At 59.7% G+C, this 114,379-nt stretch carries 105 protein-coding genes (2 of these 105 only partly in view); 63 read left to right on the top strand and 42 right to left on the bottom strand.

From position 1 onward, the window contains the following. The 4 genes from AC1RKH_RS13430 to AC1RKH_RS13415 all read right to left on the bottom strand — a co-directional run. Positions 1–259 carry the beginning of an NAD(P)/FAD-dependent oxidoreductase gene (locus tag AC1RKH_RS13430; RefSeq protein WP_493062395.1) on the bottom strand. Its footprint begins 869 nt before the window's first position, so only the first 259 of its 1,128 coding nucleotides appear in the window; the start codon lies at positions 257–259; the stop codon falls past the left edge of the window. A gap of 152 nt (positions 260–411) precedes the next feature. Next, positions 412–1,359, bottom strand: a complete 948-nt coding sequence (locus AC1RKH_RS13425; RefSeq protein WP_493062394.1) for an ornithine cyclodeaminase family protein — start codon at positions 1,357–1,359, stop codon at positions 412–414. Between the two features lie 129 nt (positions 1,360–1,488). Beyond that, positions 1,489–2,976: an ATP-dependent RNA helicase RhlB gene (rhlB, locus tag AC1RKH_RS13420; RefSeq protein ID WP_493062393.1), complete on the bottom strand. Its 1,488-nt coding sequence runs from the start codon at positions 2,974–2,976 to the stop codon at positions 1,489–1,491. A gap of 96 nt (positions 2,977–3,072) precedes the next feature. Then, the gene (locus AC1RKH_RS13415; protein WP_123428738.1) at positions 3,073–3,729 is read right to left on the bottom strand and encodes an alpha/beta hydrolase; all 657 of its coding nucleotides are present in this window, start codon (positions 3,727–3,729) and stop codon (positions 3,073–3,075) included. Between the two features lie 468 nt (positions 3,730–4,197). On the opposite strand from AC1RKH_RS13415, the gene AC1RKH_RS13410 reads away from it, so the two are divergent. The 4 genes from AC1RKH_RS13410 to AC1RKH_RS13395 all read left to right on the top strand — a co-directional run bounded on the left by AC1RKH_RS13410 (position 4,198) and on the right by AC1RKH_RS13395 (position 8,360). Continuing rightward, complete coding sequence (locus AC1RKH_RS13410; protein ID WP_123428736.1) at positions 4,198–5,229, top strand: amino acid ABC transporter substrate-binding protein; 1,032 nt, start codon at positions 4,198–4,200, stop codon at positions 5,227–5,229. Between the two features lie 65 nt (positions 5,230–5,294). Then, a complete protein-coding gene (locus AC1RKH_RS13405) occupies positions 5,295–6,476 on the top strand; it encodes an amino acid ABC transporter permease (protein WP_493062392.1) in 1,182 nt (393 codons plus the stop codon). Between the two features lie 10 nt (positions 6,477–6,486). Further along, positions 6,487–7,584, top strand: coding sequence for an amino acid ABC transporter permease (locus AC1RKH_RS13400; protein WP_493062391.1), 1,098 nt, complete (start codon positions 6,487–6,489; stop codon positions 7,582–7,584). An 11-nt stretch (positions 7,585–7,595) separates the two neighbouring features. Then, positions 7,596–8,360, top strand: coding sequence for an amino acid ABC transporter ATP-binding protein (locus AC1RKH_RS13395; RefSeq protein ID WP_010444394.1), 765 nt, complete (start codon positions 7,596–7,598; stop codon positions 8,358–8,360). A 64-nt stretch (positions 8,361–8,424) separates the two neighbouring features. On the opposite strand, the gene AC1RKH_RS13390 is transcribed toward AC1RKH_RS13395, so the two are convergent. Together AC1RKH_RS13390 and AC1RKH_RS13385 are read right to left on the bottom strand one after the other, a co-directional pair. After that, the gene (locus AC1RKH_RS13390; protein WP_493062390.1) at positions 8,425–8,907 is read right to left on the bottom strand and encodes a type II toxin-antitoxin system MqsA family antitoxin; all 483 of its coding nucleotides are present in this window, start codon (positions 8,905–8,907) and stop codon (positions 8,425–8,427) included. After that, positions 8,904–9,215 carry a type II toxin-antitoxin system MqsR family toxin gene (locus tag AC1RKH_RS13385; protein WP_493062389.1) on the bottom strand — a complete coding sequence of 104 codons (312 nt, stop codon included), beginning with the start codon at positions 9,213–9,215 and terminating at the stop codon, positions 8,904–8,906. The genes AC1RKH_RS13390 and AC1RKH_RS13385 overlap by 4 nt, the downstream gene beginning before the upstream one ends. Before the next feature lie 166 nt (positions 9,216–9,381). Between AC1RKH_RS13385 and AC1RKH_RS13380 the strand changes: the two genes are divergently transcribed. The 5 genes from AC1RKH_RS13380 (at position 9,382) to AC1RKH_RS13360 (ending at position 13,314) form a co-directional block, all read left to right on the top strand. Then, positions 9,382–10,041 carry a FadR/GntR family transcriptional regulator gene (locus AC1RKH_RS13380; RefSeq protein ID WP_493062388.1) on the top strand — a complete coding sequence of 220 codons (660 nt, stop codon included), beginning with the start codon at positions 9,382–9,384 and terminating at the stop codon, positions 10,039–10,041. Further along, positions 10,031–11,347: a CynX/NimT family MFS transporter gene (locus tag AC1RKH_RS13375; protein WP_493062387.1), complete on the top strand. Its 1,317-nt coding sequence runs from the start codon at positions 10,031–10,033 to the stop codon at positions 11,345–11,347. Before AC1RKH_RS13380 ends, AC1RKH_RS13375 begins: the two co-directional genes overlap by 11 nt. Positions 11,348–11,460: 113 nt before the next feature. Further along, positions 11,461–11,931, top strand: coding sequence for a nuclear transport factor 2 family protein (locus tag AC1RKH_RS13370; protein ID WP_123428713.1), 471 nt, complete (start codon positions 11,461–11,463; stop codon positions 11,929–11,931). A gap of 39 nt (positions 11,932–11,970) precedes the next feature. Continuing rightward, positions 11,971–12,291, top strand: a complete 321-nt coding sequence (locus tag AC1RKH_RS13365) for a GIY-YIG nuclease family protein (RefSeq protein WP_493062386.1) — start codon at positions 11,971–11,973, stop codon at positions 12,289–12,291. Positions 12,292–12,378: 87 nt separating this feature from the next. Continuing rightward, positions 12,379–13,314 (top strand): glutathione S-transferase family protein, encoded by a 936-nt coding sequence (locus AC1RKH_RS13360; protein WP_493062385.1) that lies wholly within the window; start codon positions 12,379–12,381, stop codon positions 13,312–13,314. A 101-nt stretch (positions 13,315–13,415) separates the two neighbouring features. Here the strand turns inward: AC1RKH_RS13360 and AC1RKH_RS13355 are convergent, their stop codons facing one another. Then, positions 13,416–13,766 carry a glutaredoxin family protein gene (locus tag AC1RKH_RS13355; RefSeq protein ID WP_123428707.1) on the bottom strand — a complete coding sequence of 117 codons (351 nt, stop codon included), beginning with the start codon at positions 13,764–13,766 and terminating at the stop codon, positions 13,416–13,418. After that, the gene (yejK, locus tag AC1RKH_RS13350; protein WP_071551720.1) at positions 13,766–14,770 is read right to left on the bottom strand and encodes a nucleoid-associated protein YejK; all 1,005 of its coding nucleotides are present in this window, start codon (positions 14,768–14,770) and stop codon (positions 13,766–13,768) included. The genes AC1RKH_RS13355 and yejK overlap by 1 nt, the downstream gene beginning before the upstream one ends. A 395-nt stretch (positions 14,771–15,165) precedes the next feature. On the opposite strand from yejK, the gene AC1RKH_RS13345 reads away from it, so the two are divergent. Further along, positions 15,166–15,447 (top strand): HU family DNA-binding protein, encoded by a 282-nt coding sequence (locus AC1RKH_RS13345; RefSeq protein ID WP_007905514.1) that lies wholly within the window; start codon positions 15,166–15,168, stop codon positions 15,445–15,447. Positions 15,448–15,636: 189 nt separating this feature from the next. Here the strand turns inward: AC1RKH_RS13345 and rlmF are convergent, their stop codons facing one another. From rlmF to AC1RKH_RS13320, 5 genes are all read right to left on the bottom strand, one after another. Further along, on the bottom strand, positions 15,637–16,659 hold the full coding sequence (rlmF, locus tag AC1RKH_RS13340) for a 23S rRNA (adenine(1618)-N(6))-methyltransferase RlmF (RefSeq protein ID WP_493062384.1): 1,023 nt from the start codon (positions 16,657–16,659) through the stop codon (positions 15,637–15,639). Between the two features lie 277 nt (positions 16,660–16,936). Continuing rightward, positions 16,937–19,783 (bottom strand): valine--tRNA ligase, encoded by a 2,847-nt coding sequence (locus AC1RKH_RS13335; protein ID WP_493062383.1) that lies wholly within the window; start codon positions 19,781–19,783, stop codon positions 16,937–16,939. Positions 19,784–19,996: 213 nt separating this feature from the next. Next, positions 19,997–20,404 (bottom strand): DNA polymerase III subunit chi, encoded by a 408-nt coding sequence (locus tag AC1RKH_RS13330; protein ID WP_493062382.1) that lies wholly within the window; start codon positions 20,402–20,404, stop codon positions 19,997–19,999. Between the two features lie 7 nt (positions 20,405–20,411). Further along, the gene (locus tag AC1RKH_RS13325; protein WP_123428697.1) at positions 20,412–20,840 is read right to left on the bottom strand and encodes a DNA polymerase III subunit chi; all 429 of its coding nucleotides are present in this window, start codon (positions 20,838–20,840) and stop codon (positions 20,412–20,414) included. 60 nt (positions 20,841–20,900) lie between these two features. Next, positions 20,901–22,391, bottom strand: a complete 1,491-nt coding sequence (locus tag AC1RKH_RS13320; RefSeq protein WP_123428695.1) for a leucyl aminopeptidase — start codon at positions 22,389–22,391, stop codon at positions 20,901–20,903. Positions 22,392–22,711: 320 nt separating this feature from the next. On the opposite strand from AC1RKH_RS13320, the gene lptF reads away from it, so the two are divergent. The 8 genes from lptF to pdxJ all read left to right on the top strand — a co-directional run bounded on the left by lptF (position 22,712) and on the right by pdxJ (position 31,145). Beyond that, the gene (lptF, locus tag AC1RKH_RS13315) at positions 22,712–23,833 is read left to right on the top strand and encodes an LPS export ABC transporter permease LptF (protein ID WP_493062381.1); all 1,122 of its coding nucleotides are present in this window, start codon (positions 22,712–22,714) and stop codon (positions 23,831–23,833) included. Next, entirely contained in the window at positions 23,826–24,887 is a 1,062-nt protein-coding gene (gene lptG / locus AC1RKH_RS13310) for an LPS export ABC transporter permease LptG (RefSeq protein ID WP_493062380.1), read from the top strand. Before lptF ends, lptG begins: the two co-directional genes overlap by 8 nt. Before the next feature lie 171 nt (positions 24,888–25,058). Next, complete coding sequence (gene lepA, locus AC1RKH_RS13305; RefSeq protein WP_123428690.1) at positions 25,059–26,858, top strand: translation elongation factor 4; 1,800 nt, start codon at positions 25,059–25,061, stop codon at positions 26,856–26,858. A 5-nt stretch (positions 26,859–26,863) separates the two neighbouring features. Beyond that, the gene (gene lepB / locus AC1RKH_RS13300; protein ID WP_493062379.1) at positions 26,864–27,718 is read left to right on the top strand and encodes a signal peptidase I; all 855 of its coding nucleotides are present in this window, start codon (positions 26,864–26,866) and stop codon (positions 27,716–27,718) included. Between the two features lie 180 nt (positions 27,719–27,898). Beyond that, positions 27,899–28,588, top strand: a complete 690-nt coding sequence (gene rnc, locus AC1RKH_RS13295) for a ribonuclease III (protein WP_019691997.1) — start codon at positions 27,899–27,901, stop codon at positions 28,586–28,588. Continuing rightward, complete coding sequence (gene era, locus AC1RKH_RS13290) at positions 28,581–29,483, top strand: GTPase Era (protein ID WP_123428686.1); 903 nt, start codon at positions 28,581–28,583, stop codon at positions 29,481–29,483. Before rnc ends, era begins: the two co-directional genes overlap by 8 nt. A gap of 174 nt (positions 29,484–29,657) precedes the next feature. Next, positions 29,658–30,347, top strand: a complete 690-nt coding sequence (recO, locus tag AC1RKH_RS13285; RefSeq protein WP_493062378.1) for a DNA repair protein RecO — start codon at positions 29,658–29,660, stop codon at positions 30,345–30,347. A gap of 51 nt (positions 30,348–30,398) precedes the next feature. After that, positions 30,399–31,145: a pyridoxine 5'-phosphate synthase gene (gene pdxJ, locus AC1RKH_RS13280; protein WP_493062377.1), complete on the top strand. Its 747-nt coding sequence runs from the start codon at positions 30,399–30,401 to the stop codon at positions 31,143–31,145. 124 nt (positions 31,146–31,269) lie between these two features. On the opposite strand, the gene mltF is transcribed toward pdxJ, so the two are convergent. After that, on the bottom strand, positions 31,270–32,730 hold the full coding sequence (gene mltF / locus AC1RKH_RS13275; protein WP_493062376.1) for a membrane-bound lytic murein transglycosylase MltF: 1,461 nt from the start codon (positions 32,728–32,730) through the stop codon (positions 31,270–31,272). Between the two features lie 287 nt (positions 32,731–33,017). Here mltF and purL point away from each other — a divergent pair, with 287 nt between their 5' ends. The 3 genes from purL (at position 33,018) to AC1RKH_RS13260 (ending at position 38,747) form a co-directional block, all read left to right on the top strand. Next, the gene (gene purL, locus AC1RKH_RS13270) at positions 33,018–36,914 is read left to right on the top strand and encodes a phosphoribosylformylglycinamidine synthase (RefSeq protein WP_493062375.1); all 3,897 of its coding nucleotides are present in this window, start codon (positions 33,018–33,020) and stop codon (positions 36,912–36,914) included. Between the two features lie 5 nt (positions 36,915–36,919). Then, positions 36,920–37,231 carry an NGG1p interacting factor NIF3 gene (locus tag AC1RKH_RS13265; protein ID WP_493062374.1) on the top strand — a complete coding sequence of 104 codons (312 nt, stop codon included), beginning with the start codon at positions 36,920–36,922 and terminating at the stop codon, positions 37,229–37,231. Positions 37,232–38,357: 1,126 nt separating this feature from the next. Next, positions 38,358–38,747: a DUF6124 family protein gene (locus AC1RKH_RS13260; protein ID WP_493062373.1), complete on the top strand. Its 390-nt coding sequence runs from the start codon at positions 38,358–38,360 to the stop codon at positions 38,745–38,747. 214 nt (positions 38,748–38,961) lie between these two features. Here the strand turns inward: AC1RKH_RS13260 and nagE are convergent, their stop codons facing one another. The 7 genes from nagE to AC1RKH_RS13225 all read right to left on the bottom strand — a co-directional run bounded on the left by nagE (position 38,962) and on the right by AC1RKH_RS13225 (position 47,523). Then, a complete protein-coding gene (gene nagE / locus AC1RKH_RS13255; protein ID WP_493062372.1) occupies positions 38,962–40,677 on the bottom strand; it encodes an N-acetylglucosamine-specific PTS transporter subunit IIBC in 1,716 nt (571 codons plus the stop codon). Between the two features lie 42 nt (positions 40,678–40,719). Further along, the gene (gene ptsP / locus AC1RKH_RS13250) at positions 40,720–43,236 is read right to left on the bottom strand and encodes a phosphoenolpyruvate--protein phosphotransferase (protein ID WP_493062371.1); all 2,517 of its coding nucleotides are present in this window, start codon (positions 43,234–43,236) and stop codon (positions 40,720–40,722) included. Positions 43,237–43,259: 23 nt separating this feature from the next. Further along, on the bottom strand, positions 43,260–44,270 hold the full coding sequence (locus AC1RKH_RS13245) for an SIS domain-containing protein (protein WP_493062557.1): 1,011 nt from the start codon (positions 44,268–44,270) through the stop codon (positions 43,260–43,262). Beyond that, positions 44,263–45,369, bottom strand: a complete 1,107-nt coding sequence (gene nagA, locus AC1RKH_RS13240; protein ID WP_493062556.1) for an N-acetylglucosamine-6-phosphate deacetylase — start codon at positions 45,367–45,369, stop codon at positions 44,263–44,265. The genes AC1RKH_RS13245 and nagA overlap by 8 nt, the downstream gene beginning before the upstream one ends. Positions 45,370–45,418: 49 nt before the next feature. Beyond that, complete coding sequence (locus AC1RKH_RS13235) at positions 45,419–46,150, bottom strand: GntR family transcriptional regulator (protein ID WP_123428667.1); 732 nt, start codon at positions 46,148–46,150, stop codon at positions 45,419–45,421. Between the two features lie 280 nt (positions 46,151–46,430). Beyond that, entirely contained in the window at positions 46,431–46,934 is a 504-nt protein-coding gene (locus AC1RKH_RS13230) for a L,D-transpeptidase family protein (protein ID WP_123428665.1), read from the bottom strand. A gap of 37 nt (positions 46,935–46,971) precedes the next feature. Beyond that, the gene (locus tag AC1RKH_RS13225; protein WP_123428663.1) at positions 46,972–47,523 is read right to left on the bottom strand and encodes an NUDIX hydrolase; all 552 of its coding nucleotides are present in this window, start codon (positions 47,521–47,523) and stop codon (positions 46,972–46,974) included. 147 nt (positions 47,524–47,670) lie between these two features. On the opposite strand from AC1RKH_RS13225, the gene AC1RKH_RS13220 reads away from it, so the two are divergent. The 5 genes from AC1RKH_RS13220 (at position 47,671) to purT (ending at position 51,032) form a co-directional block, all read left to right on the top strand. Beyond that, positions 47,671–48,270 carry a CoA pyrophosphatase gene (locus AC1RKH_RS13220; RefSeq protein WP_123428661.1) on the top strand — a complete coding sequence of 200 codons (600 nt, stop codon included), beginning with the start codon at positions 47,671–47,673 and terminating at the stop codon, positions 48,268–48,270. A 68-nt stretch (positions 48,271–48,338) separates the two neighbouring features. Then, entirely contained in the window at positions 48,339–48,863 is a 525-nt protein-coding gene (locus tag AC1RKH_RS13215; protein ID WP_493062370.1) for a gamma carbonic anhydrase family protein, read from the top strand. Continuing rightward, positions 48,860–49,075 (top strand): DUF1289 domain-containing protein, encoded by a 216-nt coding sequence (locus tag AC1RKH_RS13210; protein WP_493062369.1) that lies wholly within the window; start codon positions 48,860–48,862, stop codon positions 49,073–49,075. Before AC1RKH_RS13215 ends, AC1RKH_RS13210 begins: the two co-directional genes overlap by 4 nt. A 208-nt stretch (positions 49,076–49,283) precedes the next feature. Further along, a complete protein-coding gene (locus AC1RKH_RS13205) occupies positions 49,284–49,751 on the top strand; it encodes a VUT family protein (RefSeq protein ID WP_493062368.1) in 468 nt (155 codons plus the stop codon). A gap of 99 nt (positions 49,752–49,850) precedes the next feature. Then, on the top strand, positions 49,851–51,032 hold the full coding sequence (gene purT, locus AC1RKH_RS13200; RefSeq protein ID WP_493062367.1) for a formate-dependent phosphoribosylglycinamide formyltransferase: 1,182 nt from the start codon (positions 49,851–49,853) through the stop codon (positions 51,030–51,032). 113 nt (positions 51,033–51,145) lie between these two features. Here purT and AC1RKH_RS13195 read toward each other — a convergent pair whose 3' ends face one another. The 3 genes from AC1RKH_RS13195 to AC1RKH_RS13185 form a co-directional block, all read right to left on the bottom strand. Next, positions 51,146–52,462: an MFS transporter gene (locus tag AC1RKH_RS13195; protein ID WP_493062366.1), complete on the bottom strand. Its 1,317-nt coding sequence runs from the start codon at positions 52,460–52,462 to the stop codon at positions 51,146–51,148. Positions 52,463–52,533: 71 nt separating this feature from the next. After that, on the bottom strand, positions 52,534–53,805 hold the full coding sequence (locus AC1RKH_RS13190; RefSeq protein WP_493062365.1) for a transporter associated domain-containing protein: 1,272 nt from the start codon (positions 53,803–53,805) through the stop codon (positions 52,534–52,536). Positions 53,806–53,817: 12 nt separating this feature from the next. Continuing rightward, the gene (locus AC1RKH_RS13185; protein ID WP_493062364.1) at positions 53,818–54,630 is read right to left on the bottom strand and encodes a cytochrome C assembly family protein; all 813 of its coding nucleotides are present in this window, start codon (positions 54,628–54,630) and stop codon (positions 53,818–53,820) included. Between the two features lie 208 nt (positions 54,631–54,838). Here AC1RKH_RS13185 and ffh point away from each other — a divergent pair, with 208 nt between their 5' ends. The 11 genes from ffh (at position 54,839) to AC1RKH_RS13130 (ending at position 65,316) form a co-directional block, all read left to right on the top strand. Continuing rightward, a complete protein-coding gene (ffh, locus tag AC1RKH_RS13180) occupies positions 54,839–56,215 on the top strand; it encodes a signal recognition particle protein (RefSeq protein ID WP_493062363.1) in 1,377 nt (458 codons plus the stop codon). Positions 56,216–56,464: 249 nt separating this feature from the next. Next, positions 56,465–56,716 (top strand): 30S ribosomal protein S16, encoded by a 252-nt coding sequence (gene rpsP, locus AC1RKH_RS13175; protein ID WP_003209587.1) that lies wholly within the window; start codon positions 56,465–56,467, stop codon positions 56,714–56,716. A 5-nt stretch (positions 56,717–56,721) separates the two neighbouring features. After that, on the top strand, positions 56,722–57,258 hold the full coding sequence (gene rimM, locus AC1RKH_RS13170) for a ribosome maturation factor RimM (protein ID WP_493062362.1): 537 nt from the start codon (positions 56,722–56,724) through the stop codon (positions 57,256–57,258). Continuing rightward, the gene (trmD, locus tag AC1RKH_RS13165) at positions 57,240–58,013 is read left to right on the top strand and encodes a tRNA (guanosine(37)-N1)-methyltransferase TrmD (RefSeq protein ID WP_154503229.1); all 774 of its coding nucleotides are present in this window, start codon (positions 57,240–57,242) and stop codon (positions 58,011–58,013) included. Before rimM ends, trmD begins: the two co-directional genes overlap by 19 nt. 45 nt (positions 58,014–58,058) lie before the next feature. After that, positions 58,059–58,409 carry a 50S ribosomal protein L19 gene (gene rplS / locus AC1RKH_RS13160; protein WP_003175895.1) on the top strand — a complete coding sequence of 117 codons (351 nt, stop codon included), beginning with the start codon at positions 58,059–58,061 and terminating at the stop codon, positions 58,407–58,409. A gap of 135 nt (positions 58,410–58,544) precedes the next feature. Next, positions 58,545–59,441 (top strand): site-specific tyrosine recombinase XerD, encoded by an 897-nt coding sequence (gene xerD / locus AC1RKH_RS13155; RefSeq protein WP_123428643.1) that lies wholly within the window; start codon positions 58,545–58,547, stop codon positions 59,439–59,441. Positions 59,442–59,702: 261 nt separating this feature from the next. Beyond that, positions 59,703–60,434: a DsbC family protein gene (locus AC1RKH_RS13150; RefSeq protein WP_123428641.1), complete on the top strand. Its 732-nt coding sequence runs from the start codon at positions 59,703–59,705 to the stop codon at positions 60,432–60,434. 136 nt (positions 60,435–60,570) lie between these two features. After that, on the top strand, positions 60,571–61,875 hold the full coding sequence (locus AC1RKH_RS13145; RefSeq protein WP_010462982.1) for a homoserine dehydrogenase: 1,305 nt from the start codon (positions 60,571–60,573) through the stop codon (positions 61,873–61,875). A gap of 97 nt (positions 61,876–61,972) precedes the next feature. After that, positions 61,973–63,382, top strand: coding sequence for a threonine synthase (gene thrC, locus AC1RKH_RS13140; protein WP_493062361.1), 1,410 nt, complete (start codon positions 61,973–61,975; stop codon positions 63,380–63,382). 119 nt (positions 63,383–63,501) lie between these two features. After that, positions 63,502–64,863 carry a transporter substrate-binding domain-containing protein gene (locus AC1RKH_RS13135; protein ID WP_493062360.1) on the top strand — a complete coding sequence of 454 codons (1,362 nt, stop codon included), beginning with the start codon at positions 63,502–63,504 and terminating at the stop codon, positions 64,861–64,863. A 165-nt stretch (positions 64,864–65,028) separates the two neighbouring features. Further along, the gene (locus AC1RKH_RS13130) at positions 65,029–65,316 is read left to right on the top strand and encodes a DUF3509 domain-containing protein (RefSeq protein WP_493062359.1); all 288 of its coding nucleotides are present in this window, start codon (positions 65,029–65,031) and stop codon (positions 65,314–65,316) included. A 168-nt stretch (positions 65,317–65,484) separates the two neighbouring features. Here the strand turns inward: AC1RKH_RS13130 and AC1RKH_RS13125 are convergent, their stop codons facing one another. Further along, a complete protein-coding gene (locus AC1RKH_RS13125) occupies positions 65,485–66,438 on the bottom strand; it encodes a TIGR02285 family protein (protein ID WP_493062358.1) in 954 nt (317 codons plus the stop codon). After that, a complete protein-coding gene (locus AC1RKH_RS13120) occupies positions 66,392–67,591 on the bottom strand; it encodes a CaiB/BaiF CoA transferase family protein (protein ID WP_493062357.1) in 1,200 nt (399 codons plus the stop codon). The genes AC1RKH_RS13125 and AC1RKH_RS13120 overlap by 47 nt, the downstream gene beginning before the upstream one ends. Before the next feature lie 149 nt (positions 67,592–67,740). Between AC1RKH_RS13120 and AC1RKH_RS13115 the strand changes: the two genes are divergently transcribed. The 3 genes from AC1RKH_RS13115 to AC1RKH_RS13105 all read left to right on the top strand — a co-directional run bounded on the left by AC1RKH_RS13115 (position 67,741) and on the right by AC1RKH_RS13105 (position 71,481). After that, a complete protein-coding gene (locus AC1RKH_RS13115; RefSeq protein ID WP_493062356.1) occupies positions 67,741–68,283 on the top strand; it encodes a YaeQ family protein in 543 nt (180 codons plus the stop codon). Between the two features lie 66 nt (positions 68,284–68,349). Beyond that, positions 68,350–70,059 carry a single-stranded-DNA-specific exonuclease RecJ gene (gene recJ, locus AC1RKH_RS13110; protein ID WP_493062355.1) on the top strand — a complete coding sequence of 570 codons (1,710 nt, stop codon included), beginning with the start codon at positions 68,350–68,352 and terminating at the stop codon, positions 70,057–70,059. A gap of 315 nt (positions 70,060–70,374) precedes the next feature. After that, positions 70,375–71,481, top strand: coding sequence for an NADH:flavin oxidoreductase/NADH oxidase (locus AC1RKH_RS13105; RefSeq protein ID WP_493062354.1), 1,107 nt, complete (start codon positions 70,375–70,377; stop codon positions 71,479–71,481). A gap of 147 nt (positions 71,482–71,628) precedes the next feature. Here AC1RKH_RS13105 and AC1RKH_RS13100 read toward each other — a convergent pair whose 3' ends face one another. Beyond that, the gene (locus AC1RKH_RS13100) at positions 71,629–72,186 is read right to left on the bottom strand and encodes a hypothetical protein (RefSeq protein WP_493062353.1); all 558 of its coding nucleotides are present in this window, start codon (positions 72,184–72,186) and stop codon (positions 71,629–71,631) included. A gap of 120 nt (positions 72,187–72,306) precedes the next feature. Between AC1RKH_RS13100 and AC1RKH_RS13095 the strand changes: the two genes are divergently transcribed. Then, on the top strand, positions 72,307–72,738 hold the full coding sequence (locus tag AC1RKH_RS13095; RefSeq protein ID WP_493062352.1) for an anti-virulence regulator CigR family protein: 432 nt from the start codon (positions 72,307–72,309) through the stop codon (positions 72,736–72,738). A 221-nt stretch (positions 72,739–72,959) separates the two neighbouring features. On the opposite strand, the gene AC1RKH_RS13090 is transcribed toward AC1RKH_RS13095, so the two are convergent. After that, entirely contained in the window at positions 72,960–74,594 is a 1,635-nt protein-coding gene (locus tag AC1RKH_RS13090) for a glucan biosynthesis protein D (protein ID WP_493062351.1), read from the bottom strand. A gap of 428 nt (positions 74,595–75,022) precedes the next feature. On the opposite strand from AC1RKH_RS13090, the gene AC1RKH_RS13085 reads away from it, so the two are divergent. After that, complete coding sequence (locus tag AC1RKH_RS13085; protein ID WP_493062350.1) at positions 75,023–75,208, top strand: hypothetical protein; 186 nt, start codon at positions 75,023–75,025, stop codon at positions 75,206–75,208. Between the two features lie 79 nt (positions 75,209–75,287). Here AC1RKH_RS13085 and AC1RKH_RS13080 read toward each other — a convergent pair whose 3' ends face one another. The 11 genes from AC1RKH_RS13080 to AC1RKH_RS13030 all read right to left on the bottom strand — a co-directional run bounded on the left by AC1RKH_RS13080 (position 75,288) and on the right by AC1RKH_RS13030 (position 87,502). Then, positions 75,288–75,578, bottom strand: coding sequence for a type II toxin-antitoxin system RelE/ParE family toxin (locus AC1RKH_RS13080; protein ID WP_493062349.1), 291 nt, complete (start codon positions 75,576–75,578; stop codon positions 75,288–75,290). After that, positions 75,547–75,804 (bottom strand): CopG family ribbon-helix-helix protein, encoded by a 258-nt coding sequence (locus tag AC1RKH_RS13075; RefSeq protein WP_493062348.1) that lies wholly within the window; start codon positions 75,802–75,804, stop codon positions 75,547–75,549. The genes AC1RKH_RS13080 and AC1RKH_RS13075 overlap by 32 nt, the downstream gene beginning before the upstream one ends. A gap of 177 nt (positions 75,805–75,981) precedes the next feature. Beyond that, positions 75,982–77,463, bottom strand: coding sequence for an APC family permease (locus AC1RKH_RS13070; protein WP_493062347.1), 1,482 nt, complete (start codon positions 77,461–77,463; stop codon positions 75,982–75,984). 220 nt (positions 77,464–77,683) lie between these two features. Beyond that, positions 77,684–79,108 carry a gamma-aminobutyraldehyde dehydrogenase gene (locus AC1RKH_RS13065; protein ID WP_493062346.1) on the bottom strand — a complete coding sequence of 475 codons (1,425 nt, stop codon included), beginning with the start codon at positions 79,106–79,108 and terminating at the stop codon, positions 77,684–77,686. Positions 79,109–79,286: 178 nt separating this feature from the next. Then, on the bottom strand, positions 79,287–80,111 hold the full coding sequence (locus tag AC1RKH_RS13060) for an ABC transporter permease (protein WP_123428609.1): 825 nt from the start codon (positions 80,109–80,111) through the stop codon (positions 79,287–79,289). Next, positions 80,101–81,048: an ABC transporter permease gene (locus AC1RKH_RS13055; RefSeq protein WP_493062345.1), complete on the bottom strand. Its 948-nt coding sequence runs from the start codon at positions 81,046–81,048 to the stop codon at positions 80,101–80,103. Before AC1RKH_RS13055 ends, AC1RKH_RS13060 begins: the two co-directional genes overlap by 11 nt. Position 81,049: 1 nt before the next feature. Beyond that, positions 81,050–82,087, bottom strand: coding sequence for an ABC transporter ATP-binding protein (locus AC1RKH_RS13050; RefSeq protein ID WP_493062344.1), 1,038 nt, complete (start codon positions 82,085–82,087; stop codon positions 81,050–81,052). Positions 82,088–82,192: 105 nt separating this feature from the next. Further along, a complete protein-coding gene (ydcS, locus tag AC1RKH_RS13045; RefSeq protein WP_493062343.1) occupies positions 82,193–83,344 on the bottom strand; it encodes a putative ABC transporter substrate-binding protein YdcS in 1,152 nt (383 codons plus the stop codon). Positions 83,345–83,430: 86 nt separating this feature from the next. Beyond that, entirely contained in the window at positions 83,431–84,921 is a 1,491-nt protein-coding gene (locus AC1RKH_RS13040) for a gamma-aminobutyraldehyde dehydrogenase (RefSeq protein ID WP_493062342.1), read from the bottom strand. Positions 84,922–85,022: 101 nt separating this feature from the next. After that, entirely contained in the window at positions 85,023–85,937 is a 915-nt protein-coding gene (locus AC1RKH_RS13035) for a LysR family transcriptional regulator (protein WP_262114844.1), read from the bottom strand. A gap of 284 nt (positions 85,938–86,221) precedes the next feature. After that, positions 86,222–87,502, bottom strand: coding sequence for a glycoside hydrolase family 68 protein (locus AC1RKH_RS13030; protein ID WP_123428597.1), 1,281 nt, complete (start codon positions 87,500–87,502; stop codon positions 86,222–86,224). A gap of 972 nt (positions 87,503–88,474) precedes the next feature. On the opposite strand from AC1RKH_RS13030, the gene AC1RKH_RS13025 reads away from it, so the two are divergent. The 13 genes from AC1RKH_RS13025 to AC1RKH_RS12965 all read left to right on the top strand — a co-directional run bounded on the left by AC1RKH_RS13025 (position 88,475) and on the right by AC1RKH_RS12965 (position 103,548). Next, on the top strand, positions 88,475–90,106 hold the full coding sequence (locus tag AC1RKH_RS13025; RefSeq protein ID WP_493062341.1) for a methyl-accepting chemotaxis protein: 1,632 nt from the start codon (positions 88,475–88,477) through the stop codon (positions 90,104–90,106). Next, positions 90,106–90,642, top strand: a complete 537-nt coding sequence (locus AC1RKH_RS13020) for a chemotaxis protein CheW (RefSeq protein ID WP_493062340.1) — start codon at positions 90,106–90,108, stop codon at positions 90,640–90,642. The genes AC1RKH_RS13025 and AC1RKH_RS13020 overlap by 1 nt, the downstream gene beginning before the upstream one ends. Next, positions 90,639–91,913 (top strand): CheR family methyltransferase, encoded by a 1,275-nt coding sequence (locus AC1RKH_RS13015; protein WP_493062339.1) that lies wholly within the window; start codon positions 90,639–90,641, stop codon positions 91,911–91,913. The genes AC1RKH_RS13020 and AC1RKH_RS13015 overlap by 4 nt, the downstream gene beginning before the upstream one ends. Then, a complete protein-coding gene (locus AC1RKH_RS13010) occupies positions 91,910–92,593 on the top strand; it encodes a chemotaxis protein CheW (RefSeq protein ID WP_493062338.1) in 684 nt (227 codons plus the stop codon). The genes AC1RKH_RS13015 and AC1RKH_RS13010 overlap by 4 nt, the downstream gene beginning before the upstream one ends. Further along, complete coding sequence (locus AC1RKH_RS13005; protein ID WP_493062337.1) at positions 92,590–94,908, top strand: hybrid sensor histidine kinase/response regulator; 2,319 nt, start codon at positions 92,590–92,592, stop codon at positions 94,906–94,908. Before AC1RKH_RS13010 ends, AC1RKH_RS13005 begins: the two co-directional genes overlap by 4 nt. After that, entirely contained in the window at positions 94,905–95,915 is a 1,011-nt protein-coding gene (locus AC1RKH_RS13000) for a chemotaxis response regulator protein-glutamate methylesterase (protein WP_123428583.1), read from the top strand. Before AC1RKH_RS13005 ends, AC1RKH_RS13000 begins: the two co-directional genes overlap by 4 nt. Before the next feature lie 42 nt (positions 95,916–95,957). Continuing rightward, positions 95,958–96,959 carry a response regulator gene (locus AC1RKH_RS12995; RefSeq protein ID WP_123428581.1) on the top strand — a complete coding sequence of 334 codons (1,002 nt, stop codon included), beginning with the start codon at positions 95,958–95,960 and terminating at the stop codon, positions 96,957–96,959. Positions 96,960–97,264: 305 nt separating this feature from the next. Beyond that, positions 97,265–98,360 (top strand): peptide chain release factor 2 gene (prfB, locus tag AC1RKH_RS12990; protein WP_123428579.1). Its coding sequence is split into 2 segments (ribosomal slippage): positions 97,265–97,336 and positions 97,338–98,360, totalling 1,095 coding nucleotides; the frame shifts between segments, so codons are not numbered across the junction. A gap of 71 nt (positions 98,361–98,431) precedes the next feature. Then, on the top strand, positions 98,432–99,934 hold the full coding sequence (lysS, locus tag AC1RKH_RS12985; RefSeq protein WP_493062336.1) for a lysine--tRNA ligase: 1,503 nt from the start codon (positions 98,432–98,434) through the stop codon (positions 99,932–99,934). Positions 99,935–100,036: 102 nt separating this feature from the next. Further along, on the top strand, positions 100,037–100,753 hold the full coding sequence (locus tag AC1RKH_RS12980) for a TetR/AcrR family transcriptional regulator (RefSeq protein WP_493062335.1): 717 nt from the start codon (positions 100,037–100,039) through the stop codon (positions 100,751–100,753). Between the two features lie 133 nt (positions 100,754–100,886). After that, a complete protein-coding gene (locus AC1RKH_RS12975; protein WP_493062334.1) occupies positions 100,887–102,164 on the top strand; it encodes a flavohemoglobin expression-modulating QEGLA motif protein in 1,278 nt (425 codons plus the stop codon). A 146-nt stretch (positions 102,165–102,310) separates the two neighbouring features. Next, positions 102,311–103,225: an alpha/beta hydrolase gene (locus AC1RKH_RS12970; protein WP_493062333.1), complete on the top strand. Its 915-nt coding sequence runs from the start codon at positions 102,311–102,313 to the stop codon at positions 103,223–103,225. Next, entirely contained in the window at positions 103,222–103,548 is a 327-nt protein-coding gene (locus AC1RKH_RS12965; protein ID WP_123428569.1) for a PA3694 family proteiin, read from the top strand. Before AC1RKH_RS12970 ends, AC1RKH_RS12965 begins: the two co-directional genes overlap by 4 nt. A gap of 121 nt (positions 103,549–103,669) precedes the next feature. Here the strand turns inward: AC1RKH_RS12965 and AC1RKH_RS12960 are convergent, their stop codons facing one another. Both AC1RKH_RS12960 and AC1RKH_RS12955 read right to left on the bottom strand, forming a co-directional pair. Further along, on the bottom strand, positions 103,670–105,121 hold the full coding sequence (locus tag AC1RKH_RS12960) for a transposase (RefSeq protein ID WP_493062332.1): 1,452 nt from the start codon (positions 105,119–105,121) through the stop codon (positions 103,670–103,672). Positions 105,122–105,289: 168 nt separating this feature from the next. Beyond that, on the bottom strand, positions 105,290–105,634 hold the full coding sequence (locus tag AC1RKH_RS12955; protein WP_123428567.1) for a pilin assembly protein: 345 nt from the start codon (positions 105,632–105,634) through the stop codon (positions 105,290–105,292). 200 nt (positions 105,635–105,834) lie between these two features. On the opposite strand from AC1RKH_RS12955, the gene ppc reads away from it, so the two are divergent. The 7 genes from ppc (at position 105,835) to AC1RKH_RS12920 (ending at position 113,140) form a co-directional block, all read left to right on the top strand. After that, entirely contained in the window at positions 105,835–108,465 is a 2,631-nt protein-coding gene (gene ppc, locus AC1RKH_RS12950) for a phosphoenolpyruvate carboxylase (RefSeq protein WP_493062331.1), read from the top strand. 289 nt (positions 108,466–108,754) lie between these two features. Continuing rightward, on the top strand, positions 108,755–109,402 hold the full coding sequence (gene adk, locus AC1RKH_RS12945) for an adenylate kinase (RefSeq protein WP_493062330.1): 648 nt from the start codon (positions 108,755–108,757) through the stop codon (positions 109,400–109,402). Between the two features lie 93 nt (positions 109,403–109,495). Next, positions 109,496–110,170 (top strand): tRNA (adenosine(37)-N6)-threonylcarbamoyltransferase complex dimerization subunit type 1 TsaB, encoded by a 675-nt coding sequence (tsaB, locus tag AC1RKH_RS12940; RefSeq protein WP_493062329.1) that lies wholly within the window; start codon positions 109,496–109,498, stop codon positions 110,168–110,170. 232 nt (positions 110,171–110,402) lie between these two features. Next, positions 110,403–110,711: a hypothetical protein gene (locus AC1RKH_RS12935; RefSeq protein WP_123428559.1), complete on the top strand. Its 309-nt coding sequence runs from the start codon at positions 110,403–110,405 to the stop codon at positions 110,709–110,711. Then, a complete protein-coding gene (locus AC1RKH_RS12930) occupies positions 110,711–111,571 on the top strand; it encodes a DUF72 domain-containing protein (protein WP_493062328.1) in 861 nt (286 codons plus the stop codon). Before AC1RKH_RS12935 ends, AC1RKH_RS12930 begins: the two co-directional genes overlap by 1 nt. Positions 111,572–111,603: 32 nt before the next feature. After that, positions 111,604–112,425: an isocitrate lyase/PEP mutase family protein gene (locus AC1RKH_RS12925; RefSeq protein ID WP_493062327.1), complete on the top strand. Its 822-nt coding sequence runs from the start codon at positions 111,604–111,606 to the stop codon at positions 112,423–112,425. Positions 112,426–112,441: 16 nt separating this feature from the next. Further along, entirely contained in the window at positions 112,442–113,140 is a 699-nt protein-coding gene (locus tag AC1RKH_RS12920; protein ID WP_493062326.1) for an extensin-like domain-containing protein, read from the top strand. 9 nt (positions 113,141–113,149) lie between these two features. Here the strand turns inward: AC1RKH_RS12920 and AC1RKH_RS12915 are convergent, their stop codons facing one another. Next, positions 113,150–113,770: an energy transducer TonB gene (locus tag AC1RKH_RS12915; protein WP_493062325.1), complete on the bottom strand. Its 621-nt coding sequence runs from the start codon at positions 113,768–113,770 to the stop codon at positions 113,150–113,152. Between the two features lie 93 nt (positions 113,771–113,863). On the opposite strand from AC1RKH_RS12915, the gene AC1RKH_RS12910 reads away from it, so the two are divergent. Next, positions 113,864–114,379, top strand: partial view of a class I SAM-dependent methyltransferase gene (locus AC1RKH_RS12910; RefSeq protein ID WP_054595890.1) — the 5' portion only. The gene runs 267 nt beyond the window's last position; the window shows 516 of its 783 coding nt (coding positions 1–516); its start codon is at positions 113,864–113,866; its stop codon lies beyond the right edge, outside the window.

The following is a 114,379-nucleotide window of genomic DNA, read 5'->3' as shown; positions in this document are numbered from 1 at the left end:
CGCCGCGCGGGGTCAGCAGCGGGTGTTCGCAGAATCCGGCCGGCGGTGCATCGAAGAAGTCCCGGCTGGCCTGGGTCAGTGCGCGCACTTGCGGCGTACCGTAAGCGGCGGTGTACAACGCGGCCGAACGCCCGGTGGAATGGTAGGCCGGGTGGGATTCGCGTTCGAGCACGATCACCCGACCGTGTTGCGACAGCCAAAAACCGGTGGAAGCACCGGCTATGCCACCGCCGATGATGATGAAGTCTGCCTGGGTCATGAACGTCTCCTGATGGGCGTAAATGCCAATGGTATAGATGCCCCTGTAGGAGCTGCCGAGTGGAACGAGGCTGCGATCTTTTTAGAGGCAAGGTCAAAAGATCGTCCGAATGCGGCCCAAACCTTCGGCAGCTCCTACAGGGGGGCGTGGTGTCACTTCAGCAGTTGGTAGACGGCATTGGCCAGGGCAATGTCTTCCAGGCCCAGACCGATGGAACGGAAGAACACATGGCGATCATAAGCCGGAGGTGGCGCCTGTTCGCTCAGCAGTTCGGCCAGGTCGCCGGCAATCGAGTTTTTGTCCCAGCCGTGTTGTTCACTGGCGATCAGCATTTCGCCGGCAGAACCTGGCGTGGTCAGGCGATAGTCGCAATAGACCTGCATTTCACTCAGCGTTGCAGGCGGCACCTCGTGGGCACGCACTGCGTTGGTGCTGATGGAAGTGATCAGCGTCGGTTTGCTCAATGTCCGCGGGTCGATCACAGGTCCTGCAGACGAGGTGCACAGCATGATCACATCGGCGTCCAGGGTTGCTTCTTCGCGGCTGTCTCGCACCTTCAGGCGCGAGTCGATGGCCGAGAGTTGCGCGAGCATTTGCGGATCCCGGCTCGCCAGATTCGGCGAATAAAGGCTGATGCTTTGCCAGTCCCGTACATTCTTCGCGTAATGCAGATGAGCCTGGGCGACCGGGCCGCTACCGATGATTGCCAGGCGCGTGGCGTTCGGCAGGGCAAGGGCATCAATCGCGACGGCAGTGGTCGCGGCGGTGCGCGCGGTGGTCAGTTCACCAGCATCGCAGAGCAGCAACGGTTGGCCGGTTTGCATCGACATCAGCAGCGTCCAGGCGGTCACCAGCGGACCTTCCTTGCGCACGATGTAGGGCGAGGTTTTCACCCCGTACACACCATCTTCGGCCAACACCCCGAGGTAGTTGATGAAGTCGCCAGCGCCTTGTGGAAACTCCACCAGTTGCTGCGCTGGCTGCACGGCCTGGCCAGCAGCCAGATCGCGGAACAGCTTGCGCAGGATCTTCGGCACGTCGACTTGATCAAGCAGTTCGCGGGCCTGGGGTTTGGCGATCACATAAGGTGTGCTGGACATGCAGATGCTCCGTGGATTCGCAAGTAAACTAATTTGTCCATTGTGGACTTATTGTTCTGTTTGGCAATATCCAGGCGTAAAAAAAGCGCAGTCCGTTGCCGGCTGCGCTTCTTTTGTTACGACACGACCTTACGGGCGTTTGCGCTCTACCGGGCGCAGCAGATGGGTCGGCGGGGTTTCGCAACTGATCTTGCGACCCAGCAACGCCTCGATGGACGGTAGCTGGTAGGAGTCGTCTTCACCGGCGAAGCTGATGGACACGCCATCGGCGCCGGCACGACCGGTACGACCAATGCGGTGGACGTAGTCGTCCGGGACTTCCGGCAGAGTGAAGTTGATCACGTGGCTGATGCCGTCGATGTGAATCCCGCGACCGGCGACATCGGTGGCCACGAGGACGCGGATCTTGCCTTCGCGGAAACCTTCCAGGGTCTTGATGCGCTTGTGCTGCGGAACGTCACCCGACAGTTGGGCCGCGTTGACGCCATCACGCACCAGGCGTTCTTCGATGCGCCGCACTTCGTCCTTGCGGTTGGCGAAGACCATCACCCGTTCCCAACCGTTGTCGGTCACCAGGTTGTAGAGCAGCTTGTATTTATCGGCACCGGCAACGGCGTAGATGTGCTGTTCGACGTTTTCGCTGGCCACGTTCGCGACTTCGATCTCTACGATCGACGGGTCGGTGGTCCATTGCTTGGCCAGGTTCATCACGTCTTCAGTGAAGGTCGCGGAGAACAGCAGGGTCTGACGTTCGTTTTTCGGTGGGGTTTGGCGAATGATCTGACGCACTTGTGGGATGAAACCCATGTCGAGCATCCGGTCAGCTTCGTCGAGCACCATCACTTCGACCATGTCCAGGTGCACGTCGCCGCGCTGGTTGAAGTCCAGCAGACGGCCCGGGGTAGCCACGAGGATGTCGCAATGGCGAGCTTCGAGGTGTTTGAGTTGCTTGTCGAAGTCCATGCCGCCAACAAAGGTCATGACGTTGAGGCCGGTGTACTTGGTCAGGTCTGCTGCGTCCTTGGCGATCTGCACCACCAGTTCGCGGGTCGGTGCAATGATCAGCGCCCGTGGCTCGCCCATGTAGCGCTCTTTCGGCGGTGGGGTTTGCAGCAGTTGAGTGATGATCGAGATCAGGAACGCGGCGGTTTTGCCGGTGCCGGTCTGGGCGCGACCGATGGCGTCTTTGCCGGCAAGGGTGAAACCCAATACCTGCGCCTGGATCGGCGTGCAGTACGGGAAACCCAGGTCCTGGATGGCGTGCATCAGCTCCGGGGCTAGCTTGAAATCATGAAAACGGGTTTTGCCTTCCTGAGGTTCGACGGCGAAATCTTCGAGTTTCCAGGCGACGACAGGAGGTTTCGGCGCGCGTTCGCGGCGCGGTTGCGCAGGTTTTGGCGTCTCGCTGCGCGGTTGCTGTGTAACAGGTTCGGCAACAGGCTCGGTGGCCGGAGTGTTCGCGGGCGTATGTTTCGGTGCCGCGACAGCTGCGGTCCGGCCAGACTGATGACCGTCGGTGCGGTTGCCGGGTGTGTGGGAAGGTGCGCTGGAGCTGGGCGCGAGCTGCTCAGCCTCGCTTTTACCGAACATTTTCTTGAGTGCTTTGAGCACGGTCATCTCATCAATTGGTTAAGGAATGTACGCCGGCCAGTGTAATGCAAGAAACGGGCGCGGCGTAGTGTGTTGGTCATACAGCTACAGGAAGTTTCTGTATTAGCGCAAGCGGTCCGCGAGCCAGACGCTGATATCGCGAATTTCTTCAGGTAACACTTCGTGACCCATTGGGTATTCCTGCCATGTCACGGTGACACCACGGGTCTTCAAATGCTCGTACGCGCTGCGTCCCATGGCGTTCTGTACAACATCGTCGTATTGACCATGCAGGCACAGCACTGGAATCCGCTGTTGGCTGGCTGAAAGTTCCAGTTCATCGCTGAACGTCGGTGCATAAGTGGAAAGGGCCAGTACGCCACCCAGCGGTCCCTGCCATTTCAGGAAAGCGCTGTGCAGCACCACTGCGCCGCCCTGGGAAAAACCCGCAAGGAAAATCCGCGAGGCGTCTATTCCGCTGGCGCGCTGCTCTTCGATCAGCGTTATGACGGTTTGGGCCGACACCTCCAGTTCTTCGTGATTGATGCTGCGGGCGGGGCTCATGGCCTTGATGTCGTACCAGCTCGGCATCTCGTAACCACCATTGATGGTCACTGCGCGGGTCGGTGCCTGGGGCAGGACGAAGCGGGTGGTCAACAGGTTTTCCTGCAGGGCTTCGGCCACCGGCAAGAAGTCGTAGCGGTCGGCGCCCAGGCCGTGCAGCCAGATCACGCAGGCGTCAACAGGCTTGCCGGGCTGAAGAATAAGGGGCTGGGTCATGTTTGCTCCAATGTTGTGCGTTCGCTTTCTTTGAGTGCGAGCTCAAAGTGCACGGCTGGTCTGTCAGTTAAGAATATGTCGCAAGAATGAAAGTTTTTCTCTTGACTGGTCGCTGAATCGCTTTAGCAGCCAGTCTGGTACGGGCTTTGCTATGGAAAAACCGGTGCAAGTAATCCTGCGTCTGGCGGTAACACTATCAGTGTACTGCTGGCTGTGGGATAGCAAAGAATCCGGTGATGGATGTTCGCCAGTGGCCGCTACGGGCTTCGCGAACGTGAAAGGGCTACAGCCCGTTCGGCCGATTGGTGAGAAGTGAGTTTTCCATGATGTGGATTTTCTCCTACTAGACTCATAGCTAAGGTCTTACGCCGCTTGACCCAACAAAAAGCCAACACGGGTCAACAGTGCCTCATAAGGGTGCGGCAGGACTCAAGCTCCGACACAACAAGAGCAAAACTGGAGGTTTGAATGAAGATGTTGAAATCCACCCTGGCAGTCGTGACTGCGGCCGCAGTTCTCGGTGTCAGTGGGTTCGCTCAGGCGGGTGCAACCCTGGATGCTGTGCAGAAGAAAGGCTTCGTGCAGTGCGGCGTGAGCGACGGCTTGCCGGGTTTCTCGGTTCCGGACTCTACCGGCAAGATCGTCGGTATCGATGCTGACTACTGCCGCGCTGTGGCCGCTGCTGTATTCGGTGACGCGACCAAGGTCAAGTTCAGCCAGTTGAACGCCAAGGAGCGCTTCACTGCTCTTCAATCCGGCGAAATCGACATGTTGTCGCGTAACTCCACCATGACCAGTTCGCGTGACGCGGGCATGGGCCTGAAGTTTCCTGGCTTCATCACCTATTACGACGGCGTAGGTTTCCTGGCCAACAGCAAGCTGGGCGTGAAGAGTGCCAAGGAACTGGATGGCGCGACCATTTGTATTCAAGCCGGTACCACCACCGAGCTGAACGTGTCCGACTACTTCCGGGCCAACGGCCTGAAGTACACCCCGATTACCTTCGACACCTCCGATGAAAGCGCCAAGTCGCTGGAATCCGGTCGTTGCGACGTACTGACCTCCGACAAGTCCCAGTTGTATGCACAGCGCAGCAAACTGGCCTCGCCTAAAGATTACGTGGTTCTGCCGGAAACCATCTCCAAAGAGCCTCTGGGGCCGGTCGTGCGTAACGGTGACGATGAGTGGCTGGCGATCGTTCGTTGGGTTGGCTACGCAATGCTCAACGCCGAAGAAGCCGGTGTCACTTCGAAAAACGTCGAGGCTGAAGCCAAATCGACCAAGAACCCGGACGTCGCCCGTCTGCTGGGCACTGACGGCGAGTACGGCAAAGATCTGAAACTGCCGAAAGACTGGGTGGTAAAAATCGTCAAGCAAGTCGGTAACTACGGCGAAGTCTTCGAGAAAAACCTCGGCAAGAGCACTCCGCTGGAAATCGACCGTGGCCTGAACGCCCTGTGGACCAACGGCGGCATTCAATACGCACCACCAGTGCGCTGATGGTTCTATCACCCGGCGGGCCAACCGCCGGGTGATGTTCTGTTCCATTATTTCTGGGGCACTTCATGCAAAATTCAATCGGCGCACCAAAGCAGAGGCTCAGCCTCAGCGATCCGCGAGTGCGTGCGTGGCTGTTTCAGATCATCACGATTGTCGCGGTGATCTCGATGGGTTGGTACCTGTTCAACAACACTCAAACCAACCTGCAACACCGGGGCATTACCTCCGGTTTCAGCTTTCTTGAGCGCAGCGCCGGGTTCGGCATCGCGCAACACCTGATCGACTACACCGAATCGGACAGCTATGCCCGGGTGTTTGTCATCGGCTTGCTCAACACCTTGCTGGTGACCTTTATCGGCGTGATCCTGGCGACGATTCTGGGGTTCATCGTTGGCGTGGCACGACTGTCGAAGAACTGGATCATCAACAAGCTGGCGACAGTTTACGTTGAGACTTTCCGCAACATTCCGCCGTTGCTGCAAATCCTGTTCTGGTATTTCGCGGTGTTCCTGACCATGCCAGGGCCGCGCAACAGCCATAACTTCGCCGATACCTTCTTTGTCAGCAGCCGTGGCCTGAACATGCCGGCCGCACAGATGGCCAGCGGGTTCTGGGCGTTTGTGATCAGCCTCGTGGTGGCTATCGTCGCCATCGTGCTGATGTGCCGCTGGGCCAACAAGCGCTTCGAAGCGACCGGCGTACCCTTCCACAAGTTCTGGACCGGCCTGGCGCTGTTTCTGGTGATTCCAGCCTTGTGCGCACTGATCTTCGGTGCGCCACTGCATTGGGAATTGCCGAAGCTGCAAGGCTTCAACTTCGTCGGTGGCTGGGTGCTGATCCCGGAACTGCTGGCCCTGACCCTGGCCCTGACGGTGTACACCGCGGCGTTCATCGCCGAGATCGTGCGTTCCGGGATCAACTCGGTCAGCCACGGTCAGACCGAAGCGGCGCGTTCGCTGGGGCTGCGCAATGGTCCGACCCTGCGCAAGGTCATCATCCCGCAAGCCCTGCGGGTGATCATTCCGCCGCTGACCAGCCAATACCTGAACCTGGCGAAGAACTCCTCGCTGGCGGCCGGTATCGGTTACCCGGAAATGGTTTCGTTGTTTGCCGGCACGGTGTTGAACCAGACCGGGCAAGCCATCGAAGTAATTGCCATCACCATGAGCGTGTACCTGGCGATCAGTATCAGCATTTCCCTGCTGATGAACTGGTACAACAAGCGCATTGCGCTGATCGAGCGGTGAGGAAACGCGCATGACGACTCATATTTTCAAACCCGACCTGCCACCACCCGGCATCCGCATCGGTGTCGTGGCGTGGATGCGCGAGCACATGTTCTCCAGTTGGATCAACACGTTGCTCACGCTGTTCGCGTTCTACCTGATTTACCTGGTGGTGCCGCCGATCCTGCACTGGGCGATTCTTGATGCCAACTGGGTGGGCACCACGCGCGCCGACTGCACCAAGGAAGGCGCTTGCTGGGTGTTCATTCAACAGCGTTTCGGCCAGTTCATGTACGGGTATTACCCGCCTGAACTGCGCTGGCGCGTCGACCTGAGCGTGTGTCTGGCAGTGATCGGTATCGCACCGCTGTTCATCTCGCGTTTTCAGCGCAAAGCGGTTTACGGCCTGAGCTTTCTGGTGCTCTATCCGATCATTACCTACATCTTGCTGCACGGTGACATGTTTGGCCTGACCAACGTTGCGACCAGTCAATGGGGCGGCCTGATGCTGACCCTGGTGATCGCCACCGTCGGTATCGTCGGCGCGTTGCCGCTGGGGATCATGCTGGCGCTGGGCCGACGCTCGAACATGCCGGCGATTCGCGTGGTCTGTGTGACCTTCATCGAGTTCTGGCGCGGCGTGCCGTTGATCACGGTGCTGTTCATGTCGTCGGTGATGCTGCCGTTGTTCCTGCCTGAAGGCATGAACTTCGACAAGCTGCTGCGGGCCTTGATCGGGGTGATCCTGTTCCAGTCGGCTTACGTGGCCGAAGTGGTGCGCGGTGGTCTGCAAGCGATTCCCAAAGGTCAGTACGAAGCCGCAGCAGCGATGGGCCTCGGTTACTGGCGCAGCATGGGCCTGGTGATTCTGCCGCAAGCCCTGAAGCTGGTGATTCCGGGCATCGTCAACACCTTCATTGCGCTGTTCAAGGACACGAGCCTGGTGATCATCATCGGCCTGTTCGACTTGCTCAACAGCGTCAAGCAAGCCGCCGCCGACCCGAAATGGTTGGGCATGGCTACCGAAGGCTATGTGTTCGCGGCCCTGGTGTTCTGGATTTTCTGTTTTGGTATGTCCCGCTATTCCATGCATTTGGAACGCAAGCTGGACACAGGCCACAAGCGTTAGGAGCGTAGTTTATGAGTGAAGCGATCAAACAGCCTGTGAGCCCTGAAGGCATTATTCAGATGCAGGGCGTGAACAAGTGGTACGGCCAGTTCCACGTATTGAAAGACATCAACCTGAACGTCAAGCAGGGCGAGCGTATCGTTTTGTGCGGTCCGTCGGGTTCCGGCAAGTCGACCACCATTCGCTGCCTCAACCGTCTGGAAGAGCACCAGCAGGGCCGCATCGTGGTCGATGGCGTGGAGCTGACCAATGACCTGAAACAGATCGAGGCGATTCGTCGCGAAGTCGGCATGGTGTTCCAGCACTTCAACCTGTTCCCGCACCTGACCATCCTGCAGAACTGCACGCTGGCACCGATGTGGGTGCGCAAGATGCCCAAGCGCAAGGCGGAAGAAATTGCCATGCATTACCTGGAGCGCGTGCGCATTCCAGAGCAGGCGCACAAGTTTCCGGGGCAACTGTCCGGCGGTCAGCAACAGCGTGTGGCGATTGCCCGTGCGCTGTGCATGAAGCCGAAAATCATGCTGTTCGACGAACCGACCTCGGCACTCGACCCAGAGATGGTGAAAGAGGTTCTGGACACCATGATCGGCCTGGCCGAAGACGGCATGACCATGCTCTGCGTCACCCACGAAATGGGCTTCGCCCGGACCGTGGCGAACCGCGTGATCTTCATGGACAAGGGCGAAATCGTCGAACAGGCTGCGCCGAACGACTTCTTCGACAACCCACAGAACGAACGCACCAAACTGTTCCTGAGCCAGATCCTGCATTGATCGAAGCCAGGCAGTGAAATAAACCCGGACCTGTTCCGGGTTTATTTTTGCCTGATGTTCGGGATCAGGAGGCCAGAACTGTTTCTTGTTCCGGGTAACGTGTAATCAACAACTGCTTTAAATCGGCACCCTCGCTCAGGGCATGCACCTCGGCCATCAAATGAGGATGCCGATCAAGCAAACGCATCAGCATGAACAACGGCTGAGGCGGTGCGAGTTCGCCACGCTCGTAGCGGGAAAAGGCATTGTGCCCGCCGCCCGACAGTAATTTCACTGCCTCCTTTTGCGTAAGGTGCAGTTTGCGGCGAATGCGTTTCATCTCGGCTGCCATGAGCTGCCGGGAGTCCTCGAGCAATTGATCACTAGCCTCGGAATAACGTTCTGCACTGCCGTCATCGAATTCGATTTCACTACAGGCCTGGCACTCCCATCCGGAAATATCGTGCACTTGACGGGTCAACTGTCTGAAGTCGATGGTGAAGCTTCGCCCGTCGAAATGCTGCATCCCGTCCTGGGCACCGCAGCTGAAGCATTGCTGTGTTTTCATGTGTCTCTCTCCTTGAAGGAGATTACCGGCGGACCACCGCCTGGGCGGTAGGTCACCTTGAGGTAAATCTCCGTATCACGAATTCTTGCGTGGTAGACGTCCTGCCAGACCTGATAGTTCGTGTAAGTTGTCATGGATTTGTAGAACATCCTCTGCTCCAGGGCGCAGACGATTTGCTGCATTTGGGCAAGACTCAAATCGAGCCTTCGGCCTCCTTCCCGTGCGCTACCGGTAAACGCTTTGGAACCTAGCCTTACTACCTCCGCCTTGACCACCGACAGGTCGTAATGAGGTGTGTTCTTTTCCATAAGACACCTTGCACCTTGAAATATAAATTACCCTCAAAGGGTAATTTTAACAATCGAAAATCCAGCTCCCTTTCCTGCCTCCTAACCCTAGGTGGTTGTCCTCTCAGACGAAGCTGACTAACATGTCAGAAAATTCATCCTATGATTGGATGAAAGGGCGAATTCAATGACAGACATATCTCCATTGGTGAAGCGTTCTCTGGTCGATCAGGCCCTTGAACAGTTGCGCCTGCGTATTAACAACGGCATCTGGACCGTCGGCCAACGACTGCCCACAGAGCCTGAACTGGCGACCGAACTGGGCATTAGCCGCAATACCGTGCGCGAAGCCATGCGGGTGTTGGCGTTTTCAGGCCTGATCGAGATTCGTCAGGGTGACGGCAGTTACCTTCGGGCGGTGGTCGATCCGCTCGACACGATGAAAGCCTTGTCCCGCTGCTCCCACGAGCAGGCACGTGAGACCCGACACATTCTGGAAGTCGAGGCCATCGGATTGGCGGCATTACGCCGTACCGATGAAGACCTCATCGCACTGCGTGAAGCGCTGGGCGTGAGTGGCCGTCACTACCACGGCGACCTCGACAGCTACATCGCCTGTGACCTGGTGTTCCACCGGCGTTTGGTCGATGCCGCGCACAATCCGACCCTCAGCGAGTTGTATCGCTATTTCTCCAGCATCATCGGCGCGCAACTGCGCCAGACCCTCAACATCAGCCCCAGACGTCAAGAGGTGTTCGACCTGCATATCGAATTGCTCGATGCCGTCGAGCAGCGCGACCCGGAGCGGGCCAAAGCCATTTCCCGGCAGTTGATCAATGAACCTTGAAACCGAGAACCCCATGTCCAGCCAGCAGGCGAGCCCCAGCAACACGACACTACCCAAACGCACGGCAGAGCTCGAAGAGTTGTTGATCGATGCCGAGGCCGATGACGAACAGGTTCAGCAAAGCCATCCGGTTTTACGTCGCCCGTGGTTATTGTTGCTGGGGCTGATTCTGGTAGCGCTGAACCTGCGTCCGGCGCTGTCGAGCATGGCGCCATTGCTCAGCGATGTGTCCAAAAGTCTCGGGCTGTCGGCGGCCCAGGCCGGTTTGCTCACCACCTTACCGGTGCTTTGCCTTGGGCTGTTCGCCCCGCTGGCCCCGCTACTGGCGCGGCGTTTTGGTGCCGAGCGAGTGGTGCTGGGGATTTTGCTGGCGTTGGCCGGCGGGATTATTCTGCGCAGTTCGTTCGGTGAGATCGGCCTGTTTGCCGGCAGCATTCTGGCCGGCGCCAGCATTGGCGTGATCGGCGTATTGTTGCCGGGCATCGTCAAACGTGATTTTGCCAAACACGCGGGCACCATGACCGGCGTTTACACCATGGCCCTGTGCCTGGGCGCGGCCATGGCGGCCGGCGCGACAGTGCCCTTGAGTCAGCATTTCGACGAAAGCTGGACGCTCGGTCTGGGCTTCTGGGTACTGCCAGCGTTGGTCGCCGCAGTGTTCTGGTTGCCACAGGTTGGTCAGAAACATGGTGCGCACAACGTGGCGTATCGGGTTCGCGGTCTGTTGCGTGATCCGCTGGCCTGGCAAGTAACCCTGTACATGGGCCTGCAATCCTCGCTGGCCTACATCGTCTTTGGTTGGTTGCCGTCGATCCTGATCGGCCGTGGCCTGACCCCGACCCAGGCCGGGCTGGTGCTGTCCGGTTCGGTGATCATCCAGTTAGCCAGCTCGCTGGCGGCACCGTGGCTGGCGACGCGCGGCAAGGATCAGCGGTTGGCGATCGTCGTCGTCATGCTCCTGACCCTTGGCGGTCTGTTCGGCTGCCTCTATGCACCGATCGAAGGCCTGTGGGGCTGGGCGATTCTGCTTGGGCTGGGGCAGGGCGGTACGTTCAGCCTGGCGCTGACCCTGATCGTGCTGCGTTCGCGCGATGCCCATGTGGCGGCCAACCTGTCGAGCATGGCCCAGGGGTTCGGTTATACGCTGGCCTCCATGGGCCCGTTCGCAGTCGGTCTGGTGCATGACTGGACAGGCGGCTGGACCGCACTGGGCTGGATCTTCGGGGTCATTGGCCTCGGCGCGATCATCGCCGGTCTCGGTGCCGGTCGTTCGCTGTACGTACAGGTCGCAAGCGAACGCGTCTGAAGCCAGCGCACTACCGGTATTCCTGGTGCGAATGCCGGTGGTTTTCCCGACGTTGGCAGACTATCGTGCAGGCATCTTTCGCAGCCATTTTTGCAAATGCAGGGAGCCTGTCCATGAGTGATGCCAACAGCGCATTGATCACTGAGTTCTATCAAGCTTTTCAGCGGCTGGATGCCGAGGCCATGAGCGCCTGCTACACCGAGGACGTGGTGTTCAGTGATCCGGCGTTCGGCGAACTGCGTGGGCGCGATGCCGGCGACATGTGGCGCATGCTCACGACTCGTGCCAAAGACTTTTCCCTGACCTTCGATAACGTCCGCGCCGACGAGCGCACGGGCGGTGCCCACTGGGTGGCGACCTACCTGTTCAGCCAGACCGGCAATACGGTAGTCAACGATATCCAGGCGCGTTTTGTTTTCCGTGACGGCAAGATCTGCGAGCACCACGACCATTTCGATCTGTGGCGCTGGTCGCGTCAGGCGTTGGGTTTCAAAGGTCTGTTGCTGGGGTGGACACCGTTGGTGGGCAACGCTGTACGCGCGCAGGCCTTGAAGGGGCTGAAGGCATTTCAGGCCAGTCGCTGATAAGATCGCGGCTTGTTTCCTACAAGCCTTGATCGTCACGTGAACACTCTGAACGAAGTCTCCGTCAGCGAACCTGCAACCCCTCCAGCGCAGAGCAAACCCTGGTTCGTGTACCTCGTTCGCGCGGCTAACGGTTCGTTGTACTGCGGGATCAGCGATGATCCCGTCAGGCGTTTCGCCACTCACCAGAGCGGCAAAGGTGCGCGTTTCTTCCTCTCGAGCCCGGCTGTGGCGCTGGTCTACACCGAAGCCTGTCGCGACAAAAGCGAAGCGTTGCGTCAGGAGCGTTTGATCAAAAAACTCAAGAAAAGCGCCAAGGAATGTCTGGTGGCGAGCGCCACCGCGGGCTTATCAATCTGACTGATAAGTGCCCATCAGGCAGATGGGTAGGCTGCAAATCGATTGCGCGCTAAGCTGCTGGCTCCTAATACCAGCGGCGGGTCCAGCATGTCAGAGTTGATTCTTCATCATTACCCGACTTCCCCTTTCGCGGAAAAGACCCGGCTGTTGCTCGGTTTCAAAGGCCTGTCCTGGCGTTCGGTGAAGATCTCGCCAGTGATGCCGAAACCTGATCTGACCGCACTGACCGGTGGCTATCGCAAGACCCCCGTGTTGCAGATTGGCGCTGATATCTACTGCGACACGGCGCTGATTGCCCGGCGTCTGGAGCAGGAAAAGGCTTCGCCTGCGCTATTCCCGGAAGGTCAGGAGATGGTCAGTGCGACCTTCGCCGCCTGGGCCGACTCGGTAGTATTTCAGCACGCGGTGAGCCTGGTGTTTCAGCCTGAGTCGGTGGCGGCGCGTTTTGCCAAGTTGTCTCCAGAAGCGATCAAGGCTTTTGTTGCTGACCGTGCCGGGCTGTTCAGCGGTGGCAGCGCCACGCGGTTGTCGGCCGAGCAGGCCAAGCATCAGTGGCCGACGATCATGGCGCGGCTTGAGCAGCAATTAGAACGCGAGGACGGTGACTACCTGTTTGGTGAGCCTTCGATTGCCGATTTCGCCATGGCCCACCCGTTGTGGTTCCTCAAGGGCACGCCGGTGACTTCACCGTTGGTCGATGTTTATCCGGCGGTGTCAGCCTGGTTGTCGCGAGTTATGGGTTTCGGGCATGGCGCGTTCAGCGAAATGACCTCTGAAGAGGCGCTGCAGGTTGCGCGTCACTCAACGCCTGCGGCCTTGCCGGACGAACAATTCGATGAGCCAAACGGCTTCAAGGCCGGCCAGCAAGTGGTCATTGCCGCGATTGATTATGGCGTTGATCCGGTCGCGGGCGAGTTGCTGTTTGCGGGACGCGAGGAACTGATCCTGCGTCGTGAAGACGAGCGCGGCGGGCTGGTGCATGTGCACTTCCCGCGGTTTGGTTTTCGCATCGAAAAACATTGACGTACAAATGTGGGAGCGAGCTTGCTCGCGATGGCGGCGGCACATTCAACATTAATGTGGCTGACACACCGCTATCGCGAGCAAGCTCGCTCCCACAGTAGTTATTTCAGTGCGGCGAGAATCTCGTCTGGCTCATAGCCGCGAATCAATGTGCCGTTCACGTCCAGCATTGGAATCCCCCGTCCGCCGAGCGCTTCATAGGCCTTGCGCGCGTCGGCATCTTTCTCGATATCGAACTCGCGGTAAGGAATGCCCTTCTGATCGAGAAAGCGCCGGATTGCCTTGCAGTAGCCACACCAGTCGGTGGCGTAGAGCACGACCCTGGCGTTGGCCTGGGTCTGCTCGGACACCACTTGCGAAGGATTGAACACCCGCTCGATCTTGCCCCAGTTCTGGTAGACCACGACCACCAGCAGGATCAGCAGGAATTTCTTCAGTACACCGTTAAGCATCAGTTACGGCGCTTCAGCTGATCGGTCAGCTGGGTCGGCAGGCCCTTGATGATCAGCGTGCCGGCTTCTTCGTCGTATTCGATCTTCGAGCCCAGCAGGTGCGCTTCAAAGCTGATGGACAGGCCTTCGGCGCGGCCGGTGAAGCGGCGGAACTGGTTCAGGGTGCGTTTGTCCGCCGGAATCTCTGGCGATAGGCCGTAGTCCTTGTTGCGGATGTGATCGTAGAAGGCTTTCGGGCGTTCTTCGTCGATCAGCTCCGACAGCTCTTCCAGGCCCATGGGTTCGCCGAGCTTGGCCTGGCTGCTGGCGTAGTCGACCAGAGTCTTGGTTTTTTCGCGGGCGGATTCTTCCGGCAGGTCTTCGCTTTCGACGAAATCACTGAACGCCTTGAGCAGAGTGCGGGTTTCGCCCGGGCCGTCGACGCCTTCCTGGCAGCCGATAAAGTCGCGGAAATACTCCGAAACCTTTTTACCGTTCTTGCCTTTGATGAACGAGATGTACTGCTTGGACTGCTTGTTGTTCTGCCACTCGGAAACGTTGATCCGCGCCGCCAGGTGCAGTTGGCCCAGATCCAGGTGTCGGGACGGGGTCACGTCCAGTTGATCGGTCACCGCCACGCCTTCGCTGTGGTGCAGCAGGGCGATGGCCAGGTAGTCCGTCATGCCTTGCTGATAGTGCGCGAACAGCACGTGGCCGCCGGTCGACAGGTTGGACTCTTCCATCAGCTTTTGCAGGTGTTCCACTGCAATGCGGCTGAACGCCGTGAAATCCTTGCCACCGTCCAGGTATTCCTTCAGCCAGCCGCTGAACGGATGCGCGCCGGACTCGGCATGGAACAAACCCCAGGCCTTGCCTTGTTTGGCGTTATAGCTCTCGTTGAGGTCGGCGAGCATGTTCTCGATGGCCGTGGACTCTGCAAGTTCCGAGTCGCGGGCGTGGAGAACTGCAGGTGTGCCGTCGGGTTTTTTGTCGATCAGGTGGACGATGCAATGACGGATCGGCATGGGCTTCTCGGCTGATTGAAGGGAGGAGGGCGTGCTCCCCGAAAAAGTGCCCAGTGTACCGCACCTGCTGGTTTTGGCGGTGCTTGAAGGGTGTTCGAGGCGTGTCAGACCGGGCTTATGCGCTTTTTTCCGGATTTAGAGCAATAAAGCTGACCAAATGGGTAGGTAGAGGCGGATATTTCCCCGTCTCTGTGCTAGTTTTGCCCCGTCTTACGCGAAGTCACTGCGTTAAGCGTGCATTCAGCATTTGTCAGGTCGAACCAAACCCTGATTTCGGCATCTATAACCCCGACCCGTCGGTGTTGTAGCCGAGGGTGCCAGATCCAGAAGATCGGGCTCGATGGCTGACACTGCACTCTGCAATCCATATGAATTTGATAGGGAAGGAACACCACATGGCTCTTACTAAAGACCAACTGATCGCCGATATCGCTGAAGCTATCGACGCGCCAAAAACCACCGCGCGTAACGCTCTGGACCAACTGGGCCAAATCGTTGCTGATCAACTGGAAAACGGCGGCGAAATCACTCTGCCAGGTATCGGTAAGCTGAAAGTGACCGAGCGTCCTGCCCGTACCGGCCGCAACCCTTCGACTGGCGCTGCCATCGAAATCGCTGCCAAGAAAGTTATCAAGCTGGTCGTGGCTAAAGGCCTGACTGACGCTGTTAACAAGTAAGACCGCAGTAAAAAAAAACCGTGCGCCGGGACAACCCGGGCACGGTTTTTTTGTGTCTGCCATTCAGCGATTGACCTGCAACACCTCTAAACCAATGTGGGAGCGAGCCTGCTCGCGATAGCGGTGCTTCAGTCACTTTGATGTTGGATGTGCTACCGCAATCGCGAGCAGGCTCGCTCCCACAGTTGCTCAGCTTTTGCGAACCCAGCGTTCGCGCCAGACCTGTTGCTCGGATTTGGTCTGGAAGGTCCAGGCGACGAAGCGGCTTTGCTTCTGCCCCTGAGACATTTCCACAACCTGGCTTTCCAGTACGCCGGCCTTTTTCAGTGCCGTCTGGATGGCAGGCAGGTTTGAGGCTTTCGAGACCAGGGTGCTGAACCAAAGCACTTTGTGTTGAAAATGCGCGCTCTCGGCGATCAGTTGCGTCACAAACCGTGCTTCGCCGCCTTCACACCACAGTTCTGCCGATTGACCGCCAAAGTTCAGCACCGGCAGTTTGCGTTTTGGGTCGGCGCGGCCCAGTGCACGCCATTTACGCTCGCTGCCCTTGGTAGCCTCGTCCATCGAGGCGTGGAACGGCGGATTGCACATGGTCAGGTCAAAGCGTTCGCCGGGTTCGAGCAGGCCCAGCAAAATGTGCTTGGGATTGCTTTGCTGGCGCAACTGAATGGCTTTGTTCAACCCGTTGGACTGCACGATGGCTTTGGCGGCGGCCACGGCCGTCGGGTCGATTTCCGAGCCGAGGAAGTGCCAGCGGTAGTCGCTGTAGCCGATCAACGGATAGACGCAGTTGGCGCCCATGCCGATATCGAGCACCTTGACTGGCGCCCCGCGTGGGATTTCGCCGTCGTTGACGCTGGCCAGCAGGTCCGCGAGGAAGTGCACATAGTCGGCGCGCCCCGGTACTGGTGGGCACAGGTAATCGGCCGGGATGTCCCAATGGGCAATGCCGTAGAACGACTTGAGCAGCGCGCGGTTGAACACCCGCACCGCGTCGGGGCTGGCGAAGTCGATGCTTTCCTTGCCATAGGGATTGATGATCACGAACTTCGCCAGTTCAGGCGTGGTCTTGATCAGCGCCGGGAAGTCGTAACGGCCCTGGTGGCGATTGCGCGGGTGCAGACTGGCCTTCTCACGCGGTTCGACGGCTTTGGCCGGGGTCGCGGGTTTTGGCTTTTGGCGCGCAGGTTTTGGTGTGCGGGGGGCGTTCATGGGCGAGGTCGATTCGGGTATGGCTAAAAGTGGTGGGCATTGTCCCACATTCAGCCATTGTGAACGTAATTGTGACGACGACCACAATCTACTGTGGGAGCGAGCTTGCTCGCGATGAGGCCATCACATTCAACATTGATATTGGATGATAGATCGCTATCGTCGGAACGCCGCCCGGAGCAAGCTCGCTCCCACAGGGATTGTTGGTGTTTTGGGGAATGCGGCAAGCATAAAAAAGGGAGACCCCATGGGTCTCCCTTTTCAGTGCGATTTGCCGTTAGAGGCTGGCAATCCGCGCATGCTGCTCGGCCAATCTGCCCAGAGCCTGTTCGGCTTCGGCCAGTTTGGCGCGTTCTTTGTCGATGACTTCCGCCGGAGCCTTGTCAACGAAGCCTGCGTTGGACAGCTTGCCGCCGACACGCTGCACTTCGCCTTGCAGACGCTGGATTTCCTTGTCCAGGCGCGCCAGTTCGGCGTCCTTGTCGATCAGGCCGGCCATCGGCACCAGCACTTCCATCTCGCCCACCAGGGCGGTAGCGGACAGTGGTGCTTCTTCGCCTGCGGCCAATACGGTGATCGACTCGAGCTTGGCCAGCTTCTTCAGCAGGACTTCGTTCTCGGTGAGGCGACGCTGATCTTCGGCGCTGACGTTCTTCAGGAACAGCGGCAGTGGCTTGCCCGGGCCGATGTTCATCTCGCCACGAATGTTACGCGTGCCGAGCATCAGGCCCTTGAGCCATTCGATGTCGTCTTCGGCGGCCTGGTCGATGCGTGCTTCATTGGCCACTGGCCAAGGTTGCAGCATGATCGTCTTGCCTTCGATACCGGCCAGCGGCGCAATGCGCTGCCAGATTTCTTCGGTGATGAACGGCATGAACGGGTGCGCCAGACGCAAGGCGACTTCCAGTACGCGAACCAGCGTGCGGCGGGTGCCGCGTTGACGCTCGATCGGCGAATTTTCGTCCCACAGCACAGGCTTGGAGAGTTCCAGGTACCAGTCGCAATACTGGTTCCAGATGAACTCGTACAAGGCTTGCGCGGCCAGATCGAAACGGAACTGGTCGAGTTGACGGGTCACTTCGGCTTCGGTGCGTTGCAGCTGCGAAATGATCCAGCGATCCGCCAGCGACAGCTCGTAGGCTTCGCCGTTCTGGCCGCAGTCTTCGCCCTTGTCCAGCACGTAGCGCGCGGCGTTCCAGATCTTGTTGCAGAAGTTGCGATAGCCTTCGACGCGGCCCATGTCGAACTTGATGTCACGACCGGTCGAAGCCAGCGAGCAGAAGGTGAAGCGCAGGGCGTCGGTGCCGTAGCTGGCGATACCGTCGGCGAACTCGTCGCGGGTCTGCTTCTCGATCTTCTTCGCCAGTTTCGGCTGCATCATGCCCGAGGTGCGTTTTTCCACCAGCGCTTCGAGTTCGATACCGTCGATAATGTCCAGCGGGTCCAGGACGTTGCCCTTGGACTTGGACATCTTCTGGCCCAGACCATCACGCACCAGGCCGTGCACGTACACGGTCTTGAACGGAACCTGCGGCGTGCCGTCTTCGTTTTTCACCAAATGCATGGTGAGCATAATCATCCGGGCAACCCAGAAGAAAATGATGTCGAAGCCGGTCACCAACACGTCGGTGGAGTGGAACTTCTTCAGGAATTCAGTCTGTTGCGGCCAGCCGAGGGTGGAGAAGGTCCACAGGCCCGAGCTGAACCAGGTGTCGAGAACGTCGTTGTCCTGTTGCAGCGCAACGTCGGGGCCGAGGTTGTGCTTGGCACGCACTTCGGCTTCGTCGCGACCGACGTAGACCTTGCCCGACTCGTCATACCAGGCCGGAATCCGGTGGCCCCACCACAGCTGACGACTGATGCACCAATCCTGGATGTCGCGCATCCACGAGAAGTACATGTTTTCGTACTGCTTGGGTACGAAGGCGATACGGCCGTCTTCAACGGCAGCAATCGCAGGCTCGGCCAGCGGTTTGGTCGAAACGTACCACTGGTCGGTCAGCCACGGTTCGATGATGGTGCCGGAGCGGTCGCCTTTCGGTACTTTCAGGGCGTGATCGTCGACGCTGACCAGCAGGCCGGCAGCTTCGAACGCGGCAACGATTTCCTTACGGGCCTGGAAACGGTTGAGGCCGGCGTATTCGGCGGGCAGTGTGCCGTCGATCTCTTCGTTGACGCTGCCATCGAGGTTGAATACCTGGGCGGCTGCCAGCACTTCGGCGTTCTTGTCGAAGATGTTCAGCAGCGGCAGGTTGTGGCGCTTGCCGACTTCGTAGTCGTTGAAATCGTGCGCCGGGGTGATTTTCACGCAGCCGGTGCCGAATTCAGGGTCGCAGTAATCGTCAGCGATGATCGGGATGCGGCGACCAACCAGTGGCAGCTCGACAAATTTGCCGATCAGGGCCTTGTAGCGTTCATCGTTCGGGTTAACGGCCACGGCAGCGTCGCCGAGCATGGTTTCCGGACGAGTGGTTGCGACGATCAGGTAATCGTTACCTTCAGCGGTCTTGGCGCCATCAGCCAGCGGGTACTTCAGGTTCCACAGGAAGCCTTTCTCGTCGTGGTTTTCCACTTCGAGATCGGAAATCGCCGTGTGCAGCTTGGTGTCCCAGTTGACCAGACGCTTGCCGCGGTAGATCAAGCCGTCTTCGTGCAGGCGTACGAAGGCTTCCTTGACCGCTTCCGAGAGGCCGTCGTCCATGGTGAAGCGCTCGCGGCTCCAGTCGACGGACGAGCCGAGGCGGCGGATCTGACGGCTGATGTTGCCGCCGGACTCATCCTTCCACTCCCAGACTTTCTCGAGGAATTTTTCGCGGCCCAGATCGTGGCGATTCTGGCCCTTGGCTTCGAGCTGGCGCTCCACCAGCATTTGCGTGGCGATACCGGCGTGGTCGGTGCCCGGCTGCCACAGGGTGTCGCGACCCTGCATGCGGCGGAAACGGATCAGCGCGTCCATGATCGCGTTGTTGAAGCCATGGCCCATGTGCAGGCTGCCAGTGACGTTCGGCGGCGGGATCATGATGGTGTAGGAATCGCCCGCGCCTTGCGGGGCGAAATAATTCTCGGACTCCCAGGTGTTGTACCAGGAAGTTTCAATGGCGTGCGGCTGGTAGGTCTTATCCATGCGCGGCGGGACCCTATTGGCATTTATTCAGGAAAAGCCGGCAAGTATAACGGGGCATGGGGCGAAGGGCGAGCAGGTGCAGACCGGGCGCATCATCAAATTCAGCGCTGATCCAGTGTGGGAGCGAGCCTGCTCGCGATGCAGGCGACGCGGTCTTTCAGGAAACCGAGGTGATGCTATCGCGAGCAGGCTCGCTCCCACAGGGGATTGGCGTTACTCGTACTGGCTGAGGAGCCGCTCCATCCGCGCATCCAGGCGGCGTTTGATTTCGGTTTCGATGTGCGGGGCGAAGTCGTCGATCACGTCTTGCAGGATCAATTGCGCGGCGGCACGCAGTTCGTCGTTCAGGTGCAGCATGACGTCAGCGCCTTGCTGGACGGATGATGCCGGAGCTGCGGCCGGAGCCGCGACAGGCGCGGGCGTCGGTGGTTCGATGATTGCAGCCCGTGGTTTGCCGCCGACCTGATCGAACAGCAACGGAATTTGACCTTCATCACTCGCCGGCTCGACAGTGTCGGTCAGCAGCGGTGGTTGCAGGTTGTCATCGCCGAGCAACTGGCGGATCGACTCGAGGTCGTCCAGCAGGTGTGCGGACTTTTGCAGCGGGTTTGACGTGTCCATCATGTGCTCAGAGTCGCTGTAAACGGTGATCTTGAAGAGGATAGCCCTGTTCGCGGTAGAAACGGAAACTCTCCCGCGCGGCCTGACGAATAGCCGGGTCTTCAACCACCACTTCGGCCACACGGGCAAAGCGCTGGGCAAAAGACGGGACTTTGAGGTCAAGATTGACCAGCAAGTCCTGGTGTTGTCCTGGATCGTCTCCCAGGCCGAGCACAATCAAACCGTCCGGTTCGCTTTCGGCGGGGCCGTGAGGCACGAAGCTTTCACCTTTGAACGCCCACAGGCGCGCATCGAGATCATCACGCTGGGCGGCATCGCTGCAATGCAGGTAGATGCGGTGGCCCATGCGCCAGGCTTTTTCGGTGAGCTTGCAGGCAAAATCCAGCCGCGCGGAAGGATCGGCGCTGGGCAGGATATAGAAATCGACTTTGGTCATTGCGGTTCCTGACGCCTGCGCGGCGTCATCCATGGACGCCGCCGCGCAGGGGTTTCAGTTTCAGGCTTTGGCGCGGTCCAGCAGGTATTGGGTCAGCAGTGGAACCGGGCGGCCAGTGGCGCCCTTGTCCTTGCCGCCGCTGGTCCAGGCCGTACCGGCGATGTCCAGGTGCGCCCAATTCAGGTTCTTGGTGAAGCGCGACAGGAAGCAGGCCGCGGTGATGGTGCCGGCTTTCGGGCCGCCAATGTTGGCGATGTCGGCGAACGGGCTGTCCAGCTGTTCTTGATATTCATCGAACAGCGGCAGTTGCCAGGCGCGGTCGTCAGCCTGTTGGCCTGCGCTCAGCAGCTGGCCGATCAGCTCGTCGTTGTTGCCCAGCAGACCCGAGGTGTGGGAGCCGAGGGCGACGACGCAGGCGCCGGTCAGGGTGGCGATGTCGATCACCGCTTGTGGCTTGAAGCGTTCGGAGTAGGTCAGGGCGTCGCACAGCACCAGACGGCCTTCGGCGTCGGTGTTGAGGATTTCCACGGTCTGGCCGCTCAGGGTGGTGACGATATCGCCAGGGCGCGAAGCCTTGCCGCTCGGCATGTTCTCGGCGCAGGCGAGGATGCACACCAGGTTGATCGGCAGTTTCAGCTCGAGCACGGCACGCAAGGTACCGAACACGCTGGCTGCGCCGCCCATGTCGTACTTCATCTCGTCCATGCCGGCGCCCGGCTTGAGGCTGATACCGCCGGTGTCAAAGGTGATGCCCTTGCCGACCAATGCGTACGGCTTCTCGGATTTCTTGCCGCCGTTGTATTGCATGACGATCAGGCGCGGTGGCTGGGCGCTGCCCTGGCCAACGGCGTAGAACGAACCCATGCCCAGTTCCTTGATTTGTTTCTCATCAAGGATTTCGACTTTCAGGCCCTTGAACTCCTTGCCCAGGTTCTTCGCCTGCTCGGCGAGGAAAATCGGGTGGCAGATGTTCGGTGGCAGGTTGCCCAGGTCGCGGGTGAAGGACATGCCGTTGGCGATCGCGGTGGCGTGGGTCACGGCGCGTTCGACTTCAGCCTGGGCGGCCTTGATGGTCAGCAGGGTGATTTTCTTCAGGGCACGCGGGTCGGATTTCTGGCTCTTGAACTGCTCGAAGGTGTATTCGCCGTCAACCAGGGTTTCGGCCAGCAGACGGGTTTTGCCGTAGCTGTCACGGCCTTTGACCACGATTTCGTCCAGCGCCAGCGCGGCGTCGGTGCCACCCAGGCCTTTGAGGGTGTTCAGTGCGCCGGCGATGATTTTGCGGAACGGGCGGTCGCCCAGCTCGGCATCTTTACCCACGCCAACCAGCAACACGCGTTCGGCTTTGAGGTTTGGCAGGCTGTGCAGCAACAGGCTCTGACCCACCTTGCCGGCCAGGTCGCCACGCTTGAGGACTGCGCTGATCGCGCCGCCGCTGAGCTCGTCGATTTGTTTGGCGACGTTGCCGAGTGTCCGGCCTTCGCCGACGGCGACCACCAGGGTGGCGGTTTTCAACGTTTCTGGGCTAACGCTTTTTACAACCAGTTCCATGTCCGGGTCCCTGAATAAATGGTCAAAGTGCAGCGCGTCACGCAGTGCGCGCACGTTTGCCTCTCTACTATAGAAAGGCTGAAGAAAGACGCTGGTAGAAGGCCAGCGACAAAGGCCGCAGTTTGAACCTCGCTCGCAGCAACTGACAACCCTTGCGCGGGTGATCTTTACGTCATTACGCGCCTGCTTGAGCATGCGCAGTGACAGGCGCGGTCAATCACAGGATAATGCGCCATCTTTTTCGGCGGCTCAGCCCTGCGGGCCGCCCGATACGTTTGCTTGTTTGGCCGCCTTAGCCTGACAACCCTGGAGTGTCTGGTTTGATCGTCTTCCGTTATCTATCCCGCGAAGTCCTGTTGACCTTGAGCGCCGTCAGCGCCGTGCTGCTGGTCATCATCATGAGTGGGCGCTTCATCAAGTTCCTGGCTCAGGCCGCCTCGGGCGCCCTGGACCCAGGCTCGCTGTTCCTGATCATGGGCTTTCGTCTGCCGGGTTTCCTGCAACTGATTCTGCCTTTGGGGCTGTTTCTCGGGATCCTGCTGGCCTACGGTCGCTTGTACCTGGAAAGCGAAATGACCGTGCTCGCGGCGACCGGCATGAGCCAGCAGCGTCTGCTGGGCATGACCCTGTTTCCGGCAGCGCTGGTTGCCGTGATCGTGGCCTGGTTGAGCCTGAGCCTGGCACCGCAAGGCGCCAATCAGTTCCAGTTGCTGCTGAACAAGCAGGACGCGATGACCGAGTTCGACACGCTGGTGCCGGGCCGTTTTCAAGCGTTGCGCGACGGTTCTCGGGTGACGTACACCGAGCAGCTGTCTGATGACCGGATCAACCTGGGCGGCGTATTCATATCGGAAAAGCGCCTTTCCGCCGACCAGAAGGATCGCGGCATTTCCGTGCTGGTGGCCGAAAAGGGCCGTCAGGAAATCAAGGAGGACGGCAACCGTTACCTGATTCTCGATAATGGCTACCGTTACGACGGTAATCCGGGGCTGGCTGACTACCGTGCCATCAAGTACGACACCTACGGTGTGTTGCTGCCCAAGCCGGACGTCAGTGACGAAGTGACGGATCGCGATGCGATGTCGACCAGCACTCTGTTGAGCAAGCCGGAGGATATGAGTGCACGCGCCGAGCTTGAGTGGCGTTTGTCGTTGCCGTTGCTGGTGTTTATCGTGACGTTGATGGCTGTGCCACTGGCGCGGGTCAATCCGCGTCAGGGTCGATTCCTCAAGTTGCTGCCGGCGATTCTGCTTTATATGGCTTATCTGACCATCCTGATCGCCGCACGCGGCGCTCTGGAGAAAGGCAAGATCCCGCAGGCGCTGGGTTTGTGGTGGGTTCACGGGATATTCCTGGCCATTGGCCTGGGACTGCTCTACTGGGAGCCGTTGCGTTTGAAAATGGCGAGTCGCCGCAGTGCGCTGGAGGTGACCCGTGGTTAAGCTCGATCGCTACATTGGTAGCAGTGTTTTCATGGCGATCCTGGCGGTACTGGGGATCATTCTGGGTCTGGCGACCTTGTTTGCCTTCATCGACGAGATGAGTGACGTCAGTGATACCTACACCCTCACCGACGTATTGAGCTACGTGGCGCTGACAGCGCCGCGTCGGGTCTATGACATGCTGCCGATGGCAGCGCTGATCGGCTGCCTGATCGGCCTGGGCAGTCTGGCCAGCAGCAGTGAACTGACCATCATGCGCGCCGCTGGAGTGTCCATCGGCCGGATTGTCTGGGCGGTGATGAAGCCAATGCTGGTGCTGATGCTGGCAGGCGTGCTGGTCGGCGAGTACGTTGCGCCAGCCGCGGAAAATGTGGCCCAGGCCAATCGCTCCCTGGCTCAGGGCATTGGTGATGCGCAGAGCGCCAAGCACGGTATGTGGCACCGCCAGGGTGATGAGTTCATTCACATAAACTCGGTGCAGCCGGATGGCATTCTGTACGGTGTGACTCGCTATCGTTTTGACCGCGAGCGTCACATGCTGACCTCGAGCTTCTCCAAGCGTGCGCAGTTCGAAACAGATCATTGGCAGCTGAATGACGTCACCACCACCGTGTTCCACGACGGCAGTACCGAAGTGGTCACTGCCCCGCAAGAACGCTGGGACGTACCGTTGAGCCCGCAACTGCTTAACACCGTAATCATGGCGCCGGAATCGTTGTCGATCAGCGGTTTGTGGGGTTACATCCACTATCTGGCCGATCAGGGCCTGAACAATGGCCGTTACTGGCTGGCATTTTGGGTCAAGGTGTTGCAGCCACTGGTCACCGTTGCCCTGGTGTTGATGGCAATCTCCTTTATCTTCGGCCCGCTGCGTTCGGTAACCCTGGGGCAGCGCGTGTTCACCGGTGTGCTGGTTGGCTTTACCTTCCGTATCGCTCAGGATTTGCTCGGGCCTTCAAGCCTGGTCTTCGGCTTCTCACCGTTGTTCGCGGTGTTGGTTCCGGCCGGTATTTGCGCGGTGGCCGGTCTCTGGTTGTTGCGCCGAGCCGGTTGATCGCAGGTATTTTCTGTCCTGACTGACACTCAAACGCCCCGTTCGCAAGAGCGGGGCGTTTTTGTATCCAATACCGTTGACCTGTGAACGTGACGCTTGCGTCGTGTATCAGGTACAATTCCCGGCTATTTTTCGGCGGGCTATGCCTGCAGCCTTTTTGAGTGTTGATCCGTGAGTGATTTGAGTCATATCCGCAATTTCTCCATCATCGCCCACATTGACCATGGCAAGTCGACTCTGGCCGATCGCTTCATCCAGATGTGCGGCGGCCTGGCCGAGCGTGAAATGGAAGCCCAGGTACTGGACTCCATGGACCTTGAGCGTGAACGCGGGATCACCATCAAGGCACACAGCGTTACCCTGTATTACACTGCCCGCGATGGCATCAAGTACCAGCTGAACTTCATTGACACCCCCGGCCACGTTGACTTTACCTATGAAGTCAGCCGGTCGCTGGCGGCCTGTGAAGGTGCCTTGCTGGTGGTCGATGCCGGTCAGGGTGTCGAGGCGCAATCGGTTGCCAACTGCTACACGGCGATCGAGCAGGGCCTGGAAGTGATGCCGGTCCTGAACAAGATCGACCTGCCGCAGGCTGATCCGGACCGCGTCAAAGAAGAAATCGAAAAAATCATCGGCATCGATGCCACCGATGCGGTCGAGTGCAGTGCCAAGACTGGCCTGGGCGTTGACGAGGTGCTCGAGCGTCTGGTCAAGACCATTCCTGCGCCAACCGGCAACATCGAAGATCCGCTGCAAGCGTTGATCATCGACTCCTGGTTCGACAACTACCTGGGCGTTGTTTCCCTGGTACGCGTGCGCCACGGTTGCGTGAAGAAGGGCGATAAAATTCTGGTCAAGTCCACCGGCAAGGTCCACCTCGTGGACAGCGTCGGTGTCTTCAACCCGAAACACACCGCCACCGTTGACCTGAAGGCCGGCGAAGTGGGCTTCATCATCGCCGGTATCAAGGACATTCACGGTGCACCGGTCGGTGACACCCTGACCTTGAGCTCCACCCCCGACGTTGACGTGCTGCCCGGCTTCAAACGCATTCAGCCGCAGGTTTACGCCGGCCTGTTTCCGGTCAGCTCCGACGATTTCGAAGATTTCCGTGAAGCCCTGCAAAAGCTCACGCTCAACGATTCGTCCCTGCAGTACACCCCGGAAAGCTCCGACGCCCTGGGCTTCGGCTTCCGTTGCGGGTTCCTAGGCATGCTGCACATGGAGATCATCCAGGAGCGCCTGGAGCGCGAGTACGACCTGGACCTGATCACCACTGCGCCGACAGTTATTTTTGAGCTGTTGCTGAAAACCGGTGAAACGATTTACGTCGACAACCCGTCCAAGCTACCGGACCTGTCGTCCATTGAAGACATGCGCGAGCCAATCGTTCGGGCAAACATTCTTGTGCCGCAAGAGCACCTGGGCAACGTCATTACCCTGTGCATCGAGAAACGTGGCATTCAGCACGACATGCTGTTCCTCGGTAGCCAGGTCCAGGTGACCTACGATTTGCCGATGAACGAAGTGGTCCTGGACTTCTTCGACCGTCTGAAATCCACCAGTCGCGGCTATGCTTCGCTGGATTACCATTTCGATCGTTATCAATCAGCTAATCTGGTGAAACTGGATGTGCTGATCAACGGTGACAAGGTCGACGCCCTGGCGCTGATCGTGCACAAGGATAACGCGCACTACAAAGGTCGCCAGTTGACCGAGAAGATGAAAGAGCTGATTCCGCGCCAGATGTTCGACGTCGCGATCCAGGCCGCCATTGGCGGGCAGATCATTGCGCGAACCTCCGTCAAGGCACTCAGAAAGAACGTATTGGCCAAATGCTACGGCGGTGACGTCAGCCGTAAGCGCAAGCTGTTGGAAAAGCAGAAGGCCGGTAAAAAACGCATGAAGCAGGTCGGTAACGTGGAAATTCCACAAGAAGCCTTCCTCGCTGTGCTCAGGTTGGATAGTTAGGTCCTATGTCACTAAATTTCCCGCTGTTGCTGGTCATCGCCGTCCTCGTTTGCGGCCTGTTGGGGTTGCTCGACCTGGTTTTCCTGGCGCCGCGTCGGCGTGCCGCCATTACCTCCTATCAGGGCAGCGTCGGCGAGCCGGATATGATGGTGGTCGAGAAACTGAACAAAGAACCGATGCTGGTTGAATACGGCAAATCGTTCTTTCCGGTGCTGTTCATCGTGTTGGTGTTGCGTTCGTTCCTGGTGGAGCCGTTCCAGATTCCGTCTGGTTCGATGAAACCGACCCTGGACGTTGGCGATTTCATTCTGGTGAACAAGTTTTCTTACGGGATCCGCTTGCCGGTGCTCGATACGAAAGTCATCCAGGTCGGTGATCCGCAGCGTGGCGATGTGATGGTGTTCCGTTACCCAAGTGATCCGAACGTCAACTACATCAAGCGTGTAGTGGGCCTGCCGGGCGACAGGATTCGTTACACCGCCGACAAGCGTCTGTTCGTCAACGGTGAGTCGATCGCTGAACTGCTGGTCGGCTCCGAGCCGGGCACGTTGGGCAGTGCCGAGCTCTACAAGGAAAAACTCGGCGAAGCCGAGCACCTGATCCGCAAGGAAATGAGCCGCTACCGCGCAACCCCAGACCATCAGTGGACCGTGCCTGCCGGGCACTACTTCATGATGGGCGACAACCGCGACAACTCCAACGACAGTCGCTACTGGGATGATCCAAGTATTCCCAAGGATCTGCTGGGCATGGTTCCCGACAAGAATATCGTCGGCAAGGCCTTCGCGGTCTGGATGAGCTGGCCGGAACCCAAACTCAGTCACCTGCCGAATTTCTCGCGGGTTGGCCTGATCAAGTAATCACACCCACGGCGCTGTTGAACACAGCGCCGAATGCATTTCTGGAGCCTGCAGAAGGTCACCGAAAAGCATGAAGCCAACGATATTCAGGATGTAATTTTTGAACACAGCGTTAATTGTCCAAGAGCCTAGCAGCGTTGCTGTGATGGACGTCGACCACGAACTCAGCGTGGGTCAACCGTGAGCGTCTCTTTAAGCCGTCTCGAGCGTCAGCTCGGTTATACCTTCAAGGACCAGGAACTGATGGTTCTGGCCCTGACGCATCGCAGCTTTGCCGGGCGCAACAACGAACGCCTGGAATTCCTCGGTGATGCCATTCTCAACTTTGTCGCCGGTGAAGCGCTGTTCGACCGCTTTCCGCTGGCTCGCGAAGGCCAGCTGTCGCGTTTGCGCGCACGCCTGGTCAAAGGTGAGACGCTGGCAGTATTGGCGCGTGGTTTCGACCTGGGCGAGTACCTGCGTCTGGGCTCTGGTGAGCTGAAGAGCGGTGGTTTTCGCCGTGAATCGATCCTCGCCGATGCCCTCGAAGCGCTGATCGGTGCGATCTACCTGGATGCCGGCATGGACATGGCGCGCGAACGCGTACTGGCCTGGCTGACGTCCGAGTTCGACAGCCTGACGCTGGTCGACACCAACAAAGATCCAAAGACCCGCCTGCAAGAGTTCTTGCAGTCGCGTGCCTGTGAACTGCCGCGTTACGAAGTGGTGGATATCCAGGGTGAGCCGCATTGCCGGACGTTCTTCGTCGAATGCGAAATCACCTTACTGAACGAAAAAAGCCGAGGTCAGGGTGTGAGTCGTCGTATTGCCGAACAGGTAGCGGCCGCCGCAGCACTGATAGCCCTGGGCGTGGAGAATGGCCATGACTGATTCAACTGCAACTCGCTGTGGCTATGTCGCCATCGTCGGCCGCCCGAACGTGGGCAAATCCACGCTGCTGAACCACATCCTGGGTCAGAAGCTGGCAATCACCTCGCGCAAACCGCAAACCACTCGTCACAACATGCTCGGGATCAAGACCGAAGGCGCCGTGCAGGCGGTCTACGTCGACACACCCGGCATGCACAAAGGTGGCGAGAAAGCCCTGAACCGCTACATGAACAAGACCGCTTCGGCGGCGTTGAAAGACGTCGACGTGGTGATCTTCGTGGTTGACCGCACCCGCTGGACCGACGAGGACCAGATGGTTCTCGAGCGCGTTCAGTATGTGACGGGCCCGTTGATCGTGGCGCTGAACAAGACCGACCGCATCGAAGACAAAGCCGAACTGATGCCGCACCTCAGCTGGTTGCAGGAACAGCTGCCGAACGCGCAGATCATTCCGATTTCGGCTCAGCACGGGCACAACCTCGATGCGCTGGAGCGAGTGATCGCCGATCACCTGCCGGAAAACGATCACTTCTTCCCGGAAGACCAGATCACCGACCGCAGCAGCCGTTTCCTCGCCGCCGAACTGGTACGCGAGAAAATCATGCGCCAAATGGGGGCCGAGCTGCCGTACCAGATCACCGTGGAAATCGAAGAGTTCAAGCAGCAGGGCAAGACCCTGCACATCCATGCGCTAATCCTCGTCGAGCGTGACGGCCAGAAGAAAATCATCATTGGCGACAAGGGCGAGCGGATCAAGCGCATCGGCACCGAAGCGCGCAAGGACATGGAGCTGCTGTTCGACTCCAAGATCATGCTCAACCTTTGGGTCAAAGTGAAAGGCGGCTGGTCCGACGACGAACGCGCCCTGCGTTCGCTGGGTTACGGCGACCTGTAATCCCCGGATCTGGATGCACAAAGATCCCCCTGTGGGAGCGAGCCTGCTCGCGATAGCGGTCTGTCAGTCAACATCTATGTTGAATATCAGGCCCTCATCGCGAGCAGGCTCGCTCCCACAGTGGTTTGGGGCTGTCAATAAAACCGCGCTCCCTCATTGAGAACTCCGATTCCCATGTCCCAATCGCCACCAACCGGCCAACTCGCCTACGTGCTCCATAGCCGCGCCTACCGCGAAAGCAGCGCGTTGGTGGATTTCCTCACGCCGCAAGGTCGGCTGCGGGCGGTGTTGCGCAGTGCGCGGGGCAAGGCTGGAACCTTGGCGCGGCCATTTGTACCGCTGGAAGTCGAGTTCCGTGGTCGGGGTGAGCTGAAGAACGTCGGGCGCATGGAAAGCGCCGGCGTCTCCACCTGGCTCAATGGTGAAGCCTTGTTCAGCGGTCTCTACCTCAATGAGCTGCTGATCCGCCTGCTGCCGTCCGAAGATCCTCATCCCGGAGTATTCGATCACTACGCCGCGACCTTGCTGGCCCTCGCCGAAGGGCGTCCGCTGGAACCCTTGCTGCGTTCGTTCGAGTGGCGGTTGCTGGATGATCTGGGCTACGGCTTTGCGCTGAACGCGGATATCCATGGCGAACCTGTCGCGCCCGACGGCCTGTACCGCTTGCAGGTCGATGCGGGTCTGGAACGGGTCTACCTGTTGCAACCCGGTCTGTTCAACGGCACCGAACTGCTGGCCATGGCTGACGCTGACTGGAGCGCGCCGGGTGCGTTGTCTGCCGCCAAACGCTTGATGCGTCAGGCGTTGGCCGTTCATCTGGGCGGTCGCCCTCTTGTGAGTCGCGAGTTGTTTCGAAAGCCGTAAGCCCGACGTGTATGCTGTGCACCGAACTTTCTCTTCTTCTGGAGCGCTTCCGTGACCACCAGCAATCGCATTCTTCTTGGCGTGAACATTGACCACGTTGCCACCCTGCGTCAGGCCCGGGGTACGCGTTACCCTGATCCTGTGAAAGCAGCGCTGGACGCGGAAGAGGCGGGCGCTGACGGGATCACCGTGCACTTGCGTGAAGATCGCCGGCACATTCAGGAGCGCGACGTACTGCTGCTCAAGGACGTGTTGCAAACCCGCATGAACTTCGAGATGGGCGTGACTGAGGAGATGATGGCGTTCGCCGAGCGCATCCGTCCGGCGCACATTTGCCTGGTCCCGGAAACCCGTCAGGAACTGACCACCGAAGGCGGTCTGGATGTCGCGGGGCAGGAGTCGCGGATCAAGGCGGCGGTGGATCGTCTGGCGAAAATCGGCTGCGAAGTGTCGCTGTTCATCGACGCCGATGAGCGCCAGATCGAAGCGTCGAAGCGCGTTGGCGCACCGGCCATCGAATTGCACACGGGCCGTTATGCGGACGCCGAGACACCGACTGCGGTGGCTGAAGAGCTGAAACGTGTGGCGGATGGCGTGGCGTTTGGCCTGACTCAAGGCCTGATCGTCAACGCCGGTCACGGCCTGCACTACCACAACGTCGAAGCGGTTGCGGCGATCAAAGGCATCAACGAACTGAACATTGGCCACGCGCTGGTGGCGCATGCGTTGTTCGTCGGGTTCAAGTCGGCAGTTTCGGAGATGAAAGCGCTGATTCTGGCGGCTGCTACGAAGGCCTGAAGACCACTCTGAAACCCTGTGGGAGCGAGCTTGCTCGCGATAGCGGTCTGTCAGTCACCATCATGTTGAATGTCAGGCCCTCATCGCGAGCAAGCTCGCTCCCACATTTGGTTTGGGGGGGCGCCTAGAGCGGTGGGTTTTCTTCCGGCGGCTTGGTCTTGTCGATGCCCGGCACGTGCAGGTTGCCTTGGGCGACCTGATCACCCTCAAGCTGCGGCTGCGTGACCCACGTCAGGATGTCGTAGTAACGCCGGATGTTCGCCACAAAATGCACTGGCTCACCGCCACGGGCGTAGCCATAGCGGGTTTTGCTGTACCACTGTTTCTGCGACAGGCGCGGCAGGATCTTTTTCACATCCAGCCACTTGTCCGGATTCAGCCCTTCCTTGGCCGCGAGTTTGCGCGCGTCATCCAGGTGACCGCTGCCGACGTTGTAGGCTGCCAGCGCAAACCACGTACGATCCGGCTCCTGGATCGAGTCGTCCAGTTGATCCTTCATGTAAGCCAGGTACTTCGCGCCACCCATGATGCTTTGCTTGGCGTCCAGGCGATTGGACACGCCCATGGCCTGCGCGGTGTTCTGGGTCAGCATCATCAGGCCGCGAACGCCGGTCTTTGAGGTCACCGCCGGTTGCCACAGCGATTCCTGATAACCGATCGCCGCCAGCAGCCGCCAGTCGACTTTCTCTTCCTTGGCCGACGCCTTGAAGTGTTTCTCGTACTTGGGCAGCCGTTGCTGCAAGTGCTGGGCGAAGGTGTAGGCGCCCATGTAACCGAGTACATCGACGTGCCCGTAATAGCGGTCTTTCAGGCGTTGCAGGGTGCCGTTTTTTTCCGCCTTGTCGAGGAAGGCGTTGATCTCGTTGAGCAGGCTGTTGTCATCACCGGCGGCCACCGCCCAGCTCTGGTTGCTGGCGTCGCCCAGGTCGAAGGCGACCCGCGCATTAGTGAAGTAGACCTGGTTCATGGCGACTTCGTTGGAATCGACCAGCGTCAGATCGATCTGACCTTCGTCAACCATGCGCAGCAGGTCAACGACCTCAACCGCGTCGGACTCTTCGTATTCAATGCTGGGGTATTGCTTTTTCAGCGCTGCCAGTTGATCGGCGTGGGTGCTGCCCTTGAGCACCATGATTGTCTTTCCGACCAGGTCCGCCGCATTGGTTGGCCGCGATTGGCCGTTGCGGTAGATGATCTGTGGGGTGACTTCCAGATACGAGTGGGAAAACCTGACCTGCGCTTTGCGTTTCTCGCTGCTGACCAGACCGGCAGCAGCCAGCACCGGGCCGCCAGGTTTGCCTAACTGACCGTACAGATCGTCAAGGTTGTCCGCGGTTTCGATCTTGAGTGTCACCCCCAGATCGTCGGCGAAGCGCTTCACCAGCTCGTATTCGAAGCCGGTTTCACCGTTGCGATCCTGAAAGTAGGTGGCGGGGCTGTTACGGGTAACCACCCGCAGAACGCCATCCTCCTTTACGCGCTCCAGTGTGTTGGGTTTATCAACACAGCCACTGAGCATCAGGAAGAGTCCGGTTGCGATGAGCCATTTGGCGAATCGCGGACGCAAAGCCATTGGGAAAAACATCTGCGCAGTATACGCAAAGGACCACGACCGCCATATCTCGACAGTAAAGGGCTTGTCTGCTAGAGATTTCCAAACCCGGTGCAAGCCCGCGGGAACAGGCGCTCAGGCATGAATGTGACAACTGAAATAAGCCCCGGCGAGCAGCTTAATGAGCATGAGTTACAGGCGCTGAGCACCGGGCCGACGTTCGGACAATACCGGGTGTAGCGTTTCGGGTGCTGTCGCGGGCGGTTTAGGCTAGAATGCACGGCCTCAAAGCACACCCCCTTCCCGAGGCTGTCCCGAAGATGTTGATCCTGCGCGGCGCTCCTGCCCTTTCTGCCTTTCGCCACAGCAAACTCCTTGAGCAACTGAGCCAAAAGGTTCCAGCTGTCAGTGGCTTGTATGCGGAATTCGCTCACTTCGCCGAAGTTACCGGCGTCCTGACCGGCGACGAACAGCAGGTGCTTGCGCGCCTTCTGAAGTACGGTCCCAGCGTTCCGGTACAAGAGCCGACCGGCCGTCTGTTCCTGGTGTTGCCACGTTTTGGCACCATCTCGCCATGGTCGAGCAAGGCCAGCGACATCGCCCGCAACTGTGGCCTGGCGAAAATCCAGCGCCTGGAGCGCGGCATCGCTTTCTACGTGACCGGTGAGTTCACCGATGCACAAGCACAGCTTATTGCTGATGCGCTGCACGACCGCATGACCCAGATCGTGCTGGAAAACCTCGAGCAGGCTGCCGGCCTGTTCAGTCACGCCGAACCGAAGCCGCTGACGGCGATCGACATTCTGGGTGGCGGTCGCGCCGCGTTGGAAAAAGCCAACGTCGAACTGGGCCTGGCCCTGGCTGAAGACGAGATCGATTACCTGGTCAACGCCTTCATCGGCTTGAAGCGCAACCCGCACGACATCGAATTGATGATGTTCGCCCAGGCGAACTCCGAGCACTGCCGTCACAAGATCTTCAACGCCAGTTGGGACATCGACGGTCAGAGCCAGGAAAAAAGCCTGTTCGGCATGATCAAGAACACCTACGTGATGCACAGCGAAGGCGTTCTGTCGGCTTACAAGGACAACGCCTCGGTGATCGTCGGCAACGTCGCCGGCCGCTTCTTCCCGGACCCTGAAACCCGCCAGTACGGCGCGGTGCAGGAACCGGTGCACATCCTGATGAAAGTCGAGACTCACAACCACCCGACCGCGATTGCCCCGTTCCCGGGCGCATCCACCGGTTCCGGCGGCGAGATCCGCGACGAAGGCGCGACCGGTCGCGGCGCCAAGCCGAAGGCTGGTCTGACCGGTTTCACCGTGTCCAACCTGCAAATCCCGGGCTTCGAACAGCCATGGGAAGTGCCGTACGGCAAACCCGAGCGCATCGTTACCGCGCTGGACATCATGATCGAAGGCCCATTGGGCGGCGCGGCATTCAACAACGAATTCGGCCGTCCGGCGCTGACCGGTTACTTCCGTACCTTCGAACAATCCATCACCACCCCGCGTGGCGATGAAGTGCGCGGTTACCACAAGCCAATCATGTTGGCCGGCGGCATGGGTAACATCCGTGCCGAACACGTACAGAAAGGCGAAATCCTCGTTGGCTCCAAGCTGATCGTGCTCGGCGGCCCGGCGATGCTGATCGGTCTGGGCGGCGGCGCGGCTTCCTCCATGGCCACCGGCACGAGTTCGGCGGACCTGGACTTTGCTTCGGTACAACGCGAAAACCCGGAAATGGAACGCCGTTGCCAGGAAGTCATCGACCGTTGCTGGCAGTTGGGTGAACACAACCCGATCAGCTTCATCCATGACGTCGGCGCGGGCGGTCTGTCCAACGCCTTCCCGGAACTGGTCAACGATGGCGACCGTGGCGGCCGCTTCGAACTGCGCAACATTCCAAACGACGAGCCGGGCATGGCCCCGCACGAAATCTGGAGTAACGAATCCCAGGAGCGCTACGTTCTGGCGGTCGGCCCGGCCGACTTCGAACGCTTCAAGGCAATCTGCGAACGTGAGCGTTGCCCGTTCGCGGTGGTCGGCGAAGCGACTGCCGAGCCACAACTGACGGTCACTGACAGCCACTTCGGCAACAGCCCGGTGGACATGCCACTCGAAGTGCTGCTGGGCAAAGCCCCGCGCATGCACCGTTCGGCTGTTCGTGAAACCGAGCTGGGCGATGACTTCGATCCATCGACCCTGGCCATTGCCGACTGCGTCGAGCGCGTTCTGCATCACCCGGCCGTGGCCAGCAAAAGCTTCCTGATCACCATCGGCGACCGCACCATCACCGGCCTCGTGGCCCGTGACCAGATGGTCGGCCCGTGGCAGGTACCAGTGGCTGACGTTGCCGTCACCGCTACCAGCTTCGACGTTTACACCGGTGAAGCCATGGCCATGGGCGAGCGCACTCCGCTGGCACTGCTGGACGCTCCGGCGTCGGGCCGCATGGCCATCGGCGAAACCCTGACCAACATCGCCGCATCGCGCATCGGCAAGATCTCTGACATCAAACTGTCGGCGAACTGGATGTCGGCTGCGGGTCACCCGGGCGAAGACGCGCGTCTGTACGACACCGTCAAAGCAGTCGGCATGGAACTGTGCCCAGAGCTGGGCATCACCATTCCGGTGGGCAAGGACTCGATGTCCATGGCCACGCGCTGGAATGACGAAGGCGTCGACAAGACTGTGACTTCGCCAATGTCCCTGATCGTGACCGGTTTCGCGCCAGTGACTGACATCCGTCAGACCATGACCCCGCAACTGCGCATGGATAAAGGCACCACCGACCTGATCCTGATCGACCTGGGTCGTGGCCAGAACCGCATGGGCGCTTCGATCCTCGCCCAGGTTCACGGCAAGCTCGGCAAGCAGGCACCGGACGTCGATGACGCCGAAGACCTGAAGGCCTTCTTCGCGGTGATCCAGGGCCTCAACGCTGACGGTCACCTGCTGGCTTACCACGACCGTTCCGACGGTGGTCTGCTGACCAGCGTGGTGGAAATGGCCTTTGCCGGCCACTGCGGTCTGAGCCTGAACCTCGACGGTCTGGCCGAAACCTCGGCTGACATCGCTGCGATCCTGTTCAACGAAGAGCTGGGTGCGGTGATTCAGGTTCGTCAGGACTCGACGCCGGACATCCTCGCGCAGTTCAGCGCGGCGGGCCTGGGCGACTGCGTGTCGGTGATCGGTCAGCCGATGAACAACAGCGAGATCAGCATCACCTTCAACGGCGAAACCGTGTTCGAAGGTCAGCGTGGTCTGCTGCAACGTCAGTGGGCTGAAACCAGCTACCAGATCCAGCGTCTGCGTGACAACGCCGACTGCGCCGACCAAGAATTCGACGTGCTGCTGGAAGAAGACAACCCGGGCTTGAGCGCCAAGCTGAGCTACGACGTCAATCAGGACGTCGCTGCGCCTTACATCAAGAAAGGCATTCGCCCACAGGTTGCCGTACTGCGTGAGCAGGGCGTCAACGGTCAGGTGGAAATGGCGGCAGCGTTCGACCGTGCCGGTTTCAACGCGATCGACGTGCACATGAGCGACATTCTGGCCGGCCGTGTCGACCTGAACGAGTTCAAAGGTCTGGTGGCGTGCGGTGGCTTCTCCTACGGTGACGTGCTGGGTGCCGGTGAAGGCTGGGCGAAATCGGCGCTGTTCAACAGCCGTGCTCGCGATGCGTTCCAGGGCTTCTTCGAACGTACCGACAGCTTCACCCTCGGTGTGTGCAACGGTTGCCAGATGATGTCCAACCTGCACGAACTGATTCCGGGCAGCGAGCTCTGGCCGCACTTTGTGCGTAACCGTTCCGAGCAGTTCGAAGCCCGTGTGGCAATGGTTCAGGTTCAGGAGTCGAACTCGATCTTCCTGCAGGGCATGGCCGGTTCGCGCATGCCAATCGCCATCGCTCACGGTGAAGGTCATGCCGAGTTCGCCAGCGAAGAAGCATTGCTGCAAGCGGATCTGTCGGGTTGCGTGGCGATGCGTTTCGTCGATAACCATGGCAAGGTCACTGAAAGCTACCCGGCCAACCCGAACGGCTCGCCGCGCGGGATCACCGGTTTGACCAGCCGTGACGGTCGCGTGACGATCATGATGCCGCACCCGGAGCGGGTGTTCCGCGCCGTGCAGAACTCGTGGCGCTCGGAAGAGTGGAACGAAGACGCGCCGTGGATGCGTATGTTCCGTAACGCTCGTGTATGGGTTAACTAAGCGCTGTGTATAAGCTCAGTTTTTTTGTTCCTCAGAGCCATGTTGAGGTGGTCAAGGGGGCTGTGTTCGCTGCGGGTGGTGGGCGGATCGGTGCTTATGATCACTGTTCCTGGCAGGTGCTTGGGTTGGGTCAGTTTCGCCCTTTGGACGGTAGTCAGCCGTTTATTGGGCAGGCGGGGCTGGTCGAGCAGGTGGAGGAGTGGAAGGTTGAGCTGGTGGTCAGCGATGAGTTGATTGGTGCTGTGGTGGAGGCTCTGAAGCAGAGTCATCCCTATGAGACGCCGGCTTACGAGGTGTGGCGGTTGGAAGATTTCTGATCTTCCCGCCGTTGGAATGAGAAACCCGCTGATTCGTCAGCGGGTTTTTTATTGCCCGGGATTTGATGGAGTACTCGCTCCACTGTGGGAGCGAGCTTGCTCGCGATGGCGGCCTGACAGCCGACCAATCTCTCGCAGATGTACACCAATCAAACTGTGGGAGCGGGCTTGCTCGCGAAGGCGGCCTGACAGCCGACCTATCTTTCGCAGATGTACACCAATCAAAACTGTGGGAGCGAGCCTGTTCGCGATGGCGGCCTGACAGCCGACCAATCTCCCGCAGATGTACACCAATCAAAACTGTGGGAGCGAGCCTGCTCGCGATGGCGGCCTGATAGCCGACTAATCTCTTGTTGGTGTACATATCCATTCCTGCGGTAACGGCGGCTTATGGTTTCGCTTTTACAGCGACTCCCTTTGGCAAGCGCCCCAAAGGAAGCAAAGGTCTTCGCCCCAAGCGTACGGCACCTCGCCTAGGCTCGGCGTTCCCTCGCTCCGGCATTCATCAGGGGGCATCGCCTACGGTCTGCTTCGCGACGACCTCCTCTCGATGTGTCCGGCTGCGCCGTACGGCGCTGCGCGCCAACCCCCTGATGAACACCTCCACTCGGCCTCCCGACGGGGCGGGTGGATCAAGATCAACAGCAAAGCACGGCGGCCTACCGGCCGGCCTGAGTGGTAAAGGCGCGCCGCTGGTGATGATCTTCGTAGGAGCTGCCGCAGGCTGCGATCTTTTGATCTGGCTCGATCGTTCCTGCGTTATTGGGGTTTGTGTAATGCCCGTAGGAAGAGGCAAGAACTCGGTGACAGCATCGCGGGCGACGTAGAAATCTCTGACATGTCTTTCAGGTTGCCGCTCGGAAGCACCGCGTCTAGCCTTTGAACGTCGCTGACAATTCAGCGACAGGGTGTGAGAACCCGGGAAATTCAGTAGGCGCAAAGCGCTGGCTCTACCATAATCGTCGCCGACGTTTTTCGTCTGCGCCTTGCGTTATGGCGGCTGTGTGCGGGCAGACTTCGGTCTGGCCGGGTGCCTACTACCGGTATTCTCACCCCGTTCACAGCTGCCACCTCTTTGCCGAGTGAGACCGGAAAGTCGTGGCTCCCACTTCAGTAGGAGTAAAAAATGGACAAGTTGATCCCCGATCCGCCAGACCACGACGACGTTTCCCCCTACGAATCCCTCGATTCAAAAAAGCTCCACGACGCCGCGCACCGCGCCCTTGATCACTACCTGAAACCCACTCTCGCCAAACTGCGCTTCAGCGATCTGCGCTCGGACCGTTTGTTCAGTGTTGCGCCCGATGTGGGCCTCGAAGCCCTGCTGGCCAATGCCGCGGAAGATCTGGCGTCGGTCAAGGTCATGGCTGCCGACCTGGCATTCGAGATCGAAGGCTCGCGACGTAGCGTGGCGTTGGCGATTTGTCGGATGGTCGATGGCGCTCTGTTGTTGGTGGACAAGGCGCTGGATGACTACAACCCGTCGGAGTCGGAGCAGTTCTACGTCAAAGAGTAGGTCCGTTTTACATCGCGAAATAAAAGAGCCGCTGAGCCGGAAACGATCAGCGGTTCTTTTGTGAGCCATGGAATCTTCGGCGTCCGGGAGGGCCTCATCGCGAGCAAGCTCGCTCCCACAGTTGATCTTTGTCGTACTGCAGATAGCGGTCGCTTCGAAGATTCAGTGTGGGAGCGAGCTTGCTCGCGATGGCGACCTGTCAGGCGCCAACGATTTAAACCTTGGCGCTAACCTCACTGCGATTCACCAGCGCTTCAAGTGCCTCACTCAAACTCAGCGCTTTATCACCAACCAAAAGGTGCCACACGCCCCCGTCCAACGCACTCAAACCTTGGCAACCCAAGTCCTTGAGCTGACATTCCGACAGCGCTTTACCATCCGCCAGTTGCAGACGAATCCGCGTCATCGCCACGCAGTCCAGTTGCAACACGTTATCGCTGCCGCCCAAGGCGTTCAGCCATTTCTGCGCTTCTGGTGTCGCCACGGGCGCCGCTTTCGGGGCTTCTTCGACCACCACAACAGCGGCTACCACTGCAGAACCCGCCGTCGGCATGGCCTGTCGAATCTCATCGGCAATGCTGTCGGCCAGCGGCCCGACCACCACCTGCAAACTGCCGCCCTTGCCGGGGCGGACCACGGCCATGGCGCCGAGGGCTTTCAATTTGCTGTCGGAGGCTTTGTTGCGGTCGACCATTTCCAGGCGCAAGCGTGTGGTGCAGGCGCCGATGGTGATCAGGTTTTCAGCACCGCCTAAGGCTTGGATGTACGCCCCGGCCCGCTGGTTTTCGCTCAGCACAGTTTTTTCACCGACAACGACGCCTTCGCGCCCCGGCGTCTTCAGGTTGAAGCGACGGATGCAGAAGTCGAACACTACGTAGTAGATCACTGCGTACGCGAGGCCTACCGGGAGCACCCGCCAACCGTTGGTGGACTTGCCCCAGCCCAGCGCCATGTCGATGGCGCCGCCGGAGAAGGTGAAGCCCAAGTGGATGTTCAGCGCGTTGGTGATGGCCATCGCCATGCCGGTCAGCAGGGCGTGCAGCAAATACAGCAGCGGCGCGAGGAACATGAAGGCGAATTCGATCGGCTCGGTGACGCCGGTCAGGAATGAGGTCAGGGCCATCGACAGGAAGATCCCGCCCATCACTTTGCGGCGTTCCGGCAGGGCGTTGCGGTACATCGCCAGGCACGCGGCGGGCAGGCCGAAGATCATCATCGGGAACATCCCGGTCATGAACTGGCCGCCCTTCGGGTCGCCGGCAAAGTAGCGCGCCAGGTCGCCGGTCACGACTGCGCCGGTGGTCGGGTCGGTGAAGCTGCCGAAGATGAACCACGCCATGTTGTTGAGGATGTGGTGCAGGCCGGTGATGATCAGCAAGCGGTTGAACACGCCGAAGACGAACGCGCCGATGCTGCCGCTTTCCAGCAGCAATTGGCCGAAGCTGTTGATGCCGTGCTGGATCGGTGGCCAGATCAAACCGAAGACCACGCCGAGGCCGACAGCAGTGAACCCGGTGGCAATCGGCACGAAGCGCCGGCCGCCGAAGAACGCCAGGTATTCCGGCAGCTTGATGTCCTTGAAGCGGTTGTACAGCGCGCCGGCCATCAGACCGCTGATGATCCCGGCGAGCATGCCCATGTTGATGCTCGCATCCAGCACCTTGAGCGTGGAGACCATCACCAGGTAACCAATCGCCCCGGCGAGCCCGGCGGTGCCGTTGTTGTCCCTGGCGAAACCGACCGCGATGCCGATGGCGAAGATCAGCGCCAGGTTGGCGAAGATCACTTGCCCGGCGTCGTGGATGATCGCGATGTTCAGCAAGTCAGTGTCGCCCAGACGCAGCAACAGGCCGGCAATCGGCAGGATCGCAATGGGCAGCATCAGCGCCCGTCCGAGGCGCTGCAAGCCTTCGATGAAGAGTTGGTACATGGCGTATCTCCCTGGGTTTTTTGTTTTTCTAGTAGCTGTTGTTCAGCTCAGAGGCCAATGTTGATGACAGGCGTGGCGTACGGCGGTGGCGCTGCTCAGGTTGAGCAGGGTGGCGCTGAAGTGTCGGCAGTCGACGGCGTCCAGTTGGCGAACGCGCTCCTTGATTTCACCGACTTGCGGCGGACTGACGGACAGCTCACGGATACCCAGGCCAATCAGCACCGGGGTCGCCAGCGGGTCGGAGGCCAGTGCACCGCAAACGCCAACCCAGCGTTGATGTTTGGCGGCACCGGCGCAGGTCTGGGCGATCAGTCGCAACAGCGCCGGGTGCAAGGCATCGACCCGTGCGGCGAGGCCGGCGTGATCGCGGTCCATGGCCAGCGTGTACTGGGACAGGTCGTTGGTGCCGATGGACAGGAAGTCCGCGTGTTCTGCCAATTGCTCGGCAAGCAGCGCGGCGGCCGGGACTTCGATCATCACGCCCAGCTCTGGGCGTTGGGTCAGTTCCAGCTCGGCGCACAGTGCATCGAGGCGTTGGCGGATGTGCAGCAATTCGTCGACCTCGCTGACCATCGGCAACAGAATCCGGCAGCGCTGCAACGGGCTGACTTGCAGCAGTGCGCGCAGTTGTTGGTCGAGCAGTTCCGGGCGCACCTGCGCCATGCGAATTCCACGCAGACCTAGCACCGGGTTGGCTTCGGCTGGCAGTGGCAAATAGTCGAGCTGTTTGTCGCCACCGACGTCGATAGTGCGGATGATCACCGACTTGTCGCCCATGGCATCCAGCACCGCTTGATAAGCCTGGCGCTGTTCTTGTTCATCGGGCGCGGTCTGGCGATCGACGAACAGAAACTCGGTGCGCAACAGGCCGACGCCATCGGCGCCGCCCTTGTAGGCATCGGCGGCTTCGGCACTGGAGGCCACATTGGCCGCGACTTCGATGCGCAGACCATCGCGAGTGTGCGCCGGGTTATGGGCCTGAGCTTGCTGGCGTTCGCGGCGTTGCAGGTGTTCACGCTGGGCCTGAGCCACTTGTTCCAGGCGTTCACTGTTGGGCGTCAGCTCCAGGCGTCCGCCGTCGGCGTCCAGCACCACCGACTGGCCCTGCGGTTGATTGAGCAGTGACGAGCCGAGGGCAACCAGGCACGGCAGGCCTTTGCCACGGGCGAGAATCGCCACATGGGAGGTTGCGCCACCTTCGGCCATGCACAGTCCGGCGACGCCTTGCTGGCTCAGTTGCAGCAAATCGGAAGGGGTCAGTTCATGGGCGGCGACAATTGCGCCGGCCGGCACGTCGTAGTGCCAGTCCTGCCCGAGCAAGGCGCGCAGCACACGTTGCTTGAGGTCGCGCAGGTCGTTGGCGCGTTCGGCCAGCAGCGGGTTACCGAGTTTTTGCAGCACCTCGCACTGCACCTCGATCGACTGGCTCCAGGCGTGGGTTGCGGCGCTGCCCTGATCGATTGACTGGCTGGCCGCTTCAAGCAACGCCGGGTCTTCGAGCAGGGCCAAATGAGCGGCGAAGATCTGCTCTTCTTCGGTGTGCTTGTGCTTTTTGGCGTGGGACAGGGTTTCACGGATTTCGCTGCGAACCTGTTCCAGCGCGCGGTCGAGGGCTTGCAGTTGTTCTTCGGCGTTATGGCTGCCAGGGTCTTCCGGCAGGTGGATGGCGGCCAGTTGGAACAGCGGCCCGCCAACCAGGCCGGGCGCTGCGCATACACCGTGCAGCACGCCGGCTTCGGCAATGCGGGTGCGGTGGGCAATCGGCGTCGGCGCGGCGCTGTGGCTTTCGTCGTTGACCGCAGTGGACAAGGCGTTCAGCAAGGCTTGCAACGCTGCCTTGGCGTCCGCGCCTTTGCAACTGACCTGAACCTCGTCCTGCTCGCCAATCCCCAGGCCCATCAGCCCGATCAGGCTGTCGCACGACGCCGATTTACCGGCGAAATGCAGCTGCGATTTACTGTTGAACAGTTGCGCGGTCTGACGGATCAGCGCCGCTGGCCGTGCATGCAGACCGCCGCGATGGGTGATGCGAATATGCCCGTGAACTTCGGCGCCTGAGCTATCCACCTCGGTGTGCGCACTGTTTGTGGTTCTCGGCACGATGTGCAGCAGCGGCTCGCCGACCTTGACCGATTTGAGGGTGATCGGCAGCACCTGGAAGTCCTCGCTGTTGGTCAGGATCAGCAGGCTGACCAGGCTTTTGCAGCCTTGCGCGACCTGGTCCAGATCAAAGCGCAACAGCGCCTGGCCATTGCTGACTCGGGTGCCTTCCTTGACCAGCATCGAGAACCCTTCGCCCTGCAACTCGACGGTGTCCAGGCCCAAATGCAGCAGCAGTTCGGCGCCGTTGTCGGCGCGCAGGGTGACGGCGTGGCCGGTGCGGGCGACGTGCACCACCACCCCGGCACACGGCGCGTGCAGGGTGTTGTTCAGCGGGTCGATGGCGATCCCGTCGCCCATGGCGCCGCTGGCGAACACCGGGTCCGGAACCTTGGCGAGCGTGAGCACCGGGCCGCTGAGCGGGGCGCTGAGGGTCAGGTCTTTATTGTTGTTATGCATGGCTCGGTACTCGATCGGGCGTGTTAGTGGGTGCGGGTCACTTTGCTCAAGTGACGCGGCTGGTCCGGGTCCATGCCACGGGCGACCGCGAGGCCGGCCGCCATGACGTAGAAGCTCTGGATGGCGAGGATCGGGTCCAGCGCCGGATGTTCGGCGCGGCTCAGCGTCAGGTCGCGTTCGCTGACGTCATCCGGGGCGGCCAGCAACACGCGGGCACCGCGTTGGCGCATCTCGGCGGCGAGACTCAGCAGGCCTGCCTGCTCGGCGCCGCGCGGGGCGAACACCAGCAGTGGGTAGTTGTCGTCGATCAGTGCCATTGGCCCGTGTTTCACTTCGGCGCTGCTGAAAGCTTCGGCCTGAATCGCCGAGGTTTCCTTGAGTTTCAGTGCCGCTTCCTGAGCGATGGCAAACCCGGCACCACGGCCGATCACCATCAAGCGTTGGCAGTCACGCAGTACGTCGACAGCCAGGCTCCAGTCCTGAGTCGCGGCTTCGCGCAAACCTGCTGGCAGCGCGAGGCCGGCTTGCAGCAACTCGGCATCCTGCTTCCAGTGGGCGATCAAGCGCGCACTGGCGCTGAGGGTGGCGATGAAACTTTTGGTCGCGGCGACGCTGCTTTCGATGCCGGCGCACAGCGGCAGGCTGAACTCGCACGCGGCTTCCAGGGGCGAGTTCTCGGCATTGACCATCGAAATGCTCAAGGCGCCACGCTTGCGCAGCAGCCGCAGGCTGTTGACCAGATCCGGACTTTGCCCGGACTGCGAGAACGCAAACGCCACTTGGCCGCTGACCTTCAGCGGTGCTTGCTGCATGGTCACCACCGACATCGGCAGCGACGCCACCGGTATGCCCACGTGCTGCATGGTCAAGTAGGCGAAGTAGCTCGCGGCGTGATCGGAACTGCCACGGGCGACGGTCATCGCCACTTGCGGTGGCTGACGGTTCAGGCGCCCGGCGATCTCGATCATCTGCGGATCCAGTTGCTGCAACTGAACGTCGACGGCCTTGTACGAGGACAGCGCCTCTTCAAGCATTTTTGAAGTCAATGTCTTCTCCTTCGACCATTACGGCGGTCAGTGTGAGTGAGCGATCCAGACGTACGCAGTCAGCCCAGGCGCCGGGTTGCAGGCGGCCGCGCTCCTGGATGCCGAGGTAGTCGGCGGGGAATTGCGACAGCCGTTGCGAGGCCTCGGCCAATGGCAGGCCGATTTTCACCAGATTGCGCAGGGCCTGATCCATGGTCAGGGTGCTGCCGGCCAATGTGCCGTCGGGCAAGCGCACGCCGCCCAGGCATTTGGTCACGGTGTGGCTGCCGAGCTTGTATTCACCATCCGGCATGCCGGCGGCGGCGGTGGAATCGGTGACGCAATACAGGCAGGGGATCGAGCGCAGGGCCACCCGGATCGCGCCGGGGTGGACGTGCAGCAGGTCGGGAATCAGCTCGGCGTATTTGGCGTGAGCCAGTGCTGCGCCGACGATCCCGGGCTCGCGGTGATGCAACGGGCTCATGGCGTTATAGAGGTGAGTGAAACTGCTGGCGCCGGCCTCAAGCGCCGCGACGCCTTCTTCGTAGCTGCCCAGGGTGTGGCCGATCTGCATGCGAATCCCACGGTCGCTGAGGGCGCGAATCAGTTTGTCGTGACCGGCGATTTCCGGGGCGATGGTGATCACCCGAATAGGCGCCAGCGCCAGATAGGCTTCGACCTCGGCCATCAACGCGGTGTGGGCGAAGTTCGGTTGCGCACCGAGTTTGCCAGGGTTGATGTACGGTCCTTCCAAATGCACGCCGAGTACCCGGGCGCTGCCTTTCGGCCGCTGTTCACAGAACTCGCCGACCTCGGCCAGCACCCGGGAAATTTCTTCCGGTGGCGCGGTCATGGTGGTGGCCAGCAGCGAGGTGGTGCCGAAACGCACGTGGGTTTTGGTGATGGTTTCGAAGGCTGGCGAGCCTTCCATGATGTCCTTGCCGCCACCGCCGTGGACGTGCAGGTCGATGAAACCCGGCAGCAGGTAAGGCAGGTCGTTGTCCGCCGGGTCGCAGAGCTGACCTTCGATGCGCACGATCTTGCCGTGTTCGTGGATCAACCGACCACGAATCCAGCCTTGGGCGGTGAGGATGTTGTCTTCGGACATCAGTAGTTCTTCGGACATCAGTAGTTCTCCGGCGTCAGCGACGCGATTCTTAGCGTCGAAGCTCTGCGACAAAGTCGTAGTAGTCGTTGCGGCAATAGGTGTCGGTGACTTCGATCGGGGTGTTGTCTTCGAGGTAACCGACCCGGGTCATCAGCAGCATGGCGGTGCCGGGAGCGATGCCGACCAGCGCGGCGAATTCGTCCGAGGCGTTGATCGCCTGAATGTGTTGCAGGGCACGCACCACGGGTTTTCCGATGCCATCGAGGTATTCGTAGAGCGAATCACCGACCGCTTGTGGCTGGGCAATGATCGAGGCGGGCAGGGTGCTCATCTCGATGGCCATTACGGTGTCGTCGGCTTTACGCAGGCGCTTGAGACGCGCGACTTTGTCGTAGGGCGAGAGCGCGAGGCGGATCAGTTCTTCGTGGGTCGGCTGGGTGATTTCCCGCTCCAGCCATTGCGAGCTCGGCACGAAGCCTTTGAGGCGAAGCATTTCGCTGAAGCCGGACAGCCGGGACAGTGGTTGTTCGAGGCGCGGAGTGATGAAAGTGCCGGAGCCTTGGCTGCGACGGATCAGGCCTTGTTCGAACAGCACTTCCAGTGCCTTGCGGGCGGTCACGCGGGAGATGTTCAGCATTTCGCTGAGGTTGCGCTCCGACGGCAATGCCTGCTCGGCTTTCCAGAGGCCCGCATGAATCGCCGCTTCCAGGTTGCGTGCCAGTTGCAGGTACAACGGCGTTGGCTGAGTGTCGTCAGGGCGCAGGGCCAGGATGTGATTCATTGGGTTGGGTTCCGATGCGGAGAGTGGAGTTTGTCGCCCGGTAATGGCGCAAAACTAATACCACTTAAATACCATGTCAACGCCAGTGGTCTGCTCGGGGCGAGCAAATACGCACCACGCTGGAGGGCGCGGTGGCGTTGGCTTTGAAGTGGTATTAGGGGAGGGCGTTACAAGCGCAAAGATCGCAGCCTGCGGCAGCTCCTACGGGACGAAATGGTATCAACCCTGTAGGAGCTGCCGCAGGCTGCGATCTTTTGATTTATTTTTCGAAAAGACCGAATCAGGGGCGGATTTCGATCATCGTGCCGTCTTTGACCAGGCCCCAGACTTCGCGCATGTCGACGTTGCGCATGCCGATGCAACCGTCGGTCCAGTCCAGGGTGTGGAACAGCTCTTCAGGGTTTTCTTCAGTGTCCGGGGTGCCGTGAATCATGATCATGCCACCGGGCTCCACGCCTTCGCGGCGCGAACGGACGGAGTCGCTGATGTTCGGGTAGGAGATGTGCATGGCCAGGTTGAAGCGGTCGCTGACCTTGCGCCAGTCCAGCCAATACAAGCCTTCTGGTGTGCGTCGATCGCCTTCCATAAGCTTCGCGCCTTTGGGGTTTTTGCCCAATGAGATGCGATAGGTCCGCAGTGGCTTGCCATCATTGATCAGCTGCAACTGGTGAGCTGATTTGAGCACCAACACTTTTTCGATGACTTTGCCGTCCAGGGTCTCCGTGGTGGCAGCTTGGGAAACCATGACAAACGACAGGCAGAAGAGGGCAAGCAACCAGCGCATTAAAACGATATCCCTGAGAGTACGGCGTACTTATAGTTTAAGTGATCGCAGGCTGAGCAAGTGGAGGAATTGATTCGGAACGCACAGGGAAATGTTCTATCCGGCGGTCTGCGAAGTAGCATTCTAGGGTACGGCCGACCGTGCGGAAAGCCAGCTCCGACCACGGGATGTCGGCTTCATCGAAAAGCTTCACTTCCAGGCTTTCTTCGCCCGCGGCAAAGTCCAGGTCCACCAGCTCGGCGCGAAAGAATACATGCACCTGACTGATGTGCGGCACGTCGATCAACGTATAGATGTTCAGGTTGCGCACCCGTGCACAGGCCTCTTCGGCGGTTTCACGGATCGCCGCCTGTTCGATGGTTTCACCATTTTCCATGAAGCCGGCCGGCAAGGTCCAGTAACCACGGCGTGGTTCGATGGCGCGGCGGCACAACAGCACCTGAGTGCCCCAGGTGGGCAGGCAACCGGCGACGATATTCGGGTTCTGGTAATGGATGGTCTGGCACTTGTCGCAGACATACCGCAGGCGCGAATCGCCTTCGGGAATGCGTTGGGTGACCGGGTTGCCGCACTGGCTGCAGAAATTCATGCTGGGCTTCCGAAAAGGCTGTGCCTATCTTGGCGTGCGGCGGTGTCTGTCGGCAAGTTGTCGTTTAGCGACATGCCACGGTTCAGGGGTTGGGCGGTCGGTGTGTTTGGTGCATGATGCAAGGTAGCTAACAAATCGAGAGCACTCATGCTGGACGAGCTACTGCATCGGGTAAGCAACCACACGCCGCGTACCCTGGAAACCGACCGACGTTTTCCGGAGGCAGCGGTCCTGGTGCCTATCACCCGCAGTGACGAGCCGGAGCTGGTTCTGACCTTGCGCGCCAGCGGGCTCTCGACCCATGGCGGTGAAGTGGCCTTCCCTGGCGGGCGACGTGATCCGGAAGATCCGGACCTGATTTTCACCGCATTGCGCGAAGCCGAAGAAGAAATCGGCCTGCCACCGGGTTTGGTGGAGGTCATCGGCCCGCTGAGCCCGTTGATTTCCCTGCATGGGATCAAGGTCACGCCTTACGTCGGGGTGATTCCGGACTTCGTCGAGTACCGCGCCAACGACGCTGAAATTGCCGCGGTGTTCAGTGTGCCGCTGGAGTTTTTCCGCAAAGACCCGCGTGAACACACGCACCGCATCGATTATCAGGGCCGCAGTTGGTATGTGCCGAGCTATCGTTATGGCGAATACAAAATCTGGGGCCTGACCGCGATCATGATCGTCGAGCTGATCAACCTGCTCTATGACGCGCAGATCAGCCTGCATCAACCTCCCAATAGCTTTATCAATATTTGACGCCATCGCGCACATGGCAATACCCCGGCTTTTTGCTAGTGAGCCTGCCTGGCCTTGAGGATGAAAAGATGAAATACCGCTTGGGCGACGCCCGTGTCGAAACCCACCCGCAGAGCTGGGTAGCGCCCAACGCCGTGCTGGTAGGCAGGGTCAAGCTGGAAGAGGGGGCCAATGTCTGGTTCAACGCGGTATTGCGCGGTGACAACGAGCTGATCCTGATCGGCAAGAACAGTAACGTGCAGGATGGCACCGTGATGCACACCGACATGGGCTTCCCGCTGACCATCGGCACCGGCGTGACCATCGGCCACAACGCCATGCTGCACGGTTGCGCGGTGGGCGACTACAGCCTGATCGGCATCAATGCGGTGATCCTCAACGGCGCGAAAATCGGCAAGAACTGCATCATCGGCGCCAACTCGCTGATCGGCGAAGGCAAGGAAATCCCTGATGGTTCGCTGGTCATGGGCTCGCCGGGCAAAGTGGTACGGGAGCTGACCGAGCCGCAGAAGAAAATGCTCGAAGCCAGCGCTGCCCACTATGTGCATAACTCGCAGCGCTATGCCCGCGATCTGGTCGAGCAGGAAGAATGAACGCCACCGAAAAACCCGTACGCTCACCGTGTGTGAACATTTGCGCACTGGATGAGGACGATATCTGCATCGGGTGTCAGCGTACGGTGGATGAGATCACCCGCTGGAGCCGCATGGACAACGATGAACGCCGCAAGGTGCTGGGGTTGTGTCATGAGCGGGCCGAATCGAGTGGGTTGGTTTGGATGATCGGGGCAAAACCGGGTAATTGAGTCGTACTTTGAAAGTGCTGCGCACTTTATCGCGAGCAAGCTCGCTCCCACACTTGATCGATGTTGCCCGCATTGTTGTGATCGACGCTGAGTTAATGTGGGAGCGAGCTTGCTCGCGATGAGGCCATCACGGGCGCCACTACCTCCTTGGCCCAACCCCATCCCCTAAAGTACCCTGTGCGCAAATCTGACAGGTATCCCGGCGCCCATGCTTTTCCTGATCGCTTACATCAGCAGCGTCGTGCTGATCAACTACGCCTTTTCCACTGCCCCGCATCTGGACATCATCTGGTCGGCCTGGGGTGGCCTGGTGTTCGTGCTGCGCGACATGGTGCAAACCCGTTTCGGTCACGGCGCGCTTGCCGCGATGCTGGCGGCGCTGGTGCTGTCCTACTTCACCTCCGATCCGTCCATCGCCCTGGCCAGTGCCACGGCCTTCGCGGTGTCGGAGTGCATTGACTGGCTGGTGTTCAGCATCACCAAGCGCCCGCTGCACGACCGTCTGTGGATAAGTTCGGCACTGAGCATTCCGCTGGATACTTTCATCTTCTTCGGCATGATCGATGCCCTGACACCGGGCGTGATCCTCACTGCCCTGGGATCGAAATTCGCCGGTGTGACCATCGTCTGGCTGGCCATGGCCTGGCGTTTGCGCAAGAACGCGCTGGCAAGCTGAGCCAAACCCTCAGGTTCATGTAAAATGCCGCGCTTTCTCCCTGAGGGAAGCGCGCCTGGCGCTGCGACCCTTGATGATCCGCTCCTTTGAGGACCTGAGATGACCCGTATCGGAACTCCATTGTCGCCAACCGCGACCCGCGTATTGCTGTGTGGCTGTGGTGAGTTGGGCAAGGAAGTGGTGATCGAGCTGCAACGCCTTGGCGTTGAAGTGATTGCCGTGGATCGTTACGCCAACGCGCCGGCGATGCAGGTGGCGCATCGCAGCCACGTGATCAACATGCTCGACGGCGCCGCCCTGCGTGCAGTGATCGAAGCCGAAAAGCCGCACTTCATCGTGCCGGAAATCGAAGCCATCGCCACCACCACGCTGGTCGAACTGGAAGCCGAAGGCTTCACCGTGATCCCGACCGCTCGCGCCGCGCAGCTGACCATGAACCGTGAAGGCATCCGTCGTCTGGCGGCTGAAGAGCTGGACCTGCCGACCTCGCCGTATCACTTCGCCGATACCTTCGAAGACTACCGCAAAGCAGTCGACGACCTGGGCTTCCCGTGTGTGGTCAAGCCAGTCATGAGCTCCTCGGGCAAAGGCCAGAGCCTGCTGCGCAGCGTCGATGACGTGCAGAAAGCCTGGGATTACGCGCAGGAAGGCGGTCGTGCCGGTAAAGGTCGGGTGATCATCGAAGGTTTCATCGACTTCGACTACGAAATCACCTTACTCACCGTTCGTCACATCGGCGGCACCACGTTCTGTGCGCCAGTCGGTCATCGTCAGGAGAAGGGCGACTATCAGGAATCCTGGCAGCCGCAAGCCATGAGCCCGATTGCGCTGGCGGAATCCGAGCGCGTGGCCAAATCCGTGACCGAAGCCCTGGGTGGCCGTGGTCTGTTCGGCGTTGAGTTGTTCATCAAGGGTGATCAGGTGTGGTTCAGCGAAGTCTCGCCGCGCCCGCATGACACCGGTCTGGTGACCCTGATTTCTCAGGATCTGTCGCAGTTCGCCTTGCACGCACGGGCGATTCTCGGCCTGCCGATTCCGCTGATCCGTCAGTTCGGCCCATCGGCGTCGGCGGTGATTCTGGTGGAAGGGCAGTCGACCCAGACCGCTTTTGCCAACCTCGGTGCTGCACTGGCCGAGCCGGATACTGCGCTGCGTCTGTTCGGCAAGCCGGAAGTCAACGGTCAGCGCCGCATGGGCGTTGCCTTGGCGCGTGACGAGTCGATCGAAGCGGCTCGCGCCAAAGCGACCCGCGCCTCGCAGGCAGTCGTTGTAGAGCTGTAACCGCGTCGCAGCCATCGCGAGCAAGCTCGCTCCCACATTGGATTTGGGTGTACACAAAATCTGTGACCAACCGAGAATCCTGTGGGAGCGAGCTTGCTCGCGATGCTCTTGCTTTAAGAGACCTGATTCAGGTCGTTATTCCTTGTCTCTTTCAGGCACAGCACAGCTATCAAACTGAGCAACGCTGCCACTGACACATACCCGCCCACCCAACTCAAGCCGCCCATCGCCACCAGCTTCTGCGCGAAGAACGGTGCCGCCGAAGCGCCAACAATGCCGCCCAGGTTGTAGGCCGCCGACGCGCCGGTATAACGCACGCGGGTGGGGAACAGTTCTGGCAGCAGCGCACCCATCGGGGCGAACGTCACGCCCATCAGAAACAGCTCGATACACAGGAACAGCGCCACGCCCCATGTCGTACCGTGGGTCAGCAGCGGTTCCATGGTGAAGCCCGAGAGAATCGCCAGCACGCCACCGATGATCAGCACCGGTTTACGCCCGAAACGGTCACTGGCCCAGGCCGACAGCGGTGTGGCGGCGGCCATGAACAGCACGGCGAAGCACAGCAGGCCGAGGAAGGTTTCGCGGCTGTAACCCAGGGTCGAAACACCGTAACTCAGGGAAAACACCGTCGAGATGTAGAACAGCGCATAGCAGACCACCATCGCCGCCGCACCCAGCAGCATCGGTGCCCAGTATTGGCTGAACAGCTCGACCAGCGGGATTTTCACCCGTTCCTGACGCGCGATCGCGTTGGCGAATACCGGGGTTTCGTGCAGTTTCAAGCGTACATACAGGCCGACCATCACCAGTATGGCGCTGAGCAGGAACGGGATCCGCCAGCCCCAAGCGCGGAACTGCTCGTCGTTCAGAGTCATGGCGAGGGTCAGGAACAGACCGTTAGCGGCGAGAAAACCGATCGAAGGGCCGAGTTGCGGGAACATGCCGAACCAGGCGCGTTTACCCTTTGGCGCGTTCTCGGTCGCGAGCAAGGCCGCGCCGCCCCATTCGCCGCCCAGCCCAAGGCCTTGGCCGAAGCGCAGCACACACAGCAGGATCGGCGCCCAGGCGCCAATGCTGTCGTAACCCGGCAGCACGCCGATCAGCGTGGTGCAGACGCCCATCAGCAGCAAGGAGGCGACCAGGGTTGATTTGCGCCCGATACGGTCACCGAAGTGGCCGAACAGCGCCGAACCTATGGGGCGAGCGAGGAAGGCGATGCCGAAGGTCAGAAAGGCCGAGAGCATCTGGGCGGTGCCGGACGTCTGCGGAAAGAACACCGGGCCGATCACCAGTGCGGCGGCCGTGGCGTAGACGTAGAAGTCGTAGAACTCGATGGCGGTGCCGATGAAACTGGCCGTCGCAACCCGCGTGGTGGAGTTCGTCGGTTGGGCAGGCGCAGCGTCGCTGTAAATCGTGCTGGTAGTCATACGGTAATCCCTGACAGTCATGTGCTCCGGTGGAGCGAATTATTATGGTCGAACACCCAGGGATGTGGGTTTTACAGCGGTTTCGCCGCCGAACGCAGGCTTGTGGCCTCGCCAACGGCTACGTGCCAGATCAACACCCGGCTGACGCGGTTGTCTTCGGTTTCGAGGATTTCCAGGCGATAACGCCCGATTTTCAGGCAGACCGCGCTTTCGGGAATGGTTTCCAGCGCCTCGGTGACCAGCCCGTTAAGAGTTTTCGGGCCGTCGCTCGGCAGGTGCCAGCCAAGGCTCTTGTTCAACTCGCGAATGGAGGCTGCACCTTCGATCACCAGCCGACCATCGGCCTGCGGGTGAATGTGCGGGTTGTCGAGGCTGTGCTGGCTTTCGAATTCGCCGACGATTTCTTCGAGAATGTCTTCCAGGGTGACGATGCCTTCTACTTCACCGTATTCGTCGACCACCATCCCCAAACGGCGCTGCTGCTTGTGAAAGTTCAGCAGTTGCAGTTGCAGTGGAGTGCTTTCCGGGACGAAGTAAGGTTCGTGACACGCCGCCAGCAAGGCTTCTTTGGTCAGGCTGGCATCAGGCAGCAAATGGCGGATCTGCCGGGTATTGAGCACCGCTTCGACCTGGTTGATATCACTGTGAAACACCGGCAGGCGCGTGCGTTTGTTGGCGCGCAGCTGTTCGATGATTTCCTCGATCGAATCGTCCAGATTGATCCCGTCGACTTCACTGCGCGGCACCAGAATGTCGTTGACGGTAATGTTGTCCAGCGCGTGAATGCCCGACAGCGCGTGTGGACGGCAGGCCGCGTGTTCGTGTTCGTGGTCGGTGCCGTTGTGCTGAGGGGCCGGTGGCTCGTCTTCGCTTTGCTGGACGACCTTGACCTTGCGTGCGAACGGCTTGAGCAGCAATTGGCTGATACTGCTGAGCAGCCACGCGGCCGGGTAAAGAATTTTCAGCGGCACGCCGAGCAGGGTGTTGCCCAGCGCCAGGATCGCGTCGGGGTATCGGCTGGCGAGGGTGCGTGGCAGGTAGTCGGCAAACACCAGTAACGCAGCGGCAGCGCTCAGGCAGGCCAGCCACGGACCGTTTTCAGCCCAGCCAAAAATCGCCAGCAGCGTGCTGATGACCACCACCAGCGCGCGGCACACGGTATTGCAGAAAATCAGGCTGTTGAGCGGGAAGCCGAGTTTCGCGACGGGTTTGTCGCGAGAGCGCGAGGCGGTGCGCTGGGCCAACAGATGTTGTTGTGCGGCTTCGATGGCGGTGAACAGCCCTGACCATAAGATCAGTAGGGCCAGCACGGCGAGCAGCGGCCCTATGGGCAGGTTATCCATTACGAATGCCCGTCAGATGTGCAGGATGAATTCGCGGACCAGCTTGCTGCCGAAATAGGCCAGCATCAGCAGGCAGAAACCGGCGAGGGTCCAGCGAATGGCTTTGTGGCCGCGCCAGCCCAGACGATTGCGCCCCCACAGCAATACACTGAAGACGATCCAGGCCAGGCACGCCAGCAGGGTTTTATGCACCAGATGCTGGGCGAACAGGTTTTCGACGAACAGCCAGCCGGATATCAGCGACAGCGACAGCAGGGTCCAGCCGGCCCAGAGGAAGCCGAACAGCAGGCTTTCCATGGTTTGCAGCGGCGGAAAATTCTTGATCAGCCCGGACGGGTGCTTGTGCTTGAGCTGGTGGTCCTGGACCAACAGCAGCAAGGCCTGGAACACCGCGATGGTAAACATGCCGTAGGCGAGGATCGACAACAGGATGTGCGCGAGAATCCCCGGCTCTTCGTCGATCACCTGCACCGTGCCCGACGGCGCGAACTGCGCCAGCAGCACCGTGGCCATTCCCAGCGGGAATAGCAGCACCAGCAGGTTTTCCACCGGGATCCGTGAGCAGGCCAGCAGCGTCAGCGCAATCACGGCGGCGGCGATCAGGCTGGCGGCACTGAAAAAGTCCAGGCCCAGGCCAATCGGCGTCATCAGGTGGGTGAACAGGCTCGCGCTGTGGGCCAGCACGGCAAGGATGCCGAGCGAGACCAGCAGGCGTTTGTTCGCCTTGGCGCCTTGGGCCAGGCGAGTGCCTTGATAGAGAGTCGCAGCGGCGTACAAGCAAGCGGCGGCGAGGGAGCTGAGCAAACTGGGTGACAAGGGGAGCATAAATCCTGTTAGGCAAGCCCGAAAGAGGCTGAGTTTGGCATACAACCGACATCGCACGAAAGACCACTCAACCAGACGGCGGGTGTGCGCCAGACGCAGTCTTCGCTATAATCCGCGACCTGCCCACGCCGCAGGCTCGCCGAGCACATGTTTTTCACGGTCTGGGCCGCCATTACCTCGGTCTCCATAGGGCCTGAAAGGATCGCGCATGTTTGAAAACTTAACCGACCGTCTCTCGCAGACGCTGCGCCATGTCACCGGCAAGGCCAAGCTGACCGAGGACAATATCAAAGACACCCTGCGCGAAGTGCGCATGGCGCTGCTCGAAGCCGACGTCGCCTTGCCGGTGGTCAAAGACTTCGTCAATTCGGTCAAGGAGCGCGCTGTCGGCACCGAGGTGTCGCGCAGCCTGACGCCGGGCCAGGCCTTCGTGAAGATCGTCCAGGCCGAACTCGAAAGCCTGATGGGCGCGGCCAACGAAGATTTGAACCTGAGCGCCGTGCCGCCGGCCGTCATTTTGATGGCCGGTCTGCAAGGTGCCGGTAAAACCACCACCGCTGGCAAACTGGCGCGCTTCCTTAAAGAGCGCAAGAAGAAGTCGGTCATGGTGGTGTCGGCGGACGTTTACCGTCCGGCCGCGATCAAGCAGCTGGAAACCCTGGCCAACGACATCGGCGTGACGTTCTTCCCGTCCGACCTGAGCCAGAAGCCGGTCGACATCGCCGAAGCGGCCATTAAAGAAGCAAGACTGAAATTCATCGACGTGGTCATCGTCGATACCGCCGGTCGTCTGCACATCGACGAAGAGATGATGGGCGAGATCAAGGCCCTGCACGCGGCGATCAAGCCGGTCGAAACGCTGTTTGTGGTCGACGCCATGACCGGCCAGGACGCCGCCAACACGGCCAAGGCCTTTGGCGAGGCATTGCCGCTGACCGGCGTGATCCTGACCAAGGTCGACGGTGATGCCCGTGGCGGTGCCGCGCTGTCGGTGCGTGCGATCACTGGCAAGCCGATCAAGTTCATCGGCATGGGCGAGAAAACCGAAGCCCTCGAGCCGTTCCACCCTGAGCGGATCGCCTCGCGCATCCTTGGCATGGGCGACGTGCTCAGCCTGATCGAACAGGCTGAAGCGACCCTCGACAAGGACAAGGCCGACAAACTGGCCAAGAAGCTGAAGAAAGGCAAAGGCTTCGACCTCGAAGACTTCCGCGATCAGCTGCAACAAATGAAGAACATGGGCGGCCTCGGCGGGCTCATGGACAAACTGCCGAACATCGGCGGGGTGAATCTGGCGCAAATGGGCAATGCCCAGGGTGCGGCAGAGAAGCAATTCAAGCAGATGGAAGCCATCATCAACTCCATGACCCCGGCCGAGCGCCGCGACCCGGAGCTGATCAGCGGTTCGCGCAAGCGTCGGATCGCCATGGGTTCCGGCACCCAGGTGCAGGACATCGGTCGCTTGATCAAGCAGCACAAGCAGATGCAGAAGATGATGAAGAAGTTCTCCGCCAAAGGCGGAATGGCCAAAATGATGCGCGGCATGGGCGGTATGTTGCCCGGCGGCGGCATGCCGAAAATGTAAAAGATTCGCGTCGGCAGTCATGTCGGCGCGGCCCCACACGGACGTGGGACCAACAGCAAGCCCGCATTGGCGGGAGCTGACTCGCCGTTGTTCGCAACGGCTCTATAGCAAATCTGGATGGCACACTGACAGGTGCCGGAAAAAGACATTTGCAAAAGTCCGGATATTCCTTAGAATATGCGGCCTTTCGGGCACCTATGCCCGCTGTGCATTTAGATTTGCAGCACCGACTACAGGAACTATGTTCACATGCTAACAATCCGTCTTGCCCTTGGCGGCTCCAAAAAGCGCCCGTTCTACCACTTGACCGTGACCGACAGCCGCAACCCACGCGACGGTTCGCACAAAGAACAAGTTGGTTTCTTCAACCCGATCGCTCGTGGTCAAGAAGTCCGCCTGTCCGTGAACCAAGAGCGCGTAGCCTACTGGCTGAGCGTTGGTGCACAACCTTCTGAGCGTGTTGCTCAGTTGTTGAAGGATGCATCTAAGGCTGCGGCCTGAGCAATATGAACGCGACGCCAGCTATTGCTGATGATTTGATCGTTATCGGCAAGATTTATTCTGTTCATGGCGTTCGCGGCGAAGTGAAGGTTTACTCCTTTACTGATCCGACTGAAAACCTGTTGCACTACAAAACCTGGACGCTCAAGCGCGAAGGCAGCGTTAAACAGGTTGAGCTGGTCAGCGGACGCGGGAACGACAAGTTCCTGGTCGCGAAGCTCAAAGGTCTTGATGATCGTGAAGAAGCTCGTCTTCTGGCCGGTTATGAGATCTGCGTGCCGCGCAACCTGTTCCCTGAATTGACCGACGGCGAGTACTACTGGTACCAGCTGGAAGGTCTGAAGGTTATTGACCAACTCGGGCAATTGCTCGGGAAGATCGATCATCTTCTGGAAACCGGCGCCAATGATGTAATGGTGGTCAAGCCTTGCGCTGGCAGCCTGGATGATCGCGAACGCCTGTTGCCCTATACGGAGCAATGCGTGTTGGTTGTCGACCTTGCCGCAGGCGAGATGAAGGTGGAATGGGATGCGGACTTCTAAGCGTGGCTAACTTGCGCGTAGAAGTGATCAGTTTGTTTCCCGAGATGTTCTCCGCCATCAGCGAGTACGGCATCACCAGTCGTGCGGTGAAGCAGGGGCTGTTGCAGCTTACCTGTTGGAATCCGCGAGACTACACGACGGATCGACATCACACTGTGGACGATCGCCCATTTGGCGGTGGCCCGGGCATGGTGATGAAGATCAAGCCCCTGGAAGATGCTCTGGTTCAGGCCAAGGCAGCAGCCGGGGAGGCGGCGAAGGTAATTTACCTGTCGCCCCAAGGCCGCCAACTGACTCAGTCGGCGGTACGCGAGTTGGCGAATCTGGATGCATTGATCCTGATTGCCGGCCGCTATGAAGGCATTGACGAGCGTTTTATTGAGGCTCATGTCGATGAAGAGTGGTCGATTGGCGACTATGTACTGTCTGGCGGCGAGCTGCCGGCGATGGTCCTGATCGATGCGGTTACACGACTGCTGCCTGGAGCTTTAGGGCATGCGGACTCCGCCGAGGAAGATTCCTTTACGGATGGTTTGCTGGATTGCCCGCACTACACCCGACCTGAGGTGTATGCGGATCAGCGTGTTCCCGACGTGTTGCTGAGTGGCAATCACGCGCATATCCGGCGTTGGCGTTTACAGCAGTCCCTTGGTAGGACCTTTGAACGACGCGCCGATCTTCTGGAAAGCCGCTCGCTTTCTGGAGAAGAGAAGAAGCTGCTCGAGGAATACATCCGCGAGCGGGACGATAGTTAACAACGTATCGATGGTAGATCCGACGATTTACCTTAGGAGCACAGCATGACTAACAAAATCATCCTTGCACTCGAAGCAGAGCAGATGACCAAAGAGATCCCTACCTTTGCCCCGGGCGACACCATTGTCGTTCAGGTGAAAGTGAAGGAAGGCGACCGTTCGCGTCTGCAAGCGTTCGAAGGCGTCGTTATCGCCAAGCGTAACCGTGGTGTGAACAGTGCTTTCACTGTTCGTAAAATCTCCAACGGTGTTGGCGTAGAGCGTACTTTCCAGACCTACAGCCCGCAAATCGACAGCATGGCTGTCAAGCGTCGCGGTGACGTACGTAAAGCCAAGCTGTACTACCTGCGTGACCTGTCGGGTAAAGCAGCTCGCATCAAGGAAAAACTGGCTTAAGTCCAGCTTCCGATGCAGAAAAAAGCAGCCTACGGGCTGCTTTTTTGTTGCCTGCGATTTGTGGTTCCGCGAACGCGTGGGCTATGAAAGACTGTTCGCCACCTTCCAGTTGTTGTCTGTCTTGCTTGAGCCTTTATGCCCGCCATCGATCATCCACTGATAGACCAGTTTCTCGACGCCCTGTGGCTGGAGAAAGGCCTGTCGGATAACACCCGTGACGCCTATCGCAGTGACCTGGCCCTGTTCAACGGCTGGTTGCAGGAAAAGGGTCTGGAACTGGTCAACGCCGGGCGCGAGTTGATCCTCGATCACCTGGCCTGGCGCCTCGAACAAAACTACAAGCCTCGTTCTACTGCACGGTTTCTTTCGGGTGTGCGTGGGTTCTATCGCTATTTGCTGCGCGAAAAGCTGATTGCCGTTGACCCGACATTGCGTGTCGACATGCCGCAACTCGGCAGGCCATTGCCCAAGTCACTGTCGGAAGCGGACGTGGAAGCCTTGCTTGCTGCACCGGATCTGAGCGAAGCAATCGGCCAGCGTGATCGCGCCATGCTGGAAGTTTTGTACGCCTGCGGCCTGCGGGTCACCGAGCTGATCAGCCTGACGCTGGAGCAGATCAATCTGCGTCAGGGCGTGCTGCGGGTCATGGGCAAGGGCAGCAAGGAGCGACTGGTGCCGATGGGCGAGGAGGCGATCGTCTGGGTCGAGCGTTACATGCGTGATGCGCGCAGCGAATTGCTTGGCGGGCGGCCCAGCGATGTGCTGTTCCCGAGCCTTCGCGGTGAGCAGATGACTCGCCAGACCTTCTGGCATCGCATCAAGCACCAGGCCAAAGTCGCCGGGATCGGCAAGTCTCTGTCACCGCACACCTTGCGCCACGCCTTCGCCACCCATCTGCTCAACCACGGCGCCGATTTGCGTGTGGTGCAGATGCTGCTCGGTCATAGCGACCTGTCGACCACCCAGATCTACACCCACGTTGCGCGCGCCCGTTTGCAAGACCTGCACGCCAAGCACCATCCGAGGGGCTGATTGCTGTTTTGCTTTATGTGGGAGCGAGCTTGCTCGCGATAGCTATCTGCCAGTCACATCAATGCTGGATGTGCCACCGCAATCGCGAGCAAGCTCGCTCCCACAAAGGGCTTGTGTTTCCCATGATGTCTTGTGTCAGCTCCATTCGGCCACGCGGGCCTTATGTGGTAGGCTTTGGGGGTTTGCACGATGGGCGGTTATGACCCGGTGTTTCATTACGGGCGTTCTAGCCGACCCATTTGTCCGCCTTCAGGAGTTCTCATGCGTCTGACCCAGATTTTCGCCGCCGCAGCCATTGCGTTGGTCAGCACCTTTGCCGTCGCCGATGATGCGGCTGATAAAGCCATTCGTAAAAGCCTGGAAACCCTCCAGCTCGACACTCCGATCGAGTCCATCAGTGCCAGCCCGCTGGCCGGTCTCTACGAAGTCAAACTCAAGGGCAGCCGCGTGCTGTACGCCAGCGCCGACGGCCAGTACATCGTTCAGGGCTACCTGTTCCAGCTCAAGGACGGCAAACCGGTCAACCTGACCGAGAAGGCCGAGCGTCTGGGCATCTCCAAGTTGATCAACGGTATTCCGGTCGCTGAAACCGTGGTTTACCCGGCGATTGGCGAAACCAAGACCCACATCACCGTGTTCACCGACACCACCTGCCCGTACTGCCACAAATTGCACGCCGAAGTGCCTGCATTGAACAAAATGGGCATCGAAGTGCGTTATGTTGCTTTCCCGCGCCAGGGCCTCGGCTCGCCGGGTGACGAGCAACTGCAAGCCGTCTGGTGTTCCACTGACAAAAAAGCCGCGATGGACAAAATGGTCGATGGCAAGGAAATCAAGGCTGCCAAGTGCGCCAACCCGGTTTCCAAGCAGTTCGCCCTGGGTCAGTCGATCGGCGTGAACGGTACACCGGCCATCGTTTTGGCCGATGGCCAAGTGATTCCGGGCTACCAGCCAGCACCACAAGTCGCCAAACTGGCACTGGGTGCGAAATAATCCTGCGTCGTCACGGTAAGCCTTTGACGATCATGGAGCGGCGACAGCAGTCGACGTTCCATTAATAGAGAGCCGCACAGCGTGCGGCTGTTTTCCACGGCCGACCTTGAGTCGGCCGTTTTATGGGGAGTTCACAGTGAAACCGGTCAAAGTAGGCATCTGTGGGTTAGGGACCGTCGGTGGCGGTACCTTCAACGTACTTCAGCGCAACGCCGAGGAAATTGCTCGTCGTGCCGGGCGTGGAATCGAAGTGGCACAAATTGCCATGCGCACGCCAAAGCCTCAGTTCCAGACGACCGGTATTGCGATTACCAACGATGTCTTCGAAGTGGCCACGAACCCTGAGATCGACATCGTCATAGAGTTGATGGGCGGCTACACCGTTGCCCGTGAGCTGGTACTCAAAGCGATCGAGAACGGAAAACACGTAGTAACCGCGAACAAGGCGCTGATCGCCGTTCACGGCAACGAAATCTTCGCCAAGGCCCGCGAGAAGGGCGTTATCGTCGCTTTCGAAGCCGCAGTGGCCGGTGGTATTCCGGTGATCAAGGCGATTCGTGAAGGCCTGTCGGCCAACCGCATCAACTGGGTCGCCGGCATCATCAACGGCACCGGCAACTTCATCCTCACCGAAATGCGTGAGAAGGGCCGCACCTTCGAAGACGTACTCGCCGAGGCGCAAGCCCTGGGTTACGCCGAAGCCGATCCGACCTTCGACGTCGAAGGCATCGACGCGGCGCACAAGCTGACGATCCTGGCATCGATCGCTTTCGGTATCCCGCTGCAATTCGACAAGGCCTACACCGAAGGCATCACCAAGCTGACCACCGCTGACGTGAACTACGCCGAAGCCCTGGGCTATCGCATCAAGCACCTGGGCGTGGCACGCAGCACCGCCAGCGGCATCGAACTGCGCGTACACCCGACGTTGATCCCGGCTGATCGTCTGATCGCCAACGTCAATGGCGTGATGAACGCGGTGATGGTCAACGGCGACGCCGCCGGTTCGACGCTGTTCTACGGCGCTGGCGCTGGCATGGAACCTACGGCTTCGTCGGTGATCGCGGACCTGGTGGATGTGGTTCGCGCCATGACCTCCGACCCGGAAAACCGTGTACCGCACCTGGCCTTCCAGCCGGATTCGCTGTCGGCCCACCCGATCCTGCCGATCGAAGCCTGCGAAAGCGCTTACTACCTGCGCATTCAGGCCAAGGATCATCCGGGCGTGCTGGCTCAGGTAGCGAGCATCCTGTCGGAGCGCGGCATCAACATCGAATCGATCATGCAGAAAGAAGTCGAAGAGCATGACGGTCTGGTGCCGATGATCCTGCTGACTCACCGTGTGCTGGAACAGCACATGAACGACGCGATCGCCGCCCTCGAAGCGTTGGCTGGCGTGGTCGGTCCGGTCGTACGGATCCGCGTCGAGCACTTGAATTAATTCAGCTGCAAGTTACAAGCTGCAAGCTGCAAGCCAAAGCCACGGCGCTTTTAACTTGTAGCTTGAAGCTTGCAGCCCAAACCGAAGGTTTGCCCTTATGCGCTATATCAGTACCCGCGGCCAGGCACCGGCCCTGAATTTCGAAGACGTTCTGTTGGCAGGTCTGGCCAGCGACGGCGGCCTGTACGTGCCGGAAAACCTGCCGCGTTTCACCCAGGAAGAAATCGCTTCCTGGGCTGGCCTGCCATACCACGAGCTGGCTTTCCGGGTGATGCGCCCGTTTGTCACTGGCAGCATTCCTGACGCCGACTTCAAGAAAATCCTCGAAGAAACTTACGGTGTGTTCTCCCACAACGCCGTGGCGCCGTTGCGCCAGCTGAATGGCAACGAATGGGTGCTGGAGCTGTTCCACGGCCCGACCCTGGCGTTCAAGGATTTCGCCCTGCAATTGCTCGGTCGTCTGCTCGACTACGTGCTGGAAAAACGCGGTGAGCGCGTAGTGATTGTCGGCGCCACCTCGGGTGATACCGGTTCGGCCGCCATCGAAGGCTGCAAGCACTGCGAAAACGTCGACATCTTCATCCTGCACCCGCACAACCGTGTGTCTGAAGTGCAGCGTCGGCAGATGACCACCATTTTTGGTGAGAACATCCACAACATCGCCATCGAAGGCAACTTCGATGACTGCCAGGAAATGGTCAAGGCCAGCTTCGCCGACCAGAGCTTCCTCAAAGGCACGCGTCTGGTGGCGGTGAACTCGATCAACTGGGCGCGGATCATGGCCCAGATCGTCTACTACTTCCACGCAGCCCTGCAGTTGGGCGGCCCGGCGCGTTCGGTGTCGTTCTCGGTGCCAACCGGCAACTTCGGCGACATCTTCGCTGGCTACCTGGCACGCAACATGGGCCTGCCGATCAACCAGTTGATCGTCGCCACCAACCGCAACGACATCCTGCATCGCTTCATGAGCGGCAATCAGTACGTCAAGGAAACCCTGCACGCGACCCTGTCGCCGTCGATGGACATCATGGTTTCCTCGAACTTCGAGCGCCTGCTGTTCGACCTGCACGGTCGCAACGGTGCCGCGATTGCAGGCCTGATGGACACCTTCAAGCAAGGTGGCGGTTTCAGCGTCGAGCAAGAGCGCTGGACCGAAGCGCGCAAACTCTTCGATTCGCTGGCCGTGGATGACGCGCAAACCTGCGAGACCATCGCTGAAGTCTTCGAACAAACTGGTGAACTGCTCGATCCGCATACCGCCATCGGCGTCAAGGCTGCGCGTGAGTGCCGGCGTAGCCTGGATATTCCGATGGTGATTCTGGGAACGGCCCATCCGGTCAAATTCCCCGAGGCCGTCGAAAAAGCCGGCGTAGGAAAAGCGCTTGAACTGCCAGCCCATCTTTCTGATTTGTTTGAGCGAGATGAGCGCTGCACAGTTTTGCCAAACGACCTGAAAGCCGTGCAGGCCTTTGTCAGTCAGCATGGCAACCGCGGCAAGCCACTCTGACAGGATTTACCTGTCACATTTTGAAGCCCGTCTCCTGACGGGCTTTCTCATTTCTGCATGGCACACTTGTCGTCGTTTCACCCCTCAAGGATGGGTGAGTGGACGTGAAGGAAGTGGGCATGTGGTTTTTTAATGGATTAAAGCCGGCCGTGTGCTGGATGTTTTTATTGAGTGCCATGGGGCTGGGGCACTGTGCATTGGCGGCTCAACTCGGCGCTTTGGACGTAAGGCCTCCCGTCAGTCATGACAGTCTCAAGCTTGAGGCTCACGAGCTCAAATGGATCGCCGAGCACCGGCGAGTGATCGTCGCGTCGGTGCAGTTCCCGTTGTACTTGTTCAAGGATGAGCACGGTCAATGGAGCGGTCTGAACAACGACATTCTCCAACGCCTTTCGCGGATGACCGGGTTGGAGTTTGTTCATGAAGAGTCGTTCTCGACCGAACACCTGCTCGGGCTGCTGGAAAGTGGCAGGGCAGACATGAACACGACACTGGCGGTGAACGACGAACGCAAAGGCTTTCTGGATTTCAGCCATGCCTTTGGTGGGGCTGGCTGGGTGTTCGTCGGGCGGGCCGGAGCCGCTTCGGTCGATTCGTTGGAGGACCTTTCAGGCAAGGTTCTGGTGCTACCGGCCAGGCATGCGCTGGAGGCCGGCATCCGCCGTGACTATCCACAAATCGAGCTGCGCTCGGTCAAAACCTACGCCGAGGCACGCGCCTTGGTCGAAAGCGCCGAAGCCGACGTCACCATTGAAAATGAAATGGGCGCCCACCTGTACCCTGCAGGCCGGCTGGCGATCGGCCCAAGTATCGAAGGTATGTGGGAGGCCGACCATCTCGCACTGCGCAAAGGGCAACCACAGCTGTTGAACATTCTCAACAAGGCGCTCGAGGCTTTTCCTCCGGCAGAGTTGCGGGCGATCCGTTCGAAGTGGCTCAGCGGTATGGTGCCCAGTCAGCCGCTATCGTTGTGGCAGCGGTTTTACCAGTGGGGTTGCTGGGGAGTATTTTTTGCGGGTCTCTTCGGACTGATTTCACTGCTGTGGAACCAGCGTCTGAGCATGCAGATCAAGCAACGACTGAAAGCCGAGCAAAGGCTTGGTGACCAACTGGCGTTCCAGCATGCCTTGATGGATGCCATGCCCGATCCGGTGTTTGTACGGGATCTGGAGGGGCGGTTGATCATGTGCAACAAGAGCTATGAAGAGCACCTGTCGACCCGCTTCGACCAGATGCAGGGAAAACGCCTGATAGAGGTCGACGTTTTGCCTGCCTCGACGGCCGAGCTTCTGCACGCGGAAATCATGGATCAACTCAGCAGTCGGAAAACCCGATTTACCGAGCGCCAACTGACGTTCAAAAGTGGTGTGAGGGATGTTTATCAGTGGACGGTGCCGTTTTATAGCGCCGAGGGTTTGCTGCGAGGTGTCGTGGGCGGCTGGACCGATACCCATGGCCGTCAGCGTTATGAGCCTGACTGACGCGGTTAACCTGCTGTTTTTTTCTTGTCATCTTTTCCATGCATGCTCTGACGACTCAGGGTAAAGCGACATACCGTCAGTTGAGTTCAGAACTTTCTTCTCGGGCCAGTGGTCATTTACCACGCCCTTGGCACTTTGTTTTCGGACTATTGAGTGGTGATCGAGATGGAAAGTATCAGCCTATTGCTGGATGAGGCATTGAGCCCGTATCAGGTAACACTGACCCCGTCAGGTGCCCATGGCGAATGCCTGGTGACATTGAAGAGTACCGCTGGCGCCATCGTGGTCGAGCGTGAGTTCAATCAGGCGCAGTTCACGGATAAACGGCTGCTGACAGATGTTGTCGACGGATTGCACCGCGACTTGTTGATCGCCGAAGGACGGCTGGAGCCCAGCGTGATTGCGGCTCTGCGCAATGTTGCGCAAGACAAGGGTCTTGCTGTCGGAAACTGAATTGTTTTTTTGTGGGAACCTTCCCGCTTTCAGGTCAGTCAGACCCTGTATCAGCAAGATCAAGCATTCTGCTCCGTTGCTTGTCGCTTGTTGTACGGGTCCTTGTAGGCCACGTTTAACCCCGAGTCGTCTCCCCACTTCTCGGGGTTTCTTTTGCCTGGCGTTTGGTCAGGGCGTTTCATCCTGGAAAAACGTCTTGGCGTCTTCCAGATACTCGCTGCGCATTTGCGGATCGAGCCATTGGGCATAAAATTCGATCAGCCGGTTCTGCCTTAGCTCGCGCAATGTCTTGTTGATACGGCTGATGGCCTGACGACCCTGCGCGGTATCCGAGCACGCAATATGGGTGGTCTGGTACTTGTCCGTGCCGCGAATCGGGTAGAACTCCAGTTCGTCGAGCGAAATGCCTTGCTGTCGCGCCTGATAACGGATCTCCGGCCAATACCCCAACAACGCAGTCAAGCGACCCAGGCGCTGCATTTGCAGCAGACTGCCAAGGGCGTCGTTGCCGTAATGGGCTGACAGACTGTTGCTCGGTGCCTGTTGCAGCAGGCGGTCAACGACCTGGCCGTAACTGCGCTCGGCGACCACCCCGAGTTTTTTCTCTTCGTGAGCCAGCAGCAGCGCCAGATCGACCTTGTTGTCGATGATGAAGGGGGCAAGCGCTTTGCGGTCCGCATGGCGTATCACGATTCCGTTGCTAAGGACTCGATAGGCCGCGATGGAATAGACGATCCGTTTTGCCCGTTCCGGGCTCCACAGCAACGAAGGATCGCAGGTGAAGCTGGGCTCCAGGAGCATTTGCATGCCACGTGCGCGGTTGACCTGCAAAGTGCTGTGTTGGTACTCGGGCATGCTGGCGATCAACAGCGGCAAAAACCGGTCGATCACGCCCTGGTTTTTTTGCGGCCCGTCGAAAATCGTCAGCGGTGGCAAATCCCGTAATAGCCAGATCAGCGTGTCCTTGGCTTGAGCGGCCGTGGGCATTGCCAGCAGGCATAAAAGCGTTGCGCCCAAACCCAGCACACGCAACTGCTGCGCCACACACCGGCGAATCGCTGACAATCCTTTCAGTTTAGATAGCCCCATCGGCACGCAGTCGCGCGATCTGTTGCGCGTCATAGCCGAGCTCGCTCAACACCTCTACGTTATGTTCACCCAGCTCGGCGCCGACCCATTCGCAAGCGCCTGGCGTCTCCGAAAGTTTTGGCACGATGCCCGGCATCTTGAAGTCTTTGCCGTCGGGCAGCTTGGCTTGCAGGAACATTTCCCGCGCGAGAAATTGTGGATCGCTGAACATGTCTTCGGCACTGAAGATGCGGCTTGCCGGTACTTCAGCCAGGTTCAACTGCTCGATCACGGCATCCAGTGGCAACGAACTGACCCACCGATCAATCACGCCATACAGCTCATCGCGACGGCTATCGCGGCCGTCGTTGCTGGCAAGCAGAGGATCGTTGGCCAGGTCGTCGCGGCCGATGGTCTGCATGAAGCGCTTGAAGATCGCATCGCCGTTGGCGCCGATCTGCACGTGTTTGCCGTCGGCGCTGGTGTGGATGGAGGAGGGCGTGATGCCGGGCATGATGTTGCCGGTGCGCTCGCGGATAAAGCCGAACACATCGAACTCCGGGACCATGCTTTCCATCATGGCGAAGATCGCTTCGTACAACGCCACGTCCACCACCTGACCCTGACCGCCATTGACCTCGCGGTGACGCAGGGCCATCAACGCACCAATCACGCCCCACAACGCGGCAATCGAGTCACCGATGGAAATCCCGGTGCGTACTGGCGGTCGATCCTCGAACCCGGTGATGTAACGCAAACCGCCCATGGATTCGCCGACCGCACCGAAGCCCGGTTGATCCTTCATCGGCCCGGTTTGCCCAAAGCCCGATAGACGGACCATCACCAGTTTCGGGTTCAGCGCATGCAGGACGTCCCAACCCAGGCCCAGTTTCTCCAGCACGCCAGGGCGGAAGTTTTCGATGAGGATGTCGGCTTCACCGAGTAGCTGCTTGAGGATCGCCAGGCCGTCAGGGTGCTTGAGGTTCAGCGTCAGGGATTTCTTGTTGCGCGCCTGGACGAACCACCACAGCGAGGTGCCTTCGTAGAGTTTGCGCCACTTGCGCAATGGGTCACCGCCATCCGGAGATTCGATCTTGATCACTTCGGCGCCGAACTCGGCACAAATACGCGAGGCGAAGGGGCCAGCGATCAAAGTACCGAGTTCGATGATTTTCAGGCCGGCAAGGGGCTTGGCGGTGAGCGGCATGGTCAATCCTGTAGGACAAAGGCTGAGCGAGTAGATCGTTTTATCATAGGCAGGAGCTCATCGCCCACGCTTGATGGCCGTCATGATTCGTTGATTGACCCCGGCATCGGTTAGACTTGCCGCCTTTCCTCGTATCAAGAAGCCCGTTCATGGCCCAGCCGTCCACGACCTACAAGTTTGAATTGAACCTCACTGACCTCGATCGTGGGGTGTATGAAAGCGTCAAGCAGACCATCGCCCGTCACCCTTCGGAGACCGAGGAGCGCATGACCGTGCGGCTGTTGGCCTATGCCTTCTGGTACGACGAGCAATTGTCCTTTGGTCGCGGTCTGTCGGATGTCGATGAACCAGCACTGTGGGAAAAGAGCCTGGATGACCGCGTCCTGCACTGGATCGAAGTCGGCCAGCCAGACGCCGACCGCCTGACCTGGTGCTCGCGTCGTACCGAGCGCACCAGCCTGTTGGCCTACGGCAGCCTGCGCGTCTGGGAAACCAAAGTGATCCCGGCGATCAAAAACCTGAAAAACGTGCACATCGCGGCTGTTCCTCAAGAAGTCCTCGAGACCCTGGCCAAGGACATGCCCCGCGTTATCAAGTGGGACGTGATGATCAGCGAAGGGACGATTTTCGTCACCGACGACCGTGGTCAGCATGAAGTCCAGTTGCAGTGGCTGAGCGGCGAGCGCGGCTGATTTTTCAGCGCTGGATCGCGTCACCCGGTTTTATCCTACGTTTTCAAGAGAAGCACCTGTCATCTCATGCGCATCGAACCTCGCCTGCTACCCGCTACCCTGCCGTTTCTCGGTGATTTGCCACCGCTACTGACTCGCCTGTATGCAGCGCGGGGCGTGCAGTCCGAGGCCGAGCTGGACAAGAGCCTGGCGCGCTTGATCCCGTATCAACAGCTCAAGGGCATCGAGGCGGCGGTGGATTTGCTGGTGGTCGCGCTGGAACAGCGTCAGCGGATTCTGATCGTCGGCGACTTCGACGCCGATGGCGCGACCGCCAGTACCGTCGGCATGCTGGGGTTGCGTCTGCTCGGCGCGGCTCACGTCGATTATCTGGTGCCCAATCGATTCGAGTACGGCTACGGCCTGACCCCGGAAATCGTCGCGGTGGCGCTGGAGCGCCAGCCGCAGTTGTTGATCACCGTGGACAACGGCATATCCAGCGTCGAGGGCGTGACGGCGGCGAAAAAGGCCGGGCTCAAGGTCTTGGTCACCGATCACCATTTGCCCGGTGACGAACTGCCGTTGGCCGATGCCATCGTCAATCCGAACCAGCCAGGATGTGAGTTCCCGAGCAAGGCGCTGGCCGGTGTCGGGGTGATTTTCTATGTGCTGATGGCGTTGCGTGCACGCCTGCGTAGCCTGGGCTGGTACGAGAGCAAGCCGCAGCCCAACATTGGTGAATTGCTGGATCTGGTGGCGCTGGGCAGCGTCGCCGACGTGGTGCCCCTGGATGCCAACAACCGGATCCTGGTGCATCAGGGCCTGGAGCGGATTCGCGCTGGCCGGGCTCGGCCGGGCATCAAGGCGATCCTTGAAGTGGCCAAGCGCGATCACTCGCGCATCACCTCGACCGATCTGGGGTTCATCCTCGGCCCGCGCCTGAATGCGGCGGGACGTCTGGACGACATGAGCCTGGGCATCGAATGCCTGCTCACCGAAGACGCAGGCGCCGCCCGTGAAATGGCCGCGCAACTGGACGGCATGAATCAGGATCGCAAATCCATTGAGCAAGGCATGCAGCGCGAAGCGTTGGCCCAGCTCAAGGACTTGCCGCTGGAGTCGATGCCATTCGGCTTGTGCCTGTTCGATCCCGAGTGGCACCAGGGCGTCATCGGGATCCTCGCGTCCCGTATGAAAGAGCGCTATTTCCGTCCGACCATCGCCTTTGCCGACGCCGGTGACGGCATGCTCAAGGGCTCGGGACGTTCAGTGCAGGGCTTTCATATTCGTGATGCCTTGAGTGTGGTGGCGGCGCAGCACCCGACGCTGATCAGCAAGTACGGTGGTCACGCCATGGCGGCGGGGCTGACGCTACCGGAAGCGAATTTTCCGTTGTTCGCCGAGGCCTTTGACGCTGAAGTCCGTCGGCAAATGCGTGAAGAAGACCTGACCGGGCGGTTGCTGTCGGATGGCACCCTGGCGGTCGAAGAGTTTCACCTGGAATTGGCCCGCGCCCTGCGCCATGCCGGCCCATGGGGCCAACACTTCCCGGAGCCGTTGTTTCACGGGGTGTTCCAATTGGTCGAGCAGCGAGTGGTCGGTGAACGCCACCTCAAGGTGGTGCTGAAAAGCGAATGTGGTTCGGTGAAACTCGACGGCATTGCCTTTGGCATCGACCGCGATGTCTGGCCGAACCCGACCATTCGCTGGGTCGAGCTGGCCTACAAGCTCGACGTCAATGAGTTCCGCGGCCAGGAAACCGTCCAGTTGATGATTGCCCATATCGAACCGCGCTGAAAAAAAACCTGCAGGGGCACGCCATTCCTCTGTAGGAGCTGCCGCAGGCTGCGATCTCTTGACCTTCGGCGTTCATACCAATGCCAAAAGATCGCAGGCTTCGCCAGCTCCTACAGGTGCCCGTCATTCCTGCGATCTTTTCTTGAACCCTCCCTGATCCGCCGATGTCGACTAGGCTCTAATCACTGCTTGATTGGCCTTGTGACGTTTTGTCGAATTTTTTACCCGCGGGGGCGGGTGCTGCATCCTTTCCTGTCACTCGTCGACTTTTCAAACAGAACCCTGGAGCCTGCCCACTGATTTGAGAGGTGCCCCATGAGTCTGCTGCTTGAACCGTACACCCTTCGTCAATTGACCCTGCTCAACCGCATCGCGGTGTCGCCGATGTGCCAATACTCCAGCGTCGATGGGCTGGCCAATGACTGGCATCTGGTACACCTCGGCAGCCGTGCCGTGGGCGGGGCCGGTCTGATATTTACCGAAGCCACGGCAGTCACTGCCGAGGGGCGGATCACCGCTCAGGACCTGGGCCTGTGGAACGACGAACAGATCGAACCGCTGCAACGCATCACCCGGTTTATCACTGCCCAAGGCGCGGTCGCCGGTATTCAACTGGCCCATGCCGGCCGCAAGGCCAGCACTCACCGGCCATGGCTGGGCAAGCATGGCAGCGTCAAGCTGGTGGATGGCGGCTGGACCCCGGTTGGCCCCTCACCGATTGCCTTCGACCCCGAACACACACCACCTACGCAATTGACCGAGGCGCAAATCGCCGAAGTGATTCAGGCGTTCGTCGAGTCGGCCAAACGTGCACTGACCGCAGGCTTCAAAGTGGTCGAAGTGCATGCCGCTCACGGCTATCTGCTGCATCAGTTTCTGTCGCCGTTGAGCAATCAGCGTCGTGATCAGTACGGCGGTTCTTTCGAAAATCGCATTCGGTTGGTGCTGCAAGTGACCGAGGCGGTGCGCGCGGTCTGGCCGGAAGAGTTGCCACTGTTCGTTCGTGTATCGGCCACCGATTGGGTCGAGGATGGCTGGAACCCGGATGAAACCGTGGAGCTGGCGCGGCGTCTGAAAGCACTGGGGGTCGATCTGATCGATGTGTCGTCCGGTGGCACTGCGGCGAATGCGGAGATTCCTACCGGGCCGGGTTATCAGACGCGTTTTGCCGAGCGCGTGCGCAAGGAGTCGGGAATTGCCACCGGCACTGTCGGATTGATTACCGAACCTGCGCAGGCCGAACACATTCTGCGCACCTGCCAGGCTGACATCATCCTGCTGGCTCGTGAGCTATTGCGTGACCCGTACTGGCCGTTGCACGCCGACGATGACCTGGGCGGACACAAGGCCATCTGGCCGGCGCAGTATCAACGGGCAACGAGCCGCGATCAGCCGATCCATGAGTCAGATTTGCGTGACTGATCCGCGCCGTGCAAACCAATAAAAAACGCCGCTTTCCCATTGAGGGACAAGCGGCGTTTTTTATGGAATGAACACACCGCACGGCCGGTGGGTTTTGTGCGTCATACGAGAGCACACAAAGGCTCTCGCGACGACAAAGGGTCGGGTTTACCGATCCAGTTTGGTGCTAGAAGTGACCGCCTTGCTCAAGCCCTTTGTATTGTGATCGCCTGGCGTGGTGGCCGAGATCGCAGTGGCTTTGGTCAGTCCGTGCGTGGTTTTGGAATGTGCAATCCCGGACGTCGCCACGCCATGTACTTTACTGTCATGACGAGCGAGGCCAGTGTGATGGCCTTTGATGCCGTGGTCCCTGACTGCGCGACCGGCATGATCGCTTTCCTGACCTTCCTTAAGACCACTTAGGCCATGGTCCCTGACCGCTCGGCCGTCATGATCGGCTTCTTTACCTTCAGCACGGCCATTGCTGCCAGCATCAGCAGAATGACCTTCTGCGCGGCCGCCATTGCCGATGCCGCCGCCGTGACCTGCGCCGTTGCCGCTGCTACCACCACCGCCGCTACCACCACCGTTGCCACCACTACCGTTACCGCCACCGTGGCTTCCACCATCTTTTGCATAAGCGAAGCTCACAGGGAGTAAAGGTGCTGCAGCCAGCATCATTACGCAGGACATAACAGCGACTAGGTTCGATTTCTTTAAAAGCATGATTGCTTCCATAGATCAGGGTAGGTTTGTATCAACTAGGACGTCTATCACGGTCTATAGTTCTCAGGCTCCCGACGGAAGGCACCACGGCAAGAGGATCACGGCAAGAGGATCACGGATATGACGACGCGTTCAGTTGTAGCTTTTTTGACAAGTTTCACGCTTTTGTGTGGCTCAACGGCTCTGTACGCAGATCCTGGCAATGGGAACGGCAACCCGCACGGTAACGGGAACAAAGGCAACAAATCCCAGAACTATCAGCAGGGGGGTGGATACAGAGGCCCGCAGGTCGACGTGGGCGGTGTTCGAGTCATCGTCGGTAACAGTCGTGATTATTGGTCGCCTGGCCCAGCGCTACCGCCAGGCATTCAAAAGAAGATTGCCCAAGGAAAACCTCTGCCGCCAGGAATCGCCAAAAAGCTGGACGGCAGGATGCTGGAAAGACTGCCTCGTTATGAGGGCTATGAATGGCAGCAAGTCGGGACAGACCTGATCCTGGTGACCCTCGCAACCGGACTTATTTATCAGGTCCTGCATAACGTGGTGGACTGAGTTTTCGGCTGCGAGACGATAGAACGAAAAAGCCCGGCATCAGGCCGGGGCTTCGTTTGACTTACGGAGTCTTGGACGCTGAGCCGCCGTCATCGTCGGATCGCCGCCCGGAGCAAGCTCGCTCCCACACTTGACCGGTGTGAACACAGATTTTGTGTACACCCGAATCCAATGTGGGAGCGAGCTTGCTCGCGATGGGGCCAGCTCGGACGTCACTTACCTCAAGCGGCCGCCCAATCCGGGTACTTGCGCTGGTCCGGCGCTGGCGGGAAGTACTGATACAGCCAGGTCTCGCTCAACGTCCGGTCATGGGTGCGGATGAACAAACGCAATTCCACCGGCGCCACGCTGTCGTCGGTCGGGAACCAGTCAAAGGTGATTCGATAGCCTTTGATGTCATCCAGCATCAGCACGTTGAAATCCTTGACCTGACCGCTCGACGCCGTGACCACCGGTTCGATACTGGTGCCTTCAGGCAAGCGATCCAGCCCACCGCCGGTAAAGTCGACCGCAAAACGCCGAGCCCAGACCTTCGGATAGTGCTCACCGGGTGCCCAGCCTTCGACGAAACCGCCCATACCGGAACGCGTGGCATTGACCCGCGCCAGCGGCGTACCCACTGGCGGCAGGGCGCTCCAGTAGAGCTTGTAGCCGTAATTCAGCGAGTCACCTGCGGCCACTGGTTTTTTCGGGGTCCAGAAGGCCACGATGTTGTCCAGGGTTTCGCCGGTGGTGGGGATTTCCAGCAGGTCGACGGAGCCTTCGCCCCAGGCGGTGGTCGGCTCGACCCACAGGCTCGGGCGCTTGCTGTACCAGTCGACGGTGTCCTGATAGCTGGCGAACTCATGGTCGGTCTGCACCAGACCAAAACCTTTCGGGTCCGTGTCGGCGAAGGCGTTGAACTGCAGGGTCGCCGGGTTGTTCAGCGGACGGCAGATCCACTCGCCATTGCCACGCCACATGGCCAGCCGATCCGAGTCGTGGATCTGCGGGTGAAGGGTGTCGCACATGCGCCGTTCGTGAGTGCCGCAGCTGAACATGCTGGTCATCGGTGCGATGCCGAGTTGTTCAATGGCAGTGCGCGCATTGACGTGAGCGTCGATGGCCATCACCACCTGATTGGCCTGGCAGTCGATATCAAAGCGGTAGGCGCCGGTGGCGCTGGGTGAGTCGAGCAGGGCATAAACCACGAAACGGGTGCTGTCCTTGTCCGGGGTTTCGAACCAGAACCTGGTGAAGTCCGGAAACTCTTCGCGTTTCTTCGCGTAGGTGTCGATTGCCAGGCCACGGGCCGACAAACCGTACTGGCCGGTGTTATCCACAGCACGGAAGTAGCTGGCGCCAAGGAACGACACCACGTCGTGTTTATCCAGCTCCGGGGCCTTGAACAGCTTGAACCCGGCAAAGCCCAGGTCGCCCTTGAGCTGCGCGGTATCGACGCTGGAATTCTGGTAATTGAACAATGACGGGTGGAAGTGCACTTCCCGCGCCTGACGGGTCTTGGGGTCAACGCTGTACATGCGCACCGGTTGCTTGAAACCCATGCCGACGTGGAAGAACTGCACGTCGAGTTGCCCGTTCAGGTCATTCCACAGCGAATGGCCGGCGTCGTACTGAATCGCGTTGAATTGCTGCGGCGTCATGTTCGCCAGCGTCGGTGGCAACACCTGTTTGGTGTCCACATAACTGCGGCTGGCCAGTTGCTTGGCTTGCGCCTGCAAGGCTTCGAAGTCGAAGGCCTGGGCCTCTCCATCGGCAGTCCCGGCCCAGGCCCGCGCGGCCAACAATCCAGTGGCCGAAAGGCCGGTGTAGGCGGCGATGGCCATGGAGGCTTTGAGCAAATTCCTGCGGTGCATAAGACAACCTGTCTTGGACGATCCCGCGGCGTTCCCGGCTGCGTTACGGATCAGAAATAGAGGTTCGGACAAGCCTTCGGCCAAACGCGTCGGATTTTAAACAGATGCCGAATAAGATAAAGCGTTCGAAATAACTCGAAAAATGATTAATTTGCGCTTCGTGGAAACACCCGCTGGAGCCCGAGGATATTCATCTGTTTTTTAAATCAACGTAGCGTTTCAAATAAGCGTTTTCATTTATTTGACTAATTACTCTAAAAACAGCCCGCAAACTTTTTTTTGTCCCTATTCTTAGGCTCATGACCGGCCCTTGCCCTTGAGGCCGGTAAACGTTCAGCAGCAGCCTGGCAGGTGCCGGTCGCTGCTGAAGAAGGAGCAGGGCGATGAGGTAGCTGAAGTTTCAGTTCACGTGCAGAGGGACATCGTCCATGGAAAAAGCGCAAGGCATCATCGGATTTTGGGGGATTTTCTCAGGCTTGAGCATCTCGCGACGGTCGCGCCGGCTCAGTTCAGAGGAGGTGAAACTCGTCGAGCAGTATCGAGCGTTATCGGAGAATGACCGCATTGCAATGCGCTATCTGGCGGATGCGATGCACCGTGTTTCGCGGTTTTGAGGCGGCTTAACAGCCTCTCCCATGTTCGCTTTTGGGAGGGGCTGTTTGTCTTGTGCATCAGCCCCGATGGCATTGAGTATCACCACTCCTGATTACGCTCGGTTCGTTGATGCAATATCCGCAGAATCTGCACTTGGCCGAGTACCAGCCGATAAGGCGCAATAAATGGAAGCTGATTCAGGACAAGCTCACGTACATCGGGTACCAGTGACGGACGTCCTGAGCCGGGGAACAGTTCAAGCTGGCCAAAAGTATTGAGGATGCTTGTCACCATATCGTTGGCAGCGGCTGCGCCAATCAGCCCGCAATAGTGTTCATGAATGGCGTCCAGGTCACTCTCAGCTTTCTCGGTCAGTGCGACTCTCGGCACGATTTGCCCACTTAGCCTTCACGGCGTCCAGATCAGTAAGTTTTCCAGCATCGGCATCGGCAATACCTTCGCTGATCGCTTGCAGGTGCCAGGACTCGGCCTCTACATAACGCACCAGTGCACGCTTGAGGTGGTATTGACGGTCACGATCGGTCGCTGCTGCAAGCTGATCCAGCTGCTGGGCAAGAGTTTCTTCGACTCGAAAGGACAAAACGGGCGAGGCCATCGCGGCTCTCCTGTGAGTGTGTATACGTTGTAAACGACGTAAACGCACACTAGGCCCTGCCAAGATTTCAGTCAACCGCGGTTGTGCGCGCGGTGTCAGGAAATCTTAGCGGGGTAGGTGCTGGAGGGGGGAGCGATGTGTTGCTAAATGCTTGTTCCCTCCAGTGGTTGTCAGTCGCTACCGACTGATTCGCCAGGCATCACCCGCCGGGGCAGTACCATGGTCATACGGTTTACAGAGCCACATGTAGAGCAGGCCCAGGCCGATGACGATGGCGGTGCTCAAGACCATGGCGTAGTTGATGTACCACGCCGCATCCGGCGTGCGTGGCCAGGCCATGTTGATGATGGCGCCAACGCCATAGACCAGCGCGCCGATGTTTACCGGTAGACCCCAGGCGCCCAGTGTGAACTTGCCGCTGGGTTTCCAGCCGCGGGCGCGAGCGTAGAGGGCGGCGAGGACGATCATCTGGAACGCCAGGTAGATGCCGATGGCCGCGAAGCTGACGATGGTGGCGACGGCGTCTTGCAGGAAAAAGCCGAGGGCAATAATCAGTGCTGGGAGGACGCCAGACACGAATAGCGCGGCAACCGGAACCTGCGTTGTAGGCGAAATCTTTTTCAGCAGCGCACTACCGATGACCATTTCATCACGAGCGTAGGAATACAGCAGACGGCTGGCTGCGGCTTGCAGGCTGATGACGCAGGAGATGAAGGAAATCATTACCACACCCATCACTACTTTCGAACCGACCGGGCCGAAGGCGTTGTTGAGGATGGTGGTCACCGGGTCCTTGTCAGTGCCGTTGATCACCGCTTGCATATCCGGCACCGCCAGAATCAGCGCCAGGCAGGCGAACATCGCTGCGATGCCACCGATGTAGATGGTCATGCGCATGGCTACCGGAATCTGCTTGCTCGGGTTCGGGGTTTCTTCGGCCACGTCGCCGCAGGCCTCGAAGCCGTAGTACAGAAACATCCCGGCCAAGGATGCGGTCAGGAACGCCGGCAGGTAGGAACCGTCGACGCGGATATCAAAGGTGTTGAACAGCACGCTCAGCGGCTGATGGCGCTCGAAAATTAACAGGTACACGCCGACGATCACCGCACCGACCAGCTCGCAGAGGAAGCCGAACATGGCGATACGTGCGAGCACTTTGGTGCCGCTGAGGTTCACCAGAGTGGCGAACAGGGTCAGCAGCAGGGCGATGACGATGTTGGTGTTATTGCTCGGTTCAAAACCCATCATCGCCGCCAGGTAAGGACCGGCACCGACGGCAACGGCCGCGATGGTCACGCACAGGGCGATGGAGTAGATCCAGCCGACCATCCACGCCCAGCGTTTGCCCACCAAGCGACGAGCCCACGGATAGACACCGCCGGAAATCGGGAACTGCGAGACCACTTCACCGAAGATCAGGCAGACCAGCAGTTGGCCGCAACCGACCAGCAAATACGCCCAGAACATCGGCGGTCCACCGGCGGCCAGGCACAGGCCGAACAGGGTATAAACCCCTACGACCGGGGAGAGGTAAGTGAAGCCCAGTGCGAAGTTTTCCCACAGGCTCATGCTGCGATTGAAGTTCGAGGTGTAGCCCAGCTTGCGTAGCTGCTCGGCATCGCTGTCGGCGGCGATTGCAGGGAGTTCGGGTAGAGTCATGGTGTTGATGCTCCGGAAAATCGGCAGATTTCGGATGTCCGAAACCGTGGCTGGGCCATGACGGCTCAACCCGGATCGGTGGTTATTGTTTTGTGTTGCAGTGAGTCCCTGGTGTGAATCGCCGAGTTCGTCCATGAGATCGAGGTGAGGCCATCGCGAGCAAGCTCGCTCCCACAGGTTCAGTGCCGTCCTTGTGGGAGCGAGCTTGCTCGCGATGCTTTTAATGCTTGAACATCACATGCCTTACGGTGGTGTAGTCCTCCAGCCCGTACATGGACATATCCTTGCCATAACCGGAGAGTTTCTGACCGCCGTGTGGCATTTCGCTGACCAGCATGAAGTGCGTGTTCACCCAGGTGCAGCCGTACTGCAAGCGGGCGGCGAGGCGGTGAGCGCGGCCGACATTGGCGGTCCACACTGACGACGCCAGGCCGTAGTCCGAATCGTTGGCCCACGCCAGCACCTGTGCTTCATCAGTGAATTGGGTGACCGACACCACCGGTCCGAACACTTCGCGGCGGACGATCTCGTCGTCTTGCTGGGCGTCGGCCAACACCGTCGGCTCGAAGAAGAACCCGTTGCCGTCGACGATTTTCCCGCCCGTGATCAAACGGATGTGCGGTTGTGCGATGGCGCGCTCGACGAAACCGGCGACACGGTCGCGATGCTGGGCGGTGATCAGCGGGCCCAGCTCGGTGGTTGGGTCATCCTGCAAACCGTATTTGATGCTGCTGACGGCCACACCAAGCTTCTCGACGAATTTTTCGTAGATGCCTGCCTGGGCGTAGATGCGGCAGGCGGCGGTGCAATCCTGGCCAGCGTTGTAGAAGCCAAAGGTGCGGATGCCTTCCACGGCGGCGTCGAGGTCGGCGTCGTTGAAGATGATCACCGGGGCTTTGCCACCCAATTCCATGTGCATGCGTTTGACGCTGTCGGCGGTGCTGGAAATGATGTTCGAGCCGGTGGCGATGGAGCCGGTCAACGACACCATGCGCACTTTCGGGTGGGTGACCAACGGGCTACCGACCGTAGGCCCACGGCCGAATACCAGGTTGAGCACGCCAGCCGGGAAAATCTCCGACGCCAGTTCGGCCAGACGCAGCGCGGTCAACGGGGTTTGCTCCGACGGCTTGAGCACCACGGTATTACCGGCAGCCAGGGCCGGGGCGATTTTCCAGGCGACCATCATCAGCGGGTAATTCCACGGTGCGATGGAGGCGATCACGCCCACCGGGTCGCGGCGGATCATCGAGGTGTGCCCCGGCAGGTATTCACCGCCAGCCATCCCGCTCATGCAACGGCTGGCGCCAGCGAAGAAGCGGAACACATCGGCAATCGCCGGGATCTCGTCGTTCAGCGCGGCACTGTAGGGTTTGCCGCAGTTGTCCGACTCAAGCTTGGCCAGCTCTTCACCGTGGGCCTGGATGACATCGGCGAGTTTGAGCAACAGTAACGAACGGTCTTTCGGTGAAGTCTGCGACCAGCTTTCAAACGCGGCATCGGCAGCTCGCACAGCGGCGTCGACCTGGGCTTCGCTGGCTTCGTTGATTTCTACAAGCACCCGGCCCAGAGCCGGGTTGAATACCGGTTGGGCGGGGCCTTCGCCGGCGACAAGCTGGCCGTTGATCAGCAGTTTGGTTTGCATGGCATTGTCCTCTTCGAAGCAGTTGTTTTTCCTCTGTGAGAACCGAACCTAATGTGGGAGCGGGCTTGCTCGCGAAGGGGCCATGACATTCAACATTGATGTTGGCTGATACACCGCTTTCGCGAGCAAGCCCGCTCCCACATTTGAACCGGTTCCCACAGTGAGTAGTCGTTGTTGGTTATTTACCGCCGCTGCCCGCGACGCTTTCGCCGCCGCGAGTCAGGTAATAGGCGCCGAGGATCGGCAGCATGGTCACGAGCATCACCAGCATCGCCACCACGTTGGTCACCGGTACGTCGCGTGGGCGGCTGAGCTGATTGAGCAGCCACAGCGGCAAGGTGCGTTCGTGGCCAGCGGTGAAGGTGGTAACGATGATTTCGTCGAACGACAGGGCGAACGCCAACATGCCGCCGGCCAGCAATGCCGAGCCGAGGTTCGGCAGGACGATGTAGCGGAAGGTCTGCCAGCCGTCGGCGCCCAGATCCATCGACGCTTCGATCAAGCTGTACGAGGTACGGCGCAGGCGGGCGATAACGTTGTTGTAGACGATCACCACACAGAAGGTCGCGTGACCGACGATGATGGTGAACATCCCGGGCTCGATGCCCAGTGTCTTGAACGTCGCCAACAGCGCGATACCGGTGATGATCCCCGGCAACGCAATCGGCAGGATCAGCATCAGCGAAATGCCCTGCTTGCCGAAGAAGTCGCGGCGGTACAGCGCGGCCGAGGCCAGCGTCCCCAGGACCATGGCGATCAAGGTCGCGATCGCGGCGATCTGCAGCGAGAGCTTGATCGCTTCCAGCACGTCAGGTCGCGCGAACGCCACGCTGAGCCACTTCAGGGTGAAGCCTTGGGGCGGAAAACTGAACGCTGCATCTTCAGTGTTGAAGGCGTACAGGAAGATGATCAGGATCGGGAAGTGCAGAAACACCAACCCGCCCCAGGCTGCAATGCGCAGGCCCAAAGAAGCCTGCCCTTGAGATGAAGAATCAGAGCGCATCGAAGGCCCCCAGACGTTTGACGATGGACAGGTAGATGGCGATCAGCACGATCGGCACCAACGTAAACGCAGCCGCCATTGGCATGTTGCCGATAGCGCCTTGCTGGGCGTACACCATGCTGCCGACGAAGTAACCTGGCGGGCCGATCAGTTGCGGCACGATGAAGTCACCGAGGGTCAGCGAGAAGGTGAAGATCGAACCGGCCGCAATGCCTGGAATCGACAGCGGCAAAATCACCTGCATGAAGGTCTGGTGCGGCTTGGCGCCGAGGTCGGCGGAGGCTTGCAGCAAGGAGGGCGGCAGGCGTTCCAGCGATGCCTGGATGGGCAGGATCATGAACGGCAGCCAGATGTAGACGAATACCATGAAACGGCCCAGATGGGAGGTCGACAGGGTGCTGCCGCCCACGCCGGGAATCCCCAGCACGAACTGCAATACCGGCTCCAGCCCCAGGTGCTGAACGAACCACTGCGCCACGCCACCCTTGGCCAGCAACAGGGTCCAGGCGTAAGCCTTGACGATGTAACTGGCCCACATCGGCATCATCACCGCGATGTAGAAAAACGCCTTGGTGTTGCCGGTGGTGTAGCGCGCCATGTAGTAGGCAATCGGAAACGCGACGATGGCGCTGGCGATCGAGACCACGATGGCCATGCTCAAGGTGCGCAGGATGATGTCGAAGTTCGAAGGGTTGAACAGCGCCGCGAAGTTCGCCAGGGTCAGCTCGGGCGTGACCGCCATGGTGAAGTCGTCGAAGGTGTAGAAACCCTGCCACAGCAGTGTCAGCAGCGAACCTAAATAGATCGCCCCGAACCAGATCAGCGGCGGCACCAGCAACATCGCGAGGTACAGGTTGGGTCGGCGATACAGCAGGTTGGAAAACCTGCGCAACGGCGAGCTGCCGGCCGGGGTTTGGGTCATGGTCACGCTGTTCATCTCAGACCCCGCCCGCAACGGTGTCGTGCAACGGAATCATGGCCTCGCGGGCCCAGCGTGCACGGATAAGTTGACCGGTCTGATGCTGGGCGCTGACGTCCAGCCACTGGTTGTTGGCCTGGCTGATGTTCAGGGTCTGACCGTTTTCCAGCTTCATCTCGTAACGCGTGGCGCTGCCCTGATACTGGATGTCGTGCAGCAGGCCGCTGACTTCGATTTCATGGCTGGCCTTTGGGCCTTCGGCGAAGCGCACGTGTTCCGGACGAATCGAGAACGGCTGCGGATGGCCGCTCAGCTGTTGGGCCAGATCGCCGCGAATCACGTTGGAGGTGCCGACGAATTCGGCGACGAAGGTGGTCACCGGTTTCATGTACAGGTTGCGCGGGGTGTCGACCTGCTCGATGCGGCCCTTGTTGAACACTGCCACGCGGTCGGACATCGACAGCGCTTCGGTCTGGTCGTGAGTCACGAAGATGAAGGTGATGCCGAGTTGGCGCTGGAGCTTCTTCAGCTCGCCTTGCATTTGTTCGCGCAGCTTCAGATCGAGTGCGCCCAATGGCTCATCGAGCAGCAGCACCCGCGGGCGATTGACCAGGGCGCGGGCCAGAGCCACGCGCTGACGTTGGCCACCGGACAGTTGCACCGGTTTACGCTCGCCATATCCGCCGAGGGCGACCATGTCGAGAGCCTCCTCGGCGCGTTTGATGCGCTCGGTTTTGCCGACGCCTTTGACCTTCAAACCGTAAGCGACGTTGTCGCGAACGTTCATGTGCGGGAACAGCGCGTAATCCTGGAACACGGTGTTCACATCACGTTGATAGGGCGGCAAACCGGCGGCCTCGAAGCCGTGAATGCGGATCGAGCCTGCGCTCGGTTGTTCGAAACCGGCGATCAGCCGCAAGCAGGTGGTTTTGCCCGAGCCGGATGGGCCGAGCATGGAAAAGAACTCGCCGTCCTGGATGTCGATGGAAACCCGGTCGACGGCTTTCACTTCGCCGAACTGACGGGAAACGTTGGTGAACTGGACTGCAAGCGTCATGGTGCGGTGCTCCAAAATCTGAAATCTTTAAAAGCATCGCGAGCAAGCTCGCTCCCACAGGGGAATGCGATCAATTGTGGGAGCGAGCTTGCTCGCGAAGAGGGCTTAACGACCGCCCATGATCGCGATGTAATCCTGGGTCCAGCGGCTATAAGGCACGAACTTGCCGCCTTCAGCCTGTGGGGTTTTCCAGAAGGCGATCTTGTCGAACTGGTCGAAACCGTTGGTTTTGCAGCCTTCGGCGCCCAGCAGTTCACTTCCGGTGCAGGCCGCCGGTACGGCTGGCAGCGAGCCGAACCATGCGGCTACGTCACCCTGGACTTTGGGTTGCAGCGACCAGTCCATCCACATGTAGGCGCAGTTCGGGTGTTTGGCGTCGGCGTGCAACATGGTGGTGTCGGCCCAGCCCGTAACGCCTTCTTTCGGAATGGTCGAGGCCACCGGTTGCTTGTCGGCTTGCAGGCCGTTGACCATGTAACCCCAGGTGCTGGAAGCCGCGACGCCTTCGTTCTTGAAGTCGCTCATCTGCACGGTCGCGTCATGCCAGTAGCGGTGCACCAGCGGCTGCTGAGCGCGCAGCAGGTCGAGCACGGCCTTGTACTGGGTTTCGGTCAGTTCGTAAGGGTTCTTGATGCCCAGTTCCGGTTTGGTTGACTTCAGGTACAGCGCGGCGTCGGCGATGTAGATCGGCCCGTCATAAGCTTGCACGCGTCCCTTGTTGGCCTTGCCGTCCGGCAGGTTTTGCGGGTCGAACACCACGCTCCAGCTGTCAGGCGCAGTCTTGAAAACGTTGGTGTTGTACATCAGCACGTTCGGGCCCCACTGATAAGGCGTGCCGTAAACCTGTTTGTTGACCACGTACCAAGGCCCGTCCTTGAGGCGCGGGTCGATGTTTTTCCAGTTCGGGATCAGCGCGGTGTTGATCGGCTGCACACGTTTGCCGCCGATCAAACGCAACGAGGCGTCGCCGGACGCGGTCACCAGGTCGTAACCGCCCTTGGCCATCAGGCTAACCATTTCGTCAGAAGTAGCAGCGGTTTTGACGCTGACCTTGCAGCCGGTTTCTTTCTCGAAACCGGTGACCCAGTCGTAGGCCTTATCGCTTTCGCCACGTTCGATGTAGCCCGGCCAGGCGACGATATCCAGTTGGCCTTCGCCAGCGCCAACGGCTTTCAGCGGTTCGGCGGCCTGAATACTGGCGCTGGCCAGCAAGGCGGTGGTGATTGCACTGAACAGTGCGGTCTTGTGCACGAACATGGGGTTTCCCTCTTCTTTAATTATGGTCGGGGCAGTTTTGAACGTGATGTAGCTGGCCTTTTCGGCTGGTTGTTAGCGTAGTGCGGTTATTTCAGATCGTTGCCGTGGCGCGCCATGATGTGTCGCACCACGCTGTAGTCCTGGAGCGAATCGCTGGATAAGTCTTTGCCGTAACCCGAGCGCTTCAAGCCGCCATGGGGCATTTCGCTGACCAGCATGAAATGGCTGTTGATCCAGGTGCAGCCGTACTGCAAGCGCGCCGCCACCTGCATCGCCTTGTCGAGGTTTTGGGTCCAGACCGATGACGCGAGGCCGTATTCCGAGTCATTGGCCCAGTCCACCGCTTGCGCAAGCTCCTCGAAGCGGGTCACGGTGACTACTGGCCCGAACACTTCGCGCTGGACGATTTCATCGCTTTGTTTGCAGCCGGCCAGCAGGGTGGGCTGGTAGTAGAAACCGGCACCGGAATGCACTGCCGCGCCGGTCACTCGTTCGATGTGTGGCTGGCCAAGGGCGCGTTCGACAAAACTGGCCACGCGGTCGCGCTGGCGGGTGCTGATCAGCGGGCCGAGTTCGTTGTCGGCATCGCGTTTACCGGCGAAGCGCAGGCTGCTGACGGCGGCACCGAGTTCGGCTACCAATGTGTCGTGAATGCCGGCCTGTGCATAAATCCGGCAGGCGGCGGTGCAATCTTGCCCGGCGTTGTAGTAACCGTAACTGCGCACGCCTTCGACCACCGCTTGAATGTCAGCGTCGTTGCAGACGATCACCGGCGCTTTACCGCCGAGTTCCAGGTGGGTGCGTTTCAGGGTTTTGGCGGCGGCCTGCAGAATCTTCTGCCCGGTGACGATGTCGCCGGTCAGCGAGACCATGCGCACTTTCGGGTGGCTGACCAAATGGCTGCCGACGCCTTCACCACCGCCGCAAATAATGTTGATCACCCCGCGCGGGAGGATTTCAGCCAGTGCCGGCGCGAGGGCGAGGATCGACAGCGGCGTATGTTCGGAGGGCTTGAACACCAGTGTGTTGCCGGCGGCCAGGGCCGGGGCGATTTTCCACGCGGCCATCATGATCGGGTAGTTCCACGGCGCGATGGACGCTACGACGCCAATCGGATCGCGACGCACCATGCTGGTGTAACCCGGCAGGTATTCACCGCTGAGCTGGCCGGTCTGGCAGCGTACGGCACCAGCGAAGAAGCGAAACACGTCGACTGTGGCGCTCAAATCGTCCTGACGGGCCAGGTGCAACGGCTTGCCGCAGTTCAGCGATTCGAGTCGGGCGAGGAGATCGGCGTGCTTTTCCACCGCGTTGGCGATGTCCAGCAGGATGTTCGAGCGTTGTTGCGGGGTGGTTCGCGACCAACCGGCGAAGGCGCGGTGGGCGGCGAGGATGGCGGCTTCGACTTGTTCGGTGCTGGCTTCGGCGATGTGCGTCAGCACTTCACCGGTGGCCGGATTGATGATCGGTTCGACAAAGCCCTGACCTGCGACTAATTCACCATCGATCAGCAATGCGGTGAACAACGGGGTCTGCGCGCCAGGCATTTTTCGGGTTCTCTTTTCTTGTGTGGTCATGGTGCTCCCTGTGACTGGGGGCCCGACCGTCTTATTGATGTCCAGAGACTAGTGGTCGGGCTTGCGGACGACAAATACTAAATACTGAATGCAGCATTCGATTAAATAGATGGCTTGCGCCCACCGTGAGGCTGCTCGCGGGCGACGGTCAGGAACGGATCAACCAAGGCCGGGCGCGCAGTGCCACGGCGCCAGGCCAGGCCGACATCGAGAGTTTGGCTCAGGTCCGCAATCGCTCGCGCTTCAATGATGTCGCCCTCCAGCGACCAAGGTCGGTAGGTCATGTCGGGTTGAATCGACACGCCAAGGCCGGCCGCCACCAGGCTTCGAACGGCTTCGGTGGAGGCCGTGCGCAAGGTGATGCGCGGCTGCAAGGAGGCTGCTGACCACATGCGTTGGGCGTTGCGGTCCATTTCATCGACGTTGAGCTGAATCAACGGCTCGCGGGCGACATCGGCGAGGTTGATGCTGTCGTGCTCCAGCAACGGGTGCTGGGCCGGCAGCCACAAGCGATGAGGCGAATGGGTCAGCACCTCGGTTTGCAGTGCATGGCGATCTTCCAGGTTGGAGAGGATCAGCACCCCGACATCAATTTCGCCGCTGACCAGCAAGTGCTCAATGTAGGGCCGCTCGTCTTCCATCACGCGAATCTCCACGTTGGGGTAGGCGCGCTGAAAACGGGTGAGCAAATCGGCGAGGTAATAACCGGCCACCAGACTGGTCACGCCGATGATCAATTGGCCGGCGACCTGATCGGTACTTTGCTGAAGGCTGCGTTTGGCGTTGTCGACCGTGGCCAGAATCAAGTGCGCCTGACGCAGGAATTGATGGCCCTGGTGCGTCAGGGTCATGCCCTTGGCGTGGCGATTGAACAGGCTGACGCCAATTTCCTGCTCAAGCTGCTGGATGGCCAGGGTCAAGGTGGACTGGGAGATGTACACCGCTTGCGCGGCAGCCGAGATCGAGCCGGTCTCGGCCACGGCGATGAAGTGACGGATCTGGCGCAAGGTCATCATGGTGAAGATACCCGGTGGGCGGTTTTTATAGATTTGCCCGAGTGTATATCTTTTTAATCGATGCCCAGGCATGGGCTTGGTTGGGGTGGGGGGGGAGAAAGGGGGGAGAGACCCGTTACTGGCTGCATCCTTGCAGCCAGTTCCGAAGGGTCGATGTTACGCATTGTTCAATGCGGCTCCCGATCAAGTCGCAATGAGTCAGGCGCGGATATCTCGATCATATCCACAACGAGTTTGTTATCGAATTCAAACCCGGTGCCTGAAGGCCCTGTGTAGCTTCGATACTATTTCAGCGTTACATCAATCATCGGGGGAATGTAACCATAGTCATATTCGGCCACCACGAAAGTCTGCTGCCCTTTCACCTTGATGCCCACTGTCGGTGCTTCAGTGCCGCCGACCCGGAACTGCATTCCGGTGTTGCTTTCCTTTGTGGGTACGGTGTCGATGAACGAAGTCACCAGGCCGTTAGGCATCACGTAATGTGAATAGGTTTGAAATGGCTGGGAAGAGGGGTTGCCCAGCACCAGACCGGAACCGTTCAGTGGTACGTAAGGGCCGAAGAGCGAATCCGCCACGAAACCGTACACCCCGTCCGGACCGGTCACACCGTCGGCATAAGTGAATTTATGGCTGATGGTGAACAAATAGTATTTACCGTCCTGAAACAGGAAGTGTGGACGTTCGGTCTGGTCATTGACGCCTACTGCAGTCAGCAGTGGCGGCAACATTTCCCAGTCGTCGCCATCTTCGTCATTCGCTACGGCGATACCGACACAGGCGGTTTGGAAGCGCGAGTTACCGACATCTTCATAGCCCGGCGGTACGTCGCCGATTTCAGCTTCGCCGACCTTGTGCGAACCACGCTCACCGGCCACGTTGCCCTCAAACAGCATGTACAACTTGCCGTCTTTCGGATCGCGGAACGGCCATGGATCACGGAAGCCCCAGTACGGATTCTGCGCTTCGGTCTGATAGATCTCGCCGTCAGCTTCAAACAGCGACGTAACCTTTTTGAAGCCTACCATGCTGACGCCATGTTCAGTCGTCACCACGCGGCCACGCACCTTGACGATCGTGGCGCCCGGCGTGACGGCGGTGTAATACAAATCCACATCGCCCTGGTCGTTCAACAGAATCGGGGAGCCAGCCCATTCACGCGTGGTTGGAGACACACCTTGCGCCATCACGCGACCACCAAACTGCCAGTCTTTACCGGTGCGGGAAAACCAGTAGTACATCTTTGCCCGACCATGACGATCGTTCCAGTCTCGGGTGATGTCGTAATTACCGTTCTCGTCGATGTACTCCGGATCATTCGGGTGGCGATCTGCCGTCAAGGTGAAAATGACCGACCAGCCGTCGACAGAAGCCACGTTACCGTCCATATCGCGCAGCGGCATGGTGTCCCAGATGAACACCTCGTTGCTCAATACCGGGAAATCCGCACTGACCAGCGGCTGGGTAGTGGTCGGATCATCCGCGTGAACTTTCAGCGCGTCGGCGCGGGTCCACAAGCTGGGCTGGTGGGGAAGCTGACCAAGTTTTTCAGTGTTGCTTTTCATAGGGAGTACCTCATCCATGAATATATTTAAATGAATCTTCGTTAGTGACTGTATATCCATACAGTGATTTCACTGTAAGTCAGTGAATTTTCAAGATCAAGGAAAAATTCCATTTTTTTTAATTTATGGGTTTTTTGTTGCTAGCTGATACGTTTCATCAGGTGATTTTTTGCACAAAAAAGGCCTTCCTCTCGGTAGGCCTCTGGTCGTCCGCTGTGGGGCATGATGTGGTTTTGAAGTGAAAAGATCTTTTTGGACCGTTACGAGCCCAACAGAGGGCACGCTCTGCTCGCCACAAACCAATGCGCAATTTCTGATCTGTTTATTCTTTCCCCAAAGCCTCGGTCCGAGGCTACGTTGCCTTGCGTCGCTGCCTACAACTCCACCAGAACTCCCCGGCTTGTACGCTTTGTTGCCCAGCTCTATTGTTTCCGGGTCGCTGCTTATTCAGCGGCCGGGCCTGGAAACCCGTGAGCAAAAAGGCGCAACAGCGCGCCACATGACATACTGCGGCGCTTTTTTTGTGCTCGCAGTTCTGCGTTATGGCGGCTGTGCGTGGGAGACCTTCGGGTCTGCCGGGTACCTTTTGCCTCGGTTTTCCAGCCCGCGTACAGCTGCCACCCTTTCGCCTGGAAACGAAAACGGCAGCTCCTCAACGCCGTTGGCCGAGTTGGCGGTGAATCGGGCGCTGGATCACCTTGATCCACCGGATTCGCCGGAGTAGCACGCCAGTGCATTGATGTTGAATGTAATGCCGTCATCGCGAGCAGGCTCGCTCCCACACTGGATCTCCATCGTTCGCGGACGTTGTATCCACTGAGGATCAAATGTGGGAGCGAGCCTGCTCGCGATGGCGTCTTCAGACACGACAACGCCTTCTCCTCAGGAGATGAGAAGTGATGCGCCACCGTCTTATAAATAAGACGCCCTCGGCTATACTCCCCTCCATTTGAACGGCCCCGAGGACTGACTGTGAAGAACTGGACGTTGCGCCAACGCATTTTGGCGAGCTTTGCGGTGATTATCGCCATCATGCTGCTGATGGTCGTCGTCTCTTATTCACGCTTGCTGAAGATTGAGTCCGGCGAGGTCGCTGTTCGCGAAGATGCCGTTCCAGGCGTCTACTACAGTTCGATGATTCGCAGCGCTTGGGTCGACAGTTACATGCTGACTCAGGAGTTGCTCGGCCTGAAAAGGGGGCAAGGCATCGGTGCCGCAGAGGCTGCGGATTTCAAGTCTTTCGAAGAGCGTCTTGAGTTGGCAATGGTCAACTACCGGAAGACCTTCAACGGCCATGAGGATCAGGCCGAGCTCGACGCCTTCGACGCTTTCGTAAAACTGCGTGAGACGTTCATCAAGACTCAGGCCACCGTTCTCGATTTGTATCAGCGCAATCAGGGCGATGAGGCGGTGAAGATCTTCACTGAACAATTGAACCCGACCTGGAGTGAAGGTCGCAGCAAGCTAAACGACATCATCAACGCCAACAAGGCTGTCGCCGACCGTGCCACCACGGCCATTGATGACGCGGTGGCCGCCGCTAAAATCAGCATGGGCGTTTCGTTGCTGATCGCGGTGATTGCCGCCGGCCTCTGCGGCCTGCTGCTAATGCGCGCGATCATGGCGCCAATGAACCGCATCGTGCAGATCCTCGACATCATGCGCACCGGTGACCTCAGCAGCCGTCTGAACCTCGATCGCAAGGACGAGTTCGGTGCGGTGGAAACCGGCTTCAACGACATGATGACCGAGCTGACCTCGCTGGTGTCCCAGGCTCAGCGTTCCTCGGTACAGGTCACCACCTCGGTGACCGAGATCGCCGCCACCTCCAAACAGCAACAGGCGACCGCCACGGAAACCGCGGCCACCACCACCGAAATCGGCGCCACTTCGCGCGAAATCGCCGCGACCTCGCGGGACCTAGTGCGCACCATGACCGAAGTCTCCACCGCCGCCGATCAGGCCTCGGTGCTGGCCGGCTCCGGTCAGCAAGGCCTGGCGCGGATGGAAGAGACCATGCACTCGGTAATGGGCGCGGCTGATCTGGTCAACGCCAAACTGGCGATCCTCAACGAGAAGGCCGGCAACATCAATCAGGTGGTGGTGACCATCGTCAAGGTCGCCGATCAGACCAACCTGCTGTCGCTGAACGCCGCCATCGAGGCCGAAAAGGCCGGCGAATACGGTCGCGGTTTCGCCGTGGTCGCTACCGAAGTGCGACGTCTGGCGGACCAGACCGCTGTCGCCACCTACGACATCGAACAGATGGTTCGCGAGATCCAGTCGGCGGTGTCGGCCGGTGTGATGGGCATGGACAAATTCTCCGAAGAAGTGCGTCGCGGCATGTCCGAAGTGCAGCAGGTCGGCGAGCAGCTGTCGCAGATCATCCATCAGGTTCAGGCGCTGGCGCCTCGGGTGTTGATGGTCAACGAGGGTATGCAGGCCCAGGCCACGGGCGCTGAACAGATCAACCATGCACTGGTGCAGTTGGGCGACGCCAGCAGCCAGACCGTCGAGTCCCTGCGCCAGGCCAGTTTTGCCATCGACGAGCTGAGTTCGGTGGCCGTAGGGCTGCGCAGCGGCGTCTCGCGATTCAAAGTCTGATGAGCGAACTGGTGGCGAAACGCAGTGCGGGCATGGCACCGAAACAGTCGTTGTTTCTGGTATTTCGCATTGGCGACGAGCGCTATGCGCTGCAAGCCATTGAAGTAGTCGAGGTGCTGCCACGTCTGCCGCTTAAACCGATTGCCAAGGCACCGTCATGGGTCGTAGGGGTGTTTGCCTACCGTGGCGCGGTGGTGCCGGTGATCGATGTCGGCGACCTGGCGTTCGGTCAGCCGGCCAAGGCGCGTACCAGCACTCGATTGGTGTTGGTGCACTATCAGCCGGATGACGCTACGCCGGGGCAATTGCTCGGGCTGATTCTTGAGCAAGCCACTGACACGCTGCGTTGCAATCCGGCGGACTTCCAGCCCTATGGCCTGGATAACCGTCAGGCGCCGTATCTAGGGCCGGTGCGTGAAGACGCGCAAGGACTGTTGCAATGGGTGCGCGTCGCGGACTTGCTGGATGCTCAGGTGCACGCGTTGCTGTTCCCGTCGCCGCCGCTGGACCTGGCGTCGCTTGAGGAGCGCCCATGAGCAGCGACCAGCGTTTTTTCGACTTCCTCAAAGAACGCATTGGCCTAGACGTGAGCTCCGTCGGCCCGGCGATCATCGAACGCGCGGTGCGTCAGCGCACGGCGGCGCAGCAGGTGGAAACGTCGGATGAGTACTGGCAGCGTCTGCAAGGTTCGCGAGACGAACAGCAAGCGCTGATCGAAGCAGTGATCGTCCCGGAAACCTGGTTTTTTCGTTACCCGGAATCCTTTGCTACTTTGGCCAAACTGGCGCTCAAGCGTCTGGCCGAGATCAAGGGCATGCGTGCGCTGCGGATTCTCAGCCTGCCATGCTCCACTGGCGAAGAGCCGTATTCGATTGCCATGGCGTTGTTCGATGCCGGGCTGGCGCCGCACCAGTTCAAGGTCGAAGGGTTGGATGTCAGCCCGCTGTCGGTCGAGCGGGCCAAGCGTGCGCTGTATGGAAAAAACTCCTTTCGAGGACAACACAGCGATTTTCGCGAGCGGCACTTCAGCGCCGAAGACGAAGGCTATCGCCTCAGCGATCGGGTGCGCGAACAGGTACGTTTGCAGGTGGGCAATCTGCTGGATCCGGCCCTGCTGGCCAATGAACCGCCCTATGACTTCGTGTTTTGTCGCAACTTGCTGATCTATTTCGATCAGCCTACTCAGAAGCAGGTTTTTGAGGTGCTCAAGCGCCTGACTCACGTGGACGGCGTGCTGTTTATCGGCCCGGCCGAAGGCAGTCTGCTGGGGCGTCTGGGCATGCGTTCGATCGGTATTCCACAATCCTTCGCCTTCAGCCGTCACAGCGAGCCTGAACCCGAACCGCTGCCGGTGTTCATTGCACCACCGTTGCCGGTGAGTTTGCCGATGCGCAGCGTTCCGCCGCCGGTACGCAACCGACCTTTTGCCGCCGTTGCACCCGCGCCGCGCCCGAGCGTTGAGACGCTGTCGAACACTGATGCCGCCGCTCTGCTGGCGAGCATTGCAACCCTGGCCAACGAAGGTAAGAGCGTTGAAGCGCGAGCGGCCTGCGAGCAGTACCTGCGCAGCCACGAGCCGGTGGCTCAGGTGTTTTACTGGCTGGGGCTGCTCAGCGATGTCGCTGGCAGCGTGCTGGAAGCTCAAGGTTTTTATCGCAAGGCGCTTTATTTGCAACCGCAGCACCCCGAAGCGCTGATCCACCTGGCGGTGTTGCTGGCGTCCCAGGGGGATACGGCCGGTGCCCGTCGATTACAGGAACGCGCCGCCCGCAGTGAGCGCACCGCTGACAGTGAGCGTAAACGATGACCGGTTCTGTTTCGTTGAACGTGACCCATGAAGATGCCCAGGCCATCGACGACTGCTGGAACCGTATCGGTATCCACGGCGACAAGTCCTGCCCATTGCTGATCGAACACATTCACTGCCGCAATTGCGCGGTGTATTCGGCGGCGGCGACGCGCTTGCTGGATCGTTATGCCTTGCAGCAGGACGACCGTGCGCAAGCGTCCATTACCGTTGAAACGGATGTGCTCACGCGCTCGTTGTTGATGTTTCGCCTCGGCGAAGAGTGGCTCGCCCTGGCGACCCGCAGTCTGGTGGAAGTGGCGCCGATGCAGACGATTCATTCGCTGCCGCATCAGCGTTCACGGGCCTTGCTGGGGGTGGCGAACGTGCGCGGCGCGCTGGTGGCCTGTCTGTCGCTGGTGGAGTTGCTGGGGTTGGAAGCGACCACAGGTGTCGCCTCGGGTGTGCGGGTCATGCCGCGCATGTTGATCATCGCCGCTCACGGCGGTCCGGTCGTGGTGCCGGTGGATGAGGTGGACGGGATTCACGCCATTGATGAGCGGATCCTCGATGCCGCGTCTCAATCAGGCCAGCAGGCCAGCGCCAAATACACCCGTGGCGTGTTGCAATTCAGAGGTCGCAGCCTGCGCTGGCTGGATGAAGAGCAGTTGTTGTCCGCCGTGACCCGGAGCCTGACATGACCCCTGATCAAATGCGTGACGCGTCACTGCTGGAACTCTTCAGTCTTGAGGCCGAGGCCCAGACCCAGGTGCTCAGCGCCGGGTTGCTGGCGCTGGAACGTGACCCGACTCAGGCCGATCATCTGGAAGCCTGCATGCGCGCCGCGCATTCGCTCAAGGGCGCGGCGCGGATTGTCGGTGTGGATGCCGGGGTCAGCGTTTCCCATGTGATGGAAGATTGCCTGGTCAGCGCGCAGGAAGGCCGGCTCTTTCTGCGCCCCGAACACATTGATGCGCTGCTGCAAGGCACCGACTTGCTGATGCGCATCGCGACGCCGGGCAGCGCCAATGTCGGGCCGAGCGACATCGAAGCCTATGTGGCGTTGATGGGGCATTTACTGGATCCCCTGGCGGTCGCAGCACCCGTTGTAGCGCGGCCGTCATTGGCGCCCGAAGCGCCGATGGCCGAGCTGCAACTCGAACGGCCGGCACCGCTGATTGAATCGCCAGATCTTGTGGCAGAACTCGAGTCGTCGCTCGCAGCATCGGTAGCGGCATCGCGCAAAGCCAAACACGTCACCGAGGGCGGCGAGCGGGTGTTGCGGGTGACCGCCGAGCGCTTGAACAGCCTGCTCGACCTGTCGAGTAAATCGCTGGTGGAAACCCAGCGCCTCAAGCCGTACCTGGCGACGATGCTGCGTCTCAAACGGATGCAGAACAACAGCCTGCGCGCCCTGGAAAGTCTCAACGTTCACCTCAAAGAGCAGGACCTGAGCCTTGAGGCCCAAGAGGCGCTTGGCGATGCACGGCGGCTGTTGGCCGAATCCCAGCAATTGCTGGCGGAGAAAACCGCTGAGCTTGATGAGTTCGCCTGGCAGGCGAGTCAGCGTGCTCAGGTTCTGTACGACACGGCATTGGCCTGTCGCATGCGGCCGTTTGCCGATGTACTGACCGGGCAGGCGCGGATGGTTCGCGATCTGGGTCGTAGCCTGGGTAAGCAGGTGCGATTGGAGATCGAGGGCGAAAAGACTCAGGTCGACCGCGACGTGCTGGAAAAGCTTGAAGCGCCGCTGACCCATTTGCTGCGTAACGCCGTGGACCACGGCATCGAAACGCCTGAACAGCGCCTGCTGGCCGGCAAGCCTGCCGAAGGGCTGATTCGCTTGCGCGCGTCCCACCAGGCCGGGCTATTGGTGCTGGAGTTGAGCGATGACGGTAATGGCGTGGACCTGGAGCGGGTTCGCCACAGCATCGTCGAGCGTCAATTATCACCGCTCGAGACCGCAGCGCAGTTGAGTGAAGAAGAGCTGCTGACGTTCCTCTTCCTGCCGGGCTTCAGCCTGCGCGACAAGGTCACCGAAGTCTCCGGACGTGGTGTTGGCCTGGATGCGGTTCAGCACATGGTCCGCCAGTTGCGCGGTGCGGTGGTGCTGGAGCAGAAAGCGGGCGAGGGCAGTCGTTTCCATCTTGAGGTGCCGCTGACGTTGTCGGTGGTGCGCAGTCTGGTGGTGGAAGTGGGCGAGGAGGCGTATGCCTTTCCACTGGCGCACATCGAGCGCATGTGCGATTTGGCGTCGGACGACATCGTCCAGGTGGAAGGTCGTCAGCACTTCTGGCACGAAGGTCGACACGTTGGCCTGGTCGCGGCCAGCCAGTTGCTGAACCGCCCGGCGAGTCAGAACAGCCCGGCGACACTCAAAGTCGTGGTCATCCGTGAGCGCGACGCGGTGTACGGGGTGGCCGTCGAGCGCTTTATCGGCGAGCGCACGTTGGTGGTGCTGCCGCTGGATGAGCGCCTGGGCAAGATTCAGGACATTTCCGCCGGGGCTTTGCTCGATGACGGTTCGGTGGTGTTGATCGTCGACGTCGAAGACATGCTCCGTTCGGTGGACAAACTGCTCAATACCGGTCGCCTGGAGCGGATCGCCCGGCACAGCCAACAGACCGCCATCGTTGCGCGCAAACGCATTCTGGTGGTCGATGACTCACTGACGGTGCGTGAGTTGCAACGCAAGCTGCTGCTCAATCGTGGTTATGACGTGGCCGTTGCGGTGGACGGCATGGATGGCTGGAACGCGCTGCGTGCCGAGGATTTCGATCTGCTGATTACCGATATTGATATGCCGCGCATGGACGGGATCGAGCTGGTTTCGTTGTTGCGACGTGACAATCGGCTGCAATCGCTGCCGGTGATGGTGGTGTCCTACAAGGATCGTGAAGAAGACCGTCGTCGTGGACTGGACGCTGGAGCCGACTACTATTTAGCCAAGGCCAGCTTTCATGACGATGCGCTGCTCGATGCAGTGGTTGAGCTCATAGGAGGAGCGCGCGCATGAAGATCGCTATCGTCAACGATATGCCCATGGCCGTGGAGGCCCTGCGTCGAGCCTTGGCGTTCGAACCGGCGCATGAGGTGGTCTGGGTCGCCAGCAACGGTGCCGAGGCGGTGCAACGCTGCGCCGAGTTCACCCCGGACCTGATCCTGATGGACCTGATCATGCCGGTCATGGATGGCGTCGAAGCCACCCGGCGGATCATGGCCGAGACCCCGTGCGCCATCGTCATTGTCACGGTGGATCGGCAGCAGAATGTCCACCGGGTGTTCGAGGCCATGGGCCACGGCGCGCTGGATGTGGTCGATACCCCGGCCCTCGGCGCGGGCGATCCGAAAGATGCCGCAGCGCCGCTGCTGCGCAAGATCCTGAATATCGGCTGGCTGATCGGCGAACGCGGTAACCGCGTGCGATCGGCGCCGACCCATCCGCGCAGCTCCGGACAACGCCAGAGCCTGGTGGCCATCGGTTCTTCCGCCGGTGGGCCGGCGGCGCTGGAAGTCTTGCTCAAGGGCCTACCGCGCGATTTTGCGCCGGCCATCGTGCTGGTTCAGCACGTTGATCAGGTGTTCGCGGCGGGCATGGCCGAATGGCTCAGCAGTGCCAGCGGTCTGGATGTGCGCCTGGCTCAGGAAGGCGAGCCGCCGCGAAGCGGGACGGTGTTGCTGGCGGGCACCAATCACCATATCCGTTTGTTGAAGAACGGTACGCTGGCCTACACCGCCGAGCCGGTCAACGAAATTTACCGCCCCTCGATCGACGTGTTTTTCGAAAGCGTGGCCAGTTACTGGAACGGTGACGCAGTCGGTGTGCTGCTGACCGGCATGGGGCGCGATGGCGCCCAGGGACTTAAATTGATGCGCCAGCAGGGCTACCTGACCATTGCTCAGGATCAGCGCAGCAGTGCGGTATATGGCATGCCTAAAGCAGCCGCCGCCATCGATGCTGCTGTGGAAATTCGCCCGCTGGACAAGATAGCGCCACGATTGCTGGAGATCTTTGCAAAATGATTCATCATTGCCGCTGTTATTGCCTGACTCAGGTGACCGCACATGGATGATTTACAGCTCGACGACTTTAAAACCGATGAAAACGCCGCGATGGTGCTGCTGGTCGACGACCAGGCGATGATCGGCGAAGCCGTGCGCCGCGGGCTGGCGAACGAAGAGAATATCGACTTCCATTTCTGCGCCGACCCGCACCAGGCCATTGCTCAGGCGATCCGTATCAAGCCGACGGTGATTCTGCAGGACCTGGTCATGCCCGGTCTGGACGGCCTGTCGCTGGTGCGCGAATACCGCAACCACCCGGCGACCAAAAACATTCCGATCATCGTGCTCTCGACCAAGGAAGACCCGCTGATCAAGAGCGCGGCGTTTGCCGCGGGTGCCAACGATTACCTGGTCAAACTGCCAGACAACATCGAACTGGTGGCGCGCATTCGCTACCACTCGCGTTCCTACACCACCCTGATCCAGCGCGACGCGGCCTACCGGGCGTTGCGGGTCAGTCAGCAGCAGTTGCTCGACACCAACCTGGTGCTCCAGCGGTTGATGAACTCCGATGGCCTGACCGGCCTGTCGAACCGCCGTCATTTCGACGAGTACCTCGAGCTGGAATGGCGCCGGGCCTTGCGTGACCAGGCGCAACTGTCGCTTTTGATGATTGATGTCGACCACTTCAAGCTGTACAACGACAACTTCGGTCACCTGGAAGGCGACGAAGCCCTGCGCAAAGTCGCCACGGCAATCCGCGATGCCAGCAGCCGGCCTTCCGATCTGCCGGCGCGTTATGGTGGTGAAGAGTTCGTATTGGTGTTGCCCAATACCTCGCCGGTTGGGGCGCGACTGGTCGCGGAAAAGCTCCGCCAGACCGTAGCAGGGATGAAGATTGCGCATGTTTTCCCGGCCGAAGGTGCGAGTCTGACCATCAGCATCGGCCTCTCGACCATGACCCCGCAGCCCGGCAGTGATTACCGTCAATTGATCTCGGCAGCGGACAAGGGCTTGTACCTGGCGAAGAACAATGGGCGCAATCAGGTGGGGATTGAGTAAGGATCAGCCCGCACATGGAAATGCGGCACCCGTAGCAGCTGTCGAGCCTGCGAGGCTGCGTTCGAGGACGAAGTCCTCGCAAGTCTGGTGCACGCGATTTACCTGGAAGTACGCGTTGTCTGATTTTACGGCTGCTGCGCAACCGAACGCAGCCTCGCGGGCTCGGCAGCTGCTACAAGAGTCCGCCTCTCATATGCTTTCATCCAAAAACCATTCGCCCTAAAGCCGCCAGGCGGGCTGCCGTGACAGCTTGATTACGTTATACTCGCCGGCTTTCAAAAGTTCGCCAACGAGTGCTGCCCGCCATGGAAATCAACCCGATCCTTAACAGTATCAAGGACCTGTCCGAGCGCTCCGAAACTATTCGGGGGTATCTTTGACTACGATCAAAAGCATGAGCGTCTGACTGAAGTCAATCGCGAGCTTGAAGATCCGAATGTCTGGAACAACCCGTCGTACGCTCAGGAACTGGGCCGCGAGCGCTCGCTGCTGGCGCAGATCGTCGAAACCCTCGACCAGATGCACACTGGCCTTGCCGACGCCAAGGACCTGCTGCTGATGTCCGCCGAGGAAGAAGACCAGGCCGCCGTCGATGACGTCGCTGCCGAAGTCGAGCGTCTGCGCGAGTCCCTGGAAAAACTCGAATTCCGCCGTATGTTCAGCGGTGAGATGGACGCCAACAACGCCTACCTGGACATCCAGGCCGGCTCCGGCGGTACCGAAGCCCAGGACTGGGCCAACATCCTGCTGCGCATGTACTTGCGCTGGGCGGATAAACGCGGTTTCGACGCGACCATCATGGAACTCTCTGCCGGTGAAGTCGCCGGGATCAAGGGCGCAACCCTGCACATCAAGGGCGAATACGCTTTTGGCTGGCTGCGTACCGAAATCGGCGTGCACCGTCTGGTGCGCAAGAGCCCGTACGACTCCGGTAACCGTCGTCACACCTCGTTCTCGGCCGTGTTCGTGTCGCCGGAAATCGATGACAACATCGAAATCGACATCAACCCGTCGGACCTGCGCATCGACACCTACCGCTCCTCGGGGGCCGGTGGTCAGCACGTAAACACCACCGACTCGGCCGTACGTATCACCCACGTACCGACCAACACCGTGGTCAGCTGCCAGAACGAACGTTCCCAGCACGCCAACAAAGACACCGCGATGAAAATGTTGCGGGCGCGCTTGTACGAGCAGGAAGTGCAGAAACGCAACGCTGCCTCCCAAGCCCTGGAAGACACCAAGTCGGACATCGGCTGGGGTCACCAGATCCGCTCGTATGTGCTCGACCAGTCGCGAATCAAGGATTTGCGTACTAACGTCGAACGCAGCGACTGCGACAAGGTGCTCGACGGCGATATCGACGAATACCTGGTGGCGAGCCTGAAACAAGGGCTGTAAACCGCCAGTCTAGACCTTAAGTCCCCTGTCATCGGCGGGGGCAACGAACCTGTGATGGAAAATTTAAAGACATGAGCGACCTAGAACTCGATCCGCAAGCCCTGCAACAGGAAGAAAACTCCCTGATCGCCCTGCGCAAGGAAAAGCTTGCTGCCGAGCGCGCCAAGGGCCAGGCCTTCCCCAACGACTTCCGCCGCGACGCCTACTGCGAAGACTTGCAGAAACAGTACGCGGACAAGACCAAGGAAGAGCTGGCAGAGGCTGCGATCCCGGTCAAGGTTGCCGGTCGTCTCATGCTCAACCGTGGTTCGTTCATGGTGATTCAGGACATGTCCGGGCGCATTCAGGTTTACGTCAACCGTAAAACCCTGTCCGAAGAAACCCTGGCCGCGGTGAAAACCTGGGACCTGGGCGACATCATTGCCGCCGAAGGCACCCTGGCCCGTTCCGGCAAGGGCGACCTGTACGTTGAAATGACCGACGTGCGTCTGCTGACCAAATCGCTGCGCCCGTTGCCGGACAAGCACCACGGCCTGTCTGACACCGAGCAGCGCTACCGCCAGCGTTACGTTGACCTGATCGTCAACGATGATGTGCGCCAGACCTTCCGCGTGCGTTCGCAAGTGATCGCGCACATCCGCAGCTTCCTGATGAAGCGTGACTTCCTTGAAGTCGAAACGCCGATGCTGCAAACCATTCCGGGTGGTGCAGCGGCCAAGCCGTTCGAGACTCACCACAATGCGCTGGACATGGAAATGTTCCTGCGTATCGCGCCAGAGCTGTACCTCAAGCGGCTTGTTGTTGGCGGGTTTGAAAAAGTCTTCGAGATCAACCGCAACTTCCGTAACGAAGGTGTTTCGACTCGTCACAACCCTGAGTTCACCATGTTGGAGTTCTACCAGGCTTACGCCGACTACGAAGACAACATGGACCTGACCGAAGAACTGTTCCGTGAACTGGCGCAGCTGGTTCTGGGCAGCACCGACGTGCCGTACGGCGACAAGGTGTTCCATTTCGGCGAGCCGTTCGTACGCCTGTCGGTGTTCGACTCGATCCTCAAGTACAACCCGGATCTGACCGCTGCCGACCTGCAGGACATCGACAAGGCTCGGGCCATCGCCAAGAAGGCCGGCGCCAAGGTGCTCGGCTTCGAAGGTCTGGGCAAACTGCAGGTGATGATTTTCGAAGAACTGGTCGAGCACAAGCTGGAACAGCCGCACTTCATTACCCAGTATCCGTTCGAAGTGTCGCCGCTGGCCCGTCGTAACGACGAGAACCCGAACGTCACCGACCGTTTCGAGCTGTTCATCGGTGGCCGCGAAATCGCCAACGCCTACTCCGAGTTGAACGACGCGGAAGACCAGGCCGAGCGCTTCATGGCTCAGGTGGCCGACAAGGACGCTGGCGACGACGAAGCCATGCACTACGACGCTGACTTCGTTCGCGCACTGGAATACGGCATGCCGCCGACCGCCGGTGAAGGTATCGGTATCGACCGTCTGGTGATGCTGCTGACCAACTCACCGTCGATCCGCGATGTGATCCTGTTCCCGCACATGCGGCCGCAAGCGTAAATGTTTCAATTAAAAAGCCGCCTATAACAGGCGGCTTTTTATTGCCTGTCTGGTACAAACGTATCAATTGGTTACTTTTGACGTTAGAGAGGAATATCTGTCGTGAATCGTGCAATGGCTCAAGAAGGAGCAGCTGGCATTGCCACTGCGGTCGCTGAAAGCGTTCAGTACCAGGGCCGCAAAGCCAGTCGACAGGGAAGTGAGCAGCGTCGACAGGATATTCTCGATGCGGCGATGCGCATTGTCGTACGCGACGGTGTTCGTGCGGTACGTCATCGTGCAGTGGCCGCCGAAGCCGGTGTGCCGTTGTCGGCGACTACTTACTATTTCAAGGATATTGATGACCTGCTCACCGATACCTTCGCTCAATACGTAGAGCGCAGCGCCGCCTTCATGGCCAGGTTGTGGGCCAACAATGAAGGTCTGTTGCGCGAATTGGTGGTTAGCGGCGATGGCAGTCCCGAGTCCCGTTCACAGTTGGCTGACGATATTGCGCGGCTGATGGCTGACTACGTCCAACGGCAACTGATCAACCGCCGCGAGCACTTGATGGCTGAGCAGGCCTTCCGCCAGGAAGCCTTGCTCAATCCGCGTCTGGCACTGTTGGTGCGCTCGCATCAGCAAATTCTCCTGCAGGGCACCTGCCAGCTTTTCCAGGTATTGGGTTCCCGAGAGCCACAGCAGGATGCCAAAGTGTTGACGGCTATTGTCGGCCGGATGGAATATCAGGGCCTGCTCAACGACGCAGAGCCGCAGGCCGAGGAAGAGATGCTCGGTATTCTTAACCGGTACATGCATCTGGTACTGGCATCGGTGTAACGAACAGCACTATCCCTGTGGGAGCGGGCTTGCTCGCGAATACGGTTTGACATTCAACATCTCTGTTGCCTGACACACCGCTTTCGCGAGCAAGCCCGCTCCCACATTGAACGGTTTTAAACAGGAGTTCCGGGTGGACGAATACCAGCAGACGATACGCACCTTGTCCGATCGCATAGTGCTGGCGCAAACGCCGATTCGGGTACTCGATGCGGTCAAGTGGGATGACAACATCCGCAAGGGTTTCCTCAAGGCCAAAGGCAAGGAAATGCCAGCGGTGGACCGCGACTACTACCTCAATCGGCCACTGTCTTTCGACTCCAGCAAAGTGAAGCTGGAGTTCCAGAACATCGAGCGCGACATCACCCGTCAGCTCGGTCAGTTCAACCCGGTCGGTCAGATCATGCGGCGCATGTGCAAGGAATACCGCATGGTGGTGCGGATGCTTGAAGCACGCGGTACCGAAGATTTCGGGTTGATCTCGCAAGAGCTTTACGGCGCTGCCTCCGATGCGTTCCACGCCGGTGACCCGACTCTGGCCGACCTCGGCCTGATGATGTCCGACTACCTGAACAACATCGATGGCCGCGGCGACCTCAAGGACGAGCCGAAGATTCTCACGGCCAAGGAAGCGGTGCACCTGCTGCAAACCCGCTTGAACAAGGTGTTCGGTGAGGCCGAGGAAACCATTCGGGTGTTCGAGTCCGACGGTATCGTCGCCGATGCGGCGGCCGGCGCCGACTACATCAAGATCCGCGCTGACGCGATGTTCAACGACCGTGATGTGCGAGCTTTGGAAGTCCATGAAGGGCTGGTGCATGTCGGCACCACCCTCAACGGTCTGAACCAGCCGATCTGCACCTTCCTCTCCAAAGGTCCACCGTCCTCGACCGTGACCCAGGAAGGCCTGGCGATCCTGATGGAAATCATCACCTTTGCTTCTTACCCGAGTCGCTTGCGCAAACTGACTAACCGTACCCGTGCGATTCACATGGTCGAGGAGGGCGCGGACTTCTTGCAGATCTTCGAGTTTTTCCGTGAGCAAGGCTTCGAGATGGCTGAAAGTTATGGCAACGCCAGTCGGGTTTTCCGTGGTTCGGTGCCAAATGGACTGCCATTTACCAAGGACTTGTCCTACCTCAAGGGCTTTATCATGGTTTACAACTACATTCAGTTGGCCGTGCGTAAAGGCAAGCTTGAGCAGATCCCTTTGCTGTTTTGCGGCAAAACCACCCTGGAAGACATGCGAACCCTGCGCCAGTTGGTGGATGAAGGTCTGGTGGAACCACCCAAGTACCTGCCGGACCAGTTCCGTGACATGAACGCCTTGTCGGCCTGGATGTGTTTCTCCAACTTCCTCAACCACCTGAGCCTGGACCGGATCGAAGCGGATTACTCAAACATCCTCTAAGGGCAGCAAGATCCAGTGTGGGAGCGGGCTTGCTCGCGAAAGCGGTGTAACAGTCGACATAAATGTTGAATGTCAGATTGCTTTCGCGAGCAAGCCCGCTCCCACAGGGTTGTAGGTTTCAACTTTTTTTTGCGGGGTTTCAACGGATGAGAATCCTCGGCATTCTTTGCCTTCTCCTGACCCTCGGCGGTTGCAGCTCTTTGCTGTTCTTCCCCGATCCCGGTCTGCCGTTTACCCCGCAGAAAGCCGGGCTTGAGTACCGCGACATCACCCTGACCACCGCCGATGGCCTGAAACTCAACGCCTGGTGGCTGCCGGCCAAAAAAGGCGTGGCGGTCAAGGGCACGGTGTTGCATTTGCACGGCAATGGCGGAAATCTCGCCGGGCATCTGGGCGCCACCTGGTGGCTGCCGAAGCAGGGTTATCAGGTGCTGCTGGTGGACTATCGCGGTTATGGCCTGTCGCAGGGTAAACCCAGCTTGCCGGCGATCTATCAAGACATCGACGCTGCATTCAAATGGCTGGACCAGGCGCCCGACGTTCAGGGAAAACCGCTGATCGTCCTTGGCCAGAGCCTCGGCGGTGCGCTGGCGGTGCATTATCTGGTTGAACACCCCGAGCGTCAGCATCAGCTCAAGGCGTTGGTCCTCGATGGCGTGCCGGCCAGTTACCGGGATGTCGGGCAGTTTGCGCTGAGCACGTCGTGGATGACCTGGCCGTTTCAGGTGCCGTTGTCCTGGCTGGTACCGGACGCCGACAGCGCGATCAACGCGATGCCGCAGCTCAATGGCGTGCCGAAATTGATCTACCACAGCATCGACGATCCGCTCGTGCCTCTTTCCAATGGCATCCGACTGTATCAAGCTGCGCCCCCGCCCAGGGTCCTGCAACTGACCCGGGGCGGGCACGTGCAGACCTTCGGTGTCCCGACCTGGCGCACCGTCATGCTGCGCTTTCTCGAAGACCCGCAGCACTTCAACGGCCTGCGCCGCTTGGGCGAAACGCCCAATTACCCTGCACCCCAGAATTCAGAAGTTGAACCCCCAGAGAGTCCGCAATGAGTGAAGAACGTAACGCCATCCCGCTGATCATCACCGGTATCTGCAGCATTCTCGGCACTGTCGCGTGCCTGTGGTACTACGGCTACCTGCACTTCGCCAAACCGGAAGATGCGCTGCTGCTCAACGAATTCACCATGCTCAAGACCGTACCGGGCGAAGACTACAAAGTCTCTCTGGACCCGGCCCCGCAAGTCGCGCAATGCATAGATGGGGTGCTGGTGTTGTTCGACACTGAACAGAAAGGCCTGACCGGTGTGCTGGTCAACGCTCAGAAAAAAGCCGTGCGCTGCATGGGGCAGGAAACGCCGCAGCTGGAGCAGTAACGGTTCTGATCAGACAGATGGAAAAGCCCCGTTTCCTAGGCAGGAAGCGGGGCTTTTTCAATTTGAAGTGGTCAACGTGTCTACCAGTTAAAGGCATCCTGTCAGGGACTTGGCCTATTGCTTATTGTCCGGCAGCTGCTACATCGGGGTTTACCGAAATATCAATTTTGTCGTTGCGGCTATAGATGCCGCCGAAGTTTTGAATTATGCGAACGGAGTATTTTTTACCCGCTACGATGTGCGATGACGGTAGGCTCCAGTTGCCTGCTCTATCCACAGCGGTGGGAAGAAACCAACTGTGCGGGTATCCAACAAAGTTTATATTGACTACTGCGCCGGGCTCCCCTGTCCCGTTGAAGACTTTATCGCGGTTGATCCGGTCTCCATTTTTTGGAGTCGTTAAGGTTGGTTGCTTCAGAGAGGAACAGGCCGGTGGTGTTTCCCCGTTGATGCCAACGGAAACGGCTGCCGTCATGACGATCAAGGGATCAATTGCGCATACATGTACGGTGATACCTGCCGCTTCATCCTTCAGTGTTCTGCCCGGCGGCAAGGTGGCATCCTGTGTTGACACCGTCTCGGGCGTACCATCGAGTTGTATGTCCTGAACGTACGTGCCCATGTTGGTGTAGCGCGCCCAGACGCCCAGGGCAAAGTTCTCCGGAAACAGGCTGTCGAACGGGGGAAGGCTGGGCTGACGGACTTCCAGCGCGATCTGCCGCGGTTGGTTTGTGCTTGTTGTCGGGCGATCAATCAAATAGCTGCGTCTGATGATGAGCTGATAAAGACCGGAGCTCTTGATATGCGTTACGTGGGATTCACCCAACCAGCCCGCATACCAGCGATAGTGAGTGGGATACAGCACTTCCAGACCACCTGAGACGGGATCACCATAGTCCGGGTAGAAGATGGTTTTGCATTGGGCGGGTGCCGTGATGACATTGCCGTTAAGAGGGCAGCCGGAGTAGGTCGGCCCGCTAATAAACCCCAGGTTATTGCCGAACAGGCGAATCCAGAGATGCGAGCTCGTTGGCTGGCTGTAGATCCCTAACACTCTGCCGGGGGCGTCGGCACTCCCGGTACCGTTGCAGGGGGCCGCGATGAACAGATAATCGTATTGGTCGGGATTCAGGCCTTGTGCCCAGGCGGCGGCTTCAGCCAGTCCCTTGACCGCGTCGCGGGTGTCGCATTTGGCCGGTTTTGCACCGAAGTCAGCGGTGATCATCTTGCCTTCCAGCGTCAGCTTCCCACCTGAGACATCTGTGATGTAACTGCGCAACGAGGTTTTGTCCTCTGGAGAAAGGCTCTGTGACCACAGCAGGTCCTTGTTCAGCGCAGGGGTGCCGGTCCACTGACCGACTACCAGCAACACCGTTTTCGTGCCCACGACCGGTCGTTGGTTGACGCCTGGAACGGGCAAGGGCTTATCGATGAGAATGGCGGCAGGGTCGCGATGGTTGTACTCGGATTCGCCGCTTGCCCTGGTGCTGACTTTCAAGTCGTGGGCAGATTGTGCACACCCTCCCTGAATTAGCGCTGCGCAAAGCAGTAAAGAAAATGTCAGCAATCGCATGGTGATGCTCCTTTATGCCCTTGATTTTGGCCTGGAGCTCACTATTACTCGCGATACAGGAGGCTGCCTACTGTCAGAAATAACAGGTGGCGACGGGTGGTAGGAGAGTGCACGTACGAAGAAGCCCCGCCTAATCTGATCAGGCGGGGCTTTTGCGTTGTGGGCAAGTCAGTGTTTTTGCTTGCCGCTCTGGGCCGATAAATCGTGCAAGTGGCGCCGTGACAACTCGAGAAAACGCGGTGTCGGGCCGACGTCTTCGTAGAGCGGGTCACCTTCCTCGTCAGTGGCAACCACGTGCTGGCCCTTGACGTAAGGGAAGCTTGCTTCGAGCTCTTCCAGGGCTGCACCGATCAGTTCGCCCAGCAGTTCTTCGGGGTGGCGTTTGGGGTACATCTCGGTAATCGCCGCCAGCCGAGCGGCGGCTTCGACGTCCAGGTGAATGGTGTAGCCGGTCTTGGTCAAACGGCCTTTGGCGGTTTCTTCCCAATGTTGGGCTAGCTCACGGATTTTCATAATGACCTCAATAAGCACCTGCTCGTGGCAGGGTGTGATGAGTGTCCGGCCGTGGCCGGTGGCAGGCCTTTGTGCGGCTTACTCTTCAGACTAGCCTCAACCCTCAAGGTTTACAGTCGATTCGTCGCCCGGCTTGTAAGAACCCGCTGCGGGCGGCACTCTTGAGCCCTAAGCCGACCGGATTCTCTGGAGAACTGCTGATGACTGATATCGATGCACGCTTGCGCGAGGATGTTCACCTGTTGGGTGAGTTGTTGGGCAACACCATTCGTGAACAGTACGGGGATGGCTTTCTCGACAAGATCGAGCAGATCCGCAAGGGCGCCAAGGCTGACCGTCGGGGTTCGATGGACGCGGAACTGCGCGCCAGTCTCAACCAGTTGACTGAAGATGAACTGCTGCCAGTGGCGCGAGCGTTCAACCAGTTTCTGAACCTGGCGAACATCGCCGAGCAATATCAGTTGATTCACCGCCGCGAAGAGTCCCAGCCGGCACCATTCGAGGCGCGGGTGCTGCCCGAGCTGCTCGCACGCCTGCTTGCTGAAGGGCATGGCAGCGACGCGCTGGCGCGGCAATTGGGGCGGCTGGAAATCGAGTTGGTGCTGACGGCGCACCCGACTGAAGTTGCACGCCGAACCTTGATCCAGAAATACGACGCGATTGCCGCGCAACTGGCCGCGCAGGATCACCGTGACCTGACGACTGCCGAACGCGAGCAGATCCAGCAGCGCTTGCAACGCTTGATCGCCGAAGCCTGGCACACCGAAGAAATCCGCCGCACCCGGCCAACCCCGGTCGATGAAGCCAAATGGGGCTTTGCGGTGATCGAGCATTCGCTGTGGCAGGCGATTCCCAACTACTTGCGCAAGGCCGATCAGGCCTTGCACGCTGCCACCGGCCTGCATTTACCACTGGAGGCGGCGCCGATTCGCTTCGCCTCGTGGATGGGCGGCGACCGTGACGGCAATCCGAACGTGACCGCTGCGGTGACCCGCGAAGTCTTGCTGCTGGCGCGCTGGATGGCGGCTGACCTTTACCTGCGCGATGTCGATCAACTGGCCGCCGATTTGTCGATGCAGCAGGCCAGCACCGAGTTGCGGGCCAAGGCCGGGGACAGCGCCGAACCTTACCGTGCGGTGCTCAAGCAACTGCGTGAACGCCTGCGCGCGACCCGCAACTGGGCGCAGGCGTCCTTGACGGCAACCACGCCCGCATCGGCCGATGTGCTGCAAAACAACCGCGAACTGCTCGATCCGCTGGAGCTGTGCTATCAGTCGCTGCATGAATGCGGCATGGGCGTGATCGCTGACGGCCCGCTGCTTGATTGCCTGCGTCGGGCGGTGACCTTCGGTCTGTTCCTGGTGCGCCTGGATGTGCGTCAGGACTCGTCACGGCATGCGGCGGCGATGACTGAGATCACCGATTATCTGGGGCTTGGTCGCTACGAAGACTGGGACGAGGAAGCGCGTATTCGTTTCTTGATGGGCGAGTTGAACAATCGTCGGCCACTCTTGCCGGCGTATTTCAAACCCTCGGCCGATACCGCCGAAGTCCTGGCGACCTGTCGCGAAGTCGCGGCGGCACCGGCGGCGTCGCTCGGCTCGTATGTGATCTCCATGGCGGGTGCCGCTTCGGACGTGCTCGCCGTGCAGCTGCTGCTTAAAGAAGCCGGCGTGCTGCGGCCAATGCGCGTAGTGCCGCTGTTCGAAACCCTCGCCGACCTGGACAACGCCGGCCCGGTGATCGAGAAACTGTTGCTGCTGCCGGGTTACCGCTCGCGTTTGCAAGGCCCGCAGGAAGTGATGATCGGCTATTCCGACTCGGCCAAGGATGCCGGCACCACGGCGGCAGCCTGGGCTCAGTATCGGGCGCAGGAGCGCTTGGTGGATATCTGCCGCGAGCAACAAGTGGAGTTGCTGTTGTTCCACGGTCGCGGTGGCACCGTGGGCCGTGGTGGTGGCCCGGCGCACGCGGCGATTCTGTCGCAGCCACCGGGTTCGGTGGCCGGGCGATTCCGCACCACCGAGCAGGGGGAAATGATTCGTTTCAAATTCGGTCTGCCAGACATCGCCGAGCAAAACCTCAACCTGTACCTGGCCGCCGTGCTGGAAGCCACGTTATTGCCGCCTCCGCCGCCGGAACCCGCGTGGCGCGGCTTGATGGATGAATTGGCGGCCGATGGCGTCAGCGCTTATCGCGCGGTGGTGCGGGAGAATCCGCAGTTCGTCGAGTACTTCCGTCAATCCACGCCCGAGCAGGAACTGGGGCGTCTGCCGCTCGGCAGCCGTCCGGCCAAGCGTCGTGCTGGCGGGATCGAAAGCCTGCGGGCGATTCCGTGGATCTTCGGCTGGACCCAGACCCGTTTGATGCTGCCGGCCTGGCTCGGTTGGGAAGCGGCGCTGACCAAGGCGCTGGCGCGCGGCGAGGGCGAGTTGCTGGCGCAGATGCGTGAGCAATGGCCGTTCTTCCGCACGCGCATCGATATGCTGGAGATGGTGCTGGCCAAGGCCGACGCGGACATCGCCCAGTCCTACGATGAGCGATTGGTTACGCCTGATTTGTTACCTTTGGGTGTGCATCTACGCGACCTATTGTCGCAGGCGTGTTCCGTGGTCCTGGGCCTGACTGGTCAGTCGCAGCTGCTGGCCCATAGCCCTGATACCCTGGAATTCATCCGTTTGCGCAACACCTACCTCGACCCGCTACATCTATTGCAGGCTGAACTGTTGGCCCGCTCGCGGCAGCCGGAAGTGGCGCAGGGCAGCCCGGTGGAACAGGCGTTGCTGGTGTCTGTGGCGGGGATTGCCGCCGGCTTGCGAAATACCGGCTAAGGTCTTTTGCGGGGTGTCGCAGGCAGCTTTACTGCGACAAGCGACCGGTCCGCCGAGGCCGGTCGCGGTTGTCAGGCGACACTTTGTTATGGGGTTGCGACTTGGATCACCTCGTCGCCAGGGCGTAACAGGCGCGGGTTCCTCCGACTTTCGGCGGCTTGTGTGGTCCGGGCCTGCTGTGTATCTTGATCAGCCTTTGGCCGTTTGGGCGGCCCACGACCCTATTTTCAAGATTGGCCCCACGCGGCGAATCCGATCGTTTATTAATAAAAAATTGAGGAGCACATCGATGCGCGTCATTCTGCTGGGAGCTCCCGGGGCCGGTAAAGGTACTCAGGCTAAGTTCATCACTGAAAAATTCGCTATTCCACAGATCTCCACCGGCGACATGCTGCGTGCTGCGGTCAAGGCTGGCACCGAACTGGGCATTAAAGCCAAGAGCATCATGGATGCCGGCGGCCTGGTTTCCGATGACCTGATCATCGCGTTGGTCAAGGACCGTATCGCCCAGCCTGATTGCGCCAATGGTTTCCTGTTCGACGGTTTCCCGCGCACCATTCCTCAGGCTGAAGCCTTGGTTGATGCTGGTGTAGAACTGGATCACGTGGTTGAAATCGCCGTCGATGACGAAGAAATCGTTCAGCGTATCGCCGGTCGTCGTGTACACGAAGCCAGCGGCCGCGTTTACCACACCGTCTACAATCCGCCGAAACTCGCGGGCAAGGACGACATCACTGGCGAAGCGCTGGTGCAGCGTAAAGACGACACCGAAGAAACCGTGCGTCATCGTCTGTCGGTCTACCACTCCCAGACCAAGCCGCTGGTGGATTTCTACCAGCAGCTGTCGGCAGCTCATGGCAAGCCGAAGTACAGCCACATCGCGGGCGTTGGCTCGGTTGAAGCGATCACCGGCAAAGTGCTTGAAGCGCTGAGCTGAGAAAGCTGATTTGCTTTACCTTCAACGGCCCGCTTGCGGGCCGTTGTTGTTTATACTGGTGCACTTTTTTCTACCTCTCTGACGGAAACATCGATGAGCACCTTGCTGGCCCTGGACACCGCGACTGAAGCTTGCTCCGTTGCCTTGCTGCATGACGGCAAGGTCACGAGCCATTACGAGGTGATCCCGCGCCTGCATGCGCAGAAGTTGTTGCCGATGATCCAGCAGTTGCTGGCTGATGCAGGCACTACCTTGCAGGCGGTCGACGCGATTGCCTTTGGTCGCGGCCCGGGTGCGTTCACTGGCGTGCGAATAGCCATTGGCGTGGTTCAAGGCCTGGCGTTTGCTCTGGAGCGTCCGGTGTTGCCGGTGTCCAACCTGGCGGTGCTGGCGCAGCGCGCACTGCGTGAGCACGGTGCACGCCAGGTCGCGGCGGCTATTGATGCACGGATGGATGAAGTCTATTGGGGCTGCTACCGCGAAACGGCCGGTGAAATGCGTCTGGTGGGGGCTGAAGCGGTGTTGCCGCCGGAAGTTGCAGCACTGCCGGCAGATGCCACGGGCGACTGGTTCGGCGCGGGTACCGGTTGGGGCTATGGCGAGCGAATCGCGGTCAATCTGACGGGGCAGGACGCTGGCATGCTGCCTCACGCCGAAGACTTGCTGACCCTGGCCCGTTTCGCCTGGGAGCGCGGCGAAGGCATCCCGGCGGACGACGCGCAACCGGTTTACCTGCGCGACAAAGTGGCAACCCCCAAGGCCCGGTAATTTGCGATACCGAGTTGTCCCATTCGCGAGCAAGCTCGCTCCCACAAGAGCACCACTGTACCTGTGGGAGCGAGCTTGCTCGCGAATGCGATCTGCGTAACGCTGCCAATCGTCAGTTTCTACACCGCGCTTTCAAACCTTTTGTATTTTCTGTGTTCTAGTTATCACTTGGGAATTTGCGAAGATAGGTAAGTGCCGCTAAATTGCCATCATCGATAGCGAGCTTGTACGTATGCGCATAGACGGTTTTTCCTCCCAGTCCTACCCCATCAAGCGCAAGCCTCGCAAAGGCAATGTGTCGGTGGACGAGTCCCTCGAGGATATCGATGGCGAGCTGGAGATTCCTTCTGAAGAGCAACTGGCTGCCCGCGCCGCCAAGGCTTCTGCGCAACGTCTGAGCAATCTCCCCGCCCGTCAGCAGGACATGATCTATCACCGCGCCATGAGCAAAAGCGTGGCGATGGCCTTGGCGAGCTACCTGAGCACCGCAGCTTTCGTTGATTGGGATATGGAAGTGCTGGGTCTCGACCTGCACATCTGATGCGGCTGCCTTACTACCTCGGTTGCCCGTCCTGGAGCGAAAACGCCTGGCGCGAGTACCTGTATCCGCAAAGCGCCCGTCCCAACGAATTTCTCGGTCTGTACTCGCAGGTGTTCAACGCCGTTGAAGGCAACACCACGTTCTACGCGCGTCCTGCGCCGGCAACGGTAGAGCGCTGGGCGCAGACGATGCCCGAACACTTTCGTTTTACCGCCAAATTCCCCGGCGACATCAGCCACGGCGGTGACCTGCGCGAGCAACTGACCGCCGCCGAAACCTTCGTGCAATTGCTCAGCCCGCTCGGTGAGCGGGTGTCACCGCTCTGGCTGCAGCTGTCGACGGCGTTTACCCCGCAACGGTTGGCCGAGCTGGCAGGGTTCATCGATGGCTTGCAGCGGCCGTTGGCGGTCGAAGTGCGGCATCGGGATTTCTTCGCCAAGGGCGATGCCGAGCGCAGGCTCAATCGGCTGTTGCTGGATCGTGGCGTGGAGCGCATTTGCCTCGATCCCCGGGCGTTGTTCAGTTGCACGTCAAGCGAACCCTCGGTGCTCCACGCGCAAGCGAAAAAGCCCAGGGTGCCACCGCGCCCGGCGGCGTTCACCCAGTTCCCACAGGTGCGCTTCATCGGTCATCCGGTGCTTGAAGCCAACGATTCGTTCCTGACGCCGTGGGTCGAGAAAATCGCCCAATGGATCGAAGAGGGCCGCACGCCGTACATCTTCCTACACACCGCCGACAACCTGCTGGCCGCCGCCCTGGCGCAACGCTTTCATACTCGGTTGATGACGCGTTTGCCTGGCTTGCCGGCCCTGCCTGAGCTATACAGAGAGCCCGCCGCCGAGCAGCTTGGGTTGCTCTGACGACGGGTTTTCCCTTCTACAGGAGTGAGCCAATGGATGCGCAAACCCTTAAAGCTCAGGCCTTCAAGGCCTTACACGAAGGTGCCGGGGCTTTTGTGATTCCCAATCCGTGGGACGCCGGTTCGGCAAAAATGCTCGCCAGTCTGGGCTACCAGGCGCTGGCGACCACCAGTGCCGGTTATGCTTTTTCGCTGGGCCGCCCGGATGGCGCGGTGAAGCTCGAAGAGACGCTGATCAACGTTCGGGCGATTGTCGCTGCGACCGATCTGCCGGTGGCGGTTGACCTGGAAAACGGTTTCGCCGACAGCCCGCAGGAGTCCGCCGAGAGCCTGCTGCGCGCCGCCACTGCTGGCGCGGTAGGTGGCTCTATCGAAGACGCCACCGGCCGTGAAGACGGTCCGATCTATTGCTTTGAACACGCCGTCGCCCGCATCGAAGCAGCCGTTGCGGTCGCGCGCGGTTTGCCGTTCCCGTTCACCCTGACGGCCCGTGCCGAGAATTACCTGCACGGTAATCCGGATCTGGCCGACACCATTCGCCGTTTGCAGGCCTTTGCCGAGGCGGGCGCCGATGTGCTTTATGCGCCGGGCCTGCGCAGCGCTGAAGAGGTGCTGGCAGTGGTCCGTGCGGTGGCGCCGAAACCGGTCAATGTGTTGATGTCCGGCGGTCTCAAGCTGAGCGTGGCGCAGCTCAGTGAAATGGGCGTCAAACGGATCAGCGTCGGCTCGGCCATGGCCCGTGCCGCCTACGGGGCGTTTTATCAGGCCGCGCAGGAAATCCAGGGTCAGGGAACCTTCGACTTCGCCGACCGCGCGCTGCCGTTCGGGCAGATCAATCAACTGTTCAAAGGCTGATTCACGTGGAGTTGTCGTGCGGTTTCTGAAAGTGTTGTTGGCGGTAGTGCTGGTGCTGGGCGGGTTGCTGTTGGGTGTCTGGCGCGGCTGGCTGCCGTTGCCAGCGGTCTGGAACCCTTGGGCACCGCTGGATGTCCGGGCCGCGCCGAACCTGCTGACACGCTTCAAATTGATGAGACTGCGCGATAACCCGCAACTCTGCGACCAGGTGCTCAGCGGTGCCGGGTTGAAGTTCAGCCGCCAGGCCGACAGCAACCCGGACGTCGATTGCCCGCTCAACAACACCTTGCGCGTGCAAGGTGGCGAGGTGGCGCTGAGTAGCAGCTTCCTCGCCAGTTGCCCGTTGGCGGTGGCCTTTGTGCTGTTCGAACGGCACGCCCTGCAACCGGCAGCGCAGGCCATTTATGGGCAGGCGGTGGCGCGGGTCGATCACCTCGGCAGTTTTGCCTGCCGCAACATGTACAACCGCGAAAACGCTTCACGCAGTCAGCATGCGACGGCCGATGCACTGGATATCGCCGGCTTTCGCCTGGCGGACGGGCGCAGTATCAGCGTGCTGCGGGACTGGCCGAAGGACAATGACGATGCGCGTTTTCTACGCAAGGTTCGCGATAGCGCGTGTGACCTGTTCAGCGTGGTGTTGAGCCCGGACTACAACGCCGCTCATCGCAACCATTTTCATCTGGATGTCGGGCCGTGGTGGGTGTGTCGCTGAGGTTGAGGCTTAAGCGGCGATGCGCAGGTTTTGCAGGACGATCGGGCGAGCCCAACCGTTATCGAAGTCGAATTGTTTCTGTTGCTCGACCAGTTCTGCGTGCGGGTAGGGGGTTGCCGGCTTGTCCAGCAGATCGAGTTCGAACTCGGCAATCGGCAGGTGCAACGGACGCGGTTGCGGTGCCGGGCCTGGCGCAGGCAGTGGCTGACCGGCAGCCAGGACGATCGGGCGCACCCAAGCGCTTTCGAAGTCTTGTTGTTTCTGTTGCGCGAGAATTTCTTGCGGCGGGAACGGCGGGGCCGGTTTGTCGGCCAAGTCCATTTCGAACTCGGCAATCGGCAGGAACAGCGGCTCAGGCGGGCGGACCTCGGTGTCCTTCACGTCGCACGCGCGTTGCGTGACGATGTGCGCAAGCAGCTCGGCGCCAACGGTCGGTTCGACCGGACCATCGACGGCGACGGGGGTGAAACTGTCAGGAGCGGGTGCAGCATCGCCCAGATGATCGGCCAGCGCCTGCGCAAAAAAATCCTGCCACAGGTGACTGACGCCGCTCAGTGCTTGGGAATTACGCAGGCCAAAATCGCCGTGGGGCGAAATGTAGCCTACTGATGTGCGTTGAATGTCTGACATTTCTCTCGGTCGACGCTCAGCTCTGGCAAAATGCTCGATAGTTTTGTTATCGGCCGTTTTTGCCGATCATTAATTTTTTGAGTGTGTTTTCTGATGAGTGAGCAACCCGCGGCCAGCCGCATCAAAGTCCAGGCCCTGGCCGAGGCGTTTCAGGCACGCGCCGAGCACTGGGCCGAGCGATTGAACTTGCCGTTGCTGCTGGACGATGCCGAGTTTGCACTGCAAGTGGGTGAGCACGGTTTGCAGTTGCAACAGCTTGGGCCGGACGCGCCGGGACCGGTGCGGGTGGACTTCGTCGAGGGCGGCGCCGCCCATCGCCGGTTGTATGGCGGCGGCAGCGGTCAGATGATCGCCAAGGCTGTCGGTGTCGCTCAAGGCGTGCGGCCGAAGGTGCTGGATGCCACGGCCGGGCTGGGCAAGGATGGTTTCGTGCTGGCAAGCCTGGGCTGCGAAATGAGCCTGATCGAGCGTCAGCCGTTGATTGGCGCGTTACTGGAGGATGGCCTGGCCCGTGCGGCGGAGGATTTTGAGGTGGCGCCGATTGTGGCGCGGATGACGCTGCTCAAGGGCAACTCGATCGAGTTGATGCGCAATTGGGAAGGTGAACCG

This window comes from Pseudomonas sp. GW822-FHT06B12 (genome assembly GCF_058799675.1).
The sequence above is the reverse complement of the archived record's forward strand: the minus strand, read 5'-3'. Positions and strand labels throughout refer to the sequence as shown.

Bases quoted from the DNA above. Each gene is read 5' to 3' on its own strand.
- AC1RKH_RS13425 (WP_493062394.1), bottom strand. From the start codon at position 1,359: ATGTCCAGCACACCTTATGTGATCGCCAAACCCCAGGCCCGCGAACTG.
- rhlB (WP_493062393.1), bottom strand. From the start codon at position 2,976: ATGACCGTGCTCAAAGCACTCAAGAAAATGTTCGGTAAAAGCGAGGCT.
- AC1RKH_RS13415 (WP_123428738.1), bottom strand. From the start codon at position 3,729: ATGACCCAGCCCCTTATTCTTCAGCCCGGCAAGCCTGTTGACGCCTGC.
- AC1RKH_RS13410 (WP_123428736.1), top strand. From the start codon at position 4,198: ATGAAGATGTTGAAATCCACCCTGGCAGTCGTGACTGCGGCCGCAGTT.
- AC1RKH_RS13405 (WP_493062392.1), top strand. From the start codon at position 5,295: ATGCAAAATTCAATCGGCGCACCAAAGCAGAGGCTCAGCCTCAGCGAT.
- AC1RKH_RS13400 (WP_493062391.1), top strand. From the start codon at position 6,487: ATGACGACTCATATTTTCAAACCCGACCTGCCACCACCCGGCATCCGC.
- AC1RKH_RS13395 (WP_010444394.1), top strand. From the start codon at position 7,596: ATGAGTGAAGCGATCAAACAGCCTGTGAGCCCTGAAGGCATTATTCAG.
- AC1RKH_RS13390 (WP_493062390.1), bottom strand. From the start codon at position 8,907: ATGAAAACACAGCAATGCTTCAGCTGCGGTGCCCAGGACGGGATGCAG.
- AC1RKH_RS13385 (WP_493062389.1), bottom strand. From the start codon at position 9,215: ATGGAAAAGAACACACCTCATTACGACCTGTCGGTGGTCAAGGCGGAG.
- AC1RKH_RS13380 (WP_493062388.1), top strand. From the start codon at position 9,382: ATGACAGACATATCTCCATTGGTGAAGCGTTCTCTGGTCGATCAGGCC.
- AC1RKH_RS13375 (WP_493062387.1), top strand. From the start codon at position 10,031: ATGAACCTTGAAACCGAGAACCCCATGTCCAGCCAGCAGGCGAGCCCC.
- AC1RKH_RS13370 (WP_123428713.1), top strand. From the start codon at position 11,461: ATGAGTGATGCCAACAGCGCATTGATCACTGAGTTCTATCAAGCTTTT.
- AC1RKH_RS13360 (WP_493062385.1), top strand. From the start codon at position 12,379: ATGTCAGAGTTGATTCTTCATCATTACCCGACTTCCCCTTTCGCGGAA.
- AC1RKH_RS13355 (WP_123428707.1), bottom strand. From the start codon at position 13,766: ATGCTTAACGGTGTACTGAAGAAATTCCTGCTGATCCTGCTGGTGGTC.
- yejK (WP_071551720.1), bottom strand. From the start codon at position 14,770: ATGCCGATCCGTCATTGCATCGTCCACCTGATCGACAAAAAACCCGAC.
- AC1RKH_RS13345 (WP_007905514.1), top strand. From the start codon at position 15,166: ATGGCTCTTACTAAAGACCAACTGATCGCCGATATCGCTGAAGCTATC.
- rlmF (WP_493062384.1), bottom strand. From the start codon at position 16,659: ATGAACGCCCCCCGCACACCAAAACCTGCGCGCCAAAAGCCAAAACCC.
- AC1RKH_RS13335 (WP_493062383.1), bottom strand. From the start codon at position 19,783: ATGGATAAGACCTACCAGCCGCACGCCATTGAAACTTCCTGGTACAAC.
- AC1RKH_RS13330 (WP_493062382.1), bottom strand. From the start codon at position 20,404: ATGGACACGTCAAACCCGCTGCAAAAGTCCGCACACCTGCTGGACGAC.
- AC1RKH_RS13325 (WP_123428697.1), bottom strand. From the start codon at position 20,840: ATGACCAAAGTCGATTTCTATATCCTGCCCAGCGCCGATCCTTCCGCG.
- AC1RKH_RS13320 (WP_123428695.1), bottom strand. From the start codon at position 22,391: ATGGAACTGGTTGTAAAAAGCGTTAGCCCAGAAACGTTGAAAACCGCC.
- lepB (WP_493062379.1), top strand. From the start codon at position 26,864: ATGTCACTAAATTTCCCGCTGTTGCTGGTCATCGCCGTCCTCGTTTGC.
- era (WP_123428686.1), top strand. From the start codon at position 28,581: ATGACTGATTCAACTGCAACTCGCTGTGGCTATGTCGCCATCGTCGGC.
- recO (WP_493062378.1), top strand. From the start codon at position 29,658: ATGTCCCAATCGCCACCAACCGGCCAACTCGCCTACGTGCTCCATAGC.
- mltF (WP_493062376.1), bottom strand. From the start codon at position 32,730: ATGTTTTTCCCAATGGCTTTGCGTCCGCGATTCGCCAAATGGCTCATC.
- purL (WP_493062375.1), top strand. From the start codon at position 33,018: ATGTTGATCCTGCGCGGCGCTCCTGCCCTTTCTGCCTTTCGCCACAGC.
- AC1RKH_RS13260 (WP_493062373.1), top strand. From the start codon at position 38,358: ATGGACAAGTTGATCCCCGATCCGCCAGACCACGACGACGTTTCCCCC.
- nagE (WP_493062372.1), bottom strand. From the start codon at position 40,677: ATGTACCAACTCTTCATCGAAGGCTTGCAGCGCCTCGGACGGGCGCTG.
- ptsP (WP_493062371.1), bottom strand. From the start codon at position 43,236: ATGCATAACAACAATAAAGACCTGACCCTCAGCGCCCCGCTCAGCGGC.
- AC1RKH_RS13245 (WP_493062557.1), bottom strand. From the start codon at position 44,270: ATGCTTGAAGAGGCGCTGTCCTCGTACAAGGCCGTCGACGTTCAGTTG.
- nagA (WP_493062556.1), bottom strand. From the start codon at position 45,369: ATGTCCGAAGACAACATCCTCACCGCCCAAGGCTGGATTCGTGGTCGG.
- AC1RKH_RS13235 (WP_123428667.1), bottom strand. From the start codon at position 46,150: ATGAATCACATCCTGGCCCTGCGCCCTGACGACACTCAGCCAACGCCG.
- AC1RKH_RS13230 (WP_123428665.1), bottom strand. From the start codon at position 46,934: ATGCGCTGGTTGCTTGCCCTCTTCTGCCTGTCGTTTGTCATGGTTTCC.
- AC1RKH_RS13225 (WP_123428663.1), bottom strand. From the start codon at position 47,523: ATGAATTTCTGCAGCCAGTGCGGCAACCCGGTCACCCAACGCATTCCC.
- AC1RKH_RS13220 (WP_123428661.1), top strand. From the start codon at position 47,671: ATGCTGGACGAGCTACTGCATCGGGTAAGCAACCACACGCCGCGTACC.
- AC1RKH_RS13215 (WP_493062370.1), top strand. From the start codon at position 48,339: ATGAAATACCGCTTGGGCGACGCCCGTGTCGAAACCCACCCGCAGAGC.
- AC1RKH_RS13210 (WP_493062369.1), top strand. From the start codon at position 48,860: ATGAACGCCACCGAAAAACCCGTACGCTCACCGTGTGTGAACATTTGC.
- AC1RKH_RS13205 (WP_493062368.1), top strand. From the start codon at position 49,284: ATGCTTTTCCTGATCGCTTACATCAGCAGCGTCGTGCTGATCAACTAC.
- purT (WP_493062367.1), top strand. From the start codon at position 49,851: ATGACCCGTATCGGAACTCCATTGTCGCCAACCGCGACCCGCGTATTG.
- AC1RKH_RS13195 (WP_493062366.1), bottom strand. From the start codon at position 52,462: ATGACTACCAGCACGATTTACAGCGACGCTGCGCCTGCCCAACCGACG.
- AC1RKH_RS13190 (WP_493062365.1), bottom strand. From the start codon at position 53,805: ATGGATAACCTGCCCATAGGGCCGCTGCTCGCCGTGCTGGCCCTACTG.
- AC1RKH_RS13185 (WP_493062364.1), bottom strand. From the start codon at position 54,630: ATGCTCCCCTTGTCACCCAGTTTGCTCAGCTCCCTCGCCGCCGCTTGC.
- ffh (WP_493062363.1), top strand. From the start codon at position 54,839: ATGTTTGAAAACTTAACCGACCGTCTCTCGCAGACGCTGCGCCATGTC.
- rpsP (WP_003209587.1), top strand. From the start codon at position 56,465: ATGCTAACAATCCGTCTTGCCCTTGGCGGCTCCAAAAAGCGCCCGTTC.
- rimM (WP_493062362.1), top strand. From the start codon at position 56,722: ATGAACGCGACGCCAGCTATTGCTGATGATTTGATCGTTATCGGCAAG.
- trmD (WP_154503229.1), top strand. From the start codon at position 57,240: ATGGGATGCGGACTTCTAAGCGTGGCTAACTTGCGCGTAGAAGTGATC.
- rplS (WP_003175895.1), top strand. From the start codon at position 58,059: ATGACTAACAAAATCATCCTTGCACTCGAAGCAGAGCAGATGACCAAA.
- xerD (WP_123428643.1), top strand. From the start codon at position 58,545: ATGCCCGCCATCGATCATCCACTGATAGACCAGTTTCTCGACGCCCTG.
- AC1RKH_RS13150 (WP_123428641.1), top strand. From the start codon at position 59,703: ATGCGTCTGACCCAGATTTTCGCCGCCGCAGCCATTGCGTTGGTCAGC.
- thrC (WP_493062361.1), top strand. From the start codon at position 61,973: ATGCGCTATATCAGTACCCGCGGCCAGGCACCGGCCCTGAATTTCGAA.
- AC1RKH_RS13135 (WP_493062360.1), top strand. From the start codon at position 63,502: ATGTGGTTTTTTAATGGATTAAAGCCGGCCGTGTGCTGGATGTTTTTA.
- AC1RKH_RS13130 (WP_493062359.1), top strand. From the start codon at position 65,029: ATGGAAAGTATCAGCCTATTGCTGGATGAGGCATTGAGCCCGTATCAG.
- AC1RKH_RS13125 (WP_493062358.1), bottom strand. From the start codon at position 66,438: ATGACGCGCAACAGATCGCGCGACTGCGTGCCGATGGGGCTATCTAAA.
- AC1RKH_RS13120 (WP_493062357.1), bottom strand. From the start codon at position 67,591: ATGCCGCTCACCGCCAAGCCCCTTGCCGGCCTGAAAATCATCGAACTC.
- AC1RKH_RS13115 (WP_493062356.1), top strand. From the start codon at position 67,741: ATGGCCCAGCCGTCCACGACCTACAAGTTTGAATTGAACCTCACTGAC.
- recJ (WP_493062355.1), top strand. From the start codon at position 68,350: ATGCGCATCGAACCTCGCCTGCTACCCGCTACCCTGCCGTTTCTCGGT.
- AC1RKH_RS13105 (WP_493062354.1), top strand. From the start codon at position 70,375: ATGAGTCTGCTGCTTGAACCGTACACCCTTCGTCAATTGACCCTGCTC.
- AC1RKH_RS13100 (WP_493062353.1), bottom strand. From the start codon at position 72,186: ATGCTTTTAAAGAAATCGAACCTAGTCGCTGTTATGTCCTGCGTAATG.
- AC1RKH_RS13095 (WP_493062352.1), top strand. From the start codon at position 72,307: ATGACGACGCGTTCAGTTGTAGCTTTTTTGACAAGTTTCACGCTTTTG.
- AC1RKH_RS13090 (WP_493062351.1), bottom strand. From the start codon at position 74,594: ATGCACCGCAGGAATTTGCTCAAAGCCTCCATGGCCATCGCCGCCTAC.
- AC1RKH_RS13085 (WP_493062350.1), top strand. From the start codon at position 75,023: ATGGAAAAAGCGCAAGGCATCATCGGATTTTGGGGGATTTTCTCAGGC.
- AC1RKH_RS13075 (WP_493062348.1), bottom strand. From the start codon at position 75,804: ATGGCCTCGCCCGTTTTGTCCTTTCGAGTCGAAGAAACTCTTGCCCAG.
- AC1RKH_RS13070 (WP_493062347.1), bottom strand. From the start codon at position 77,463: ATGACTCTACCCGAACTCCCTGCAATCGCCGCCGACAGCGATGCCGAG.
- AC1RKH_RS13065 (WP_493062346.1), bottom strand. From the start codon at position 79,108: ATGCAAACCAAACTGCTGATCAACGGCCAGCTTGTCGCCGGCGAAGGC.
- AC1RKH_RS13060 (WP_123428609.1), bottom strand. From the start codon at position 80,111: ATGCGCTCTGATTCTTCATCTCAAGGGCAGGCTTCTTTGGGCCTGCGC.
- AC1RKH_RS13055 (WP_493062345.1), bottom strand. From the start codon at position 81,048: ATGAACAGCGTGACCATGACCCAAACCCCGGCCGGCAGCTCGCCGTTG.
- AC1RKH_RS13050 (WP_493062344.1), bottom strand. From the start codon at position 82,087: ATGACGCTTGCAGTCCAGTTCACCAACGTTTCCCGTCAGTTCGGCGAA.
- ydcS (WP_493062343.1), bottom strand. From the start codon at position 83,344: ATGTTCGTGCACAAGACCGCACTGTTCAGTGCAATCACCACCGCCTTG.
- AC1RKH_RS13040 (WP_493062342.1), bottom strand. From the start codon at position 84,921: ATGACCACACAAGAAAAGAGAACCCGAAAAATGCCTGGCGCGCAGACC.
- AC1RKH_RS13035 (WP_262114844.1), bottom strand. From the start codon at position 85,937: ATGATGACCTTGCGCCAGATCCGTCACTTCATCGCCGTGGCCGAGACC.
- AC1RKH_RS13030 (WP_123428597.1), bottom strand. From the start codon at position 87,502: ATGAAAAGCAACACTGAAAAACTTGGTCAGCTTCCCCACCAGCCCAGC.
- AC1RKH_RS13020 (WP_493062340.1), top strand. From the start codon at position 90,106: ATGAGCGAACTGGTGGCGAAACGCAGTGCGGGCATGGCACCGAAACAG.
- AC1RKH_RS13015 (WP_493062339.1), top strand. From the start codon at position 90,639: ATGAGCAGCGACCAGCGTTTTTTCGACTTCCTCAAAGAACGCATTGGC.
- AC1RKH_RS13010 (WP_493062338.1), top strand. From the start codon at position 91,910: ATGACCGGTTCTGTTTCGTTGAACGTGACCCATGAAGATGCCCAGGCC.
- AC1RKH_RS13005 (WP_493062337.1), top strand. From the start codon at position 92,590: ATGACCCCTGATCAAATGCGTGACGCGTCACTGCTGGAACTCTTCAGT.
- AC1RKH_RS13000 (WP_123428583.1), top strand. From the start codon at position 94,905: ATGAAGATCGCTATCGTCAACGATATGCCCATGGCCGTGGAGGCCCTG.
- AC1RKH_RS12995 (WP_123428581.1), top strand. From the start codon at position 95,958: ATGGATGATTTACAGCTCGACGACTTTAAAACCGATGAAAACGCCGCG.
- lysS (WP_493062336.1), top strand. From the start codon at position 98,432: ATGAGCGACCTAGAACTCGATCCGCAAGCCCTGCAACAGGAAGAAAAC.
- AC1RKH_RS12970 (WP_493062333.1), top strand. From the start codon at position 102,311: ATGAGAATCCTCGGCATTCTTTGCCTTCTCCTGACCCTCGGCGGTTGC.
- AC1RKH_RS12965 (WP_123428569.1), top strand. From the start codon at position 103,222: ATGAGTGAAGAACGTAACGCCATCCCGCTGATCATCACCGGTATCTGC.
- AC1RKH_RS12960 (WP_493062332.1), bottom strand. From the start codon at position 105,121: ATGCGATTGCTGACATTTTCTTTACTGCTTTGCGCAGCGCTAATTCAG.
- AC1RKH_RS12955 (WP_123428567.1), bottom strand. From the start codon at position 105,634: ATGAAAATCCGTGAGCTAGCCCAACATTGGGAAGAAACCGCCAAAGGC.
- ppc (WP_493062331.1), top strand. From the start codon at position 105,835: ATGACTGATATCGATGCACGCTTGCGCGAGGATGTTCACCTGTTGGGT.
- adk (WP_493062330.1), top strand. From the start codon at position 108,755: ATGCGCGTCATTCTGCTGGGAGCTCCCGGGGCCGGTAAAGGTACTCAG.
- tsaB (WP_493062329.1), top strand. From the start codon at position 109,496: ATGAGCACCTTGCTGGCCCTGGACACCGCGACTGAAGCTTGCTCCGTT.
- AC1RKH_RS12935 (WP_123428559.1), top strand. From the start codon at position 110,403: ATGCGCATAGACGGTTTTTCCTCCCAGTCCTACCCCATCAAGCGCAAG.
- AC1RKH_RS12930 (WP_493062328.1), top strand. From the start codon at position 110,711: ATGCGGCTGCCTTACTACCTCGGTTGCCCGTCCTGGAGCGAAAACGCC.
- AC1RKH_RS12925 (WP_493062327.1), top strand. From the start codon at position 111,604: ATGGATGCGCAAACCCTTAAAGCTCAGGCCTTCAAGGCCTTACACGAA.
- AC1RKH_RS12915 (WP_493062325.1), bottom strand. From the start codon at position 113,770: ATGTCAGACATTCAACGCACATCAGTAGGCTACATTTCGCCCCACGGC.